General features: G+C 65.8%; 93 protein-coding genes and 1 riboswitch (2 of these 94 cut by a window edge). Of the genes, 44 read left to right on the top strand and 49 right to left on the bottom strand.

Going from position 1 to position 115343, the window contains the following annotated elements; translation table 11 throughout:
* The 3 genes in view from D3877_RS21545 to D3877_RS21535 are tightly spaced (at most 20 nt apart) and all read left to right on the top strand, a layout consistent with a single transcriptional unit that may run on beyond the window.
* Positions 1–135, top strand: the 3' portion of a protein-coding gene (locus D3877_RS21545) for a CoA transferase subunit A (protein ID WP_119832828.1). Its footprint begins 522 nt before the window's first position; only the last 135 of its 657 coding nucleotides appear in the window; its start codon lies beyond the left edge, outside the window; the stop codon is at positions 133–135.
* Between the two features lie 20 nt (positions 136–155).
* Positions 156–809: a 3-oxoacid CoA-transferase subunit B gene (locus tag D3877_RS21540; RefSeq protein ID WP_119832827.1), complete on the top strand. Its 654-nt coding sequence runs from the start codon at positions 156–158 to the stop codon at positions 807–809.
* Positions 810–814: 5 nt separating this feature from the next.
* Positions 815–1603, top strand: a complete 789-nt coding sequence (locus D3877_RS21535; RefSeq protein ID WP_119832826.1) for a 3-hydroxybutyrate dehydrogenase — start codon at positions 815–817, stop codon at positions 1601–1603.
* 76 nt (positions 1604–1679) lie between these two features.
* Here the strand turns inward: D3877_RS21535 and D3877_RS21530 are convergent, their stop codons facing one another.
* The 5 genes from D3877_RS21530 to D3877_RS21510 all read right to left on the bottom strand — a co-directional run bounded on the left by D3877_RS21530 (position 1680) and on the right by D3877_RS21510 (position 8220).
* Positions 1680–3194 carry an aminotransferase-like domain-containing protein gene (locus tag D3877_RS21530; RefSeq protein WP_119833145.1) on the bottom strand — a complete coding sequence of 505 codons (1515 nt, stop codon included), beginning with the start codon at positions 3192–3194 and terminating at the stop codon, positions 1680–1682.
* Positions 3195–3199: 5 nt separating this feature from the next.
* Positions 3200–3646 carry a DUF983 domain-containing protein gene (locus D3877_RS21525; RefSeq protein WP_199720885.1) on the bottom strand — a complete coding sequence of 149 codons (447 nt, stop codon included), beginning with the start codon at positions 3644–3646 and terminating at the stop codon, positions 3200–3202.
* A gap of 24 nt (positions 3647–3670) precedes the next feature.
* Entirely contained in the window at positions 3671–5191 is a 1521-nt protein-coding gene (gene ccoG / locus D3877_RS21520; protein WP_119832825.1) for a cytochrome c oxidase accessory protein CcoG, read from the bottom strand.
* Positions 5192–5420: 229 nt separating this feature from the next.
* The gene (locus D3877_RS21515; RefSeq protein ID WP_119832824.1) at positions 5421–6938 is read right to left on the bottom strand and encodes a sigma-54 interaction domain-containing protein; all 1518 of its coding nucleotides are present in this window, start codon (positions 6936–6938) and stop codon (positions 5421–5423) included.
* A 13-nt stretch (positions 6939–6951) separates the two neighbouring features.
* A complete protein-coding gene (locus D3877_RS21510) occupies positions 6952–8220 on the bottom strand; it encodes an AGE family epimerase/isomerase (RefSeq protein ID WP_199720884.1) in 1269 nt (422 codons plus the stop codon).
* A gap of 1198 nt (positions 8221–9418) precedes the next feature.
* Between D3877_RS21510 and D3877_RS21505 the strand changes: the two genes are divergently transcribed.
* The 5 genes from D3877_RS21505 (at position 9419) to D3877_RS21485 (ending at position 15727) form a co-directional block, all read left to right on the top strand.
* A complete protein-coding gene (locus tag D3877_RS21505; protein ID WP_119832822.1) occupies positions 9419–10984 on the top strand; it encodes a methyl-accepting chemotaxis protein in 1566 nt (521 codons plus the stop codon).
* Between the two features lie 156 nt (positions 10985–11140).
* The gene (locus D3877_RS21500) at positions 11141–11824 is read left to right on the top strand and encodes a glutathione S-transferase family protein (protein ID WP_119832821.1); all 684 of its coding nucleotides are present in this window, start codon (positions 11141–11143) and stop codon (positions 11822–11824) included.
* A gap of 145 nt (positions 11825–11969) precedes the next feature.
* Positions 11970–13862: a sensor histidine kinase gene (locus D3877_RS21495; RefSeq protein WP_119832820.1), complete on the top strand. Its 1893-nt coding sequence runs from the start codon at positions 11970–11972 to the stop codon at positions 13860–13862.
* A gap of 63 nt (positions 13863–13925) precedes the next feature.
* The gene (locus tag D3877_RS21490) at positions 13926–14447 is read left to right on the top strand and encodes a TRAP transporter small permease (RefSeq protein ID WP_119832819.1); all 522 of its coding nucleotides are present in this window, start codon (positions 13926–13928) and stop codon (positions 14445–14447) included.
* The gene (locus D3877_RS21485) at positions 14444–15727 is read left to right on the top strand and encodes a TRAP transporter large permease (RefSeq protein ID WP_119832818.1); all 1284 of its coding nucleotides are present in this window, start codon (positions 14444–14446) and stop codon (positions 15725–15727) included. Before D3877_RS21490 ends, D3877_RS21485 begins: the two co-directional genes overlap by 4 nt.
* Here D3877_RS21485 and D3877_RS21480 read toward each other — a convergent pair.
* The 3 genes from D3877_RS21480 to D3877_RS29945 form a co-directional block, all read right to left on the bottom strand.
* The gene (locus tag D3877_RS21480) at positions 15724–16017 is read right to left on the bottom strand and encodes a DUF1488 family protein (protein WP_119832817.1); all 294 of its coding nucleotides are present in this window, start codon (positions 16015–16017) and stop codon (positions 15724–15726) included. The two genes, D3877_RS21485 and D3877_RS21480, sit on opposite strands and share 4 nt — an antisense overlap.
* On the bottom strand, positions 16017–16643 hold the full coding sequence (locus D3877_RS21475; protein ID WP_119832816.1) for a LysE/ArgO family amino acid transporter: 627 nt from the start codon (positions 16641–16643) through the stop codon (positions 16017–16019). Before D3877_RS21475 ends, D3877_RS21480 begins: the two co-directional genes overlap by 1 nt.
* A 317-nt stretch (positions 16644–16960) precedes the next feature.
* Positions 16961–17113, bottom strand: a complete 153-nt coding sequence (locus tag D3877_RS29945; RefSeq protein WP_158599962.1) for a hypothetical protein — start codon at positions 17111–17113, stop codon at positions 16961–16963.
* A 196-nt stretch (positions 17114–17309) separates the two neighbouring features.
* On the opposite strand from D3877_RS29945, the gene D3877_RS21470 reads away from it, so the two are divergent.
* From D3877_RS21470 to D3877_RS21460, 3 genes are all read left to right on the top strand, one after another.
* The gene (locus tag D3877_RS21470; RefSeq protein ID WP_119833143.1) at positions 17310–18275 is read left to right on the top strand and encodes a LysR family transcriptional regulator; all 966 of its coding nucleotides are present in this window, start codon (positions 17310–17312) and stop codon (positions 18273–18275) included.
* Between the two features lie 149 nt (positions 18276–18424).
* Positions 18425–18652 (top strand): hypothetical protein, encoded by a 228-nt coding sequence (locus D3877_RS21465; RefSeq protein WP_119832815.1) that lies wholly within the window; start codon positions 18425–18427, stop codon positions 18650–18652.
* A gap of 84 nt (positions 18653–18736) precedes the next feature.
* Complete coding sequence (locus D3877_RS21460) at positions 18737–19348, top strand: hypothetical protein (protein ID WP_119832814.1); 612 nt, start codon at positions 18737–18739, stop codon at positions 19346–19348.
* A 1-nt stretch (position 19349) separates the two neighbouring features.
* Here the strand turns inward: D3877_RS21460 and D3877_RS21455 are convergent, their stop codons facing one another.
* The 5 genes from D3877_RS21455 to D3877_RS21435 form a co-directional block, all read right to left on the bottom strand.
* Complete coding sequence (locus D3877_RS21455) at positions 19350–19757, bottom strand: hypothetical protein (RefSeq protein WP_119833142.1); 408 nt, start codon at positions 19755–19757, stop codon at positions 19350–19352.
* A gap of 55 nt (positions 19758–19812) precedes the next feature.
* Positions 19813–20334 (bottom strand): hypothetical protein, encoded by a 522-nt coding sequence (locus tag D3877_RS21450; protein ID WP_199720883.1) that lies wholly within the window; start codon positions 20332–20334, stop codon positions 19813–19815.
* Positions 20335–20431: 97 nt separating this feature from the next.
* Complete coding sequence (locus D3877_RS21445) at positions 20432–21082, bottom strand: phosphatase PAP2 family protein (RefSeq protein WP_119832813.1); 651 nt, start codon at positions 21080–21082, stop codon at positions 20432–20434.
* Between the two features lie 69 nt (positions 21083–21151).
* On the bottom strand, positions 21152–22111 hold the full coding sequence (locus tag D3877_RS21440) for a D-2-hydroxyacid dehydrogenase family protein (protein ID WP_199720882.1): 960 nt from the start codon (positions 22109–22111) through the stop codon (positions 21152–21154).
* 70 nt (positions 22112–22181) lie between these two features.
* Positions 22182–23162, bottom strand: a complete 981-nt coding sequence (locus D3877_RS21435) for a phosphoribosylaminoimidazolesuccinocarboxamide synthase (RefSeq protein ID WP_119832812.1) — start codon at positions 23160–23162, stop codon at positions 22182–22184.
* 92 nt (positions 23163–23254) lie between these two features.
* Between D3877_RS21435 and D3877_RS21430 the strand changes: the two genes are divergently transcribed.
* On the top strand, positions 23255–23998 hold the full coding sequence (locus D3877_RS21430; protein ID WP_238475020.1) for a 4'-phosphopantetheinyl transferase family protein: 744 nt from the start codon (positions 23255–23257) through the stop codon (positions 23996–23998).
* Here D3877_RS21430 and D3877_RS21425 read toward each other — a convergent pair.
* Positions 23982–25808 carry an FHA domain-containing protein gene (locus D3877_RS21425; protein WP_119832810.1) on the bottom strand — a complete coding sequence of 609 codons (1827 nt, stop codon included), beginning with the start codon at positions 25806–25808 and terminating at the stop codon, positions 23982–23984. The genes D3877_RS21430 and D3877_RS21425 overlap by 17 nt on opposite strands.
* Positions 25809–25951: 143 nt before the next feature.
* On the opposite strand from D3877_RS21425, the gene D3877_RS21420 reads away from it, so the two are divergent.
* Positions 25952–27412, top strand: a complete 1461-nt coding sequence (locus D3877_RS21420; RefSeq protein WP_119832809.1) for a D-alanyl-D-alanine carboxypeptidase/D-alanyl-D-alanine-endopeptidase — start codon at positions 25952–25954, stop codon at positions 27410–27412.
* 346 nt (positions 27413–27758) lie between these two features.
* Here the strand turns inward: D3877_RS21420 and D3877_RS29550 are convergent, their stop codons facing one another.
* The 6 genes from D3877_RS29550 to D3877_RS21390 all read right to left on the bottom strand — a co-directional run bounded on the left by D3877_RS29550 (position 27759) and on the right by D3877_RS21390 (position 35316).
* Positions 27759–28622 (bottom strand): hypothetical protein, encoded by an 864-nt coding sequence (locus D3877_RS29550; RefSeq protein WP_147395251.1) that lies wholly within the window; start codon positions 28620–28622, stop codon positions 27759–27761.
* 189 nt (positions 28623–28811) lie between these two features.
* On the bottom strand, positions 28812–30635 hold the full coding sequence (locus D3877_RS21410) for a hybrid sensor histidine kinase/response regulator (RefSeq protein ID WP_119832808.1): 1824 nt from the start codon (positions 30633–30635) through the stop codon (positions 28812–28814).
* Positions 30632–31912: a nitric oxide-sensing protein NosP gene (gene nosP / locus D3877_RS21405; protein ID WP_119832807.1), complete on the bottom strand. Its 1281-nt coding sequence runs from the start codon at positions 31910–31912 to the stop codon at positions 30632–30634. The genes D3877_RS21410 and nosP overlap by 4 nt, the downstream gene beginning before the upstream one ends.
* Positions 31913–31965: 53 nt before the next feature.
* Positions 31966–32343: a DUF779 domain-containing protein gene (locus tag D3877_RS21400; RefSeq protein WP_119832806.1), complete on the bottom strand. Its 378-nt coding sequence runs from the start codon at positions 32341–32343 to the stop codon at positions 31966–31968.
* Positions 32344–32437: 94 nt separating this feature from the next.
* Entirely contained in the window at positions 32438–33958 is a 1521-nt protein-coding gene (gene adh / locus D3877_RS21395; protein WP_119832805.1) for an aldehyde dehydrogenase, read from the bottom strand.
* Positions 33959–34122: 164 nt separating this feature from the next.
* Positions 34123–35316: a pentapeptide repeat-containing protein gene (locus D3877_RS21390; RefSeq protein WP_119832804.1), complete on the bottom strand. Its 1194-nt coding sequence runs from the start codon at positions 35314–35316 to the stop codon at positions 34123–34125.
* Positions 35317–35648: 332 nt separating this feature from the next.
* Between D3877_RS21390 and msrB the strand changes: the two genes are divergently transcribed.
* From msrB to D3877_RS21345, 9 genes are all read left to right on the top strand, one after another.
* Positions 35649–36053 carry a peptide-methionine (R)-S-oxide reductase MsrB gene (msrB, locus tag D3877_RS21385; protein ID WP_119832803.1) on the top strand — a complete coding sequence of 135 codons (405 nt, stop codon included), beginning with the start codon at positions 35649–35651 and terminating at the stop codon, positions 36051–36053.
* Positions 36054–36233: 180 nt separating this feature from the next.
* On the top strand, positions 36234–36797 hold the full coding sequence (locus D3877_RS21380; protein ID WP_119832802.1) for a hypothetical protein: 564 nt from the start codon (positions 36234–36236) through the stop codon (positions 36795–36797).
* Positions 36794–37432 carry a hypothetical protein gene (locus tag D3877_RS21375; protein ID WP_119832801.1) on the top strand — a complete coding sequence of 213 codons (639 nt, stop codon included), beginning with the start codon at positions 36794–36796 and terminating at the stop codon, positions 37430–37432. Before D3877_RS21380 ends, D3877_RS21375 begins: the two co-directional genes overlap by 4 nt.
* Positions 37433–37582: 150 nt before the next feature.
* Positions 37583–38704 (top strand): hypothetical protein, encoded by a 1122-nt coding sequence (locus D3877_RS21370; RefSeq protein WP_119832800.1) that lies wholly within the window; start codon positions 37583–37585, stop codon positions 38702–38704.
* A gap of 2 nt (positions 38705–38706) precedes the next feature.
* Positions 38707–40227 carry an ATP-binding cassette domain-containing protein gene (locus D3877_RS21365; protein ID WP_119832799.1) on the top strand — a complete coding sequence of 507 codons (1521 nt, stop codon included), beginning with the start codon at positions 38707–38709 and terminating at the stop codon, positions 40225–40227.
* Positions 40228–40334: 107 nt separating this feature from the next.
* Positions 40335–41174: a COG4223 family protein gene (locus D3877_RS21360; RefSeq protein WP_119832798.1), complete on the top strand. Its 840-nt coding sequence runs from the start codon at positions 40335–40337 to the stop codon at positions 41172–41174.
* Positions 41171–42025, top strand: coding sequence for an MlaA family lipoprotein (locus D3877_RS21355; RefSeq protein WP_238475019.1), 855 nt, complete (start codon positions 41171–41173; stop codon positions 42023–42025). The genes D3877_RS21360 and D3877_RS21355 overlap by 4 nt, the downstream gene beginning before the upstream one ends.
* A gap of 17 nt (positions 42026–42042) precedes the next feature.
* Positions 42043–42588, top strand: a complete 546-nt coding sequence (locus tag D3877_RS21350; protein ID WP_119832797.1) for a GNAT family N-acetyltransferase — start codon at positions 42043–42045, stop codon at positions 42586–42588.
* A gap of 52 nt (positions 42589–42640) precedes the next feature.
* On the top strand, positions 42641–43501 hold the full coding sequence (locus tag D3877_RS21345; RefSeq protein ID WP_199720881.1) for an alpha/beta hydrolase: 861 nt from the start codon (positions 42641–42643) through the stop codon (positions 43499–43501).
* A 9-nt stretch (positions 43502–43510) separates the two neighbouring features.
* Here D3877_RS21345 and D3877_RS21340 read toward each other — a convergent pair whose 3' ends face one another.
* Positions 43511–44221 (bottom strand): response regulator, encoded by a 711-nt coding sequence (locus D3877_RS21340; protein WP_119832795.1) that lies wholly within the window; start codon positions 44219–44221, stop codon positions 43511–43513.
* A gap of 162 nt (positions 44222–44383) precedes the next feature.
* Between D3877_RS21340 and D3877_RS21335 the strand changes: the two genes are divergently transcribed.
* The gene (locus D3877_RS21335; protein ID WP_119832794.1) at positions 44384–45817 is read left to right on the top strand and encodes an aminotransferase-like domain-containing protein; all 1434 of its coding nucleotides are present in this window, start codon (positions 44384–44386) and stop codon (positions 45815–45817) included.
* A 13-nt stretch (positions 45818–45830) separates the two neighbouring features.
* On the opposite strand, the gene D3877_RS21330 is transcribed toward D3877_RS21335, so the two are convergent.
* The 6 genes from D3877_RS21330 to D3877_RS21305 all read right to left on the bottom strand — a co-directional run bounded on the left by D3877_RS21330 (position 45831) and on the right by D3877_RS21305 (position 51345).
* A complete protein-coding gene (locus tag D3877_RS21330) occupies positions 45831–46127 on the bottom strand; it encodes a CcdB family protein (protein WP_119832793.1) in 297 nt (98 codons plus the stop codon).
* Positions 46127–46381, bottom strand: coding sequence for a type II toxin-antitoxin system CcdA family antitoxin (locus tag D3877_RS21325; protein ID WP_119832792.1), 255 nt, complete (start codon positions 46379–46381; stop codon positions 46127–46129). The genes D3877_RS21330 and D3877_RS21325 overlap by 1 nt, the downstream gene beginning before the upstream one ends.
* A 79-nt stretch (positions 46382–46460) precedes the next feature.
* Positions 46461–47519 carry an AraC-like transcriptional regulator QhpR gene (gene qhpR, locus D3877_RS21320; RefSeq protein ID WP_119832791.1) on the bottom strand — a complete coding sequence of 353 codons (1059 nt, stop codon included), beginning with the start codon at positions 47517–47519 and terminating at the stop codon, positions 46461–46463.
* Between the two features lie 188 nt (positions 47520–47707).
* On the bottom strand, positions 47708–49108 hold the full coding sequence (gene eat / locus D3877_RS21315) for an ethanolamine permease (protein ID WP_119832790.1): 1401 nt from the start codon (positions 49106–49108) through the stop codon (positions 47708–47710).
* Between the two features lie 36 nt (positions 49109–49144).
* Positions 49145–49954: an ethanolamine ammonia-lyase subunit EutC gene (gene eutC, locus D3877_RS21310; RefSeq protein ID WP_119832789.1), complete on the bottom strand. Its 810-nt coding sequence runs from the start codon at positions 49952–49954 to the stop codon at positions 49145–49147.
* On the bottom strand, positions 49951–51345 hold the full coding sequence (locus D3877_RS21305) for an ethanolamine ammonia-lyase subunit EutB (RefSeq protein WP_119832788.1): 1395 nt from the start codon (positions 51343–51345) through the stop codon (positions 49951–49953). Before D3877_RS21305 ends, eutC begins: the two co-directional genes overlap by 4 nt.
* A 188-nt stretch (positions 51346–51533) precedes the next feature.
* Here D3877_RS21305 and D3877_RS21300 point away from each other — a divergent pair, with 188 nt between their 5' ends.
* Positions 51534–52187 carry a DUF1826 domain-containing protein gene (locus D3877_RS21300; protein WP_119832787.1) on the top strand — a complete coding sequence of 218 codons (654 nt, stop codon included), beginning with the start codon at positions 51534–51536 and terminating at the stop codon, positions 52185–52187.
* 128 nt (positions 52188–52315) lie between these two features.
* Here D3877_RS21300 and D3877_RS21295 read toward each other — a convergent pair whose 3' ends face one another.
* Entirely contained in the window at positions 52316–53635 is a 1320-nt protein-coding gene (locus D3877_RS21295; protein ID WP_119832786.1) for a reverse transcriptase domain-containing protein, read from the bottom strand.
* A gap of 1 nt (position 53636) precedes the next feature.
* Positions 53637–54209 (bottom strand): SLATT domain-containing protein, encoded by a 573-nt coding sequence (locus D3877_RS21290; RefSeq protein ID WP_119832785.1) that lies wholly within the window; start codon positions 54207–54209, stop codon positions 53637–53639.
* A gap of 455 nt (positions 54210–54664) precedes the next feature.
* Here D3877_RS21290 and D3877_RS21285 point away from each other — a divergent pair, with 455 nt between their 5' ends.
* Positions 54665–54913 (top strand): hypothetical protein, encoded by a 249-nt coding sequence (locus D3877_RS21285; protein WP_199720880.1) that lies wholly within the window; start codon positions 54665–54667, stop codon positions 54911–54913.
* 293 nt (positions 54914–55206) lie between these two features.
* Here D3877_RS21285 and D3877_RS21275 read toward each other — a convergent pair whose 3' ends face one another.
* Entirely contained in the window at positions 55207–58683 is a 3477-nt protein-coding gene (locus D3877_RS21275) for an ATP-binding protein (RefSeq protein ID WP_119832784.1), read from the bottom strand.
* A 173-nt stretch (positions 58684–58856) separates the two neighbouring features.
* Between D3877_RS21275 and D3877_RS21270 the strand changes: the two genes are divergently transcribed.
* The 4 genes from D3877_RS21270 (at position 58857) to D3877_RS21255 (ending at position 70524) form a co-directional block, all read left to right on the top strand.
* On the top strand, positions 58857–59912 hold the full coding sequence (locus D3877_RS21270; protein ID WP_119832783.1) for a transporter substrate-binding domain-containing protein: 1056 nt from the start codon (positions 58857–58859) through the stop codon (positions 59910–59912).
* A gap of 159 nt (positions 59913–60071) precedes the next feature.
* Positions 60072–64988, top strand: a complete 4917-nt coding sequence (locus D3877_RS21265) for an NAD-glutamate dehydrogenase (protein WP_238475018.1) — start codon at positions 60072–60074, stop codon at positions 64986–64988.
* 170 nt (positions 64989–65158) lie between these two features.
* A complete protein-coding gene (locus tag D3877_RS21260; protein WP_199720879.1) occupies positions 65159–66874 on the top strand; it encodes an MFS transporter in 1716 nt (571 codons plus the stop codon).
* Positions 66875–67044: 170 nt separating this feature from the next.
* Positions 67045–70524 (top strand): hybrid sensor histidine kinase/response regulator, encoded by a 3480-nt coding sequence (locus D3877_RS21255; protein WP_119832782.1) that lies wholly within the window; start codon positions 67045–67047, stop codon positions 70522–70524.
* 10 nt (positions 70525–70534) lie between these two features.
* Here D3877_RS21255 and D3877_RS21250 read toward each other — a convergent pair whose 3' ends face one another.
* The 10 genes from D3877_RS21250 to D3877_RS21210 form a co-directional block, all read right to left on the bottom strand.
* On the bottom strand, positions 70535–71311 hold the full coding sequence (locus D3877_RS21250; RefSeq protein WP_238475017.1) for an ABC transporter ATP-binding protein: 777 nt from the start codon (positions 71309–71311) through the stop codon (positions 70535–70537).
* Positions 71308–72318 (bottom strand): FecCD family ABC transporter permease, encoded by a 1011-nt coding sequence (locus D3877_RS21245; protein ID WP_199720878.1) that lies wholly within the window; start codon positions 72316–72318, stop codon positions 71308–71310. The genes D3877_RS21250 and D3877_RS21245 overlap by 4 nt, the downstream gene beginning before the upstream one ends.
* Positions 72318–73370, bottom strand: a complete 1053-nt coding sequence (locus D3877_RS30300) for an ABC transporter substrate-binding protein (RefSeq protein ID WP_238475016.1) — start codon at positions 73368–73370, stop codon at positions 72318–72320. The genes D3877_RS21245 and D3877_RS30300 overlap by 1 nt, the downstream gene beginning before the upstream one ends.
* A gap of 217 nt (positions 73371–73587) precedes the next feature.
* Positions 73588–73820: riboswitch (cobalamin riboswitch) on the bottom strand.
* A gap of 44 nt (positions 73821–73864) precedes the next feature.
* Positions 73865–74515 (bottom strand): response regulator, encoded by a 651-nt coding sequence (locus tag D3877_RS21240; RefSeq protein ID WP_119832780.1) that lies wholly within the window; start codon positions 74513–74515, stop codon positions 73865–73867.
* A 113-nt stretch (positions 74516–74628) separates the two neighbouring features.
* Positions 74629–75306 carry a prepilin peptidase gene (locus tag D3877_RS21235; protein WP_119832779.1) on the bottom strand — a complete coding sequence of 226 codons (678 nt, stop codon included), beginning with the start codon at positions 75304–75306 and terminating at the stop codon, positions 74629–74631.
* Positions 75296–76348: an NUDIX hydrolase gene (locus D3877_RS21230; RefSeq protein WP_119832778.1), complete on the bottom strand. Its 1053-nt coding sequence runs from the start codon at positions 76346–76348 to the stop codon at positions 75296–75298. The genes D3877_RS21235 and D3877_RS21230 overlap by 11 nt, the downstream gene beginning before the upstream one ends.
* A gap of 80 nt (positions 76349–76428) precedes the next feature.
* Complete coding sequence (gltA, locus tag D3877_RS21225; protein WP_199720877.1) at positions 76429–77760, bottom strand: citrate synthase; 1332 nt, start codon at positions 77758–77760, stop codon at positions 76429–76431.
* A 228-nt stretch (positions 77761–77988) separates the two neighbouring features.
* On the bottom strand, positions 77989–81744 hold the full coding sequence (locus D3877_RS21220; RefSeq protein ID WP_238475015.1) for a response regulator: 3756 nt from the start codon (positions 81742–81744) through the stop codon (positions 77989–77991).
* A complete protein-coding gene (locus D3877_RS21215) occupies positions 81741–83150 on the bottom strand; it encodes a sigma-54-dependent transcriptional regulator (protein ID WP_119832776.1) in 1410 nt (469 codons plus the stop codon). The genes D3877_RS21220 and D3877_RS21215 overlap by 4 nt, the downstream gene beginning before the upstream one ends.
* A gap of 83 nt (positions 83151–83233) precedes the next feature.
* Positions 83234–84004 carry an FCD domain-containing protein gene (locus D3877_RS21210; protein WP_119832775.1) on the bottom strand — a complete coding sequence of 257 codons (771 nt, stop codon included), beginning with the start codon at positions 84002–84004 and terminating at the stop codon, positions 83234–83236.
* Positions 84005–84507: 503 nt separating this feature from the next.
* Here D3877_RS21210 and lldP point away from each other — a divergent pair.
* The 7 genes from lldP (at position 84508) to D3877_RS21170 (ending at position 96083) form a co-directional block, all read left to right on the top strand.
* The gene (lldP, locus tag D3877_RS21205) at positions 84508–86157 is read left to right on the top strand and encodes an L-lactate permease (protein ID WP_119833134.1); all 1650 of its coding nucleotides are present in this window, start codon (positions 84508–84510) and stop codon (positions 86155–86157) included.
* Between the two features lie 103 nt (positions 86158–86260).
* Entirely contained in the window at positions 86261–89116 is a 2856-nt protein-coding gene (locus tag D3877_RS21200) for an FAD-binding and (Fe-S)-binding domain-containing protein (RefSeq protein WP_119832774.1), read from the top strand.
* 158 nt (positions 89117–89274) lie between these two features.
* Positions 89275–90030 carry a (Fe-S)-binding protein gene (locus D3877_RS21195; protein WP_119832773.1) on the top strand — a complete coding sequence of 252 codons (756 nt, stop codon included), beginning with the start codon at positions 89275–89277 and terminating at the stop codon, positions 90028–90030.
* Positions 90023–91450: a LutB/LldF family L-lactate oxidation iron-sulfur protein gene (locus D3877_RS21190; RefSeq protein WP_119832772.1), complete on the top strand. Its 1428-nt coding sequence runs from the start codon at positions 90023–90025 to the stop codon at positions 91448–91450. Before D3877_RS21195 ends, D3877_RS21190 begins: the two co-directional genes overlap by 8 nt.
* Positions 91443–92246 (top strand): LutC/YkgG family protein, encoded by an 804-nt coding sequence (locus D3877_RS30640; protein WP_238475014.1) that lies wholly within the window; start codon positions 91443–91445, stop codon positions 92244–92246. Before D3877_RS21190 ends, D3877_RS30640 begins: the two co-directional genes overlap by 8 nt.
* Before the next feature lie 139 nt (positions 92247–92385).
* Positions 92386–95832 carry a pyruvate carboxylase gene (locus D3877_RS21175; RefSeq protein ID WP_119832771.1) on the top strand — a complete coding sequence of 1149 codons (3447 nt, stop codon included), beginning with the start codon at positions 92386–92388 and terminating at the stop codon, positions 95830–95832.
* A gap of 14 nt (positions 95833–95846) precedes the next feature.
* Positions 95847–96083 (top strand): hypothetical protein, encoded by a 237-nt coding sequence (locus D3877_RS21170; RefSeq protein WP_147395250.1) that lies wholly within the window; start codon positions 95847–95849, stop codon positions 96081–96083.
* A 44-nt stretch (positions 96084–96127) separates the two neighbouring features.
* On the opposite strand, the gene D3877_RS21165 is transcribed toward D3877_RS21170, so the two are convergent.
* Complete coding sequence (locus D3877_RS21165) at positions 96128–97468, bottom strand: D-amino acid dehydrogenase (protein ID WP_119832769.1); 1341 nt, start codon at positions 97466–97468, stop codon at positions 96128–96130.
* Positions 97469–97846: 378 nt separating this feature from the next.
* Between D3877_RS21165 and D3877_RS21160 the strand changes: the two genes are divergently transcribed.
* The gene (locus D3877_RS21160) at positions 97847–99388 is read left to right on the top strand and encodes a sigma 54-interacting transcriptional regulator (protein WP_119832768.1); all 1542 of its coding nucleotides are present in this window, start codon (positions 97847–97849) and stop codon (positions 99386–99388) included.
* Positions 99389–99544: 156 nt separating this feature from the next.
* Here the strand turns inward: D3877_RS21160 and D3877_RS21155 are convergent, their stop codons facing one another.
* Genes D3877_RS21155 through D3877_RS21145 form a run of 3 tightly spaced genes read right to left on the bottom strand, consistent with a single transcriptional unit; the run spans position 99545 to position 102273 of the window.
* Positions 99545–100411 (bottom strand): ABC transporter ATP-binding protein, encoded by an 867-nt coding sequence (locus D3877_RS21155; RefSeq protein ID WP_199720876.1) that lies wholly within the window; start codon positions 100409–100411, stop codon positions 99545–99547.
* 17 nt (positions 100412–100428) lie between these two features.
* Positions 100429–101265 carry an ABC transporter permease gene (locus D3877_RS21150; protein WP_119832767.1) on the bottom strand — a complete coding sequence of 279 codons (837 nt, stop codon included), beginning with the start codon at positions 101263–101265 and terminating at the stop codon, positions 100429–100431.
* A 30-nt stretch (positions 101266–101295) separates the two neighbouring features.
* The gene (locus D3877_RS21145) at positions 101296–102273 is read right to left on the bottom strand and encodes an ABC transporter substrate-binding protein (RefSeq protein WP_238475013.1); all 978 of its coding nucleotides are present in this window, start codon (positions 102271–102273) and stop codon (positions 101296–101298) included.
* Between the two features lie 293 nt (positions 102274–102566).
* Between D3877_RS21145 and D3877_RS21140 the strand changes: the two genes are divergently transcribed.
* The 4 genes from D3877_RS21140 (at position 102567) to D3877_RS21125 (ending at position 107138) form a co-directional block, all read left to right on the top strand.
* Positions 102567–103445, top strand: a complete 879-nt coding sequence (locus tag D3877_RS21140; RefSeq protein WP_199720875.1) for a 3-hydroxybutyryl-CoA dehydrogenase — start codon at positions 102567–102569, stop codon at positions 103443–103445.
* 207 nt (positions 103446–103652) lie between these two features.
* Positions 103653–104045, top strand: a complete 393-nt coding sequence (locus D3877_RS21135) for a hypothetical protein (RefSeq protein WP_147395249.1) — start codon at positions 103653–103655, stop codon at positions 104043–104045.
* A 124-nt stretch (positions 104046–104169) separates the two neighbouring features.
* On the top strand, positions 104170–104739 hold the full coding sequence (locus D3877_RS21130; RefSeq protein ID WP_119832765.1) for a GNAT family N-acetyltransferase: 570 nt from the start codon (positions 104170–104172) through the stop codon (positions 104737–104739).
* Between the two features lie 62 nt (positions 104740–104801).
* Entirely contained in the window at positions 104802–107138 is a 2337-nt protein-coding gene (locus D3877_RS21125; protein WP_119832764.1) for an Orn/Lys/Arg family decarboxylase, read from the top strand.
* A gap of 87 nt (positions 107139–107225) precedes the next feature.
* Here D3877_RS21125 and D3877_RS21120 read toward each other — a convergent pair whose 3' ends face one another.
* From D3877_RS21120 to D3877_RS21110, 3 genes are all read right to left on the bottom strand, one after another.
* A complete protein-coding gene (locus D3877_RS21120) occupies positions 107226–107501 on the bottom strand; it encodes a hypothetical protein (protein WP_119832763.1) in 276 nt (91 codons plus the stop codon).
* 76 nt (positions 107502–107577) lie between these two features.
* Complete coding sequence (locus D3877_RS21115; RefSeq protein ID WP_119832762.1) at positions 107578–107805, bottom strand: hypothetical protein; 228 nt, start codon at positions 107803–107805, stop codon at positions 107578–107580.
* 276 nt (positions 107806–108081) lie between these two features.
* Positions 108082–108660 carry a hypothetical protein gene (locus tag D3877_RS21110; protein ID WP_238475012.1) on the bottom strand — a complete coding sequence of 193 codons (579 nt, stop codon included), beginning with the start codon at positions 108658–108660 and terminating at the stop codon, positions 108082–108084.
* A 199-nt stretch (positions 108661–108859) separates the two neighbouring features.
* On the opposite strand from D3877_RS21110, the gene D3877_RS21105 reads away from it, so the two are divergent.
* From D3877_RS21105 to D3877_RS21095, 3 genes are all read left to right on the top strand, one after another.
* Positions 108860–109504, top strand: a complete 645-nt coding sequence (locus D3877_RS21105; protein WP_119832761.1) for a DUF47 domain-containing protein — start codon at positions 108860–108862, stop codon at positions 109502–109504.
* A 10-nt stretch (positions 109505–109514) separates the two neighbouring features.
* Positions 109515–110528, top strand: coding sequence for an inorganic phosphate transporter (locus D3877_RS21100; protein ID WP_119832760.1), 1014 nt, complete (start codon positions 109515–109517; stop codon positions 110526–110528).
* Between the two features lie 109 nt (positions 110529–110637).
* Positions 110638–110910: a hypothetical protein gene (locus D3877_RS21095; RefSeq protein WP_119833129.1), complete on the top strand. Its 273-nt coding sequence runs from the start codon at positions 110638–110640 to the stop codon at positions 110908–110910.
* Position 110911: 1 nt separating this feature from the next.
* Here the strand turns inward: D3877_RS21095 and D3877_RS21090 are convergent, their stop codons facing one another.
* A complete protein-coding gene (locus D3877_RS21090) occupies positions 110912–113479 on the bottom strand; it encodes a response regulator (protein ID WP_238475011.1) in 2568 nt (855 codons plus the stop codon).
* Between the two features lie 126 nt (positions 113480–113605).
* Positions 113606–115343, bottom strand: partial view of a response regulator gene (locus D3877_RS21085; protein WP_158599961.1) — the end only. The gene runs 2246 nt beyond the window's last position; the window shows 1738 of its 3984 coding nt (coding positions 2247–3984); its start codon lies off the right edge, out of view — the gene reads right to left on this strand; the stop codon is at positions 113606–113608.

The following is a 115343-nucleotide window of genomic DNA, read 5'->3' as shown; positions in this document are numbered from 1 at the left end:
CCGATCATGGCGCTGGCCGGGGCCACCGTGATCGCCGAGGCCGAGGACATCGTCCCGGTCGGCTGCATCCCCCCCGACGCGGTGATGACCCCGTCGGTGCTGGTCGACCACATCGTCGCCAACACGAAACGCTGAAGACAGGGAGACATCAAGTCATGGACGAAAAGACCCTGATCGCCAAGCGCGTCGCGCTGGAGCTGATGGACGGCGATCTCTGCAACCTGGGCATCGGCCTGCCGACGCTGGTCGCCCGCTATGTGCCCGCCGGGCGCAACGTGTTCTTCCAGTCGGAAAACGGCATCGTCGGCATGTCCGGCCCGGTGGCCGGGGCCGACAACCCCGACCTGACCGACGCGGGCGGCTCGCCGATTTCCGCCCTGCCGGGCGCGGCGTCCTTCGACAGCGTTCTGTCCTTCGGGCTTATTCGCGGCGGGCATCTGGACGTCACCGTGCTGGGCGGCTTGCAGGTGGACGAGGAAGGCCATCTGGCCAACTGGATGGTGCCGGGCAAGATGGTGCCGGGCATGGGCGGGGCCATGGATCTCGTCACCGGCGCGCGCCGGGTGATCGTCGCCATGCAGCACAGCGCCAAGGGCGAATCCAAGATCGTCAAGCGCTGCACCCTGCCGCTGACCTCGGTGCGCCGGGTCGATCTGATCGTCACCGATCTGGCGGTGATCGAACCGACCGACGCCGGTTTGGTGCTGAAAGAGACGGCGCCGGGCGTCACGGTCGAACAGGTGCTTGCCAACACGGGTTGCGAACTGATCCTATCGCCGGACCTTCGTCCCATGCCCCTGGAAGGGTGAGCACCATGACCCATTTGCACGGCAAAGCCGCCCTTGTCACCGGATCGACCAGCGGAATCGGCCTGGGCGTCGCCCGCAAGCTGGCGGCGCAGGGTGTCGATCTGATGCTGAACGGCTTCGGCGACGCCAGCTACATCACCGATCTGTGCGGCTCGCTGTCCGACGAGTTCGGCGTCCGCGTCGATCACAACGGCGCCGACATGTCCAAGCCGGAGCAGATCGAGGCGATGGTCGCCGCGACCGAGGCCGAATTCGGGCGTCTCGACATCCTGGTCAACAACGCCGGGATCCAGCATGTCTCCCCGGTGGAGTCCTTCCCGGTGGAGCGGTGGGACGCGGTGATCGCCATCAACCTGTCGGCGGTGTTCCACGGCACCCGCGCCGCCCTGCCCGGCATGAAGACGCGCGGCTGGGGCCGCATCATCAACATCGCCTCCGTCCATGGCATGGTCGCCTCCGTCAACAAGGCGGCCTATGTCGCGGCCAAGCACGGCGTCATCGGCCTGACCAAGGTGGTCGCGTTGGAAACGGCGGAAAGCCCCATCACCTGCAACGCCATCTGCCCCGGCTGGGTTCTGACCCCGCTGGTGCAAAAGCAGATCGACGCGCTGGCCGCGTCCAAGGGCGTGTCGGTGGAAGAGGCCGGCCGCGAGTTGCTGAGCGAGAAGCAGCCGTCCAAATCCTTCGTCACCCCCGAACAGTTGGGCGATTTGGCGGTGTTCCTCTGCTCCGACGCGGCGGGCAACATGCGCGGCGCGGCCCTGACCATGGATGGTGGTTGGACGGCGCAGTGACGCGCCGCTCCACAAGCTTGGTTTGAGGATTTTTCCCCCCTGCCGAACGCGGCGGGGGGGCCTCACAGGATCACCTTTAGACGATCACCCCGGCCAGCGCCGGGATTTGCTCCAGCGCGTCGGCGATGACCGACAGCACCCAGCGGCATTCGGCGCGATCCGCCGCCGCGCCCAGACAAATCCGCAGGGCCTCGGGCGCCCAATCGCCACCCGTCATGTCGCCCGCCGCGAAGGTGTCGCTGACCACGGCGGCGATGCCGCGCGTGCGCAGATGGGTGGCGAACTCCCCGCGCGTCCAGCTTGGCGGCAACTCCAGCCACAAATGAAAACCCTGCGGGCAGGCGGCGAAGCGCCCCAACGGCAGCAGGGTCGCGGCGAGCGCCTGCCGCGCTTCCGCCTCTTCGCGCAGGGCGGCGAGCAGCCGGTCCGCCGTGCCGTCGGCGATCCAACGGGTGGCGATGGCGCTGGTGATCGGCGAGGCCATCAGGGTGGTGGCCCGCAGCGCCCCGGTGACGCGCAGCGCTTGCCGGGCGTCGGGCGCGACGACATAGGCGACGCGCAGGGCGGGCGACAGGCATTTCGCCAGCCCATGGACATGGAACACCCGATCCGGGGCCAGCGCCGCCAGCGGCGGCGGGCTGCCGGGGATCAACGGGCCGTAAATGTCGTCTTCGATGATGCAGACGCCGAACTCCCGCGCCAGCGCCACCAGGGCGAGGCGGCGTTCCAGCGGCATGGTCGCCGTGGTCGGGTTGTGCAGCGTCGGCATGCAATAGAGCAACGTCGGGCGGCAGCGCTCGAACAGCGCCCGCAGCGCCAGCGGGTCCAGCCCGTCGCCGTCCATCGGCGCGCCGACGACGGTCAAGCCAAGCTGGCGGGCCACCGCCTTGAAACCGGGATAGGTCAGCGCCTCGGCGCACACCACGTCGCCGGGGCGGGCCAGCAGGGTCAACAGGGCCAGCAGCGCCCCTTGGGTGCCGGGGCACAGAGTCAAGCGTTCCGCCGTCACCCCCGGCAGGCGGGGGGCCAGCCAGCGCAGGGCCGCCGCCTTGTCCGCCGCGCCGCCATCCGTGCCCGCGTTGTCCGGGTAGCGCAGCAGCGTTTGCGGCTCCAGCCCCATCACCGCGTCCGCCGCGCCGCGCCGCAACTGGTCGAGCAAGGCGGGCCGGTCGGGAATCGGCGGCTGATTCATCGTCATGTCGATGAAGGGCCGCTCCGTTCCGCGCTCCAGCAGCGGCGCGGCGACCGGAAGCGGCGGCGGGGATGCGGCCCGCACGAAGGTTCCCTGCCCGACATGGGCGTCCACCAGCCCCCGGCGCCGGGCTTCGCCATAGGCGCGGCTGACGGTGGTGAAATCCAGGCCGATCCGCGCCGCCAAGGCCCGTTGCGGCGGCAGCCTTTGACCGGGCGACAAACGGCCCTCGCGCACATCCTCGGCGATGGCGTCGGCGATGGCGAGGTAGACCGGCTTGTCCTTGCCAGCCGGCTTGTCCTTGCCAGACCGGCTCCCGCCGTTGGTCTCCGCCCGCGCCAACCGGGGCGTCCACCCCGCCGCGTCGGTCGGTTCCGTCTTGTCGTGTTCCACCTGCATGGCGGTCATTTGACCGAGGCGGCGGGCGCGGCGCAAGCCTCGACCGCGATGGCGACCGTCGGCGGGACGATCAATTCGGCTTCCGCCGCCTTGTGGATGTATTGCGCGCAGACAATCCATCCTTTCAGGGGCCGCAACAAACCCAGACACCCGATCAGCAGCAGGGGCAGCGAGGTCAGCAGATGGACCCACAAGGGCGGCTCCATCGCCACCTCCAGCCAACCGGCGAATCCGACCACCGGAAAGCTGACGATCGACATCACGAAAAAGGCCGGGCCGTCCGCCGGATCGGCGAAGGAAAAATCCAACCCACACGCCGCACAGCGCGGGGCCAGGGTGAGATAGCCGTCGAACAGACGCCCTTGCCCGCAACGAGGACAAAGCCCCCGCAGGCCGCAATTCATCGGCGTCAAACCCGGATGCGGATGATCGGCGTGTGATTGGTCGGTCATGGGAAGCGCTCCACCTGTGACGGGTTACGGGCTGAGAAAGACGCTGTCGTGCCGGGCGCCGCCGCGCGGTTCCGCGTTGTTGCCGCTGGCGCCGTCGTCCTCGACCCGCAGGTCGAACGTCACCGGCAGCGAGGCGGCGGACAGGGCGGCGGTGGGAACGCGGGCGTAAACCCGGTAGGTGGCGACGCTGCTGGGCTGGGCGGTCAGGATCAAGCTGTCGCGCTCGCCGGTGTCCCCGGCGCTGGCCAACGCCGCGCCGCTCAAGCCTTGCAGCGTCAGCCGGTAACGCCGCGTCTCCCGCGTCATGTTGGAGATCTTGACGGTGTAGGCGTTCTGCACCCGGCCATCGGTCAATTGGACGAACAGCGGCGCGCGGTCGCGCAGAATGGCGATGTCGGCGCTGGGCTTCAGCAACACGCTGATGACCATCAACCCGACCACCACGACCATGACCAGCGTGTAGACGATGGTGCGGGGCCGGACGAAACGCGCCGTGGCCGGAGCCGCGCCAACCGCCTTGGACACCTGCGCCGTTTCGGTGTCGAACAGGATGAGGTCGCCGGGCCGCCCGACGCGGGTCATCACGTCGTTGCAGGCGTCCACGCACAGGCCGCAGCCGATGCAGTCCATTTGCAGGCCGTCGCGGATGTCGATGCCGGTCGGGCAGACATGGACGCAGGCGCCGCAATCAATGCAATCACCCAGCCCTTCGGCCTTGCGCTCCGTCTCGGTCTGGCTTTTGCGCAGCGGCGCGCGCCCTTCGCCGCGCCACGCCTGATAGGTGACGACGCTGCTGTCATCGTCGACCATCGCCGCCTGGATGCGCGGCCAGGGGCAGACATACAGGCACATCTGTTCGCGCATGAACCCGGCCATGGCGTAGGTGCTGGCCGCGATGAACAGGATCGACCACACCGCCAGTTCCGGAGCCTCGAAGCGGAACAGTTCCGCCGTCAGGGTGGGCGCGTCGGCCAGATAGAAGATCCCGGAAGCCCCCGTGACCAGCGCCACCAGCATCCACGCCGTGTGCTTGACCAGCTTCCGGGCGATCTTGTCCGCCGTCCAGCCTTGGCGGTCGAGCCGGACGCGCTCGCCCCGGTCGCCCTCCGTCAGCTTTTCGATCCAGACATACAGATCGGTCCAGACCGTTTGCGGGCAGGTGAAGCCGCACCACACCCGCCCGGCCACCGTGGTGGCGAGAAACAGCCCAATCGCCGCCAGGATCATCACCCCGGTCATGTAATAGATGTGCTGGGGCCAAAGCTCCAAAGCGAAGATGTAGAAGCGTTGTTCGCCCAGATCGAACAAAACCGCCTGATCGGCCACCCCCGGCCCGCGATCCCAGCGCAGCCAAGGCAGCAGAACGAACACGGCCAGCAGAACCACGCCCAACCAGGTCTTGATGCGGCGATACCGCCCCTTGACCGCTTTCGGGTGGATGCGGCGGCGCGAGACATACATCGGCCCCGGATCGCTCGCGGTCGGCCCGGCCTGAAACGGCAAAGCGGTGGCGACGCCGCCGGAGCGGGGCGGTTGGTTCGGCATGACAGCCTCGGTCGAAAGAGGAATGGCGCGGCGAACAGGCAACCCATCACCCGCAGGGCGGACCAAAGGGCTGGCGCGACGGCGCGCGCACCGCAAAACCGTCGTCGCTGTCTGGTCTGTTTGTACGCCGATTGAATGCAGACATCAAGGCGATTGAATGCGTCATTCGGACGCAATCAATCCAATATTATCCAGTCAATGCGATATTGTATGGATGTGCGCGACCGCCTCACCCCTTCGCCCGCAGGCCGAGACGGGCCATCTTCTTGTAAAAGGCGGCGCGGGACACGCCCAGGCGGCGGGCGGCGACCTCCGCCTTGCCGCCGCTCAGCGCCAGCGCCCGCCGCAAGAGGTCGCGCTCGAACCCGTCGAACGCCGTGTCGTAATCGGGCAGCGGCGGGGCGGGTTCGGGCGGCGGGGCAGGAACCGGGGCCGCCGCCGCCGGGGCCGGAAGGGCGGCGCTGGCCGCGCGGCGCACCGTCGGCAGGGCTTCGGCCAGATCCTCCACCGTCAGCCGCCGGTTGTCGGTCAGCAGGCAGGCGCGTTCCAGCACGTTGCGCAATTCGCGGACGTTGCCGGGCCAGGGGTGGCGGCTCAGCGCCTCGACCGCTTCCGGGGTCAGGCCGCGTCCGGGCAGGCCGGTGCGGGCGGCGATCTCCTGCAACACCGACTCGGCGATGGCCTCCAGCCCGTTGCCCAGCTCCGACAAGGACGGCAGACGGATCGGCAGCACGTTCAGCCGGTAATACAGGTCGGCGCGGAATTGCCCGTCGATGATCCGCTGCTCCAGATCAACGTTGGTGGCGGCGATCACCCGGACATCGACCTTGATCGGACGATCCGACCCCAGCGGCTCAATCTCCTGCTCTTGCAGGGCGCGCAGCAGTTTGGCCTGCAAGGCCAAGGGCATGTCGCCGATTTCGTCGAGGAACAGCGTGCCGCCGTCGGCGGTTTTGAAGCGACCCTCGCGCCCGCGCCGGTCCACCCCGGTGTAAGCTCCGGCCACCGCGCCGAAGAACTCGGCCTCCAGCAGCGTGTCGGGAATCGCCGCGACGTTGACGCCGACGAAGGGCCGCCCGGTGCGCGCCGACAACCCGTGAATCGCCTGGGCGATCAGCTCCTTGCCGGTGCCGGTCTCGCCCATCAGCAGGATCGGCGCGTCGGTGCGGGCGGCCAGACGGGCCTTGCGCTTGACCTCCAGGCAGGCCGGGCTGTCGCCGACGTAGCTTTGCAGGGTGTAGCGCGGCTGCCGCCGTTCATCCAAGCGCCGCTTGGTCGCCGCCAACTCGGCCTCCAGGCGCGACAGTTCGGCCAGCAGCGGCTTCAGCCGATGCAGACTGTCGTAGAGGACGAAGCCGACCGCCCCGATCACGGCGCCGCTGTCGTCGGTCAGCGGAAAGCGCGACACCACCAGCCGCTGCGCGCCGAACAGCATCAGATCCAACAGGATCGGCTGGCCGCTGGTGATGACCTGCCGCATCTGCGAGTTGGGGATGATCTCCTCCACCTCGCGGCCAATCGCCAGGGCCGGATCGGCGATCCCCAGCATCTTGGCATATTTGGCGTTGATCCAGATGACGCGGGCGTCGCGGTCCACCGCCACCGTGCCTTCGGACTGCTTGTCCAGCGCCTCGAACAGCGACGGCATGGCGCGCCCGCGCAAGACGTCCAGACCGCCACCAAAGGGGCCGCCGCCGAACGGGCCGACGAAGCCGCCCTTGCCGTCGCTGTTGAACACGCCCGTCATCCGCGCGCGCCCGTCACCCGAGGTTGATCCGGCCCTGCGCCAGCCCGCCGGCGATGCTGCCGGTGGTCGGGACCAGCGGAATCAGGCAGGCTTGCAGCGCGTGATACAGGTCGGGCTTGCCAAAGAACGGGTTGACCGTGGGTTGCATGTCCTCGCCAAGCTGGGGGTGCCAACCGCCATGCTCGCGGTCGATCAGGCGGGTGGCGCTGAAGTTCCAAATGCGCCGATACCACTCCTCGTAAAAGGGATCGCCGTCGATGGCGTTGAGGAAGGCCGCCGCGCCGATGCCCTCGCAGCAGGGCCACCAGTAGCGTTCGCGGATGCGGGGCGAACCGTCCCACTCCAAGGTGTAGTAAAAGCCGCCGGTCGCCGCGTCCCAGCCATCGGCCACGGCTTGGCGGAACAGGCTGGCCGCCGCCCCCGGCATCCAATCAATCCGCCGCCCGCCCATCTCCCAAAGCTGCAACAGCAGCCGCGCCCATTCCAGCCAATGGCCGGGCGTCGTGCCGTAGGGGCGGAACATCGGGCTGCCCGAATAATCGCGGTCGAGCGTCCAATCCTCGGTGAAATGCTCCGGCAGCCGCCAGGCGTTTTGGGCGGCGTGGCGGCGAACGATCAAATCGGCGATCCGCTCGGCCATTCGCAGATAATTGCCGTCCCCGGTCGCCTCGAACGCCGCCATCAGGGCTTCGGTCAGATGCATGTTGGAGTTCTGGCCGCGATAGTGGTCCAGGGGCCGCCAGTCGCGGCTGAACTCCTCCGCCACCGCGCCATGCTCCTCCTCCCAAAAACGTTCGTGGAGGATGGTGGAGACGTCGGTCAACAGCCGGTCGGCGTCGGGATGCCCGGCCAGCTTGGCGCTCGACGCCGCCAGCAGGACAAAGGCGTGGCCATAGGCCTGCTTGCTGTCGTCGGTCGGCGCGTCATAGCCGACGCCCCAGAAATAACCGCCATTGACGGCGTCGCGGTGGCCGTTCCACAGAAAGGCCATGCCGTGATCGACCAGCGCGTCGGCGCCGGGCCGTCCCAGCAGATGGGCGATGGAATAGCAATGGACCATGCGGGTGGTCACATGCAGGGCGCGGCCCGGACGTCCCCCCGGCGGCGCGCCGACCGGCGTCGGCTGACCCCGCCGGTCCAGATCATGGAAGCCACCCAGCGGGTTGAGGCTCGCCCGCTCAAAAAAGGCGAACAAATCATCCGCTTGGCCCAACAACCAGGACCGATGGCTGGGCAGGCTCGCCCATTTGGGCGCGGCGGGGTTGAGGGCGAAGGACGTCACGGCGATGGCTCCATTCGGCGCCGGTTGTTGTGGTTCAGCCCCCGGCGCGCGCCGTCCGTCGGGGCCGGTGATTCGCGCGTTCGGGGGATTCCGAAGTTGATACTTCATATTATTGAACATTTTTCTTTTTACTACTCAACAGCATGGATGGAACCAAGAGAAGTCCGTAGACAACTGTAAATAAAAATGATGAAGATGAAAAAGCTATTCTCTTTCTTGCATTGCTTCCATATATTATACATTTATCAATATCTATGAGGTGAATAATAAGCATTATAAATGTTATAGTTATAGCCAAGAAAAACAATACATAAGTTTTCCACACGCTCCCGAATATCTCCGCATTATGATTATGCTTGTGTGATTCATATATGTACGAAGTAAATATAGAAAAAACTATAGCGATATTAAAAGAAAAAACATTTATCACATATACCGATCGGCAGATATACTGATCATTCTGATTGGAAATACCCCTAAGAAGACTGTAATTCGGGATTATATCAACAATCCTTATAGCATCACTATTAAATATGAAACTTATCACGTCTCTCCCTACTCCATAAGAAGAAAAAATAGAAATCAACCCAATAACAGTCAGTCCAATAAAAAAATTAGTAGAAAGAATTCCAAAAAAAAACTCGAACATGCTTTTTTCTTTATTTTCCATCAGAATCTCCAACAGTATTAATTGCAGTGACGTTGGGAGAACTTCAGTTCTCGATAAAAACTTCGATTAAACCCCATAACCGTTTTAGCCACTCTTTGGTTGAACAAAGCCGATGCCCACACGCAGCGCCTCCCGCCGCGCATAGTGCGGACTGGGCGACGTCTTGCGCAAGATCCACCGCGCGACTCTGGCGACGTCCATCAGAATTCCATTGGAACCCGAAACAGGGGCATCCCGGCCCCGATGGCTCCTTCAGGGTTTTCCCGGTGAAATTTGGGCATGCAAATCCTTGTTAAGCCTTATAGACTGCTGTTCGTGTAACGAAAGTTTAAGAGTCTCGACGCTGTACTGAAACAGAAAAAGAACACAAAATTACCGCCATCTGGGGAGTAGGGGAAATTCTCGCATTGGTTGCCTTTGGCGCTCAGGCGAGGCTTCCTTCTTGATCGCACCGTTGACGCCGTTGCCAGGATAAGGCCACCCCGGTTGCAGGGAATCGGGGCGCCGACCAGAAGGGGAGCCGGTAGGATGCTGAAATTTGTAACGCGGGCGCTGGCCATGCGGGTGGTCGTGCCAATCGCCCTGATCGTCACCGTGATGGCTCTCATCACCGTCGTCAGCGCCGCCAAAATCAATTTGGAAGACGGCCGGACCTCGCTGGAGGACCGCGCCAACGTCACCACCAACATCATCGCCGGGGGGTTGACCGAGGCGCTGTGGAACGTCGACAAGGAATCGGCGACGTCCCAGCTCGCCGCGCTCGGCAACGATCCCGACTATGTCAGCAGCAAGGTGGTCGATCCCAAGGGCGTGGTGTTCGCCAGCCACGGCAACGCGGCGGCCAGCGGCGCCTTGATCCTGGTGCGCAAGGCCGACGTGGTGCGCAAGGCCGACGGGCGCAGCACCGTCCTTGGTTCGGTCGAGGTGCGCTTGTCCGCCGCGCGGGCCGAAAAACAGGCGCTGGAGCGGGCGACGATGCTGGCCATCGCCGGTTTCCTCGCCCTGGTCGCCGTCTGCGGCGTGCTGTTCTGGATCGTGCGCGGGGCCACCAAGCCCATCGTCCAGTTGACCGCCACCATGTCGCAACTGGCCGCTGGCGACACCGCCACCATCGTTCCCTCGCAAGAGCGCAGCGACGAGATTGGCCGGATGGCCGCCGCCGTGCAGGTCTTCAAGGAACACGGCATCGAAAAGCAGCATCTCCAGGCCGAACAGGAACGGATGCGCCAGCGGGCGGAAAGCGACCGTCGCGCCGCCATCGCCGGGGTCGCCGACAATTTCGAGCGGCAGGTCAGTTCGGTGATGGCCGAGGTCTGCTCCACCGCCAATCAAATGGGCGATTCAACCCGGCTGTTGAGCGCCGCCGCCGAACGGAACGGCGAGGTCAGCCAGCGCGCCGCCGGAAACGCCGCGTCGGTCAACAGCGGCGTGGACAGCATGGCGGCGGCGGTCGAACAGCTCGCCGCGTCCATCCGTGAAATTTCCAGCCAAGCCCAACGCTCCCAACAGATCGCGGGGGAGGCGTCGGTGCGCGCCAACCGGGCGGAGGAGCGGGTCGCCGGGCTGGTCCAGGCGGCGGACAAGGTCAACGCGGTGGTGACGCTCATCAACTCCATCGCCAGCCAAACCAACCTGTTGGCGCTGAACGCGACCATCGAGGCGGCGCGCGCGGGCGAAGCGGGCAAGGGCTTCGCCGTCGTGGCGGGCGAGGTCAAGGCGCTGGCCAACCAGACCGCCAAAGCGACCGAAGAAATCGAAAGCCAGATCCGCGCCATTCAGGATTCGACCGGCGCGGCGGCGAGCGAAATCACCGAAATCGCCAAGGTCGTCAGCAGCGTCAGCGAAATCAGCGCCTCCATCGCGGCGGCGGTGGAAGAGCAGAACGCGGCCACCGGCGAAATCGGGCGCGGCGTCAACGAAGCGGCGCAGGGCGTGCGCGCCCTGTTGGGCGACGTCAACGCCACCACATCCGCCGCCGAACAGACCGGCGACGCCACCGGACGCTTGCGCGACGCCATGAACACCCTGCAAAGCCGCGTCAACGCGATGCAAGCCCAGGTCGGCGATTTCGTCGGATCGCTCCGCCGGGCCTGATCTCCCTCCGTCCCTGCATCTCCGCTCCATGGCGCCGGTCTTCCGGCGCCATTTTTCTTGGCGGTGAACCAGCCCGGCTTTCTTGACGTATAGGTCAGACAAGCGTGCGGCCCTTCCGGTCGGCGCCCAGCAACCGCCAGGAATCGGGGCCTCGCCATGATAACCGTCCATCATTTGAACAACTCGCGCTCCCAGCGCATCCTCTGGCTGCTGGAAGAACTGCAAGTCCCCTACGACATCGTCCGCTATGAGCGCGACCCTCAGACGATGGCCGCTCCGGCCAGCCTGCGCGCCGTCCACCCGTTGGGAAAATCGCCGGTCATCACCGACGATGACGGGGCCGGGACCAGCCTGACCATCGCCGAATCCGGCGCCATCCTGGAGTATCTGGTCGAGACCCACGGCGATGGCCGCCTGCGCCCGCCACCCGCCACAGCGGAACGACGCGCCTGCACCTACTGGCTGCATTACGCCGAAGGCTCGCTGATGCCGCTGTTGCTGCTGAAGCTGGTTCTGGACCGGATGAGCCGCCCGCCGATGCCGTTTCTCCTGCGTCCCATCGCCCGCAAGATCGCCGGAGCCGTGACCGCCGCCATGGTCGGCCCCCGCCTGACCCAGCATCTGGACTATTTGGAGGCCCATCTCAGCGCGTCCACTTGGTTCGCCGGTTCTGAGTTCAGCGTCGCCGACATCCAAATGAGCTTCCCTCTGGAAGCCGCCGCGTCCCGCGCCGGGTTGGACGGCAGCCGACCGGCCCTGATGGCGTGGCTGGAGCGCATCCACGCCCGCCCGGCCTACCAGCGCGCCTTGGAACGGGGCGGCCCCTACGCCTACGCCTGATTGCGACTGTTTCTAAAATGTGGCGGCGCATAGGACGGATGCGCGCGGGGCGGATCACCCATCGCGTCAAAAATGCTATCGGTGGTTTCCAGCCTTTCCCACGCCACACTTCGGAAGCGTCCGTGTCCGCCCACCCCTGTCATCCATGCTGAACGCGCCCGCCATCCTCCTGTTGGGCGCGGTTCTGGTCACGCTGTGGATGGCGTGGCGCAGCGGGCGGTTGCCGCATTTCCCCGGTCGGGTGAATTTCGTGGCGATGCAACTGTCGGCGTCCTGGTGGGCGACCGCCGCCGCTTTGGAGATCCTGGCCGTGGCGCCGGACGACAAGCTGTTCTGGGCCAAGATGGCCTGGATTGGCATCGTCGGCGCCCCCAGCTTCTGGACCCTGTTTATCTGGTCCTACATCCACGGCGAATTGCGCCCGCGCTGGCGTCTGATCCCCATCGGCATGGGGCTGCTGACCTGGGCTGTGGCGATGAGCAACGATTGGCATCGACTGATGTATGTCTCGGCCATCCCGATCAACGATCAACCGGGCGCGGCGCTGGACTACAGCCACGGCTTTTGGTTCTTCGCCACCACGGTTTATCTCTACGCCTTCATGGTGTTGAGCGTCGTCGTCACCGCCAGCGGCATCCACCGCGCCGCGCCCGCCTACCGCGCCCATTATCTGGGGTTTCTGCTGGCGATGGCGGTGCCCTGGATGGCGAACATCGGCTACGTCACCGGCAACGCCTTTCTTTTCGATTTTGATCCGACGCCGTTCAGTTTCCTGCTGATGGGATCGGTCTTTTACTGGCTCATCACCCGGCGGCGGCTGTTCGCGCTGCTGCCGGTGGCCCGCCACGCCCTGCTCGACGCGGTTCCCGACCCGGTCCTGGTGCTGGACGCCGATGGCACGGTGGTGGAGGCCAACCCGGCGGCGCTGGCGCTAAGCGCGGCGCCGGGCGGCTTGATCGGCCGCCGTCTGGCGGATCTGCCCGATCTAGGCCCGGCGCTGGCCGAGCGGAACGTCCCCACCGACGGGCTGCAAGCCCGCCTCGTCAGTTTGGGCCAGGGCGCGGGGCGCCGCGCCTTCGAGGCCACGCGAGTCGCTCTGGCCAGCGGCGTCCCGGCCAGCGGTGGGGAACGGTCGGTCGGCCATTTGCTGCTGTTGCGCGACGTCACCCACCGCCGCCGGGTCGAGGCCCAGCTTGAGGAGACGGTCCAACGGCTGGACGCCGCCCGCGCCGAAGCCGAAGCGCGGCTCGCCGCCGAGCAGGAGGCCAAGCACGCGCTGAACAGCTATCTGTCGATGGCGGCGCACGAGTTCAAAACCCCGCTCGCCATCATCGACAGCGCCGCGCAATTGCTGATGATGGAAGCGGAACGCAACGCGCCGTCAATGCTGCCCCGGCTGGACAAGATTCGCCAAGCGGTGCGCCGTCAGGTCAATCTGTTGGAAAGCTGTCTGGCCGACGACCGGCTGTCCCACCCCACCGTGACCCTGCGCATGGAGCGGATCGACCTGCCCGCCCTGCTGCGCGCAATCGCCGAGGCCGCGCCCAACGACGACGCGGGCGAGCGGCCAATCCAACTGGAGTTGACCGACTGCCCGGCGCGGTTGATTGGCGATTCGGCCCTGCTGGAGCTGTGCGTCCACAATCTGTTGGGCAACGCCCTGAAATACTCACCACCCGGCGGTTGGGTGGAGCTGCGCGCCTGGACCGAACGGGCCGAGGATGGCCGCCCGCTGGCCGTGCTGGCCGTGACCGATCAAGGGATCGGCGTTCCCCCGGACGCCCTCCCCCACATCTTCGACCGCTTTTTCCGCGCGCCCAACGCCAGCGGCGCGGCGGGCAGCGGGGTCGGGCTGAACATGGTGCGCCGCATCGCCACCCTGCATGGCGGAACCATCCAGGTGGACAGCCAACTGGGCGTCGGCAGCCGTTTCACCCTGACCCTGCCGACCGACAGCGCCAGCCACGGCGCCGACAACGGCCACGGCATGGCTGCCATCGCGCAAACGCCGCCGCCGAACCATTCGCCAGACCGATAGTTTCTTGCCAAAAAGCGGTGGCGCTGGGAATAATCCCGCCCTCACCACCAGGATATTCGCACGATGAGCGATCATGACCCCACCGTCGTAAGGCCGACGCCAAAACCGCGCGTCCCTCTGACCATCGAAGAGACGCTGGTCGCCGCGACCATGGCGCTTGTGGCGCTCATCACCTTCGCCAACGTCGTCATGCGCTATCTGACCGACGTTTCTTTCGCCTTCACCGAAGAATACTCCATCGCCCTGATGGTCGTGTTGACCTTCCTCGGCGCGTCGGCGGCTGTGGTGAAGGACCGTCACATCCGCATCACCTTCGTGACGGACAAGCTGTCGCCAACCAACCGGCGGCGGGCGGAAATCTTCGCCATGCTGTGCATGGTCGCGATGTACGGCCTGTTGGTGATCTATGGCGCCTGGAGCACCTGGGACGATTATCGATTCGAGGTGACGTCCCCCGCACTGGGCCTGCCGCAATGGATCTACACGCTCTGTCTGCCGGTTCTGTCGGTCGCCGTGCTGGCCCGCGCCGTCGGGCGGATCATCCGCATCCGCCGGGGCGTTGAAAAGCTGGAGGGCGAGGCGTGATAACCGCACTGCTCTTCGGCTCTTTCCTGGTCATGCTGCTGCTGGGCGTTCCCATCGCCGCCGCCCTGGGCTTGGCGGGAACGGCGACCATCGCCACCGCGCATCTTGGCGTCATTTCGGTGCCGACCAGCGTTTACACCGGCATCGCCAAATACCCGCTGCTGACCATCCCGATGTTCGTGCTGGCGGGAACCATCTTCGACCGATCCGGCGTGGCGCAAAAGCTGGTGCGCTTCGCCACCTCGATCATCGGCAACGGGCGGGGATCGCTGGCGGTCATCGCCGTGGTCGTCACCATGATGATGGGCGGCATTTCCGGCTCTGGTCCCGCCATCGCGGCGGCGGTCTGCGGCGTGATGGCGCCCAGCATGATCCGCGCCGGATACCCGCGCCCCTTCATCGCCAGCACCATCGCCGCCGCGTCGGCCACCGACATCCTGATTCCGCCGTCGGTGGCGCTCATCATCTACAGCGTTCTCGTGCCTGCCGCGCCGACGACCTCGATGTTCGCGGCGGGCATCATCCCCGGCACCTTGGCCGGTCTGGCCCTGATCGTTCCCACCCTGTGGTTGGCCCGCAAGCACAATCTGGGCGCGGAACTGTCGCACGAGCCGCGCCCGCCCTTCTGGAGCAGCTTGTGGGACGCCGCGCTCGGCCTGTTCGCCAAGGTTCTGATCCTGGGCGGCCTGCGTTTTGGCATCTTCACCCCGACCGAGGCGGCGGTGATCGCCGTGGCCTACGGCCTGCTGCTGGGCATGGTGATCTACCGGACGATCAAGCTGCGCGACCTTTACACCATGCTGGTCGACGCGGCGGAGATCTCCGCCATCATCCTGACGGTCATCGCCTTGGCCAGCGTCTTCGGCTGGGCGCTCAGCACCCTGTCGGTGATTGACCCGATCACCGAGGGGATCCTGAATCTGGGCATCGGCGAGAACGGCGTGATGGCTCTGCTGATCCTGATGCTGGTCATCGTCGGCACCTTCCTGGACGGCATCTCGATCTTCATCATCCTGCTGCCGCTGCTCATCCCCATCGCCACCGCTTATCATTGGGATCTGACCTGGTTCGGCGTGATCCTGACTCTGATGATCGCGGTGGGGCAATTCACCCCGCCGATGGCGGTCAATCTGATGGTCGCCTGCCGGATGACCGGCTGCACGATGGAAAGCACCGTCCGTTGGGTGATCTGGCCGCTCATCACCATGCTGATGGTGACGATCGCCGTGGTGGTCTGGCCGGAACTGGCGCTGTGGCTGCCCCGGCGGATGGGCTTCTAAGACACCTCCGCCAACGCGCGGGCCACGTCGCGGCTGGTCAAATGCAGACTGGCCGCGACGTCCAGCCCGCGCCGCTGGATCTTCGCCGCCGCCGCCCGCTCAAAGGCGGGTCGATGGGCGGCGAAGAAGTCCAGACACTCTTCCGGCGTGCCGGGACGCCCCAACGGCGTCCGGCCCAACAGCGCCCGGAACGCCAGACGGTGCACGGCGCAAAAACCCTGATGGCCCGGCGGCTGAAAGACCAACGCGTCGATGGTCGGACGCCACAGGGTTTCCGCGCCGTCGGCCATCAACCGCCCGTCACCCCGGAGACCAGCAAACTGAGCGCCAGCGCCGACATCACCACGCCAATCAGCGTGTCGAGCACCCGCCACGCCAGCGGCTTGGCGAACAGCGGCGCCAACAGCCGCGCCCCATAGCCAAGCGCGGCGAACCAGACCAGGGACGCCGTCATGGCCCCCCCGGCGAACCACACCCGCTCATCCACCGCGTAGCGCCCGGCGATGCCGCCCAGCAGGACCACGGTGTCCAGATAAACATGCGGGTTGAGGTAGGTGAAGGCGGCCGCAGTCGCCAGCGCCCGGCCCAAGGGCAGATTGGCGGCCCCCTCCGCGCTCAAGCTCTGCGCGGTGAAGGCGCTGCGGAAGGCGCGGAACCCGTAAAAACCCAGAAACGCCGCGCCGCCATAGGCCGCGCCCTGCAACAGCACCGGGCTGGACGACACCAGCGTTCCGAATCCCGCCGATCCGGCGGCGATCAACAGCGCGTCGCTCAAGGCGCAGAACAACACCAGCGGCAGAACATGGCGCTTCACCAGCCCTTGCCGCAGAACAAAAGCGTTTTGCGCGCCAATGGCGACAATCAACCCACCGCCCAGGGAAAAACCCTGGAGCGCCACCCAAAACAAGGAATTCATGGACGCAAACCTCATCGCAAGCCGACCGCACAGGTTGCGGCGACCAATCTCGGGAACAAGCGGACAGCGTAAGCGAAACCGTCAGGCTCGACGGCGGCTGCGCTTTTCCAGATGAGCGGCGACGATGAGATCCATAAGAACGCGAACTCTCCTGACACGACCCTTCGCTTGTACCCGCCGCCGGACGGGGCGTCAACGCGGGGCGCTCAGACAGCAACGCGGCGGCGGTTTTATCCGTTCATAAGAAACGGGCCGCCAACATTGTGGCGGCCCGTTCTTGCAGCATCATAGAGGCTGGGCATGGTGGTCGTTGGTCGTCAGCCTTGCGTGCCGCTCGGCGCCGGCGTTCCGACGGAACCGACCGTGTCGGACGCGGGGGGTGGGGCGGCGCTGGCGCTGTGGGTTGTCGAACAATCCGCTTGGGCGATCCCCACCGTCAGCAGAGTCGCGACGCCAAACAGCGTGGCCACGACCGAACGTGCTCCATGAGACATCGGATCACCTCCCTTCCGCAAAGTTTCGTCGCTGAACAGAATGACACAGTTGCGCGGTTGGTCAATCCATCCAAATCGCATGAGCCAGACGCGGCCCCCGCATGCGGGGATGGACGGGGCCACCCCATCGGCGCCAGAGTCTCCGCCGCGTTGCGGCAATTTTGGCGTGGTGATGGATCTCGCGTGGCTTGATGATTTTTTGGCGGTGATCGACAGCGGCAGCCTGCCCCGCGCGGCGGAAGCCCGCGACGTCACCCCCGCCGTGCTGACCCGCCGCCTGCGCGCGCTGGAGGATTGGGTCGGCGCGCCGCTGTTCGACCGCGACGGGTCGCCCGCCATGCTGACCGACGCCGGACGCCGCTTCCGTCCGGTGGCCGAGGAAGCGCTGCGCCGCCTGCTGCAAGGCCGCGAGGAAACCCGCGCCGCCGCCCAGGCCGACGCCGCCACCCTGCGCTTCGCCACCACCCCGTCTCTGGCGCTGACCTTTTTTCCGCCCTGGCTGCGGGCGCTGGAGCAAAAGGGGCGGCTTGGCCCCGTCACCCTGTCGTCGGACGGGATGGAGGCCGGGGAACAGGCGATGCTGGGCGGTCGGGCGCATTTCCTGCTGTGCCACGCCCACCCCAACGCCCCCCGCCCCCGGTTGACCAACGACGCGGTGCAATCCGTTCTGGTCGGAACCGACCGTTTGGCGCCGGTCTGCGCCCCGGACGGCGAGGGTCGCCCGCGCTTCCCCTTGCCGGGCCGCGCCGAGGCGCCCGTGCCCAGCCTGTCTTACAGCCGCGAGTCGGGGCTTGGCCGCATTCTGGAGGCGTCCCGCAACGCCTTCACAGCAGCCGTGTGGCTCGACACCGTGTTCACGGCGCCGACCACCCCGGTGTTGCGCAGTCTGGCGCGTGACGGGCGCGGCGTCGCCTGGTTGCCGGAGAGCGTGATCGCCGACGATCTGAACCGGGCCAGTCTGGTTCCGGCGGACGATTCGACGTGGAGCGTGCCGCTGCAAATCCGCCTGATCCGCCCGCGCGCCCGGCAAAGCAAGGCGGTGGAAAGCTTCTGGACGCTGGCGGTCGAAGCGGCTTTGTGGCGTGGCGGCGACCCAATTGTTAACAGTCCTGAAATATCCACGGCAAAAGACATGTAATTTCCCGCAACTTGTACGATTTGTTCATTGACAAAAGATCTCACCGGCGCTCTGAGAGTCGATTTCAGTGGCTATTCCCCTCCCCTTGAGGCAAAATTTGCCTATCTAAGGAAATCGAGGTCGCGCTCAAGCGACCGGAGGAGCCAATCATGGGCGTCAGCAGCATCGGTGGATATGGCGGCTATCAGCAGCCCTACACCACGCCGCTCAGCAGCGGGCCGACCGCCGCGCAGCGGTCCACCGCTCCGGCGGAAACCGCGCAAGAAGACCAGACCGAGCGGACTCGCCGCGATCAAGCCGCGCAGGCCAGCTCGCAAAGCACGTCGAACGGCAACACCACGCCGACTCGCGGGCAAAATCTGAACATTTCCGTCTGATCGCGTTGACCGAACACCGCGCGGGCCGGTTCGCCCGCGTGAGAGTTCAGTCCACCAGCGAGACGGCAAGGCGGGGAGGCACCGATGGAAATCCGTTCTGTTTCCAACGCAGCGGTGAATCGCCCGACGGCCTCCTCGATTGCCGAGGCTGGCGTCAACGCCACCGCGTCGCTCGACTCGTCCGCAGGCGACGCCTCCGGCGATAAGAAATCGTCGTCGGCTGTGGCCGGTGGCTACATCAGCCCCTACATCAACTACGATCAAGGCGCCCGAGTCGCCGTTCTGCTGTTCCGCGACGTCGAGACCGGGGCCACGCAGGACCAAATCCCCTCGCGCCGCGTGGTCGAAGAGTATCGCCGCACGGCCAGCCGCTTGGGCGCATCGTCCGAACAGAGCGGTGGGCAAGGATCGACGAACTCCAGCGCCACATCCGCCAAATCGGCGGCGGCTGCCGGAACGACCTCCACCACCGGCGCCACCAGCGGCGGAGCCGAGTCCTCCGCGTCGTTGGGCGTGTCTTTCGCCTCGTTCGGGGCCACATCCACCGCCACGTCCAGCGCCGCCTCGTCCTTCGCCGCGACCAGTTCCAGCCCATCCAGCGGCGGCGGAGTCGGCGCCTCCACCACCCCGGTCGCGATCAGCGGCGGCGGTGGCGGCAACTCCTATTCGGGCGGTCTGGTGTCGGTGACGGTGTGAGTCAGTCCTCGGCCTGATCCGTGTTGCCGTGCGACTCAACGGTGGTCGGCTTCGGCAAGGCCGCCATTTCCTGTTCCACCACGTCGAGAATGCGGCGCAGCGCCTCGGCGGAGATCGCCGACTCCATGGTCAGGCCATCGGTGAATTTGCGCAGCGCGCCGATGGAACGGCGCTTGCCGACATAGGCGTCGTCACCCGGCTCGAAGGGCAGGACCACCGGCCCCTTGTAATAGCTGCCGCGAAACCCCCATTGCCGCCGCCCGTCGGCCCGCCATTCCGTGCCGTCGGACAGCACCATGCAGCGCTTGTCTTGGGTGAAACGCTCCACCACCGCAATGCTTTGCGGCCCGGACTGGCTGTTGTGGATGGTGACGCGGGCGCCGACGGCGAAACTGGCGGCAGTGGTCATGATGTCTCCCAAAAACGGCTCCCAACAAAACAAACGCGGCGATTGATTCCAGCGTTCAGCCCGAACGCGGCAACGGGTCGCCCGGTCGCAAATCCGTATCACAGCCGGGGTCGTGTCTGGCGTCAAAACCAGACTCCGGCAGCGCCCGTTGCGTCTCCACCGCCGCCCGCAGCCGATCCTTGGCGGCGCTGCGGCTGCTGTCCTTCGCCCTGCCGGGACGCAGACCGTTCAAGGCCGACAGGAAGCTGGATCCCGCCGAACGCGGCGCGCTGAGAATCGGGCGTCCGGTCGCCGCGACCGGCAGCGGCGGACTCTCCACCGTCACCGCGTTGGCCCGGCTGGCCCGCGCTTCGACCGCCGCGCGCTCCACGATGCGGGCGCGGCTGTCCGAATCCATCGTCTGGAACAGCCGGGCGGCTTCGCCCAACTCCTCTTCCGCCTGGAAATCAATGGCGCGGCGCAACGCGTTCGACAACAGGCGGAATTCCGGCACGCCGGGAATCCGCTCGTGATCGACCGCACGGGCCAACACGCCGATGGCGTCCAAAGTGTCGCGGTCCAGGGATCGGTCGGCCATCAACGGGCTGCGTCGGTTGCGGAAAGGTCGCCACTATCGGCACGCGCCGCCGTTGGTTCAACCGAACTCTGCGCCACGCCGCCGCATAACCGACATGTCACCCGCAAGCCGCCCCCCGCCGCCGCAACGCTTCGACCAGCATCCAGCACAACGCCGCCCAGGCCGCGCCCACCGACCAACCCGCCAAAACATCGGTTGGCCAATGGACCCCCAGATAAACCCGACTCGCCCCGATCATCAGGCTCAGCAGCACCGCCACGGCCATGATGTAGAGTTTCAGCCGCCTGTCGCCGACGCTTTGCGCCACCAGCGCGCCCAGCGTCAGCCCAACCACCGCCGACAGCATGGCGTGGCCGCTGGGGAAGCTGGCGGTCAACACCACGTCGCCATGCGGCACCAGATCGGGCCGCGCCCGGCCAATCAGATGTTTCAAGGCCGAACTCATCGCCAGCCCGCCACCAGCCGACAGCAGCAGCAACGCCGCCGCCGCCCAACGGCGCATCAGCGCGAAGCCCCCGAACGCAGCAAGGCTGGCCAGAGACAGAACCGTCACGCTGCCCAAGGCGGTCAGGTCGCGGGCCATGCGCTCCACCCACCAGGGTCCGGCGGGTTGGTTGGGATCGGCGGCGCTGCGCAGGGCCAGCAACACGGTTCGGTCAAAGACCAGCGTGTCGCCCTCCAGCATCTCGCCGGTCAAAATCAGAAAAGCGGCCAACAGCCCGGCGACCGCCGACAGACCGATCAACATCCCCGGCGGGCCGCTGAACCGCGCGCCCGCACCTGCCCCGATCCTCAAAGCCGCCCTCCTCGATCCGCTTCAGCGCGCGGACAGAAGCCGGACCGGCGCCCCCGCCTGCCACGCCAGGATGTCGTCCAGGGCGTCGCGGTAGAACACCGCGTAATTCTGCCGCGTCACATAGCCCAGATGGGGGGTGAGGACCGTGTTGGGAAGATCCCGCCATGGGCTGTCGGCGGGCAGCGGCTCCACCGGGAAGACGTCGATGCCCGCCCCGCCGATTCGCCCCTCGCGCAGCGCCGCCATCAAGGCCGCCTCGTCCACCAACCCGGCGCGGGAGGTGTTGACGAACAGGCCGGTCGGCTTCATCGCCGCGAAGTCCGCCGCGCCGACGATTCCTTGAGTCCGCTCGCTCAGCACCAGATGGACGCTGACCACGTCGGAGGAGGCGAAAAGGTCGGCCTTGTCGAGTCGGGCCACGCCCGCCGCCGCCGCCCGCTCGTCGGTCAAATTGGGACTCCAGGCGGCGACCTCCATGCCGAACGCCTGCCCGACCCGCGCCACCTGGGTTCCAAGCTTGCCCAGCCCGACCAGCCCCAGCCGCCGCCCGCCCAGACCATCGGTCAGCCCGGTTTGCCACTGGCCCGCGCGCAGGGCGCGCTCCTCCACCGTGATCCGCTTGGTCAGGGCCAGAATCAGGCCCCAGGTCAGTTCGGCGGTCGGCGTGCCGATCATGCCGGTGCCGCTCACCGGAATCCCGCGCGCCGCGCAGGCGTTCAGGTCGATGGCGTTGTTGCGCGCGCCGGTCGTCACCAGCAGCTTCAGGGCGGGCAAGCGGTCGATCAACGCCGCCGGGAAGGGCGTGCGTTCCCGCATGATGACCAGAACGTCAAAGGGCGCCAGCGCCGCCGCCGCCGAATCCAGATCGGCAAAGGGCTGGTCGAACACCGTCAGCGCGCTGCCCGGCGGCAAACGCGACCAATCGGCCAGATCACGGGCGACGGATTGGTAATCATCGAGAATGGCGACCGACAGCGGCATGGGCCAACCCCTGTTGCGTGAAGACAAACGGCGGCGGGTCGCCCCGCCGCCGCGCCGGAACGAAAGACGCTTACTTGCCGAAATAGGGCGCCAGATTGGCCCGGATGCGGTCAAGCACCGGAACCGCCTCAGCCGGAACGACGAAAGGCTGGCCGGTGATGGTTTCGCCGGCTTCAATGTAAACCCGCGCGGCTTGCAGCACGATGTCGCCGGGGATCTCCGGGATGTCCTGGGTGTAGGGATCGCACCGTGCCGTCACCCAACTGCGCACGAAATCCTTGTCGAAGCTCTCCGGGCGTTCGCCCGCCGCGAAACGTTCCGGGTAGCTGCCCGCGAACCAGTAGCGCGAGCTGTCGGGCGTGTGGATTTCGTCGGCCAGCAGGATGTTGCCCGTCTCGTCAAAGCCGAACTCGTATTTGGTGTCGACCAGGATCAGGCCGCGTTCGGCGGCCATGGCGCGACCGCGCGCGAACAGGGCCAGCGCCTTGTCCGACACCTCGTCCCACTGGGCGCGGGTCAGCAGCTTCTGCCCGACGATCTCGGCGGCCGTCAGTTCCTCATCATGGCCCGCGTCGAAGGCCTTGGTCGTCGGCGTGATGATCGGCGTGGCCAGACGTTGGTTTTCCCGCATCCCGTCGGGGAAATGGTGGCCGTACATTTCGCGGCGGCCTTTTTTGTACATCGACCAGATCGACGTGCCGGTGGTTCCCGCCATATAGTCGCGGACGACGATTTCCACCGGCATGATGGTCAGCCGCTTGGCGACCACGACGTTGGGATCGGGGTATTCCAGGACGTGGTTGGCGCAGATGTCCTTCGTCGCTTCAAACCAGAAACGGGCGGTCTGGGTCAGCACTTGGCCCTTGAACGGCAGCGCCGTCAGGATGCGGTCGAAGGCCGACAGCCGATCCGTGGTGATTAGAATCCGTCGCCCATCGGAAAGATCGTAGTTTTCTCGCACCTTCCCACGGTAATGATTGGGAAGCTCCGGGATGAAGGCGTCCTTCAGGACGTTGGTCAGGTGCGGGGCGAGCAGGGCGGTGTCAACCATGTGTTCCGAATCCGGCAAAACAAGAGGGCGGCATGATACCCCAAACCGCGCCGGGAACCATGGCGGTAATTTCCAAGGGAGGAACGCTTCGCATGCATGACGATGGCTATGGTTTACCGGCGGGTGTCATTCGGGTCTGGTTCGCCGATCTGCGAGCCTTGAGCGGGCGGCTGCCCGAACTGCGCGCCCTGTTGACCCACGACGAGATCGAGCGCGCCCAACGCTTCACCATGGAGCGGCTGACCAACCGCTTCATCCTGCGGCGCGGGCTGTTGCGGGTTTTGCTGGGCCGCTGCACCGGGCAGGCCCCCGGCGGCTTGCGCTTTGACTATGGATCGCACGGCAAACCGTCGCTGGTCGGCGGCGGCCCCGCCTTCAATCTGGCCGACAGCGAGGATTCGGTCGCCATCGCCGTCGCCGCCGAGGGGCGAATCGGCGTGGACATCGAACGGCTGCGCGACATCGAAAGCGCCGACGGGATTTCCGACCGCTTTTTCCACCCGACTGAATGCGCCGCCTTGCACGCTCTGCCGCCGGACCAGCGCAACGAAGGATTCCTGCTGGGCTGGACCCGGAAGGAGGCCTTCATCAAGGCCGCCGGAGTCGGGCTGTCGATGCCGCTCGATCAGTTCGCCGTGACCGTGACGCCCGGCCTGCCGGTCGCCGTTCAGGCCATCGACGAGGCGCTGCGCGCCGACGCCGGAACGCCGGACGACTGGTCGCTGTTTGATCGACGGGTCTTGCCCGAGACCATCGCGGCGGTGGCGGCGCGCGGCGTCGGCTGGACCGTGGAAACCCAGATGGTGGACGAATCGCTGTTCAGCGCCCCGTCTTGACCTCCCACCCGATGCGGGCGGGGTGTTCGCCCAAATCGAGCGAGCCGATGATGATCTCGCCCCGGCCCGACAGGGGGATGATTTCCCCCTGCTTCAGCAGGCGGGTTTCGCCGTTGGGCAGCATCAGCCGCGTGCCGTTGCGGCTCAGATCCTCGACCACGCAAGCGCCATCCTGCACGCGGATCGCCACATGGCGACGCGAGGCCGACGCGTGGTCGAGAATGATCCCGCATTCCGCCGCCCGCCCGATGACGACCTCGGCCCCCTGATCGGGCAAGGCGATCGTCTTGCCCTGGTGCGTCACGGTGATCCGGCCCGCCGCGCGTGGCAGGCTGCGCGCGTCGATGGTTTCCAATTGGCGCGGCGCCGTCGGGATGGTCAGCACCCGCTGTTCGTCGGGGATCATGGCGATCTTGGCGATCAACCCGTCGGCCAGCGCGCGGGGAATCCCGGCGGCGCGCAGCCGACGGCCCAGCCCGTCCCGCACCTCTGACAACAGAACGCCGGGAGCGGCCAGTTCCGCCGCCGATTTGACCTGATTGAACTCTTCGGCGACCCGTTGAATCAGAAAACTGACTTTGCGCCGCCCGAAATCGCTGGTGGCGAGATCAAGCAAGAACCCAAGCCGCGCCGCCGCGCTGCCCAACCGGCTGCTCAGGCGCAGCACCGTGTCCTCAAACGGCAAATCGACGCCGCCCAACCCCCACGCTACTTTCCCGCGCTTGGTCAGCGCCTCGGCCATCGTCGGGCCGCCCATGAAGCCGTCGAACACGATCATGCCGTCAACGATGCTCTGGAACGCCTTGGCGTCGCTGCCCGTGCGGGTCAGCGGCGTCAGCCCATCGATTCCGCCGCACAGCCGGTTCAACAGCGCCGCCTGCACGTTGCGGAACCCGCCGCCGCCAACCGCGTTGGACAGGGCCAGCAACGCGTCGGTGTTGGGCAGACGGTCGTCGAGATCGCCGCGCAAGGTCGCCTGCAACGACAAGAGCGCCGAGGCCAAATCCGGAGAATAGCCAATCAGGGCGCGGATCGGTTCGCGGCCATCGACGATCTCGGCCAGGAATTCATCGACCAGCCGGGTGTTTTCGGCGTCGCCCTCCTGGTGCAGACGCAGCACCGCCTGGACCTTCGCCCCCCATTCGCGGTGGGGTTCCAGCATGGATCCAAAGGCGTGGCTGATGATGCGGTCGCGCTCCTCCACCGGGCGGTCGATGGACGCCGCGAGCAGGCCGCTGATTCCGCCGCGCGCCAAGGCTTGATCGTAGGGCTTCAAACTGTCGGACTGCTGCGCCAACTCCTTCAGCGCGGTGAACATCCGCATGATCTGGTCGTAACGCTCGGTGGGCTTGATCCCCAGCATTGGGGCTTGGAGCGTCGACAATCGCGTGATCGACGGGTTGAACAGCAGCGCCTCGCGTTCAAAATACCGCAAGGGGAAATAGCGGTGAAGCTGTTCCGCCGGAATGACTCCCTGATCGTCCCAATAGCCGCGCAGCAAGCGCAACAGGGTCATGCGGCTTTCAAAGGAGAAGATTTGGAGAACGTCGGTGCAGAGGTTGGCGTCGTTGATGGTCGAAATGGTGGTCAGCTTGCTGCCGCCCGCCGATGATTTTTGGAAGATCGTTTCTTCTTTGCCAACGCCGTTCACCTTGACGACGCGGACCACCGGGAATTTGGCAAGACGCAGCAGATAGCCGGCGCGTTCCGTCGCCGCCTTTTCATCGTCGAAAACGCCGTCGATGTTGGGTTTTCCCCCTTGCTCGACCACCACCTCGAAGCGCACGTTGCGCCGATTCGACATCGCCATCCCGCCCCCCGGCCGGTCTTGCTCCGGCTACGCGCACGTCTGGGATTTCCAGCGTCTTTTCCTCAAAGAAATTCTATGACAAGGCAATCGACGGAACAACACGCCTTGCCGCCCCAATCCGCCTGAACCTATGGAAAACCCCTATGGCCGCGACGTCATCCCCCCGTTCCAGCCGCCTGATTCGGTTGATCGCCGGTGTCTTGATCGCTCTGATTGGCCTGGGAAACGCCGCCGCAGCGCCGCCGGACGACGCCATCGCACGCCAAGGTTTTCAAACTGGGTCGGTCGGTTACGTATTGTTTAGACTCGACAGCGGGGCGGTTGTGGAGGAGCGGCAGGCGGATCGCCTGTTCATCCCGGCCTCGGTCGCCAAACTGCCGACGGTGGCCGCCGCGCTCAGCGTGCTGGGGGCCGACCACCGTTTCACCACCCGCCTGCACGCCAATGGCCCGATTCAAGCCGGGGTTCTGCGCGGCGACCTGATTTTGCAAGGCGGCGGCGACCCGTCCTTGTCCAGCGAGGGGCTGAGCCAACTGCTCGCCGGGCTGCGAAGCGCCGGGGTCACGCGGGTGATGGGCCGGTTCCTGTACGACGTCGGCCAATTGCCGGAATTGGCGGAGATCGATCCCGGCCAACCCTGGGCCGCGCCCTACAACACCGGGGTCGGGGCCTTGTCGGTCAATTTCAACCGCGCGCAACTGGCCTGGACGCGCGGGGCCAACGGCGTGGTGACGGCGGGGTTGTGGTCGGTCGCCGACAGCGGGCGCACGCCGCTGGACAGCGCCACGGTCAGCCTTGCCCCCAACGGCGCCATCCCGCCCCTGCCCAACGGTCCCGACCGCTGGCTGTTGCCGCAAAAGCCGGACGGCAATGGGCGGCTGTGGCTGCCAGTGGTCCGGCCCGGTCTGGCCGCCGCGTCGCTGTTCCGCCGTCTGGCCGCCGACGCGGGCGTCAGCCTGCCCGCTCCCCAGCCGGGCCGCGCGCCAACCACAGGTGAAAACCACGTCCTCGCCGCGCTGGACAGCCCGCCGCTGGCCGAGTTGGCGCGGTCGCTGCTGCGCTATTCCAACAATCTGTTGGCGGAGATGATCGGGCTGGCGACCGCCCGCCGGATCGACCCGACCATCGACCGGCTGGGTTCGTCGGCGTTGCTGCTGCAAACTCTGCTCACCCGACAAAGCGACGCCGGAGCGGGGGCGAAGACCAAACCCGCCGACTGGCAGGGGTTGCGGCTGGTCAACCATTCCGGGCTTGGCACCGGCTCGCAAGCGACGCCCCGGCAGATGGCGGCGCTGCTGCGGCTGGGCGGTCCGCCTCTGTTGGGCTTGCTGCCGGGGGAAGAGGACGGCAAGGCGCTGCCGCCCGGCGTTCACGCCAAGACCGGCACCTTGTCCTTCGTCAAGGGGCTGGTCGGCGCCGTCAGCGCGGCCAGCGGCCAGACCTTGGGCTTCGCTCTGTTTATCACCGACGCCGAACGCCGCCGGGCGCTGGACGCCGCGCTCGACCGCCGCGTGACGGAACCGCCCGCCGAGGCCCGCGCTTGGGCCATCCGCGCCCGCGCGTTGCAAAACGATCTGCTGACCGATTGGATCGGGCGTTTCTAACCTGAACGGGGCGCACCAGACGGCGAACAACGCTTGGAAAACGTCGACGCTGGAAACGGGGCAAACGGACGAGGTTGCGAAACTGCGCCGGACATCGCGTCCACCGTCATCGCGCTCGCCCAACGGCTGATGCTGTCCACGGTGGCCGAGGGGGGGGACCATCGAACAACAACGCTGATTGGTCGAAGCCGGTTGCGGCAGCGTGCAAGGCGACCTGATGCCCCGCCCGGTCTCCGCCGAAGCCATGGTGATGGGCGTCGTCGCCCGCGAGGACATGGCGCTGACGGCGTGAGGGTGGGGCCGATTTCCCTCCCGGATCGGATGCCATCAGGCAAAATTATTTTTATCAATTTGCCGAAGAAATTTTTTCAGGAGAAACCACCACTGAGCCATTGGCGAAAATACAAAGATTAACCTCCCTTGCGTTGTAAAGATAACATTCAATAATTGCATCGCCTAGGTCTCTTGAGAGATTATCTCGAAGATTTATCTGGTCTTCCTCCAAAGCATTCATGCTTTTTCCCTTCTTTCCATCAATTTGATCTTGCAATGCAGAAAAATACACCTTAGCCAAAGTGATTTGTTCGTCACCGACGTCATTGATAACTTTCGCCATGCCATTGGCAATGCCGGTGTTGTAAATAGTTCCGAACATGTGCCCGACCGTACAGTACTCATTTCCGCGCACATAAATAGCTGTGCAGCACGTTATAACACCAAAAGTAAAACATCCTTTGGCGGTGACAGGCCACGCCTTATTTTCATATGTGTCTTGGCTCAGTCCACCAGTTTGCTTAATCATAATGTTTTGCGTCATCTGGATTTGAAGAGGCTCGACCAATCGTTGTGCGTCCTCGCCGACATTGCTTTTACGGCTGCTAAAAAGGCTGGAAATCCAATCGCAACATGGCTGTATGACCGAGGCCGGGGGAGCGACAAATTTGGCTTGCGCCGCACCCGGAGCCTTAGAAGGCAGCGACGCTGGCGAACCAAAGCGCGTTGGCGGAGGCATCGGCGCCGTTGATCGCTTTGCCTGCAACGTAGGGGCAGCCCCTCCCAAACCTGTCGGCGCTGGCGACACAGACGGACCAAAGCGCGTTGGCGGGGGCAGATGCGTCGTCGCCAGCTTTGCCTGGGCCGCAGGGGACGCCGATTGCGGGGAGGCCGGAGTGGAGGACTTCGTTTCAAAACGGGTTGGTGGCGGTTTCATAACGCGCGTCTCCTCTGATCGGCCCGTTCATCGCTCCGCTCCACCACTCGCCAACGGAAAATATGTTTGGCAATCTGTTCTGTGGGGTGCGCGCCAGGGTGGCGGAGCGCTTATAGCGATCAGCCATCATGCCATCGGACACACCGATCCGTCGTTCAAAATCGCGCGTCAATCGCCTCTGGGATGTCTTTACCCCACCAACCCCGACATCACGGCGCGCAGTTGCGCCGGTTTCACCGGCTTGTTCAGCACCAGGCAATCGGCGGCCTTGGCCTCGTCGGCCAACTCGGGGGTGCGGTTGGCGGTGATGAGGATGGCGGGCAGGTTGCGGCCGCAGGCGGCGCGCAGGCGGGTCACTTCGTTGACGCCCAGCGCGCCGTCGTCCAAGTGATAGTCGGCGATCAGCAGATCGGGCAAGCGCTCCATCGCCGCCAGCCGGATCAGGGCTTGGTCGCCCGACATCGCCGACACCACATGACAGGACCAGCCGCGCAGCAGCGCCTCCATCCCCGCCACCACCGCCGGTTCGTTGTCCAGCACCAGAACGGAGGTTCCGGCCAGCCGGTCGGTCAGCGGGCGGGGGGCTGGGGCGCAGAGCGGACGGGTGGCGCGGCGTTCGGCCCCGCGCGGCACGGTGACGGCGAAAACGGACCCTTTGCCCAGCGTCGAGCGCACGGTGATCGGGTGATCCAGCATCCGGGCCACCCGCTCGACGATCGCCAGCCCCAGACCGATGCCCCGGTCGCGCCCGTGGGTGACGGGGGTGTCGAGGCGGCGGAACTCCTGGAAAATCTCGGTGATCTTGTCGGCGGGGATGCCGGGGCCGTTGTCCCACACCTCGATGCGCAAACCCTCGGCGCAGCGGCGGCAGCCGACCACCACCCGCCCGCCCTGGACGTAGCGCAGGGCGTTTGACAGGAAATTCTGCACGATCCGCCGCAACAGCCGCATGTCGCTGCGCACCACCGATCCTGAAGCGACGACGCGCAGCCGGATGCCGCGTTCCGCCGCGATGGCGGCGTATTCGGTGGCGAGCGGCAGCAGCACGCCGCGCAGCGGGAAATCCGTCACCTCCGGCGTCACCGCCCCGGCGTCGAGCTTGGAAATGTCGAGCAGCGCCGACAGCAGATCCTCGACCGAGGCCAAGGCCAGATCGACATTCTCCACCAGCTCGCCGCTGGCCCCCGGCTGCTCCAGGTCGCTGAGCGCCGAGACGAACAGGCGGGCGGCGTTCAGCGGCTGCAACAGATCGTGGCTGGCCGCCGCGATGAAGCGGGTTTTCGACAGGTTGGCTTGATCAGCCTGCGCCTTGGCCTGCTGCAACTGGTCGTTCAGCAGCATCAGCGCGGTCTTTTCCGCCTGTTCGGATTCGCGCCGCCGCGCCTCGTCCTCTTTGATGTCGGTGATGTCGGTGTAGACGCCGACGACGCCGCCGTCGCGGGTCCGCCGCTCGTTCACCTGAATCCAACGACCATCGGCCAACTGGTTGATGAAGACGCCGCGCATGTCGTGGCGGTGCTCCATCCGCTCGCGCAGCCACAGATCGGGCGGCGGATCGCACACGCCGTCCGCGCTCGCCACCATGGCGACCAGTTCGGAAAAGCGGATGCCCGCCTGGATGCGGTCGGCGACGCCCGGCCAGTAGGACAGATATTTCCGGTTGCACAGCACCAGCCGGTCGGCGGAGTCGAACAGGGCGAAGCCCTCATTCACCGACTCGATGGCCTCGAACAGGCGGGTCCGCATCGTCTCGGCCAGCTCCTTGGCGCGGGCAAGGTCGCGGTTGCTGTCCTCCAGCTTGTGCAGGGCGCGTTCGACCTCCAGCGTGCGTTCGCGGATTTTGTTTTCCAGCACGATGGCGGTCTGGAACAGGGAAAAGGCGCCGCCCTGGAAATCCATCGACCGCTCGACCCGGTCCATCAGCACCTTGTTGATGCGCTGGAGCTTGGCGTTTTCCCGCTCCAGATCGGCGATCCGGTCGGCGTCGGATTTCGGGAGGGCGAGCGTCCTCATGCGCCGCGCGCCCCAATCGCCACGCCGGTGAAGGTCTGGTTCACATGCATGCCGTTCACCTGCTCGCCATAGGCGCAGAAGCCGACCACCCGATGGTTGGCCAAGCGCTGGGACATCACCGCGCCCAACTGGCGCTGCTCCATTTCCAAACGCCGCAAAATGCAGTCGCAGCCCAAAACCAAATCGGGCGATCCGACCTCTTCGGCGATGCCGTCCATCAGCGCGTCGAAATTGGCGACGGGATCGACGCCCTCCGCCACGGTCAGGACGATGCCCTCGTCAATGGCGCAAAAGAAGGTCAGGCTTTCGTCGTCGTTCACCTTCTGGATCGAGCGGACATGATACTGCCCGCCGACCCGGACGACGACGGGATGGGAGGCAAAGATCATCGGGGTCAGCGGCTCGCCCTCCAACCCGACCAGCCGGGCGTATTCGCGCCCCGCCGGTTCAGCGTTGATCTCGGTGACGATGCGGCGCTGCGGGTCGGCCCCGGTGACGACCATCTTGCGGTCGGAGCTGACAAAATGCTGGGTGCGGAAGACGGTGAAGGGCCGCGTCGTGGTGAACAGCGCGACGACGCCCGCGTTGGCGTGGAACACCCCGTCGTGCAACACAAAGGTCTGCTCGAAATGCAGATCGTCCCCCGCCGACGCGCCGAACAGCGGAATGTCGATCAGGGCGTTGTGCAGGGCGCTGACCACGGTTTCTTCGCTCATCGACAGCCCGTCGATCAGCAGCATGGCGAAGCTGTCCGCCTCGCTCCCCATCGGCGCCGCGCGCGCGGCGAGCGCGCGATCCCGGCGCGTCAGCAGGGAGCGGGCGATCACCGTGCTGTCGGCGATCTCGAAACGATCCACATGATCGACCAGCGCGGTGACGACGGAAAAATCCTCCGACGGAAAACCAACGGCGACCAAGGAACCGGAGATGTAGCCGAACGGCCCGATTTCCCCCGCCGTGGTGCAGCCGATCACCGGCACCGCGCCAAATTCAGCCGACAGCGCGTCGGCCAAGGCGGCGCGGTCCAGGCAGGGCGCGCAGAAGACCACGACCAATTCCAGCGCCTCCCCACCCAGCCCGGCGCGGAGTTCGCGCGCGGCGGCGCGCGGATCCTCGGCCTGCGACATGGCGCGCGGGATCTCGCTTCCCCGACGGGGCGGCGCGGCGGCGGTTGGTTCCGGCATGGCCTCTCCCTCGGCGCGGGACTCCGGCTCGGCCAGGGTACTCCAGGGATGGCGGCGGGCAAGGCCGTTTCGTGGGCGGGTGAATGCTACCATGGTCGAACGACGCGCCTTTCCAAACCCGTGCCGATGGTTTTACGCCGATGGTCTTACAGGGCGTCCGCCGCCGTCGGCCTCGGCAAGTCCGAGAACTCCTCGTCCGTGAACAGCCGGGACTTGGCGGCAAAGCGGACGCCATCGGGCGCCTCCAACGAGAAACCGCCGCCACGCGCCTGTATCACATCCAGAATGACTTGGCTGTGTTCCCAATAGGAAAAGGTCGAATCCGCCATGCAAAAGGGCGTCGTTCCGGCGTAGCCCAGGCACAGATCGCCGCCGCCCATGCGGAATTCGCCGCGCGGCAGGCACAGCGGCGCGGTGCCGTCGCAACAGCCGCCCGACAGATGAAGAAGCAGCGGCCCATGCTTGGCCGCCAGCCGGTCGAGCAGTGCGAGCGCGTCGGGCGTCGCGGTGATTCGCTCCACCATCCTTGAATCTCCTGGTCGGAAAAAGGCCGCGAACAGAAAAAGGGCCGGGGTTTTGACGCCCCGGCCCAGTTTTACCCGATGGGGAGGAGTACGCTTAGAAGAAACCAAGCGCCTTCGGGCTGTAGCTGACCAGCAGGTTCTTGGTCTGCTGGTAGTGGTCGAGCATCATCTTGTGCGTCTCGCGGCCAATGCCGGACTTCTTGTAACCACCGAAGGCGGCGTGCGCCGGGTACAGGTGGTAGCAGTTGGTCCACACGCGACCAGCCTGGATGCCGCGACCCATGCGGAAGGCGCGGTTGCCGTCACGGCTCCACACGCCGGCGCCCAGACCGAATTCGCTGTCGTTGGCGATGGCCAGCGCCTCTTCCTCGGTCTCGAAGGTGGTGACGGCGACGACCGGGCCGAAGATCTCTTCCTGGAAGATGCGCATCTTGTTGTGGCCTTCCAGGATGGTCGGCTGAACGTAATAGCCGCCTTCCAGCTCGCCGCCCAGATGGGCGCGCTCGCCGCCGATCAGCACCTTGGCGCCTTCGGCCCGACCGATTTCGATGTAGGAGAGGATCTTCTGAAGCTGCTCTTCCGAGGCCTGGGCGCCGATCATGGTGCCGCCGTCCAGCGGATGGCCCTGGGAAATCTTGGCGACGCGCTCAACCGCCAGCTTGATGAAGCGGTCGTAGATCGACTTTTGGATCAGGACGCGGCTCGGGCAGGTGCAGACTTCGCCCTGGTTCAGGGCGAACATCGCGAAGCCTTCCAGCGCCTTGTCCAGGAACTCGTCGTCCTGCGCCATCACGTCTTCAAAGAAGATGTTCGGCGACTTGCCGCCCAGCTCCACCGTCGAGGGGATGATGTTTTCCGAGGCGTATTGCAGGATCAAGCGGCCGGTCGAGGTTTCGCCGGTGAAGGCGATCTTGGCGATGCGCTTGTTGGTGGCCAGCGGCTTGCCCGCTTCGATGCCAAAGCCGTTGACGACGTTCAGCACGCCGGGCGGCAGCAGGTCGCCGATGATGTCCATCAGAACCATGATGGCCATCGGGGTCTGTTCGGCGGGCTTCAGCACGATGCAGTTGCCGGCGGCGAGCGCCGGGGCGACCTTCCAGGCGGCCATCAGCAGCGGGAAGTTCCAGGGGATGATCTGGCCGACGACGCCCAGCGGCTCGTGGAAGTGATAGGCGTAGGTGGTGTCGTCGATCTCGGCGATCGAGCCTTCCTGAGCGCGGATGCAACCGGCGTAGTAGCGGAAATGGTCGATGGCGAGCGGGACGTCGGCGGCGCGGGTCTCGCGGATCGGCTTGCCGTTGTCGAGCGTCTCGGCGAGCGCGATGATTTCCAGCCGCTCTTCCATGCGGTCGGCGATCTTCAGCAGCAGGTTCGAGCGTTCGGTCGGCGAGGTGCGGCCCCAGGCGTCCTTGGCCTTGTGAGCGGCGTCCAGCGCCAGCTCGATGTCGGCGGCCTGCGAGCGGGCGATCTCGCACAGCGCCTTGCCGGTGATCGGCGTCAGATTGGTGAAGTATTGGCCGTCCACCGGGGCGACCCACTGACCGCCAATGAAGTTGTCATAGCGGGGGCGGAGGGCGATTTGCTTTTGCAGCGTGTCGAGAGCCTGGTGGAGCATTTGCCGTTTCCTCTCTGGATGGCGAGCCGGTGATGGTCCGGCCCGGCGCGTTTGTCGACGCCATTGATCCAACGAGAGGGGGTATCCGGTAAATTGTACTATGGGATGAGACGCTGGGAGGGGAGACGGCGGGGGAACAAGATGGCTTTGATGGCGAACAATCGTCAGGCCGAAACCGCCGCGCGCTGGCGCCCCGCCGCCTTGGACAGATCGGCCCCCTTCAGGGTGGCGAAGCTGGTCTTGATCCCGGTCAGGTCGGTGCCGGTCAGCAGCGCCCCGGCCAGGCTGGCGTCGCGCAGGTCGGCCCCGGCCAACCGGGCGTTGGTGAAGTTGGTCGGCCACACGCGGCTGCCGTCGCCCGACAGATCAACGCCGCGCAGCCGCGCCCGCCACAGCTTGGCCCCGGTCAGGTTCGCCCCTTCCAGATTGCAGCCGGACAAATCGGCGCTGGTGAAATCGGCGTCGCGCAAATCGCAAAAGGACAGATCGGCCATCGCCAGCTTGGCCCCGGAGAAATCCGCCCCGCGCAGGCCGCAGAAACGCATCACCGCCCCGCACAGCAGTTGATTGGCGAAGGAATAGCCGCGCAAATCAATGCGCTGCAATTCGATGCGCTCGCCCTTTTTGCCGTCCTTGTCCACCCAACGTTGATGTTCGGAAATCAAATCCGCCATCCGGGCCGCCGTGGTGGTCAGGCCGGTGCCGTCCACGTCGATGCCCTTGCGTTCCAGGGCCGTGCGCAACTCCTCGTTCAGACGCGCGCCGCACATCAGAACGCCGTCGAGCGTCACCTTGCGCATCGTGGCGTCGGTCAAGTCGGCGCCAATCAGGATGGCGCCGCTCAGATCGCTGCCGGTGAAGTCGGCCCCGGACAGATCGCTGCCGGAAAAATCGCATTGGGCCATCCGACAATCGGTCAGGATCGCCTGGGTCAGCGCGCAGCCGACAAAGGTCGTGCTGCCGTCGGCGTTGCCGCCCGCCCGGCGGTCGCCCGCCTCGATCATCATGCCGCGCCGCAGATCGGCGCCCTGGAGGTTGGCGTTCTGCAAACGCGCGCCGTCAACCCGCGCCCCGCGCAAATCGACATTTTGCAATTGCGCGCCGCTGAGATCGGCGCGCGACAGGTCGGCGCCATACAGATCCGCGCGGGACAACACGGTTCCCATCAGCCGCGCGCGCGCCAAACCGGCCCCGGTCAGTTTGGCGCCGGCAAGGTTGATGCGGCTCAAGCCCAAGCCGGTCAGATCAAAAAAGCTGAGATCGGCGCGGCGCCCCTGCCCCAAGGGATCGCGCAGCAACCATTGTTGATGCTTGACCAGAGTGTCGCGGACGGCGCGCAAATACCGCTCGTCCATCATCGGATGGATCCGCCCCGGCACTGGATGCAACGATTCCGCAGACACGTCACAGGGCGCGCGCCTTTCCGAATGGCAACAATGAGCATACTGAGTTGGTGGATATTACCGGATTGGAAGAAACCCGGAAAGGGCGGATCCATGACCGATCCGCGATGATTTCAAGATTCTTTTGTTATACCCACAATCTTCCAGCTTGCAAAACGCCGCTGACGCTTGGTCACAAGCGCGTGAAGCGGATGCGTCCGCCCTTGGGAAAAGCGTCTTCCCGGCCAATATCCGATGAACGGATCCGCAACGGACCCAACACACGACCGCAAAGGGAGATCTTCGGCATGGGCTGCGGCGACAAAACCAAGGACGACTGGAAGCGCGATCTTTCCCCCACCCAATTCCGCGTTCTGCGCGAGCATGGCACCGAACATCCCGGCTCCAGCCCGCTGAATCACGAGAAACGCACGGGTCTCTATCAGTGCGCCGACTGTGGCCAGCCGCTTTACAGCAGCGCGGCCAAATACGACAGCGGGTCGGGCTGGCCCAGCTTTTGGGAGGCGTTGCCGGGCGCCATCGCGACCTCGACCGATTTCAAGCTGGCCTATCCGCGCACCGAGGTGCATTGCGCCCGCTGCAACGGGCATCTTGGCCACCGCTTTGACGATGGGCCGCAGCCGACCGGAAAACGCTATTGCATGAACGGCGTGGCGCTGAGCTTCGCCCCCCGCGATGAGACGGGCGACTGAACGTGAACAGCGGCGGCGCGCCGTCGCGTTGCGACCGCGCCGCCCTTGTTTCCAAATTGTGTCAAATTACCGCTAAAAAATTACAAGCCGGACACAGGGACTCGGTGGTACAATCGGCTGGATGCGACGCGGTGTCGCGGCGTGTGACATGGCGCGTCGTTGCGGCGATTGGGTGGATGAATGGTGGTTTCCGCCGAGTTTTTGGGGATGCTGCTGCTGATAACCAGCGCCGCCGCGCTTGGCCTGTCCATCGTCATCGACGTTGGTCGGGTCAGCGCTGAAAAGGCGCGGGAAGCGATGGCGCAGCGGACCTATGAGAAAAAGCGCGCCGCCCTGGCCGAATGGCGGCAGAAGACCGAGCGCAAGCGTGTCGATCTGACGACGCTTCAGGCCCGCTTGACCGAATTCAACGGACGCCGCCACAAGACGCAAAGCGAATTGAAGGCGCTGGAATATTCGAAAATTGAACTGGTCCATGAGGTTGGCGACGCTGACGGCGACCCCGACGTCTATTGGGCGCAACTGGCGGTCAGCGCGGAATTTGCCGAACTGGACCGCAAGGAGATCGTGTTTTCGCGCCAGATCTGGGAATACCGCAACGTCGTCCACATCCTGGCCAACTCCACCGATCAAGCGCACGGAAGCTTGCTCATGGCCTTTGGCAAGCGCAACGGGGTGGTGACGTCGCCGGTCGTTCCTTTGGCCCTGGCCCCGGACCCCACGGCGGAGAACGGCGACTCATGACCGGGATGATGCTGTATTTCGCGCTGGGCTTGATGGTTTTGACCGTTCTGTCCAATCGTTACTGGCGCCGTCAGCTCGTGCTGACGAAAATCTCCAACTCCAAGCTGAAGGACAAGGTGGACGACGTGACGCGGGAGGTCGCCGATGTCGCCTCCGACTACGCCCAGCTTGCCCATCATTCCGCCGAGATGGAAAAGCGTGTCCAGAAGGCGGAAGTCGATCTGCAAGCCGCTCTCGTCGAGTTTGAGAAGAAAAAGGACGCTCCGCTCGACCGTTATTTCGTTTTTGACCGGCAGGAGCCACGGCCCGGTCGGTTTTGGGAGGTCGCGGTCCGCTGCTCGCCGTCCAACAGCGTCGAATCGCGCGGTCAGAGGGGCTGGAGCGGCGTGCGGCGCTATCTGTTGGTGGCCGATGGCGAGCGTGACGCTCGCGATCGCGTCACCTCCCGCTTTCAGCGGCGGGCGGGGTTTGAGGTGGTTGAGGTCGCCGGATGCCGCCTCAGCGGCTTGTCGGTCAACCGCATCGCCGAACTCAGCACCTTTCGCAAACCGGGCAAGGAAAATCCCGACGGCGACGGCGCCGCAAAGGGAAACGCCAAGCCGCCGCGCAACAAAACAACGGTGGCCCGCTCCTAGGCGCGCACCCCGGTTGTCGCAATCTGGCACGTTGACCATGACAGCCCGATGACACGCGGCGGGGCTGCTTATTTCTGTTGTTTCCCCGTGATTTAAAATGCTTCCCTGCACGGCGCGAGAGGTGTGGCCGGGCAATGGGGTTGGCAAGCTATGGATGATGTCGGTCGGTCGGGGGTTTTGCCGGCCCTTGCCAGTCTGTGTTTGCTGGCGCTGTTCGTCGCCGCCGGTATGGCGGCCCTGCCGCTGCGCGGGGCGTCGCCCAACCTGTCCTTCGTTCCGGTGTCGCCGGAAACTCTGCCGCCGCTGAACGGCGTCTTTCCAGTGCTGACGTTGCGGCCCGACCGTTCGACCATCCGGTCGGGTTACGCGAGTCGCGACCCGGATGGCCGGATCCGCGTGACCCTGTATGACCCTTACGAGCCGTTGTTGGCCGAGGCCAGCGAAGGCGTGCTCTTCTCCGCCGATCTGCGGGCCTTGTGGCTGCTGGCCACCGACGAGGAGCGGGCGCGTCTGCGCGCCGGCGTCACCGCGCTGGCCCTGTCGTTGCGCCAATCCGCCGACGCCATTTTGCATTCGCCGGAATTCACCAACGATTACCGACCGCTGTTGCAGGACGCCGCGCGCAGCGCCATCGAAACCGCGTGGAAACACCCCTCCACCCGCGCGGCCTATGACGAGATGTTGCGTGGGGCCGAACCCATCCTGCGCGACGTCGCCGCCCGCGAGGTTCGCCCGCTGCTGCTGCGTCGGCTCGACGGGTTGCTGTGGGACATCGTGCAGGCCAACGTCGGCACCGTGTTCAGCGTCTTCAACGCCCGCCCCTGGAACACGGCGCCGGTCGAGCAGGCGGTGGAAGCCGCGCTGCGCGACATGCGCGACCAGGGCGTTCTGGAGCGCGCCGTCGCCCAGGTGATCGAGGCGCGGCAGACCAAGGCCTTCCTGCAACTCTTCGCGGGCAACGCCATCGACGCGCTGGCCGCCGACCACCGCATCGAAGAAACCCTGCTGCGTTTGGCCACGGATCCGCGTATGGCCCGCTATCTGGCCCCGATGGGACCGGCGAGCAGCGATCTGTCCTTGATGGCGCCGCGCATCCTGTTCGGCACGCGCGAGGGCGGCGATTTGAACGCGGTGGCCGCTTACACCTTCAACGGGCTGGTTGGCGGCCATCCCGGCCCTGTGGTGATCCTGATGACTCCCCAGCAGCGCGACGCCATGGTGAGCGTCGATTCCAGCGTGCCCAAGATTCTGGTGCGGAGCGCCACGCCGTGACGATGCCCATTTCCCCCCTCGCCGCCCCCACCGGGGCTGACATCGTCATTGAAAACCTGACGATTTCGCGACCCGGCGGCGGACGGGTGCTGAACGAAACCAACCTTGTGATGCGCGCGCACGAGGTCGTGTTGCTGGTCGGCCCCAGCGGCGGCGGCAAATCGACCATCGTCAAGCTGCTGGGCGGCCTGCTGGAGGTTGGCGAGGGCGGTTGGACCGTCACCGGCAAATTGCGGCATGGCGACCGGACCATCGACCTGAGCCACGAGCGCAGCGACATTGGCGGCATCGTCTTTCAGGATCACGCGCTGTTCGACGATTTGTCGGCCATTGAAAACCTGCGCATCGCCGCCGATCACGCCACCAGCACGCACCCGTCATTGATGGGCGACGCCACCGCGCTGCTGGCCGACGTTGGGCCGGACAAGCGCATCGCCGCGTGCAGCGGCGGGCAGCGCCAGCGTCTGGCCATCGCCCGCACCGTGCTGGCCGACCGCCCGGTCCTGCTGTTCGACGAGCCGAACTCCGGCCTCGACGTCGTGTCGGCCCGGCGCTTGGGCGAGCTTATTCGCGGCCTGTGCCAAGTGATGGGCAAACCGGCGTTGATCGTCGCCCACCACGTCAAGGATCTGCTGCCCATCGCCGACCGGGTGCTGCTGCTCGACACGCGCGGGCGCCGGTTGATCGAGGTGCCGCCCGACGCCGATCTGGTCGAAGCCGAACTGGTCAAGACCGGCGTGGACGAGGCGCGCGGCTCCGCGCCGCTCGCCCGCAACCCGTGGCCCGCCTCCATTGGTCGGCGCTCGCGGTTGCATTGGTTTCTGCGCTATCTGGCCGAATATTTCTGGGTGCTCTGCGCCTCCCCCTTGATGTTGATCTATATGGGGATGGGGGCGCTCATCATGGGCTTTGTGTCCATGTGGTTCGGCTTCAATTACAACTCCTTCGGCGGCTTCCTGAAATCGGTGCTGCATGACGAGACGCTGGTCGGAGTCGGGTTGGTTCAGGCCACCGTCGCCGTGCCGCTCATCAGCAGCATCCTGTTCGTCGCCCGCAACAACGCCATCATCGCCGCCGACATCGGCAACCGGGTGTTGTCGTCTCAGTTCAAGGCGATGGACAATCTGCAAATTCCGGCGCGCGGCTACATCTTCACCGCCATTGTCCTGAACATGGTGGTTGGATCCGGTCTGCTGCTGGTGGTGTCGCTGGCGGTGGCGAGTTGGGGGTCGATGGAAACCTGGCACCTGCTGTTCCCCCAGCAGCACCGCGAGCTGTGGCAGGACCATTTTTTCCGCAAACTTCTGCTCAACGGGCTGACGCCGTCGCCCAAAATGGGCTGGGTTCTGCTGAAGGTCGCCTTGAGCGGTCTGCTGGCCAGCGGCATCGCCATCGTCATCGGCATGCGGCCCAAGGATTCGGTCATCGCCATCAACACGGCCATCGCGCAATCAATCATCGCGGGCGTGACCGTCACGCTGATGGTCCACGCCGTGGTGTCGGTGCTGACGCTGACCTTTTGAGCGGATGACTTTTTGGGCAAGGCGGCGTCGGTATGCGACGCCGCATACGATCTTGCCGCAACTGCTCATCGGCTGTAGTTAGAATGAACGGTTTTGGGAGGTGACACATGTCCGGTGATGACAATCCGTCTTTGACGCAGGCGGGCGCCGCCCAACGGACCGGGGCGTACCGCGCCGCCGGTGGCACCACCACGATGGCGGCGTTGGCGCTGGTCGCCGCCGTGACCTCGTCCTTCTGGTCGCCGCCGCTGTTCAAGCTGCTGCACCTGCGCACCCCCGCCGCCGCGACCACGGCGCGGCAGGATGTGGACATCGGGCGTTTGAACCAGTCGGTCGCCGATCTCGAACGCAAACTGGCCGAGGTCAACGCCAACCTCGTCAAGGCCCAGCAGGATTCCGCCGCCGCCAAAACGGCGCAGGCCGCCGCCGAGTCGCGGGTCGGTCTGGTCGCCCTGGTCCAACTGCAATCGGCGCTGCGCCGTCCCGGCCCGTTTGATGTCGAGTTGGCGCTGGTCCGCGCGTCCAACCGCGATCTGGGTCCGCTGGCCCCGGCCTTGGAGGCGCTCGACAAGCAGGCTTCAACGGGCATCCTGGTTGGCTCCCAGCTTCGCACCGAGTTCAACGAGTTGGCCGACGAGTTGACCCGCCGCGATTACAAGGTGATTCCCATCGCCTGGATGAACTCCCTGCTGGGCCGTCCGGCGCCGGGCGCGGAACCGGCGGGCGTCTTCCCGCCGGTGGAACGCGCCTCCGTTCTCGCCGACCGGGTCAAGGACCGGCTGGGAAGCAACGATCTGTCGGGCGCCGTCAACGAGTTGGCCTCGATGAGCGGCGACGCGGCGGCTCTGGTCGAACCTTGGGTGAACGAGGTGCGCGCCCGCATCGCCGCCGACACGGCGATCACCAAGCTGGGCGACCGCATCGCCGCCACGCTGGCCCGCCCATGAGCGGTCGCCGCCGCCCCGGCCTTGCCGCCGCCGCGCTGTTGTTGGCGTCGGCCCTGTCCGGGCCGGTGGCGGCGCAATCCGCCGCGCTGCCTCCCGCCGAGACGTTGAAACCGACAACGGAGGCGCCTCTTGCGGTGCTGCCGCCGGTCAAGATGTATCCGCCCAAGGATCCGGCGGCGGGCGGCGTCCTGGACGTCTACAGCCGTTACATGTTCGCGATGAACAAGGCGGTCTACGGCAAGATCGACCAACTGTCCGCCTGGTGGCAGGGACCGCAAGCGGCGGCCAAACCCGCCGCGACGGCCAGCGGCGGCGGCAGCCTGACCAACGTGGTGGCCAATCTGGTCAACGAACCCGTGACTGCCATCGCCGCGCTGGCTGTTGGCGATTTTGGCAACAGTTGGCGGTCGGTGGAGCGGTTCGGCATCAACAGCACCATCGGCGTGCTCGGCTATTACGACACCGCGACCTCTTGGGGCTTTCGCCCGGCCCACACCGACGCGGGCCTGAGCCTGTGCAGGGCCGGGGTTGGCGAGGGCGGCTATGTGGTCCTGCCCTTCGTCGGCCCGCGCACGGTGCGCGACGCGGTGGCCGACGTCGTGTTGACCAACGCCGTGCTGTGGGTGGCGGCGGGCAGCCTGTTCGGCACCGGGGCCACGCTGCAAACCATCGCCATCGCCGAAACGGTGGAGATCGTCGCCGACGTCGTCGCCACCCGCCAGATCGACCCGCAGGCCAAGGCCATCGGCTTCACCGATTACGCGACGACGCGCGACCGCTACCTCGCCCAACGCCGTGCCCGCTGCGCCGCGCTGCGCGGCGATCCGGCGCCGCCGCGCAAGATGGGATAAGGCCGGACACCGCGACGATGCGTTTGGAAAGCCCCCGTCTGTTGCTCCGGCTCTGGCGCGATGACGACCTCGACGCCTTCGCCGCGCTGTCCGCCGACCCGGCTGTGATGGAGCATTTGTTGCCGCCGCCGGATCGGCAGGCGTGCGACGCGCTGGCGGCGCGCATCCGTCAGCACTACGCCGATCATGGATTCGGCTTTTGGGCCGTCGAGCTTCCCGGCGTCAGCCCCTTCATCGGTTTCGTCGGCTTGGTCCATGTGACCTACCCGGCGCATTTCACGCCAGCGGTTGAAATCGGCTGGCGGCTCGGCTCGGCCCATTGGGGTCATGGCTACGCGACGGAGGCCGCCCGGCTGGCCCTGCGGGATGGCTTCACCCGCCTTGGCTTGGCGCAGATCGTCGCCTTGACCGTTCCCGCCAATCAACGATCCCGCCGGGTCATGGAGCGGCTGGGCATGACGCGCGACGAACAGGATGATTTTGACCATCCACGGGTTCCCGACCAGCACCCGCTGAAGCGCCATGTCCTGTACCGCCTCAAGCGCGAGGCGTGGGAAGGCTGAAGGCCGCCCTTTCCGGCTGGACAAGCGGGCGCGGCGCCCTATGTCACGCGCCATGACACGCATTCCCGCCCTGATGGCGCCGCTGATCCTGACCTTGACCGCCTGCTCCGGCCCGGCCCTGATCGACGCGGTGACGCCGCGTTCGGGCTATCGGTTGACATCAGACCTTCCCTTCGCCGCCGATCCGCGCCTGCGGCTTGATCTGTACCAGCCCGACGCGCCGACTCCTGGCGGGGCGGTGGTCGTGTTTTTCTACGGCGGCAATTGGGAATCCGGGGACAAGGGGCTGTACCGTTTCGTCGCCCAGGCGTTGGCGGCGCGCGGCCACACCGTCGCCGTGCCGAATTACCGGCTTTACCCCGCCGTGCGCTACCCGGCCTTTCTGGAGGATTCGGCGGCGGCGGTGGCGTGGCTGCGCCGCCATGGCGTCGAGCATGGCGTTGCGCCCGGCCCGGTGGCGCTGATGGGGCATTCGGCGGGGGCCTACAACGCCATGATGTTGGCGCTGGACGACCGATGGTTGGGCGCGCAGGGCTTGGACCCGGCGCGCGACCTCAGCGGCGTGGTCGGTTTGGCCGGACCTTATGATTTCCTGCCGCTGACCAGCGACATGCTGAAGGATCTGTTCGGCCCGGAAGAGCAGCGGCCCGACACCCAACCGATCAACCACGCCACCCGACAAGCCCCGCCCCTGCTGCTGGCGACGGGGACGGAGGATGACACGGTCTACCCGCGCAACACCCGCAATCTGACCGAGCGGATCCGGGGTTTGGGCGGAACGGCGCGGGCCGTCGAGTATGACGGCGTCGGGCATCTGCGCATCATCGCCGCCTTCGCCCGGCCTCTGCGCTGGCTAGCCCCGGTCCTGGACGACGTGGACGGCTTCCTGAAAGGGCTGAAGGCGCAGGGATAAGCCGTCCCCCTACTCCACCGCCGCCTGAAACAGGTAGCCCATGCCATGGACGGTGACGATCCGCGTCGGTTCCGCCGGATCGGCTTCGATCACCCGGCGCAGGCGGCGGACCAGCCGGTCGATGGAGCGGTCGTAGGGCACATTGTCGCCGCGCATCGTCAGATCCAGCAGATCGTCGCGGGTCAGCACGCGCCCCTGGTTTTCGACCAGGGCGGCCAGCAAATCGAACTCCGCCGAGGTCAGGCGGACATCCTCGCCGCCCGGATCGCGCAGGCGGCGCTTGTCGAGGTGCAGTTCCCACCCCTCAAAGCGCTTGATCCGACCGCTCAGCGGCTGGGTGGTCGGCGATTGGCCGGGGCGGGCCACCCGGCGCAGCAGGCTGCGGGTGCGGGCCAGAATCTCGCGCGGCTCGAACGGCTTGGTGATGTAGTCGTCGGCGCCCAGTTCCAATCCGATGATGCGGTCCATCCGATCCGACCGCCCGGTGATGAGGATGATTCCGATGTTGGAGGTCGCCCGCAGCTCGCGCGTCACCATCAGCCCATCCTTGCCGGGCAGCCGGATGTCCAGCAGCAGAAGGTCGATCCGCCCGCGCGCCAGCAGGGCCGACAACTGGTCGCCATCCCGTGCCAGCATCACCCGATAGCCTTCGCCTTCCAGATAGGACTTCAGGGTTTCGCGGGTGATGGGGTCGTCGTCAACAACGGCGATGGTGTGCATCGTCCCCCACGGAAAAATCGGCTGCGCAAAAGGCCTTGACGCCAAACTAGCGGCTTGCCGCCCGCCCGTCACCCTGCGGATTGTTTGCTTCGCGCGCTGTCGGATATGGTGACAATGTGGCAGCGCTTGTCAAAGGCCCGGGACAATGCCATCATTGTCTCCATGACAAATTGGACGCCCGATCTCGCCGGACGCACCGGCCCGCTGTACCGCGTCATCGCCGACGCCCTGGCCGACGACATCGCCAGCGAGGCGTTGCCGATTGGCGCGCGCCTGCCGACCCACCGCGACCTCGCCTTTCGGCTGGGCGTCACCGTCGGCACCGTGACGCGCGCCTACGCCGAAGCGGAAAAGCGGGGGCTGATCGGCGGCGAGGTTGGGCGCGGCACCTTCGTGCAAAGCCCGCGCGCCGCTCTGATTCCCGCGCCCTTCGCGTCCAGCTTCACGCCCAGCGCGCCGTTGCCGGGCGGGGTGGTGATGGGGGGCGGGGGCGGCTCCACCGTCAACATGACGACGCTTCGTCCCGAACACGCGCTGGCGGTCCAGGCCTTGGCCAACACGCTGGGCGCCATCGGCGCGTCCGGGCAAACCGCCGCCTTTCTCGGCTACGCCCCGCACGCCGGTTTGCCCGCCCACCGCGAGGCCGGGGCGGCGTGGTTGGAGCGGCAACACCGGGTGCAAACCACGGCGGACGCCGTGCTGCTCGCCACCGGGGCGCAAAACGCCATGGCGGTGGCGCTGTGCGCCGTGGCCCGGCCCGGCGACATCGTGGTGACGGAACGCCTGACCAACATCGGAGCCAAGACGCTGGCCGCCAACCAGGGCTATCACCTGGAGGGCGTCGCCATCGACGAGCATGGCCTCGTCCCCGACGCCTTTGACAGCGCTTGCCGCCGTCTGGGGCCGAAGGCGCTCTATCTCGTGCCGACCATGCACAACCCGACCGCCGTGGTGATGCCGCAGGAACGCCGGATCGAGATCGCGGCCATCGCCCGGCGCTACGGCGTCATCATCATCGAAGACGACGTGTTCGGCTTCATGGTGCCGGACGCCCTGCCGATCCAGACCATCGCCCCGGACATCACGCTCTACGTCACCAGCCTGTCGAAAAGCGTGTCGGCGGGTCTGCGCGTCGGCTACGTCGTCGCCCCGCCGGAGCTGCGCTCCCGCGTTGAGGCGGCGATCCGCGCCCTGCAATATTCCGCCCCCACCCTGACCGCCGAGGTGGCCAGCCGCTGGATTCAGGAAGGCACCGCCGACCGCATCGTCGATGCCCAGCGCGCCGAGGATCTGGCCCGCCAACGTCTGGCCCGCTCCATCCTGCCGACGGAAACCGTCTATGGCCACCCGTCGGCGCAACACATCTGGCTGGTCCTGCCCGAACCCTGGCGGCGCGAGGATTTCATCGCTGAAACCCGTCGGCGCGGCGTGGTCGTCACCGGCGCCGACGCCTTCGCCGTGGGCCGCACCAGCGCGCCCCACGCCGTCCGCGTCGGCCTGTGCATGCCAGGATCCCGCGACGAAGCCGCGCGCGGCCTGCGCGCCATCGCCGATTCCCTGGAAGCCCCGGTGTCGGCGATGCTGTCGATCGTGTGAGGTGGGCAGGGCGTCAGGCGCCGATCAGCCGGTCCAAGGCAGCGATGATGATGGTGTCCTCCGACAGGAGGTTGCCGACGCAAGGGCCGAGTTCAGAGACGTGAACCGCGCCCGCAAATTGCGTCACCATCACCTGTGGCTCTCCTTCGATCATGAAAACCGGGTTGAGCAGAGTGGCGGGCCGTGGCGCTAAGTTTGGCGGCAGAAGCGGCGCGACAAGGCGCGTGTTGAGATCCCGCAAAATATTGGCCTGTAGGTCAAGCAGATAGCCAGAGCCGTCGAGACGACGGTGAATGTCGAAACGGGCCATCAGTAGGGGCGATGCTTCGCCAAAGGAAGGCCATGCGCCTCGACATAGGCGTTCGACGAGGCAAGAGCCGCGCGGTTTTCGTCCAACCAGCGCTTTTCGCGCAGTTCGGTAATCTGCGCCGCCAAACCGCGCTCGCAGGCCCGCGAGACATTGACGCCAAGGGCTTTGGCTTGCTCCAACAGATCGCTGTTGAGGCTGACGTTGGTCGCCCGCTTCGGGGCGGAGGCGTCAAAGGACAGGCGCGTGTCCGGCATCCTGCTTCTCCATGCTCATGCGCATAGAGAATGCCCATAGTTATGGGTAAGATCAAGCGATGACCGTCGCCCTCCCGGTCTACTGCGCCCGCATCCGCAGCGGCGACACGCCGAACCAGCGGCGGAAGGCGCGGCTGAAGGCGCTGACTTCGGAATAGCCCAGCAGAAAGCCGATGTCGGCGATGGGGACATGGCGTTGCCGGATGTAGACCGCCGCCAGATCGCGCCGCACCCGCTCCACCAGATCGGAAAAGCTCAAGCCCTCCTCGGCCAGGCGGCGTTGCAGGGTCCAGCGCGCCACGCCCAGCCGATCGGCGATGTCCTCGACATAGGGACAGCCTTCGGGCAGGCGCGCGCGGATTTCCGCCGTCACCCGGTCGAGCAGCGCCGGTTCGCCGGTGTCGCGCGCGATGTCCACCAGCGTGCCGCACAGCGCGGTCAACCGCGCCATGTCGCCGCCGGGCATCCGCCGGTCGAGATCGCGGTCGCGCAGCACCAGGGCGTTGGTGCGCTGGCCGAAATGGGCCGGGGCGTCGAACAGGGATTCGTGCTGGCGCCAATGCTCCGGCTTGGGATGCTCGAAATGCACCTCCTCCGGCATCCAGGACGGGCCGAGGCAGGCGCGGACGACGTTGGCGAACATGCCCATGGTCAGTTCGGCGTCCTGCCGCCGCTCGACGATGCGGCCATCCAGGATGCGGTATTCCAGCCGCAGCAACCCGTTGTCGCGGACGAAGCGGGTTTCGGTCGCCTGCTGGTGAAAGGGAAAGAGGCGGGCAAGATGCTCCAGCGACGCCCCCAACGTCGGCGCCGACAGCGCGATTCGCCCGATCAGCCCCAGCATGTCGGGCTGGAACTGGCGACCGAACAGAAGGCCGAAATTGTCGTTGCCGGTCTCCCCCGCCGCCACCTCCATCATCGCCACATAGGCGGCGAGGTCGAGCGCCGAGGTTGGTTGGCCCAGCGCCTTTTCCTCCACCCCGACGCGGTGGAACACATGGTCGGGCTGGCCGCCCTGCTGGGTGATGAAGGCGGCGACGCCGGACGCGGCGGCGGCCAGGATGTTGCGCCGGTTCCCCTGCCCATCTGTTGGGCGGCCTGCGGCGATCTGCCTAGAATTCGATCCGTGCGCCGTCATGACAGACCCTTCCGAAGCCGGTTTGCCGCAATGCAGCAATCGCCGTGCCGAACCCGGTGGTCAGAGTGACAAAATTTGCACGCACTCTCTATTGCACGATAGTCTGACCATTCGCATAGAAACGAAAAGGCCGCCGTCGGGGGGGGACGGCGGCCTTCAGCGTGACGCTTCGGCAAAGGGAGAGAAGCTCAGTCGGTCATCGACCGCGCTTCGGCCAAGGCGACGTTCAACAGCGGGTCGCCGTCGTTCCGCAGATCGGCGGTGAAGCGGTAGAACAGATAGCCCAGCGCGAACAACCCGACGAACAGGCCGAACACCAAGGTGTTGAAGTAAATCATCGTGCCGAGCGCCAACACCGCCAAGGCCAGCGAGATGGCCGGGAACACCGGGTAGAAGGGCGCGCGGAACGGACGAGCCAGGTTCGGTTCGCTGGAACGCAGCTTGAACAGCGCCGCCATGCTCATGATGTACATGACGATGGCGCCGAACACCGACATGGTGACGATGTTGGCGGTCAGCGGCATCCCGCCGATCTGGATCCATTCGTCGGAGAAGACGGCGGCGATGCCGACCACGCCACCCGCCAGAATGGCCCAATGCGGGGTCTTGCGGGTCGGGTGGACGGTGGCGAAGATCGGCGGCAGGAAACCGGCGCGCGACAGGGCGAAGATCTGGCGCGAATAGCCCATGATGATGCCGTGGAAGGACGCGACCAGACCGAACAGGCCGATCCACACCAGCATGTGCAGCCAACCGCTCGATTCACCGACCACCGCCTTCATCGCCTGGGGCAGCGGGTCGTTGATGTTGGACAGCGCCTTCCAGTCGCCGACGCCGCCCGCGAAGATCATGGTGCCGAAGGCCAGGAACACCAGGGTCAGGATGCCGCAAATATAGGCGCGCGGCACGGTGCGGCTGGGATCCTTGGTCTCTTCCGCCGCCATCGCCGCGCCCTCGATCGCCAGGAAGAACCAGATGGCGAAGGGGATCGCGGCCAGGATGCCGCCGACGCTGCTGATGGTGAAGGTGTTTTCCCCCGACCAGCCGTTCGCCGTGAAATTCGCCCAGGTGAAGCCCGGCGTCACCACGCCCATGAACACCAGCAATTCGATGATCGCCAGCACGGTGACGAACAGCTCGAAGGTCGCGGCGATGGACACGCCCGCGATGTTCAGCGCCATGAAGATGACATAGGCGCCAAGCGCCGCCATCTTGGGATCCAGCGATGGATACTGCACGTTCAAATAGGCGCCGATGGCCAGCGCGATGGCGGGCGGGGCGAAGACGAACTCGATCAGCGTTGCAAAACCAGCGACGAACCCGCCGGTCGGCCCGAAGGCGCGGTAGCTGTAGGCGAACGGCCCCCCGGCGTGCGGGATGGCGGTGGTCAGCTCGGTGAAGCTGAAGATGAAGGTGGTGTACATCGCCGCGATCAGGATCGTGGTGACGAGGAAGCCCAGCGTCCCCGCCGCCGCCCAGCCATAGCTCCAGCCGAAATATTCGCCGGAGATCACCAGACCGACCGCGATGCCCCACAGATGAAGGCCGGTCAGGCTTTTGCTCAATTCAGGCTTCGTGTTCCCAGACATGAAAATCCCTCCTGCCCCTGTTCAAAAGGCGGTTGCTCATGCGTTTTCGATCAGGTCCGGCGTCTGTTTTTTGCTGTCGTTGCCCGGACCCGGCAAAGACGGGGCGTCCTCCTTCAAACTGACCCCCGTCAGCTTCAACCGCGCCGCCTCGTTGGCGAGCCAGCACAGCTTGTCCGCCGCCGCCCCGATGGGCAGGCCGTCGGCGTGAATGTTGGAAATGCAATTGCGCTCGGAATCGGCGCGGCCCGGCTTGGCGTCCCAGGTTAGATAGGCCCCCAGCGATTCCGCCGCCGACAGGCCGGGCCGCTCGCCGACCAGCAGAACCAGCAGCCGCGCGCCCAGCGCCGCCGCCACCCCGTCGCCCAGCGCGACCCGCGCCTGTTCGGCCAGCACCACCGGGCCGATCCGCCAGCCGAACAGCCGTTCATGGCAGGCGTGGACCAGCGGCGCGGCGTTGACCTGGACCGCCGCCGCCGACAGCCCGTCGGCGATGACGAACAAAAGGTCCCAATCGCCGCCGGCCGCCGGATGCGACGCCAGCCGCTCCACGCTGGCCACGTCCAGTTGGCGGCCCAAATCGGGGCGGCGCAGATAGGTCAAACGGTCGGGCGCGGCGCTGTGGACGCGCAGAGTTTGCAACGGCGCCAGATCCTCGGCCAGCCGGTCGAAATCCGCCGCGCTGTGGACGGCGTCGCGGGCACGGGCGTGGGCGAGTTGGAACTCCAACAAGGCCGTCGTCGGCATCCCGTCGCCCGCCCGGCCCAAGCCGATGCGGGCGCGGGTGGCGGAGCGGAAGCGCGCCCAGGGATCCTTTGGCCCGGAATCTTTTTGCTGTTCGTCGCTCATGCCGCCGCGCTCCCCAACAGGGCCTGAACCACCAGGCTGTGATCGGGCCAGGGCGGCAGGCGGCGCTGCTCGTCCAGCCAACCGGCCTTGTCCAGCCACGCCTCGAACTCCGGCGCGGGCGGGCGTTTCAGCAGGTGACGCAGGCCCAGCACGTCGTGGTAGGACAGGCTTTGGTAATTCAGCATCACGTCGTCGGCGCCCGGCACCGCGATGATGAAGTTGACGCCCGCCGTCGCCAGCATGGTCATCAGAACATCCATGTCGTCCTGATCGGCTTCGGCGTGGTTGGTGTAACAAACGTCGCAGCCCATCGGCACGCCCATCAGCTTGGCGCAGAAATGGTCTTCCAGACCGGCGCGCGTGATCTGCTTGGCGTCGAACAGATATTCCGGCCCGATGAAGCCGACCACGGTGTTGACCAGAAACGGGTCGAAGGCGCGGGCGACGGCGTAGGCGCGGGTTTCCACCGTTTGTTGATCGACGCCGAAATGGGCGTCCGCCGACAGGGCCGACCCCTGCCCCGTTTCAAAATACATGACGTTGTCGCCGATGGTCCCGCGCTTGAGCGACTTGGCCGCCTCCTGCGCCTCGGCCAACAGCGACAGGCTGACGCCGAACCCCCGGTTGGCCTTTTCGGTTCCGGCGATGGACTGGAACACCAGATCGACCGGCGCCCCGCGCTCAATCGCCTGGATGGAGGTGGTGACGTGGGCGAGAACGCAGGACTGCACCGGAATGTCAAAGCGCGTGCGCACCGCGTCCAGCATCTCCAACAGCTTGATGCAGGCCGGGACGTTGTCGGTCGCCGGGTTGATGCCGATCACCGCGTCGCCCACCCCATAGAGCAGCCCGTCGAGCGTCGAGGCGGCGATCCCGGCGGGGTCGTCGGTCGGGTGGTTGGGTTGCAACCGGCTGGACAAGCGCCCCGGCAGCCCGACCGTGGTGCGGAAGCGGGTGACGACCGAACATTTCGCGGCGACGCCGACCAGATCAATGTTGCGCATCAGCTTGGATGCCGCCGCCACCATCTCCGGCGTCAAGCCGGGGGCGAGCGCGCTCAGCGTCGCGGTGTCGGCCTGATAAGACAGCAGCCAGTCGCGGAATTGCCCGACCGTCATGTGGGCGACCGGGCGGAAGGCGACGGAATCATGGCGGTCCACGATCAGCCGCGTCACCTCGTCGGTTTCATAGGGAATCAGCGTTTCGTTGAGGAAGGCTTTCAAGGGCAGATCGGCCAGCACCATCCGCGCCGCCACCCGCCGCTCGTCGCTGTCGGCGGCGATGCCCGCCAACTCGTCCCCCGACCGGCGCGGCGAGGCGCAGGCCATCACCGTTTTCAAATCGTCGAACCGATGCCGCTGCCGCCCCAGATCCCGCCAGTAAACCGCCATCGTCGGCGCCCTCCCTGTCCCATCCTGCAATCAGCATGGCACGGGCGGCGGCGGGGCCGGTTGACATTGGAACACAAAGTTTTTGGGGGAACACAAAGTTTGGGGGAAACGCGCCGCGTCGGTCTTGCCTTTTATGATACGTTATATCATTACTTTTAACCCCACTCCCCCGCTTTGAGGTTTCCGCCATGCTTCCCCCCGCCGTCGAATCCGCCAACGGCGCGGCGCCGTCCGCCGGAAACCGAGGGCGCCCCCACCTCGCTGTTTGCGACCGCCCCGACGGGTTGGCGGCGATCCGGGATCCCGGCGTGACCATGGCCCTGTGGCGGCGCGGCCTGCCCGCCGGTCTGGCCGAGGCGCTGGACGGTTGGCCGGACGCCGATTGGACCAACCTGCGCCTGTCCACCACGCCCGACCAAGTAACGACCGACGCCGTCGCCGCCGGGCCGCTGTTGCCCGACGTCGCGGCGTTGGTGCGGCTGTACGCCGATTTGGTCGGCTGCCCGGCGGTGACGTTGCGGTTGGAGCGCGTGACCGGCGCCGGTTGCAAATTCCTGCACGTCGATTACGTCGGGGTCCGGCTGCTCTGCACCTATCGCGGGCCGGGAACCCAATGGGCGCCGGACGAGGCGGCCCGGCGCGACGGCTTGGGAACCGGCGACAACGCCGCCGTCCTGCCCGACGCCCGACGGCTGCGGCGGATGAGCGCCGGGGACGTCGGCCTGCTGAAGGGCGAATCCTGGCCCGGCAACCGGGGGCGCGGCCTGATCCACCGCTCCCCCCCGGCGCGCGCCGGCGTGGCCCGGCTGGTCCTGTGCCTGGACCACGCGGAGGAGCACTGACCACGCGCGCCAGGATCACGGTTGGCGGATGTTTCCAGGGCAATCACTCGAACCGTTGAACGTTGAACGTTGAAAAATCCTCTAAATTATTATATAAATTTCGCATCGCAATGAATTTATCATAAATTCTATGAAAAAGACTCCATTATATCCCTTTCCAGAACCGAAACTTCCTTCTTTATTATTTTTTTAAATTCAGATCTGACGAATTTTTCTCCTTTTTCTTCTAATTTTCTTTTATCTATTCCAGTAATAGTGCATATTATATTAACCATATCTTCAAACGTAATTTCATCAAAATTTGGGATGTACTTCGATTTAATTCCTTTAAATCGAAGTTCATGGAATGTTTTTATAAATGTTTTCTGTTTTCCAATTAACTTATATTTTTTATTTTTGTTTAGTTGAATCCGAACCAATCTGTCAAGACGAGATAATTGGCTAGTGTCTTCAGTTTGAAGAAAGAAAAACATCCATCCATAATTTTTCTCTTCAAACCGGCACCCGGTAATGCGGAGATTTAATAGCCAGAGTAGTTTAGTGTCGTTGTTGATAGGCTTAAATTTTGAAAATATTGATATAATACTTGATATCATCTTCCGAAGTGATGACTGCCTAACGGAAATTTTTGATTTTGATACATGAAATCCAAGGTAATCAACTCCATGTTGAACACTTGAAATGCAAGACTTGCTCTTATCTCCGAGATCATGGCAGAGCAAGTGACGTTGATGTTCCAGTCGCCACTTTACTTCTTTAAATACATCTTGAGCATGAGCAGTTGATCCGCATATCATCAAAATATCGTCAACGTACCGATAATATTTTATATATTTTTTAAGCGACAGATCAAATTCAAGTAGGTATATATTTGCAAGAATATTAGAAATACTCAGTCCCTGAGGGATGCCTTTTTCTCCAGCCTTAAACGTCTCGGTCGATATGGCCTTCTCTATTAGAGAAATAGCTTCTTGCTTTCTTATTTTCTTCTTTATATCTTTAATGAGTAGTTCTCTATCCACTGATGGATAATAATCGCGAACGTCAATCCTAAGAAAGGCCGCATTTAAATCTGCTCCAGCAAGCTCTTCCTTGATATTTTTTATATATTCATGTGGCTTTCTCGTAATAGCTTCTGGATACACCTCCGCCATAAATTCACAGAGTGCTCTCAAAGTAAGCCTATCGCGAACGGTCGGAATAGATAACATCCTTGGTTCTTTAAATGGTCCTTTTGAAATTAGCTTAGCTTTGTATCGAGTGAATTTATAATTTCCACTTTTTGTGTTTTTTGAAATTAGTGATACTTCATTTTCTATATGATCGGCAAATTGGCTTGTACGTATTCCATCTCTTCCAATTGCTTTTGTTTCTGATATTTTTTCGTCAAAAAGAGAACGCAGGCTTTCTATGCTAAATTTTTTTGCAAAAATTTGGAATGGCTTCATTTTAATATTCAACCAAAAGCGTTGATATAATTGCGACAATAAAAATTACAGGCATTGCGCGACAAAAAATGAAAAATAAAAACTTCCTGCATAAATAACTTGCACAAACCCAAAAACTTGGAACGATCTCGACATCGGTTCCAGGCCTTAAGATCGGTTCTTTTCTTTTTCTATATCGTTCAAAAACAAAGTCATAGTAATCTCTGTCAGATTGGTTTGGATAATTCTCTAATATGTCATGGTACTTCTCAAAATTATCTTCATCATCTTTATTGCTATCCAGCAAACGCTGAAGTTTGAGGTAGCACTCCCTATGCTTTGCCGCCGTTTCACCAAACTTAAATCCATAAACAAGCAAACTAGATCCAAATATAAGTAAAGAAAAAGCAACATTAATTTTTGAAAGTCCAGGGACAGATCTCCCAATCTCATCTGGATATATTGACGTGAGGAGAAGAATTCCGGAAAATGTATTCATTAACAAATGTGCTGTCGATTCGTATGATAGGTAGCGACGCTCTGAAATCATTCTAACCTTGGAAGTAATCCATATTCTATCTCGAACATCTTTCATAAAACACCTTTAAAAATAGAAAAGTGCGGGCGCAATTAACTGAATAGCTATTTCCTACATGAGGAAAGCACTTATGCTAGAGTTTCCTCTGGTCACTAAGCAAGACCCCAAAAGGGAGCCAGCAGCACCAAAGGGCGCTGCTCCGCCCGCACCTAGCTATACTATCCTTAGAGGTATGCGAGTGCAAGCTCATCATTAAAGGATAGAAATGCCCCGTGCGTTGGCGGCATGGTTGAGAGGGGATAAGGCATGGGTGGTTTTTTGGGATGAGTGATGGGCAGTTTTCGACCTGAAACCTCACGCAACGTTCGCCCCTGCTCGGCTCTCTCAGCATTGGGAAAAAGGCAGAGGGACGGGCCGACTGGGGGTTTGGGGTGTTTCTTTCAACGATCAGGGCCGACAAGCCGGGCGATGGCGTTCCGGCGGGGCTGATCGGTTGAGGATTGGAGACCGCCATGCGTTCCCTGCTGCGCGCCGTTGGGCTGACCATGCCCCTGATGATCGCCCCCCTGTTGACCGCGCCCGCGCTGACCCTGCCGGTTCTGGCGCTGCCCCTGCTGGCGCTCGCCGCCTGTTCGGAGGAAGGACCGGCGGAAAAAACCGGCAAGGCGGTGGACGATGCCGCCCAACGGCTGAAAGACGCCGTGGTGCCGCCCGGCCCGGGGGAAAAAGCCGGGCGGGCGGTGGACAAGGCGGTGCAATGACGGGGGTTTGGTCCGGCGCGGTCCTTGCCCTCTCTCCGGGGGAGGCTATGGCATTCACACGTGTTGCGGGACGGTAAGGTCCTGTTTGGAAAGAAAAGCCCTTCTCCCCCTGCGGGAGAAGGGTTGGGATGAGGGGTGCAGACGGCTGAAAGCCGTTAGAAATCTTAGCTTCCGCCCCCTCACCCCAACCCCTCTCCCGCGAGGGGAGAGGGGCTTTTCCCTTCAGTTCCAGATGCTTACCGCGATTGCTAAATGTGTGAATACTGTAGCCCTCTCCCCGGGGGAGGAGAGGGTTAAATCTCGGCGCAGCGGGCGTCCATGGCGGCCAGGGCTTGGGTGAAGCCGTCTTCGGCGGCGGCGGCCAGCGCTTGGGCTTCGGCGCGGCGGCCTTCGCGGACGCCGTCCTCGATGGCGCGCATCACGCCGACAAAGCCGGTCAGGCCGAAATGGCTCGCCGCCCCGGCCAGACGGTGGGCGATGTCCTCCAGATCGGCGTCGTCGGTGTCGGGCGCGGCCAGACGCGGCAAGCCTTCCGCCGCCGCGTCCAGCAGCAGGCCCCGGATGGTGGCGAAGCGGGCCGGGCCAAGGGATTGGACGTAGCGGTCCAGGATCTCCGCGCTGACCATGGCGTCCGCCGGCGCGCTGGGACGGGGCGGTTCCGGCGGGGCGTCGTCGATCTCCATCCGCCGCCCGACGGTGTTGGACAGCAGATGCATCAGCCGTTCCGGGAAGATCGGCTTTTCGATCACCGCGTCGATCCCGGCGGCCAGATAGCGGGCGCGGTCGGCTGCGAAGACATTCGCCGTCACCGCGACGATGGGGACCAGCGCGTGCGCCTCGTCGGGCAAGGCGCGGATGCGGCGGGCGACCTCCGGCCCGTCGATGTCGGGCAGGCGGATGTCCAGCAAAATGGCGTCGAACCGCCGCCGCGCCGCCAAATCCAGCGCCTTTTCCCCGGTTTCGGCGATTGTGATGCGGTGGCCCGCGTCCGACAGCAGGCCCATCGCCACCTCGCGGTTGATCGCGTCGTCCTCCACCAGCAGCAACGCCAGCGAGCGCACCATGTGGATCGGCAACAGCCGCCCCGGCGCCGTCGGCAGGGTCGGCGCCTCCACCCGGACCAGCGGGATGGTCACGGTGAACAGGCTGCCCAGCCCGACCACGCTGTCCACCGCGACGCGGCCCTGCATGGCGTCCAGCAGATGGCGGACGATGGCCAGCCCCAGCCCGCTGCCGCCAAAACGCCGGGCGATGGTGGCGTCGGCCTGCTCCAGCTTTTCAAAGATGGCGGCACGGCGGTCGGCGGGAATGCCGATGCCGGTGTCGCGCACGCTCATCACCAGCGCCTCGCCGCCATCCGGCTCGCGGTCCAGCCCGACCCGCAGATCGACGCCGCCGCGTTCGGTGAATTTGATGGCGTTGCCGACCAGATTGACCAGGATTTGCCGCAACCGCTGGCGGTCCAGCACCACCAGCTCCGGCACCTCCGGGGCGATGTCCAGATCCAGCGCGATGCCCTTTTCGTTGGCGAGGCTTTCGACCGTCGCCACCACCTCCTCCAGCACCGGCAGGATGGCGCAGGGGGCGGGGTCAAGGTCCAGCTTGCCGTCTTCGATCTTGCGCAGATCCAGAATGTCGTTGACCTGATCGAGCAGGCCATGGCCGCAGCGCATGATCGACACGGCGTAACGCCGTTCCCCCGGATCCAGCCGCCCGGTCAGCAGCAGGCGGCACAGGCCGAGGATGCCGTTCAGCGGCGTCCGCATCTCGTGGCTGACGGTGGCGAGAAATTCGGTTTTGGCGGCGTCGGCGCGCTCCGCCCGCTCCTTGGCCTGACGCAACTCCTCCCGCGCCCGGCGCGAGGCGGTGATGTCGTTGGCGATGCAGATGATGTGACAACGCCCGTCGCCGGACCATTCAAAGGGGTGGCGTTGCAGGGCGAACACCGCCGTGTCGCCGTCGCGCGTCAACACCAGCTCTTCGATGCCGAGGGAGCGCAAGGCCCCGGCCTCCCCGCCCGCCAACGCGCGCCCCGTCTCCTCGCCCAGCGTCTCGACCAACGGGCGGTTTTGGATGGTGGAGCGGCTGGCCCCAAACGCCTCCTCCGCCGCGCGGTTCCACAGCACGACCTGCCCGCTGTCGCCGTCCAGCACGTAAAGCACGCTCGGCACATTGTCGATCACGGCGTCGAGGAAGGCTTGCGTCCGCCGCAGCATCTCTTCGGCCTCGCGGCGGCGGGTGATGTCCACCACCGAACTCAGCAACACCTCTTCGCCCTGGAACTCAAAGGCGATGCCGGACAGCAGGCCCCAGATGGTCCAGCCCGATTCCGTCACCAGCTCGGCCTCCACGTCCAGGGCGTGGCCGGTTTGGATGACTTGACGGACGAACGCCTCGCGCACCGCCGGGGCCGACCAGACGCTGGACGCCGGGCGGCCCAACAGGGCGCTGGCCTCGCGCACGCCGAACAGATCGGCGGCGCGGCGGTTGACGAAGCGGATCTGTCCGTCCTCCCGGCCCGAGATCACCAGCGGCACCGGCGCGGCCTCCAGCACCGTGCGCAGCCATTGCTCGTTGCGGCGCAGCGCCTCGCTCTTCACGCCGGTTTCGTGGATGTAAAAGCGCAGGGCGCGGGCCAGCTCGCCGATTTCGTCGGCGCCGCTGGCCGGAATTTCGGCGCTGCCCCCCGCCGTGCGGTCGCGGATCGCCTCGCTGACCGCCCACAGCCGGGCCAGCACCTTGCGCCGGACATAGACGAAGGACAGGATCATGCCCAGCGCCACCACCCCGACCGAGGCGAAAAACAGGCGGGTGTAGGTGGTGGACACCTCGATGATCTGCTGGCGGCTGTCCTCCGCCGCGCGGGTCTGTTCGACAAAGATGCCGGTGTTGAGGCCGGTGTTGACCAGCGACACCTGATTGGCGCGGTCGATCAGGCCGGTCAGGGTTTCCGACGCCTGCAATTCGGCCTGACGCTGGCGGAAGACCGACCGTTCGCCCTCCACCACCGCGCGCATGCCCTCGATCAACCGCTCGGCCCGCTCCTGCGTCGCGGCGGGCAGGTCGGCGCGGTCGGACAGGGCCGCCAGTTGCGCCGACGCGCCGTCCTTCAGCCGGGCCAAGCCAAAGCTGTTTTCCGTCTGGTGGACCGACGCGGTGAGGAACAGCAGCCGCTCCGCCAGGACCAGCCAGCGTTGCACGGCGGCGTCCGGCTGTCCGCGCAAGGCCGGGTCGGCCAGCCCGTCGGCCAGTTGCCGCACGTCGCGGTCACGGTCGGTCAAGCCGCGCCGGGCGGCGATGCGGGCGCTCACCCCCCGATCAATGGCCTCGCGCAGCCGCAGGATCTCGTCGCGCTGCTGCTTCAGGCTGGCGATGCGCTGGGCCGGGCGGCTGTCCCCGGCGTCCAGCTCCGCCAACAGCCGATCATAGCCCGCCAACTGGTCGGACAGCCCTTGATTGATGGTTTCGCGACCGGAATTGTCGTTGGACAGGGCCAATTGTTCCAGGCTGCGCATGATCCGCTGGTGCTGACGCTCCAACCGGGCGGCGGCGACGACGGCGGGAAAGCGTTCCGACGTCACCCGCGTGATGCCCGCGTGCAGGCCGTCGAAGGCGACGTAGGCGCCAAGCCCGATCAACAACGCGACCAAGCCGTTGAAGGCCAAGGCCCCGAACAGCCGGGCGCCGACGCCGATGCGGAACAAGCCGCCGCGCGTCTGCCCATCGCTCTGCACGCCGTCCTGGTTGCTTGGCCCTGTCCTGTCGGTCATTCCGTTCCCGCTCGCCCTTCGTCCAGCACGGCTTTCCCCCGCGCCGCGCCTGAGCGTATCATAGCGGTCTTGCGGGTCGCGTCATCGCTTTGGGACATTGGGGCTTTGAAACATTGGGACTTTGGGCTTTGTGGTGTGGGGGGAACAGGCGGATCATGGATTGGCGCCGCGTAATGACCGCCTTGGCTCTGGCGGGCGGGCTGTGGACGGCGTTGGCCGGTGCTGCCGCCGCCGATCCGTCATCGCCGTTCCCGGCGGCAGGGCGCGAGGATGGCGGCGTCGTCGCCGAGATTGAACGGCGCGGGGTGCTGCGCTGCGGCGTGTCCTACAACCCCGGATTCGCCGCCAACGACAAGGCCGGGCGTCCGGTCGGCTTCATGGTCGATCTGTGCCGGGCGCTCGCCGCCGCCGTGCTGGGCAAGGCCGACGCGGTTGAGATCCGTCGCCTGTCCAAACCGCAGGAGTTCGCCGCCATCGCGGCGGGCGACGTTGACGTGTCCTTCGCCCAAACCTCGTGGACGCTGACGCGGGACGCGGGCTATCCGGTCGATTTCGGCCCGCCGGTCTTTCACGACGAACAGGGAATCGCCGCGTGGCGCCGCGCTGACGGACGCTCGCCGTTGGACGGCGGCGAGGCGACGATCTGCACCCCGTCGGCGACCACCTCGCACGCCGCGCTGGAGGCGTATCTGGCGCGGGGGGACAAGCCGCTGTGGACGCTGCGGCTGTTTCCGACTTGGCCGGACGCCTTGCAGGCCTTCATCGGGCGGGAGTGCAACGCGCTGTCCATCGACCGGGCGATCCTGACCACCGCGTTGCGCGGGCTGGAGGGGAACCGCGACGGGCTGCTCATCACCGCCGCCCCGGTTCCCTCGCGCGAGCCGGTGGCCCCGGTGGCGTCCAACCGCGACCGGCAATGGCTGACGGCGATCCGCTGGACGATGTTCGCGCTGTTCCTGGCTGAAGACGCGGGCGTCACCGGGGAAAACGCCGGTTTCCTGCGCATCACCGGCAACAGCGAGGTGCAACGCCTGCTCGACGGCCTGCCCGACGCCGCTCGGAAAATTGGCCTGCGCCCGGATTGGGCCTATCAGGCCATCGTCCAGGTTGGCAATTACGGCGAGATTTTTGAACGGAATCTCGGCTCCCGCTCCCCCTTCGGGTTGGAGCGCGGGGCGAACCGACCCTGGACTCAAGGCGGGCTGCTGTTCGCCCCGGTTTTTCAATAAACCAAAGCCCGTCCTGCGCGATCTGTTCAAAGCTGTGCACAGTTGCTGACGGGCTGTTCATATCTGGTCGCATTCCTGTTCATTGGTTCGGCGGATAGTCGCCGCGCCGGTCCAACCCCTGGACGCGGCGCGCGCAGGCAATGGGCTGGACGTCAGACGATGAAGCGAACCGCTGTGGTCATGGATGAGCCGATGTTGGAACAGGGATTGCCTGAACCGGGAAACTTGCGGCGGCGGATCGACGACGCGCTTGGTCGGGTGACGGGGCTTGTGCGCGACCGGATCGACCGCGACGGCGTCGCCACGGTCGATTGGTTCGTTCGACACTTCTACGCCAACGTCCCGCCCGACGATCTGGTGAACACCCCCGACGAGCAGTTGTACGGCGCGGCGCTGGCCATGTGGCAGGCCGCGCGCCGCCGCCAACCGGGCGCGGCGACCGTCCGCGTCTACACCCCGCGCGTCGAGCAAGCCGGGTGGCACGCCCAACGCACCATCGTTGAAATCGTCAACGACGACATGCCGTTCCTGGTCGATTCGGTGACGGCGGAGCTGCACCGCCAGGGGCTGACCGTCCATCTGGTGATCCATCCGGTTCTGCCGATCCTGCGCGACGCGGCGGGCGAGGTGACGGGGCTTTATGAGCCGGGAACCGACGCGCCGGTCGGCGCCCGCCCGGAATCGCTGATGCATGTCCAACTCAACCCGGTGGGCGATCCGGCGGCGCAGGAGCGCATTCGCGCCGGGCTGGAAGGGGTGCTGGCCGACGTCCGCGCGGCGGTGGAGGATTGGCGGACCATCGGCAGCCGCGTCGCCGAATCCGCCGCCTTGACCACCGCCGCCCACGCGGCGCTTCCCGATGGCGAAGCGGAGGAGGCCGCCGCCTTCCTCGCCTGGATGGACGCGGACAATTTCACCTATTTGGGCGCGCGCGATTACCGGGTCGCCGACGGCGACGAGCCGGGGTTGGAGCTGATCGCGGGGAGCGGCCTTGGCGTTTTGCGCGACGACGACGTCAGCGTGTTCGACGGCCTGCGCCATTCCGCCAGCCTGTCGCCGGAGGTGCGCGCCTTCCTGCGCCAGCCGCGCCCGCTGCTGGTGACGAAGGCGAACCGCGACTCCACCGTGCACCGCTCGGTGGCGCTCGACGTCGTGCTCATCAAGCGGTTCGACGCGGCGGGCCGCATCATCGGCGAACGGCTGCTGGTCGGCCTGTTCACCGCCTCGGCCTACAACGCCAGCCCGCGCGACATCCCGATCCTGCGCCGCAAGGTCGCCGACGTGGCGACGCGCGCCGGATTCGACCCGCAGGGTCATGACGGCAAGGCGCTGCTGAACATCCTGGAAACCTACCCGCGCGACGAGCTGTTCCAGATCCAGCCCGGCGAGTTGTTCGACACCGCGCTCGGCATTCTGCATTTGCAGGAGCGCCAACGGTTGGCGCTGTTCGTCCGCAAGGATTCCTTTGAACGTTTCGTGTCCGCATTGGTCTTTGTGCCGCGTGATCGTTTCGACACCGATTTGCGCCGCAAGATCCAGACGATCCTGGAAGAGAGCTACAACGGGCGCGGCGTGGCCTTTTACACCCAGTTGGGCGACAGTTCGCTGGCGCGGCTGCATCTGATCGTCCAGGCCGGGGTTGGCGGGATTCCAGCGGTGGATCTGGGCGCGCTGGAACAGCGTCTGGTCCAGACATCGCGCGGGTGGAGCGACCATCTGCGCGCCGCCCTGATCGACGCCAATGGCGAGGAGCGCGGGTTGGCGCTCGCCGCGCGCTACGCCGACGCCTTCCCGGTCGGCTACCGCGATTCGCACAGCGCCGCGCAGGCGGTGTTCGACATTGGGCGGATCGAACAGGCGTTGGCCGGATCGGGCTTCTCGATCAACCTTGGTCGCCCGTTGGAGGCGGAGGAGGATGAACTCCACGTCACCATCCACCATGTTGGCCGCCCCATCGCGCTGTCCGACACGCTGCCGATGCTTGAACATATGGATCTGCGGGTCATCACCGAGGAGCCGTTCGCCGTCACGCCGCTGGGGGCCAAACAGCCGGTGTGGGTGCAGGATTTCGCGGTGCGCAGCGCCACCCGCTGGCCGACCGACGCTGCCGACGCCAAGCGCCATTTCCAAGAGGCCTTCGCCGCCGTGTGGGATGGCCGGATGGAGGATGACGGGTTCAACCGCCTGATCCTGCGGGCCGGGTTGACGGCGCGGGAGGTGGTGGTGGTGCGCGCCTACGCCAAGTTCCTGAAACAGGCCCGCTTCGCCTACGCGCAAGACACGGTGGAGGCGACGCTCGCCGCCCATCCCGACACCGCGCGCCTGATCGCCCAGCTCTTCGCCGCCCGCTTCGACCCGAAGAACCGCGCCGACGAGGCGCCGATCCTGGAGGCCATCGACGGCGCGCTCGACGCCGTGACCAATCTGGACGACGACCGCATTCTGCGCCGCTTCGTCACGCTGGTCCGCGCCACGCTGCGCACCAACGCCTATCAAACCCTGCCGAATGGCCAGCCCAAGCCCTATCTGTCGCTGAAGTTCAACAGCGGCCAGATTGACGAGCTGCCCCTGCCCCGCCCCTGGGTCGAGGTCTTCGTCTATTCGCCGCGCATGGAGGGCGTCCATCTGCGCGGCGGCAAGGTGGCGCGCGGCGGCATCCGCTGGTCCGACCGGCGCGAGGATTTCCGCACCGAGATTCTGGGGCTGATGAAGGCCCAGATGGTCAAGAACACGGTGATCGTCCCGGTCGGCTCGAAGGGCGGCTTCGTCCTCAAACGCCCGCCGCCCGCGTCGGCTGGGCGCGAGGCGTTCCAGGCCGAAGGCGTCGAATGCTACAAGCTGCTGATGCGCGGTCTGCTCGATCTGACCGACAATCTGACCGCCGACGGCTCGGTCATGCCGCCCGCCGACGTGGTGCGTCATGACGGCGACGATCCCTATCTGGTGGTCGCCGCCGACAAGGGCACGGCGACCTTCTCCGACATCGCCAACGGCGTGTCCATCGACCATGGCTTTTGGCTGGGCGACGCGTTCGCGTCCGGCGGGTCGGTCGGTTACGACCACAAGGTGATGGGCATCACCGCGCGCGGGGCGTGGGAATCGGTCAAGCGGCATTTCCGCGAAACCGGGCTGGACATCCAAACCACCGACTTCAGCGTGGTCGGCGTCGGCGACATGTCGGGCGACGTGTTCGGCAACGGCATGCTGCTGTCCAAACACATCCGCCTGCTGGCGGCCTTCGACCACCGCCACATCTTCCTCGACCCCGATCCCAACCCGGCGGCGAGCTGGGCGGAGCGCGCGCGGCTGTTCGCCCTGCCCCGCTCCTCTTGGGCCGAGTATGACCGGGCGCTGCTGTCCAAGGGCGGCATGATCGTCGAACGTTCGCTGAAAAGCGTCGAATTGACGCCGGAGGTCCGCGCCTGCTTCGGCGTCGAGGCGACGCACATCGCCCCCGCCGAGCTGATGCGCCGCCTGCTGACGGCGAAGGTCGATCTGCTGTGGTTCGGCGGCATTGGCACCTACATCAAGGAATCGGGCGAAACCAACGCCGAAGCGGGCGACAAGGCGACCGACGCCCTGCGCGTCGATGGCCGCGACATCCGCGCCACGGTGATCGGCGAAGGGGCCAATCTGGGCGCGACCCAGCGGGGCCGCATCGAGGCCGCCCGCTTTGGCGCCAATGGCCAGGGCGTGCGGCTGAACACCGACGCCATCGACAATTCGGCGGGCGTCGACACCTCGGACCATGAGGTGAACATCAAGGTGCTTCTGGGCGACGTGGTGGCGCGCGGCGACATGACGACCAAACAGCGCGACGTGCTGATGGCGGCGATGACCGACGAGGTGGCGGGGTTGGTTCTGGCCGACAATTACCGGCAATCCCAAGCGCTGACCATCGCGCAAGCCCAAGGCCCGGCGCTGCTGGAGGCGCAGGCCCGCTTCATCCGCACGCTGGAAAAGGCCGGTCGCCTGAACCGCGCCATCGAGTATCTGCCGAGCGACGAGGACCTCGCCGAACGGATGGCCGAACGGCGCGGCCTGACCCGGCCGGAGCTGGCGGTGCTGCTGGCCTACGCCAAGATCACGCTGTACGACGATCTGCTGGCCTCGGACCTGCCCGACGATCCGGCGATGGCGGGCGATCTGCTGGCTTATTTCCCCAAACCCTTGCAGGAGAGCCAGGGCGAGGCCATCGCCCGCCACCGTCTCCGCCGTGAAATCGTCGCCACGCAAGTGACCAACAGCCTGGTCAACCGCGTCGGCCCGACCTTCGTCCGCGAGATGATGGAGAAGACCGGCCTGGGTCCGGCGGACGTCGCCCGCGCCTACGCCATCACCCGCGAGGTCTTCGGCCTGCGCGACCTGTGGACCGCCATTGACGCGCTCGACAACCGAGTCCCGGCGGCGGCGCAGGACGCCTTGACCCTCGACATTCTGGCGCTGGTCGAACGGTCGGTCGGCTGGTTCCTGGTGAATGGCGATCACCCGCTCTCGATCACGGCGGGCGTCGCGTCCTTCCGCCCGTCGGTGGACGCGCTGGTCGCCGATCTCGACCGCGTGCTCGACGCCGAGGAGCAAGCCCGCCTGTCGGCCCGCGCCACCCGCCACAGCGCGCAGGGCGTGCCCGACGCGTTGGCCCAGCGGATCGCCGCCTTGCCGGTTCTGGCGGCGGCCCCCGATCTGGCCCGCGTCGCCACGCGCACCGGCCAGCCGGTGACGGCGGTCGCCGCCGTCTATGTCGGGCTGGGCCGTCGTTTCGCGCTCGATTGGCTGCGCGACAAGGCGCAGGCCACCCGCGCGGAAAATCATTGGCAGAAGCAAGCCGTCGCCGCCATCGTGGACGATTTGTTCGCCCACCAGATGGAGCTGACCGTCCGGGTTCTGGAATCCGCCGCCACGACCGACGGCCAGGACGGGGCGGAGGGCTGGATCGCCCGCTGGACCGCCGGACGCCGCGCGGCGGTGGAGCGGATCGAACCGTTGATCGCCGAGTTGCGCGGCCAGTCGGCGGTTGATTTGCCGATGTTGACGGTGGCCAGCCGCCAGTTGCGCGGCCTGACCAGCGGCGCCTGACCGAAAGCCGTCCGTCGAAAGCCGCAATTCGAGTCACCCTCGACCAAGGTCGGGGGTGACTCGAATTATTCGTAGGCCATACATTTTATTCCATAACCTAGTGGTTCGCTCGGTCATAACCACAAAAAAGATCGGGCGACTTCCAAGCAACATTGGGAGGGTTTGGAGACATGGCCTACGCGGCTTCGACCGACGACAGCGTCCGCCCGATGACCGGCGAAGAAAAGAAAGTCATCTTCGCCTCATCGCTCGGCACCGTCTTTGAATGGTATGATTTCTACCTGTATGGCTCGCTCAGCGCGGTGATCGCCAAACAGTTCTTCTCCGGCGTCAACCCGACCGCCGCCTTCATCTTCGCGCTGATGGCCTTTGCCGCCGGGTTCGCGGTGCGTCCCTTCGGCGCGCTGATGTTCGGGCGTCTGGGCGACATGATCGGGCGGAAATACACCTTCCTCGTCACCATCCTCATCATGGGCCTGTCGACCTTCATCGTCGGCATCCTGCCCAACTACGCCACCATCGGCATCGCCGCCCCGATCATCCTGATCGGGTTGCGCCTGCTGCAAGGTCTGGCGCTGGGCGGCGAGTATGGCGGGGCGGCGACCTATGTGGCCGAACACGCCCCGCACGGGCGGCGCGGCAATTACACCTCGTGGATTCAAACCACGGCGACGCTGGGCCTGTTCCTGTCGCTTCTGGTCATTCTGGGCTGCCGCGTGTCGATGGCGCCGGAGGATTTCGACGCTTGGGGCTGGCGCATTCCCTTCCTGATTTCCATCGTGCTGCTGGGCGTGTCGGTGTGGATCCGCCTGATGCTGAACGAATCCCCCGCCTTCAAGCGGATGAAGGATGAGGGCAAGCATTCCAAGGCGCCGTTGACCGAATCCTTCGCCCGCTGGCCCAACCTGAAAATCGTGCTGCTCGCCCTGTTCGGGCTGGTCGCCGGGCAAGCGGTGGTCTGGTACACGGGCCAATTCTACGCCCTGTTCTTTCTGACCCAGACCTTGAAGGTGGACGCGCAGGCGGCCAACCTGATGATCGCCGGGTCGCTGCTGATCGGCACGCCCTTCTTCGTCATCTTTGGCACGCTGTCCGACCGCATCGGGCGCAAGCCGATCATCATGGCTGGTCTGGCCCTGGCCTGCCTGACCTATTTCCCGATCTTCAAGGCGATCACCCACTACGCCAACCCGGCGTTGGAGGAGGCCATCGCCACGTCGCCGGTGGTCGTCACCGCCGACCCGAACGAATGCTCCTTCCAGTTCAACCCGGTCGGCACCAGCCAATTCACCAGCTCCTGCGACATCGCGAAGAGCGCGCTGGTCCGTCGCGGCATCCCCTATTCCAACGAGGCCGCCGCGCCGGGCACGGTGGCGACGATCCGGGTCGGGTCCACCGCCATCCCGTCCTATTCGGCTGTGCCCGCCGCCGGAACCGCCGTGTCGTTGAGCCACGGCCCGGCCACCGCCGTTCCCGCCGCCGACGCCAAGGCCGCTGGCGCAGCGTTCGACAAGGGGTTGGGCGACGCGTTGAAGGCCGCCAACTACCCGGCGAAAGCCGATCCGGCCCGCGTCGACACGGTGATGGTGGTGGCGCTGCTGAGCATCCTGGTCCTCTATGTGACCATGGTCTATGGCCCCATCGCCGCCATGCTGGTGGAGCTGTTCCCGACCAAGATCCGCTACACCTCGATGTCGTTGCCCTACCACATCGGCAATGGCTGGTTCGGCGGCTTCCTGCCGACGACCTCCTTCGCCATCGTGGCGGCGACCGGCGACATCTATTCCGGCCTCTGGTACCCGATCGCCATTGCGGCGGGAACCTTTGTGATCGGCATGCTGTTCGTCCGCGAAACCAAGGACGTGGACATCTACGAGCACGACTGACGCCCACGCTTGTGACACAACGCGCCGGGCGGGGGAGCGATCCCCCGCCCGGTTTTTCTTGTCCACGTTCCTCTCATGCCGCCCGCAGGTTTCGATCCTTCCACCGCCGCCTTGTGCTACCCTTGCCCTCATAGGGAGAAGACACCCAAAAAGGGACGCAAGAACGCCCGATGGAAAGCTGGTTCATACTGGTGGCCTCGCTGGCCTACCTGCTGTCTTTGTTCGCCATCGCCTGGTACGGCGACCGCACCGCCAGCGGATCGGGGGAACGGCGCACGCCGCTGCTCTACGCGCTGAGTTTCGGCGTCTATTGCACGTCCTGGACCTTTTACGGCGCGGTCGGGCGGGCGGCGACCGGCGGGTTTTACTTCCTGCCGATCTACATCGGGCCGATCCTGATGATCGGGCTGGGCTGGCCGATTTTGGCCCGCATCGTCCGCGTGGCGAAATCGGAAAACGTCGTCTCAATCTCCGACTTTCTGTCCGCCCGGTACGGCAAAAGCCGGGGGCTGGCGGCGCTCGTCACCATCACGGCGGTGATCGGGCTGTTGCCCTACATCGCCCTGCAACTGAAGGCCATCAGCGTCAGTTTCGAGATTCTGGCCGGGGACACGCTGGGGTCGGAGGTCAGCCAACTGCCCGGCGGCACCAGCCTGTTGGCGGCGCTGCTGATGGCCGCCTTCGCCATCCTGTTCGGCGTGCGCAGCATTTCCGCCAACGAGCATCATCGCGGCCTGATGATGGCCATCGCGGCGGAATCGGTGGTGAAGCTGGCCGCCGCCATCGGCGTGGGCGCCGCCATCGCCTTCGCCGCGTTCGGCAACCCGGCGGCGTTTTTCGAGGCCGCCGCCAACCATCCCGGCTTTCTGGAGTTGATGAGCCTCGGCAACATCGGCGGCGATTGGTGGGTCGCCTGCCTGCTGTCGGCGCTGGCCATCCTCTGCCTGCCGCGCCAATTCCACGTCGCCGTGGTGGAGAACACCCACACCGGCGACGTTCAATCCTCCGCCCGGCTGTTTCCCGCTTATTTGATCGCCATCAACCTGTTCGTGCTGCCGGTGGCGTTGGCCGGGTTGATGCTGTTTCCCGACGGCAAGATCAACGCCGACACCTTCATGGTGTCGATCCCGCTGCATCAGGGTTGGCCGTGGCTGGCGTTGATCGCCTTCATCGGCGGTTTGTCGGCGGCCACCAGCATGATTCTGGTGGAGATGGTGGCGCTGTCCACCATGATTTGCAACGACATCGCCGTGCCGCTGTTGATGGCGCTGCGCCCCAACGACCGCCGTCTGCGCGACGAACCCGCCGCCGTGCTGCTGGGGGTGCGGCGGTCGGCGGTGCTGGTTCTGGTGCTGCTGTCCTATGGCTGTTACCGGCTGATCGGCTCGGCCTTTCCGCTGGCCACCATCGGCATGATGAGCTTCACGGCGGTGGCGCAATTCGCCCCGGCGCTGTTGGGCGGGCTGGTCTGGGACCGCGCCAGCCGATCCGGGGCCTTCGCCGGGATCTGCGCCGGCTTCATCGGCTGGGCCTACACCATGCTGCTGCCGTCCTTCGCCGACGCCGGATGGCTGGCGGCGAGCGCGCTGCGCGAAGGGCCGTTCGGCCTGACCGGGCTTAGCCCCATCGCGCTGGCCGGGATCGGCGACATCGACCCGCTGACCAACGCGGCGCTGTGGAGCCTTGGCCCCAACCTGTTCCTGTTCGTGGTGATTTCGCTGCTGACCCGCCCCACCACCCTGGAGCGTCAGCAGGCCGCCCGTTTCATGAGCCTGCGCCGCGCGGCGGACGGCGAGGCGCACGGGCCGCGCGGGGCGACGCTGGCCGATTTGCATGATCTGGCGGTGCGCTACGTCGGCACGGCGCGGGCGGACGCCGCGTTCCGCCGCTTCACCGGCGTGCGCGACGGCGATCTGCAAACCGCTTTGCTGTCGCGCAGCGACGGCGAGGCCATCCAGATGACCGAACGGCTGTTGGCCGGGGCTGTCGGTTCGGCGTCGGCCCGCGTCGTCGTCGCCGGGTTGCTGTCCGACCGGCGGCTGTCGCGCACCGACGCGCGGTCCATCATCGACGAAGCGTCACGCGCCATTTTGAAACAGCATGAGCTGTTGCGGGCGACGGTGGAAAACGTCCCGCAGGGCATCGCCGTGTTTGACGAGGATTGGCGCGTCGCCACCTGGAACAACCAGTTCGTCGTGCTGCTGGAGCTTCCCGACGGCTTCGTCCAGGTCGGCACCTCGTTGGAGGAGATCGTCCGCTTCATCGACCGGCGCGGCGAGTATGGCCACAATGGCGAGATTGAAACGCTGCTGACCCGACGCTCCGACCCGCGCCGCCGCAACCGGCCCGACATGTATGAACGGGTGCGGCCCGACGGTTCGGTGCTGGAAATCGCCACCAACCCGATGCCGGGCGGCGGCTTCGTCGCCGTTTACACCGACGTCACCGAACGGCACCGCGCGGCGGAGGCGCTGCGCGAGGCCAACGAAACGTTGGAGCGCCGCATCGCCGAACGCACCCGCGACCTGTCCGAAGCCAAGGGGGAGGCCGAACGCGCCAACCGCAGCAAGACGCGCTTCCTCGCCGCCGCCAGCCACGATCTGTTGCAGCCGCTGCACGCCGCCCGCCTGTTCCTGTCGGCGCTGGGCGAGCGGCACCAGGACAACGCGATCCGCCAGATCGACGCCTCCTTGCGCTCGGTCGAGCAGATTCTGGGCGATTTGCTCGACGTGTCGAAGATCGACAGCGGCGTCGTCCGCCCCAACCCGACGCCGATGCGCATCGACGAGTTGCTGAAGCCGCTGGGCGAGGAGTTCACCGTGCTGGCCAGCCGCCACGGGCTGGGGCTGCGGGTGGTCGATTGCGCGTTGACGGTGCGCAGCGACCCGACGCTGCTGCGGCGCATCCTGCAAAATTACCTCGCCAACGCGGTGCGCTACACCCGGACGGGCCGCATTTTGCTGGGCTGCCGTCGGCGCGGCGATTTCCTGTCCATCGAGGTGTGGGACACCGGCCCCGGCATTCCCGAACACAAGGTGCCGGAAATCTTCATGGAGTTCCGCCAGCTCGACAACGCGGTGGACGAGCGCGGCAAGGGGCTTGGCCTGGGTCTCGCCATCGTCGAGCGGTTGGCGGGAATCCTCGACCATCCGGTGCAGGTGCGCACCAAACTCGGGCGGGGCAGCGCCTTTTCCGTGCTGGTGCCATTGACGGACGAGCGGGTGGCGGTGCGCCCCGCGACCGTCCGCCCCCGCGTGCGCGATTTGCGCGGCGTGCTGGTGCTCTGCCTGGAAAATGAACCGGCCATCGCGCGGGCGACCGAGGATTTGCTGACAAGCTGGTCCTGCCGCGTCGCCACCGCCGCCACGCCCGAACAGGCGCTGGTGGCGCTGAACGGCCAAATTCCCGACGTCATCCTGACCGATTATCACCTCGACCGCAGCCTGACCGGGGTGGACGCCCTGCGCACGCTGCGCGCCCGTTTGGGGGCCATCCCGGCGGCGGTCGTCACCGCCGACCGCGACATGGCGGTGCGCGACGACATCGAAGCGGCGGGCTGCCACCTGCTCTACAAACCCGTCCGCCCCGGCGCGCTGCGCGCCCTGCTGGGGCAATTGCTGAGTCAGCGGGAGCAGCGGATGGCGGGGTGAGAACAGGCCCTCACCCCATCAAATAGTGAACCTGAAGCCGCCCGTGGCGGGGGGAACGCTCGACGCTGGCCTGGACGCCGAAGACGGTTTCGATCAGCTCCTCCGTCAGCACCTCGTCCGGCGTGCCAACCCGCGCCAGCTTGCCCTGGTGAAGAACGGCGAGCCGGTCGCAGAACAGGGCGGCGAGGTTCAGGTCGTGCAGGGCGACGACGCTCGTCACCGGCAGGCGGCGGATCAGGGCCAGAATCTCGAGCTGGTGGCGGATGTCCAGATGGTTGGTCGGCTCGTCCAACAACAGCTCGCTGGGGCATTGCGCCAGGGCGCGGGCGATGTGGGCGCGCTGGCGCTCGCCGCCCGACAGGCTGTGCCACAGACGCTCGCGCCGGTCGGCCAGCCCGACCTGCTCCAGCGCGGTGTCCACCGCCGCCGCGTCGGCCCCGGTCCAGGCCGACAGCGGCCCGCGATGGGGCGTGCGGCCCAGCCGCACGACGTCCTGAACGGTGAGCGCCGCCTCCGTCGTCGCCTGCTGTTCGACCAGCGCCACCCGGCGGGCGAAGGCGCGGCGCGGCAGAGCGTCGATGTTCGCGTCGCCCAGCGTGACGACGCCGCTCGACACCTTGCGCAGCCGGGCCATCAGCCGCAGCAGGCTGGATTTTCCCGAGCCGTTGGGGCCGATCAAGCCCAGAATCCGCCCCGGCTCCGCCGCCAGGGTGACGCCGTCCACCATCAGGACGCCGCCGACTCCCCACCGAACCTCATGCGTCGCCAGAGTCACATCGGCAGTCACAGCGGCCTCCTTGCCCGATAGAGAATGACGGCGAAGGCCGGGGCGCCGAACAGCGCCGTCACCACGCCGACCGGCAACACCTGTTGCGCCACCAGGATGCGGGACAGGATGTCGGCGAGAACAAGAAACACCGCGCCGATCATCAAGGCGGCGGGCAACAGGCGGGCGTGCCCCTGCCCGACCAGAAAGCGCGCGGCGTGCGGGATGACCAGCCCGACGAAGCCGATGGAGCCGACGATGCCGACCATGGCGGCGGTCATCGCCGCCGTCAACGCGAACAGAACCAGCCGCACGCGGCGCACCGGCACGCCCAGGGACGCCGCCGCGTCGGCGCCAAAGGCGAAGGCGTCGAGCGCGCGGGCGTGCAGCATCGCCACGACGAAGCCGCCCAACGCCACCGGCGCGGCCAGCCCCACATCGGGCCAACGCACGCCGCCCAGATTGCCAAGCAGCCAGAACAACACCCCGCGCGCCTGTTCGGCGTTGGCCGAGGTGGTGACGATGTAGGAGGTCATGGCGTTGAACAGTTGCGACCCCGCCACCCCAGCCAGCAGCACGCGGTCCGACCCGCCGCCGCTTCCCATCGCCAGCAGACCCACCAGCGCGATGGCGGCGACCGCGCCCAGAAAGGCGCCGCCCGACAGCGACAGGGCGCCGCCGCCGATCCCGGCGATCATCACCAGAACCGCGCCGGTGGACGCTCCGGCGGAAATCCCCAGCACATAGGGTTCCGCCAGCGGGTTGCGCAGCAGCGCTTGCAGGATGACGCCCGACACCGCCAACGCCCCGCCGCAGCAGGCGGCGACCAGCGCGCGGCTGAGCCGGTAGTCCCAGACCACCCCCTCCTGAATGCGGTTGAGCGGAAAGGTTGTTCCGAACAGCCGGTTGCCCACCGTTTTGACGATGATCTCCAGCGGGATGGTCATCTCGCCAATCGACGCGGCGAGCGCGATGGCGAAACCAAGCGCCGCCAAGGCCAGAAGGGCGACGGCGACCGGCTTTGCCATCACCGCGCCATCCCGAAGGACGCGATGCCGGCGGCCAACGCCTCGATGCCGTCGATGGTGCGGATGGTGGGATTCATCGACTGCGCGTCCATCAGGACGATGCGGTTTTGCCGCACGGCCTCCAGCTTGCTGGCGACCGGGTCGCTGGTCAGAAAGGCGCGCTTGACCGCCGGATCGTCGGCGGCGTAACGGCGGCGGTCCATCGTGGCGATGACGATCACCGCCGGATTCGCGGCGGCGATGCCCTCCCAGCCGATCAACGGCCATTCCTCGTTGGTGGCGATGACGTTGCGGGCGCCCAGCGTGGACAGGATGTAGGCTGGGGCGCCATTCCGTCCGGCGACGAAGGCGTCGCCCTTCACGTCCTTGCTGGAAAACCAGAAGAGCACGGGAACGTCCTTGGCCTTGCCCGCCACGGTGGCGACGGCGGCGGCCTCGCGTTGGCGCAGTTGCGCGACCAGCGCCTCGCCCCGGTCGTTGACGTCGAAGATTTGGGCCAGCTCGCGGATCTCCTGATAAACCAGATCCATGGTGAACATCCGCGCGCGCACCCCGTCGCCGCTGCCGGAATTGTCCTTTTCCACGCAATCGGACGGCGACAGATAGGTTGGGACGCCCAAGCCCGCGAACTGCTCGCGCTTGCCGACCGACCCGTTCGCGCCGACATGCCATTCAAATTGCGCCGTCACCAGATCCGGCGCCTGCCCGACCACCGCCTCAAAGCTGGGGTCGTTGTCGGCCAAACGCTTGATTTTGGCGTTCGCGGCTTCAAAGGGCTTCAGCACCGGGCCAACCCAGACGGCGGTGCCGACGATCCGGTCGGCCAGCCCCAACGACAGCAGAATTTCCGTGCTGCTCTGGCCGATGGACACGGCGCGCTTGGGGGCCTGGTCAAAGCGGATCGGCACGCCGCAATTCTGAAGAGTCAGCGGGTAACGGGTGGCCTCGGCGGCGTCAACCGGGCCGGACAGACCGAACAGAGCGGCGAGCGCGCCGACGGCGCAAAGCGACGCCGCGCGGCGCCAGCGGGAAAAGGACATGGCGATGGTCATGATGATCCTGGAACGCAAAAGCGGAGCGATCCCGCGCGGCGACGCGCAGGATGATGAATCAAACGGAGGAAAAGCGCGCAAGGGCGCAGCGCCTCACCAGCTCCGGCGGATGGGCCGGTCGTTGGACGGGCGGCGACAAAGACGGAAAGAATGGCGCGCAAAGGGCGCGCGCGGCGTCATCATGAGGACTCCTGACCCGGGCAACCCCGCCCGGCATGGGATTTCAACGACGACGGCAGGTCTCCTGGCTCACGGATCATGGCGTTTGGTCTGCCTTCCCACAGGCCGGGGGAACCGGCGCGCAGTGGCATGACGGCCTTGAGGGACAAGGCGTCACAAGGACCTTTGGCGATCCGCTGACAGTTGCGGGGGCAGCCACGGATTCCGCGCGAGCGCGTCACCGTGTTCCCTTTTGATCCCCAGAGGGGAACCGTCGAGCACGGACGTTATAATATAACAGAATGGTGGTCAATCATTATCAATAGCGCGCCGCCTTATTCCACCGGCGGCGGCGGCGCGGGGGCCAGGGCCAGTTGGCTGGCCAGAACGGCGGCCTGGGTGCGGGTCAGCACGTTCAGCTTGCGCAGGATCGTGGTGACGTGGGCCTTCACCGTGGTTTCGGCGACGTTCATCTCATAGGCGATCTGCTTGTTCAGCTTGCCCTCGGCGATGCCCGCCAGCACGCGAAGCTGTTGCGGAGTCAGGGTCGCCGCGCGCTGGGCCGGGTCGGGGGCGTCGGCGTCGTGCGCGCCGTGGAGTTCCGGCAACCACAATTCGCCATCCAGCACGGCGTTGATCGCCTCGACGATCTGGGTGTTGGGGGCGGATTTTGGCACGAAGCCCGAGGCGCCGTAATCAATCGAACGCTGGATCGTCACCGGATCTTCCGACGCCGAGACCACGATCACCGGAATCGCCGGATGTTCGGAGCGCAGCATCATCAAGCCGATCAACCCGCTCATCCCCGGCATGTGCAGGTCGAGCAGGATGATGTCCACCCCCTCGCCGGTTTCCAGCACCGGCTTGATCTGGTCGAACCGCGAGACTTCCAGAATTTCGGCCCCGGCCATCGCCTGCCCAATGGTCTGGGCCAAGGCGGTGCGCATCAGCGGGTGGTCGTCGGCGATCAGAATGCGGTGAGACATGGACAATCCGATGTGAAAACCATAACGACCAGTATCGGCCCCCCGGCGCGCGTTGACAACAGCGCCCAACGCCGCGCGACAACCTTTCCCACCAAAAAGAAAAGTTGCACCAATCAGAACGGGCCGTCCGCCAACCATAGCAGCCACAGCGCCGCCGCCAGATAGGGACCAAACGCGATTGACGCGCCGCCGGAAAGGCGGTCCCGCCGCGCCGCCGCCAGGACGACCGTCACCCCCAGCGCGCTGAGCGCCGCCAGAAGCACGACGTTCGGCAGTCCCTCCATCCCCAGCCAGGCTCCGGCCACGGCCAACAGTTTCGCGTCGCCCAGCCCCAACCCGTCGCGCCCGCGCAAACGGCGATAGCCCGCCGCCAGACCGGCGAACAGGGCGTAGCCCAAGGCCGCCGCCGCCGCGTGGTCGCTCAGCGCGTCGGCCCAACCACCCGCCGGGCTTTCCCACGCCGTCACCGCCAGACCAAGGGGAATCAAGGGCAGCAGCACGACGTCGGGCAGCAAGCGGCGCCGCGCGTCCACCAGGGACGCCAACAGCAAGGCCCACCCGAACAGGCAGCCAACCGGCAGCAGCGGCCAGGGCAACGCCACCGCCGCCATCGCCGCCACCGCCGCCGCGCCCGCCGTCGCCCATGGGCGCGGGCGCCCGCGCCAGCCTTCACCCTCCGGCCACGCCTGATCGGGCAACGCCTCGGCCAACGCGCCGATGACCCGACCGATTGGCAGCGCGGCGAGAACGCAAACCGACGCCACCGCCAAAAACGGAAGGTCAGCGACCATTGGACGCGGGCGGCGCGGAGGGGGGCGGGGCGGAAGGGTCGGCGGAGGGGATCGCCCCGGCGCTGGTCCGCTCGTGGATGGCTTGGCGGCGGAAACGGTGCAGTTCGGCGGGGCGTCCGCCGGTCTGGCTTTCAAAGCTGCCGGTCGGCTCGACCAAACCGCCGGAAATCATCAGGCGGCGGAAATTTTGCTTGTGCACCCGCTCGCCCGACAGGGCTTCGACCACCTGTTGAAGCTGGTGCAGGGTGAAGGTGGGCGGCAGCAATTCAAACACGATGGGCCGGTATTTCAGCTTGCCGCGCAGCCGTTCCAGCGCGGAGGCGAGGACGCGCCGCCCGTCGCGCGCCATCGGTCGGCCCAGCGCGCGCGGCATGATGCCGCCCGGCGGCGGGGCCTCGGCCATCCGCGCGGCCAAATCGCGGTCGCGGAAGGATTCGACGACCAAACCGGCCTCGTACAGAATCTCATACCGTTCGAGAACCCGCTCCATGTCCCAATCGGCCCCGTCCAGGCCGAAAGCGAGCTGCGCGCGTTCGCCGCGCCGGGCGCGCGCCTCGTCATCGCCCGCCGCCGCGATCCAGCCGCGCAACGCCGGGATGATGACGCTGTCCAGCAGGGCCGGGCGCTGGTCGCGCCAATCCTCCCACGGGAAATGATCGTACAGCGCCCGCCATTCCGCCGCCGCGCCCGCCAATGGGGCGTCGCGCACCAGGGCGAGATAGCCGACCACGACCGAACGCGGCCCGCCGAACAGCTCGTGCGGGTCGCGGAAACGGTCGCCGAAGGTGTAAAGCTGCTCGACATAGCGCAGCGACAGGCCGGACAGCCCCTCCGCCACCGCGCGCACGCCGTCTTGCAGGGTGCGGAAGCGTTCCGGCTCGAACGGCGCGCCGGGCAGGGCGTCGCGGTGCGGCAACGGCTCGTCGCCCCGGCGATGCTCCGCCGGAACGGCGAACTCGCTGCGCACCGTTACCACGCGCGGCGTCCCACCGGCCACCGCCACCACGGCGACCGACAGTCCCAACTGAACGTCTGACGTCACAAAATCACACTCCGCGCCTGTCCCGCGCGCCCGCCCGGCCCCGTAGAAAGAGACCGGGGGGCGCGCGGATCCGACAGACCTCAGCGTTTGTCGAGCGGCACGAAGTCGCGGGCGGGGTGGCCGGTGAAGAGCTGACGCGGACGGCCGATCTTCTGGGCCGGGTCCTCGATCATTTCCTTCCACTGGCTGATCCAGCCGACGGTGCGGGCCACCGCGAACAGCACGGTGAACATGCTGGTCGGGAAGCCCATCGCCTTCAGGATGATGCCCGAATAGAAATCGACGTTCGGGTAAAGTTTCTTCTCGACGAAATACGGATCGGACAGCGCGATCTTTTCCAATTCCATCGCGATGGCCAGATGCGGCTCGTCCTTGATGCCCAGGGTGCCGAGAACCTCGTAACAGGTCTCGCGCATGATCTTGGCGCGCGGGTCGTAATTCTTGTAGACCCGGTGGCCGAAGCCCATCAGGCGGAAGCTGTCGTTCTTGTCCTTGGCGCGCGCGATGAATTCGGGGATCCGCTCGACCGAGCCGATCTCCTCCAGCATCTTCAACACGGCCTCGTTCGCGCCGCCATGGGCCGGCCCCCACAGCGCGGCGATGCCCGACGCGATGCAGGCGAACGGGTTGGCGTGCGAGGAGCCAGCCAAACGAACGGTGGAGGTGGAGGCGTTCTGCTCGTGGTCGGCGTGCAGGATGAAGATCTTCTCCATCGCCTTCGACAGAATCGGGTTGACCTTGTACGGCTCGCACGGCGTGCCGAAGGTCATGTAGAGGAAGTTTTCCGCATACGACAAATCATTGCGCGGGTACATGAAGGGCTGACCGGCGGTGTATTTGTAGGCCATCGCCGCCATGGTCGGCATCTTGGCGATCAGCCGGTGCGCGGCGATCTTGCGCTGCACCGGATCGAAGATGTCGGTGGAATCGTGGTAGAAGGACGACAGGGCGCCGACGACGCCGCACATGATCGCCATCGGGTGGGCGTCGCGGCGGAAACCGCTGTAAAAGCGCGCGAGTTGCTCATGCACCATGGTGTGGTAGGTGATGGTGCGCGCGAAATCGACCTTCTCCTCCGCGTTCGGCAGTTCGCCGTTCAGCAGCAGGTGGCAGACTTCCAGAAAATCGCAATTGTCGGCCAAATCGGCGATGGCGTAGCCACGATGCAGCAGAACGCCTTCGTCGCCATCGATGTAGGTGATGGCCGAATCGCAGGCGGCGGTCGAGGTGAAGCCCGGATCATAGGTGAAATAGCCGGTCGCGGCGTACAGCTTGCGGATGTCGACAACGCGCGGTCCGGTGGACCCTTCCAGCAACGGCAGCGTCAGCGTTTTGCCCGTGACGTTGTCGGTCAGCGTGATGGTGCCGACCTCGGTCACATCACCGTGCGGCGTGTGCTTGCTCGATTCCATGCTTGTCACTCTCCTAGGGGCTGCTTGGTTTTTGCAGTCCGGTCCGCCACGCTTTGTTGGAGCGTGCCGGGCCGTGGCGTTGCGCCGCCTTGGTTCTTGCGCGCCGGTGTTCAGCCCGCGCGGTTGGCCGGTCGGAAGAATAGCACGACGCGGCCCAGACCAACATGTCCGATGCGCCGCAGCGGATGCGGCGCCGCCCTCTGCCTTGCGTCCGGCTCCATCTTCGCGTCAGGCGCGTTCCGACACCCGCAGGCGCAGGCTTTGCTCCAATCGTCCGGCTTCGCGGACCAGGGCCGGAAGCAGCGCTTGCGCCTTTTCCTGTTCACCATGACGGCACGAGACTTCCAAACGCCACGCCAAATGCATGACGGCCATGCCGCCGAAACTTCCGGCCATGCTGGACAGATCGTGCGCCTCCCCGGCCAACACCGCCAGATCGAGATGACCATCCTCTTTGCCATCGTTCATCACCGACAGGCGGGCGAGCCGCTCGGCGACATCCTCCAAAAAGCTGTCAACGATCAAGGCCAGACTGTCGGCCCCGACGCTGGCTTCCAGGCTGAGCAGAACGGATTCATCGAGCGCCTCGCCATGCCCGGCGTCGCCGTCCAGGGGCTGCGCCTTTTCGGGGGGAGGCGGCGGCTCGGAGAGGCGCTCCGCCGAAGCGGGCGCAAGCCAGCGGTCCAGGGCCACCACCAAACCCGCCCGGTTGATTGGCTTGGTGATGTAATCGTCCATACCGGCGCTCAGGCATTCCTCACGGGTGCCGGGCATGGCGTCGGCGGTCAAGGCGATGATCGGAACGCGCGCGCGCGGCCCGTCCAATTGACGAATCGCCTGCGCGGCGTCCAGCCCATCCATGACCGGCATTTGCACGTCCATCAGGATCAAATCAAGGCCGCCCGCCGCTGCGATGGCCAGCGCCTGTTCCCCATTTTCGGCCACCTCAACCGTGTAGCCCAGCCGTTCCAACAGGGTGGAGGCGAACAACTGATTGGTGCGGTTGTCTTCGGCGAGCAGGACATGGCCGGTGCGTGGACCTGCGGCGTCGCTTCCAGAATTTTCCGCCTCTGGAAGCGCCGGGGTGATCGCCGACGATGGATCAAACAGCCCGATCAAGCAGGACAAAAGCGCCGACTGGCGCAAGGGTTTGGTCAGCACCGCGTCGGCCAACCCCCGCTCAACGCGCCCGCCCAACCCCAGGGACGTGACCAACACCCGTTTCGTGCGCGCCAGCAACGGTTGCCCCGCCATGGCCGCCAGCAACGCGCAACCGTCCATCACCGGCATGGTCTGGTCGATCAGGGCGACGTCGAAAGGTTGCCCGATCATCGTGACGCGGTCGAGCGCGTCCAGGGCCGCCAGCGCGCTGTCCACCACCGTCACCGTCGCGCCCAGCCCGTCCAGCATCGAGGCGAGAACCCGCTGGTTGATCGCCAGATCGTCGACGATCAGCGCCCGACGCCCCGCCAACGGACGGGCGGCCGGAATGATCTCCTCCCCGCTCAGCGCCAGCGGAAGATCGACCTGGAACCGGCTGCCATGCCCGAACGCGCTTTCAACGGAGATGCCGCCCCCCATCACCTCCGCCAATTGCCGACAGATCGCCAGCCCCAAGCCGGTGCCGCCGTATTTCCGGGTGATGGAGCCGTCAACCTGCTGGAATTTGTTGAACAAGGTGGGCAGCGCGTCTTCGGGGATGCCGATGCCGCTGTCCGTCACCGACATCCGCATGACCAGATGGTCAGTCGCGAGATCCCGCGCCTCCAACTCGACGGCGATGGTGCCATGGTCGGTGAATTTGATGGCGTTGCCGACCAGATTGATCAGAATTTGCCGGATGCGGGTGGGGTCGCCGATCAAGGTTCGGCGCAAATTCGGATCGACGAAGAAGCCGATCTCAATGTCTCGGTCCCGCGCGCGCGGCGCCAAAAGTTCGACCACGCCCTCCACCACGTCGGCGGGATCGAAGGGCAACGCCTCGATGGCGACCTTGCCGGCCTCCAGCTTGGAAAAATCCAGAATGTCGTTGATGATGGTCAGCAGGGCGTTGGCGGACCCACGCACGGCCTGCGCGAACTGCCGCTGCTCCTCGTTCAGCGGCGTGTCGAACAGCAGTTCGGTCATGCCCATGATGCCGTTCATCGGCGTGCGGATTTCGTGGCTCATCGTCGCCAGGAAATCGGATTTGGCGCGGGTCGCCTCCTCCGCGCGCAACCGCTGCTCGTCGGCTTCCTCGCGGGCGGAATCCAGCCCTTCGGCCAGCGCGCACATGTCGGCGGCCTGCCGCTGCAACTCGGTCTCGAAGCGTTTGCGGTCGGTGATGTCGGTGCGGGTGCCGACCAGCGCGCCGCTGGCGGTTTTGTTTTCCGCCACCAGGATCCAGCGGCCATCGGACAATTGACGCTCAAACGGCAGGCTGGGGGCGCGGTGACGTTCCAGTTCGCCTCGGATCCAGTCTTCAAGCGCGATGTCGGTGGACGGCGCGCCGCCGAACTCACCGTTGGCGATGGCCGTCCGCAAAATAGTCTCGAACGGCGTGCCGGGGCGGATGACCGGGGCGGTGCGGGGGTGGGCGTCGAGATACTGGCTGTTGCACAGAATCAGCCGATCATCGGCGTCGTAATAGACGAACCCTTCGGGAATCGCCTCGATGGCGTCGCTCAAGGTTTGTTTGGCCAGCCCCAGCGCCTCTTCGGTCTGCTTCTCGCGCGTGATGTCGGTGTGGGCGCCGACCATGCGGACGGCCTTGCCGTGCTCGTCCAGCACATGGATGGCGCGGCTGAGGATGTGGACGACATGACCGCTCTTGTGGCGGAAACGCTGGACCATTTCAAACACGGGAACGCGTCCGGTGTTGTAATCCTCCACCAGCGCCATGGCCGCCAGCCGATCTTCCGGCACAATCAGGTCCGCCCAGGCGTCGAACGAGTTTTCAATCTCGTCGTCGTGATAGCCAAGCTGTTCCTTCCAGATCGGCGAAAACCAAATGGAGTCAGCGCGCAGATCCCAATCCCAAATCCCGTCGCGCGTCGCCTGAAAGGTCAACGCCAGCAACTCACGGCTGGACCGCAGCTCTTCCTCTTCACGCTTGCGGTCGGTGACGTCCTGCATGACGCCGAACAGGCCAATGGGTTTGCCGCCCGCGTCCAGATCAACCGTGCAGCGAACCGTCGCGTCACGGGCGGAGCCGTCGGGGCGCAGCAAGCGGATCGCGATGTCGAAGCCTTCGCCCGTCTCCTGCGCCCGTTTCAGCGCCGCGCCCATGCGCGCCTGGTCATCTGGATGCGTCACGCTCATGGCCAATTCGCCGGAAGGCGTCACGCTGCCCGGCTCCAAGCCGATGATGCGGAAAACCTCATCCGACCAACGCCGCTCGCCGGTGCTGAAATTGGTGTACCAGTGGCCGAACTCGCCGACCTCCTCGGCCATGTTCAGCAAGCGGGTGCGCTCGCGCAGATCGGCTTCGGCCTGTTCCCGACGCAGGATCTCGCGGCGCAGATCCAGCTCATCCACCACCAGCCGGGCAAGCTGGGTCAGGGTTTCCGCGTCGCGTGGGCTGAAGCCCATGTGCGGAATGTCGTCGATGACGCACAGAGTGCCAAGGCGATGCCCGTCGGCCAACAACGGCGCCCCGGCGTAAAAGCGGATGTGCGGCGCGTCCGTCACCAGCGGGTTGCCGGAAAAGCGCGGATCCCGCGTGGCGTCGCGCACCACCAGAACCTCGTCGCTGAGTATAGCGTGGGCGCAAAAGGCGAGATCGCGCGGGGTTTCCGTCGCGCCCAAACCGACCCGGCTTTTGAACCATTGGCGGTCATGGTCGATCAACGACACCAAGGCGATGGACGTGCCAAAGAAATGCGAGGCCAGCCGGGTGATGTTGTCGAACCGACCCTCCGGCTCCGTCTCCACCACGCAATAGGAATCAAGCGCGCGTTGGCGTTCCGCCTCATCGGCGGGAAAGGGCGCGGGGACCGCGCTCACGCCGCGCTCTCCCCAGAGCCGCGCCATTGCTGGAGCTTGCGGTAGACGGTGGACGGGCTGATTTCCAGCATCAGGGCGGCGCTTGGCACATCGTCGCCACACAGCCGCAACGCGCGCTGGATCATGTCCTTTTCCACCCGCCACAGCGGCAGGATGGCGCCGTCGGCCACGCTTGGCCCCGCCTGTTGCGAGGGAGGCGACGGAGCGACGCCCGCCTGCCGGGTGGGGCCTGTCACCTGGGACGGCAGCATGTCCAGCGTCACTTGCGGCCCGTCCTGAAGCACCACGATGTTGCGCACGACATTTTGCAATTGCCGGACGTTGCCGGGCCAATCATAGGCGCGCAACCGCGCCTCAACCTCTGGCGCGAAGCCGACCAGAGATTTTCCCTCTTCCTGGGCGTAGTCGGCCAGGAAGATCCGGGCGATTTCGACCACGTCCTCGCCCCGGTCGCGCAGCGGCGGCAGGGCCAGCGGGATGACGTGAAGGCGGTAATAGAGATCCTCGCGGAATCGTCCGGCCTGGACCTCCGCCAAAGGATCGCGGTTGCTGGCGGCGACGAATCGGACGTCCACCCGCGTCTCTTGGCCGCTGCCCACAGGAACCACGGCGCCGGTCTGGACAAAGCGCAGCAGCTTGCTTTGCAACTCGAACGGCATTTCACAGATTTCATCGAGAAACAGCGTGCCGCCATTGGCCAACATCGCGGCGCCCGGCCGGTCGCCGCTGGCTCCGGTGAAGGAGCCAGCCACATGGCCGAAAATTTCGCTTTCCAGCAAATCCTTTGGAATCGCCGCGCAATTCAGGGCGATGAAGGCTTGCGAGCGGCGCGGACTGGCGCGATGGATCGCCTGGGCCGCCACCTCTTTCCCGGCGCCGCTTTCCCCGGTGATGAAGACGTTCGCCCGGCTGGCCGCCACGCTTTCAATGGTGCGGTAAACCGCCTGCATTTCCGGCGAGCTGCCGATGAAGCCGTAAAAGCGGTCGCGGTCGAGATCCTTGCGATACCCCTCGACCATGCGGGTCAGGGTTCGGCGTTCCAGCGCGTTGCGCAGGGTCAGATTGAGGCGGTCGGCGTTGAAGGGTTTGACGATGAAGTCAAAGGCGCCAAGCCGCATCGCCTCCACCGCGATGTCGATGGAGCCGTGCGCCGTGATGATGACGATGGAAACGCCGGGATCCCGTTCGCGCAGGAGGCGCAGAACGTCCAGCCCGTCCATGTCCGGGAGTTTCAGATCGAGAATCACCGCGTCGGGCGCTCGTTCCTCGGCTTGCGCCAAGGCCTCCTGGCCACGGGTGACGTGAACGACGTCGAACGGCTCGCCGCGCAGAAACTCAACATACAGTTTCGCAAGCGGAACCGTGTCCTCAATCAGAAGCACTCTGGGCTTGGACAGTGCGGACATGGCCGGTTCGTTTGTCGTCTGCGATGTCGAAATTGTAACCTGTGTGGGAGATTTCCACCAGATCGACCTGCACCTTGTGGGGGTTAACCCGAGCTGTCAATCAGGTCTGTCCTCCCAATGCGCCGCAACGACACCTCCAACCGCGCGTCATTCTCGCGAATTTCGCGCAGGGTCTTCAGGGTGAAGGCGACATGCGCCTCCGCCGCCTTGTGGGCGCGGTCGGCGTCCCCGGCCAGAACGGCGTCGGCGATGGCCAGATGCTGGTCCAGCAGCAGGTCGCGCACGCCGGGCCGGGAATAGAGGTCGGCGCGGTTGTAAAACACGTCGTTGCGCAGCATGTCGGACAGAGTCCGCATGATGTGCAGCATAACGACGTTGTGCGCGGCCTCATAGATCGCCAAATGCAGTTCGGCGTCGGAATCCGCCTCTTCGGAACTGTCGTCCTTGCCGTGCGCCGCCTTCATGCGGGCGACGATGCCCCGGATTCCCTCGCGATCCAGATCGGTCGCCCGCCGGGCCGCCAGCGCGGCGGCCTGCGCCTCGATCGAGCAACGAAATTCCAGGTAATCGAAGCTCGTTTGCGGGTTGTTTTGCAGCAAGGACACCAGCGGGTCGCCGATGTGCGACAGGAATTGCGCGATGTGAGTGCCGTTGCGGCCCGACACCAGCAGGCCGCGCTCCTCCAGCTTGGCGATGGCGTCGCGCAAGGAGGGGCGGGAGACGTCCAGCTTCAACGCCAACTCGCGTTCGGCCAGCAGCTTTTCCCCCGGACGCAGCGCGCCTTCCAGGATCAGCTTTTCCAGATGCTCGGCAATGGCGTCGGCCAGCTTGGCCGGTTTGATCGTCCCTGGCATTGGGTCGGCGGTCCTCCTCGCGCGTGTCGGGTTTTCAATACCCCATGGGTTCCAACGGCGTCCACTGCGCTGTCCCGACGGGGGCGGTCGGACGCCCCCCCTACGAAAGTGCATCGCTGCGCGAATGGTTTTACCGTTGCACCGTTTGGTAAAATCTTTTATCCAATCGTCATGTTTTGGATAAGAGATGTCCAATCAGGCGTCACATGGTGAAGGAAGTTATCCTGATCCGACGGTTGGTCAAGGGCATCCGGGTTATCTGGGGATAAGGACGGACCCGCCGAAGGGCGCTCCGCGTCGCAACCATTCGCGTTGCGGCGAACGCTTGTCTGTTGCCGATCAGCGCCTTTGCGGGCTGATCGGCGCTGACGCCGGGCCACCGGCCTCCTCCCCACCGTCGCTAGGTCAGGAACTCCCCCGTTTGCCGCGACGGGCGGCCCCCGGCGCGTCGCGCGCGTCAGGCTTGGGCCGTCCGTCGCGGCCAAAGATGAATGGAAGAAACGATGCAACCTTGGATGCAAGTCTATGATCCGGCGGGGAACCTCTGGATATCGTCGCTGATCGCGGCGTTGCCGATCATCTTCTTCTTTGTGGCGCTGGCCGTGCTGCGGATGAAGGGGCATGTCGCCGCCACCATCACCGTCGCCATCGCGTTGGCCGTCGCCATCCTGTTCTACAAGATGCCGCTGGGCATGGGCTTCGCGTCCGCCGTTTATGGTTTCCTCTATGGTCTGTGGCCCATCGCCTGGATCATCGTCGGGGCGGTGTTCCTCTACAAGATCACGGTCAAGACCGGGCAGTTCGACATCATCCGCTCGTCGGTGCTGTCGATCACCGAGGACCAGCGCTTGCAAATGCTGCTGGTCGGCTTCTCCTTCGGCGCGTTTCTGGAGGGCGCCGCCGGGTTCGGCGCGCCGGTCGCCATCACCGCCGCGCTGCTGGTCGGGTTGGGGTTCAACCCGCTCTACGCCGCCGGTCTTTGCCTGATCGCCAACACCGCGCCGGTCGCCTTTGGCGCGATGGGCATCCCGATGATCGTCGCCGGACAGGTGACGGGGCTGGATCCGTTCAAGATCGGCCAGATGGCCGGTCGTCAATTGCCGCTGCTGGCGCTGTTCGTACCCTTCTGGATCGTCTTCATCATGGACGGCGTGCGCGGCGTGCGCGAGACGTGGCCGGCGATTTTCGTGGCGGGCAGCACCTTCGCCCTCGGCGTCTTCTTCACCTCGAACTTCATCGGGCCGGAGCTGCCGGACATCACCTCGGCGCTGTTCAGCCTCGTCAGCCTGACGCTGTTCCTGAAGGTGTGGAAGCCCAAGCGGATCTTCCGGTTCGACAACGAGGCGTCCGCCCCGACGACCAAAACCGCCCCCGTCTACAGCTCGGCCCAGATCGTCAAGGCGTGGTCGCCCTTCCTGGTCCTGACCGCCATCGTCACGGTGTGGAGCCTCGCCCCCTTCAAGGCGCTGTTCGCCAAGACCGGCGCGCTGGCCTCCACCGTGCTGTATTTCCCCATCGACGGCCTGCACCAGCTCGTCATGAAGGTCGCCCCCATCGTGCCGTCGCCCAAGGGCTATGACGCGGTTTACAAGCTGGATCTGCTGTCGGCCACCGGCACCGCCATTTTGCTGACGGCGCTGGTCACGGTGGTCTTCCTGCGCATGAAGCCCGCCGCCGCCGCCGCCACCTTCGGCGAAACGCTGTCCGAGCTGCGCCGCCCGATCTACTCCATCGGCATGGTGCTGTCCTTCGCCTTCATCGCCAATTATTCGGGCCTGTCCTCCACCCTGGCGCTGCTGTTGGCGGGCACGGGTCAAGCCTTCCCGTTCTTCTCGCCGGTTCTGGGCTGGTTGGGCGTGTTTCTGACCGGGTCGGACACCTCGTCCAACGCCCTGTTCTGCGCCTTGCAGGCGACCACCGCGCAGCAGCTTGGCCTGTCGGACATTCTGATGGTGACGGCCAACACCACCGGCGGCGTCACCGGCAAGATGATCTCGCCGCAATCCATCGCGGTCGCCTGCGCCGCCGTCGGGCTGGTTGGGCGCGAGGCCGATCTGTTCCGCTTCACGGTCAAGCACAGCCTGTTCTTTGTCGCGATCATCGGCGTCATCACCACGATCCAGGCCTATCTTGTTCCCTGGATGATACCCTGAGCCTGATGTGAACGCCGGTCGGACGAGCGCTGTTCCGCCCCGTCCGACCGGGCCTTTCGCTGAACAAACCGTCGTCACTCCTTGATCCGAAGGAACTGGACCGATGCTGCCCGCCCCCTATGATCGCGTGTTGACCGAGCTTCGCAGCCTGTTGCCGGACGCCCGTCTTATCACCGATCCCTTGCGGACGCTGGCCTATGGCACGGACGCCAGTTTCTACCGCCTGATTCCCAAGATCGTCGCCATCGTGGAAAGCGAGGAGGAGGTCGTCGGCCTGCTGCGCGTCACCCGCGCCCACGCCACGCCCGTCACCTTCCGCGCCGCCGGAACCAGCCTGTCGGGGCAGGCGGTCAGCGACAGCGTGCTCGTCCTGCTGGGCGACGGCTGGCGCGGCTGCCGGATTTCATCCGACGCCGAAACGGTGACGCTGCAACCCGGCGTCATCGGCGCCGACGCCAACCGCAAGCTGGCCCCGCTGGGCCGCAAGATCGGCCCCGATCCGGCCTCCATCAACACCGCCAAGATCGGCGGCATCGCCGCCAACAACGCCAGCGGCATGTGCTGCGGCACCGCGCAGAACAGCTATCGGACGCTGGAATCGATGCGGCTGGTGCTGGCCGACGGCGCGGCGCTGGACACCGGCGACGCGGAAAGCCGCGCCGCCTTCCAGCGCAGCCACGCCCCCTTCCTCGACGCGCTGGCGACGCTGGGAACCCGCACCCGGGCCAACGCCGCGCTGTCGGAGCGCATCCGCAACAAGTTCCGCATCAAAAACACCACCGGCTACAGCCTGAACGCGCTGGTCGATTACAGCGATCCCATCGACATTCTCCAGCATCTGCTGATCGGATCGGAAGGGACGCTGGGCTTCATCTCCACCATCACCCTGCGCACGGTGCCGGAGCACGCCCACAAGGCGAGCGCCCTGCTGTTCTTCCCCGACATCGCCGAAGCCTGCCGCGCCGTCACCCTGCTGAAGCCGACCCCGGTGTCGGCGGTGGAGCTGATGGACCGCGCCGGTTTGCGCTCCATCGAAAACAAGCCGGGCATGCCGCCGCAGATCAAGGGCTTTGGGCCGGAAGCCGCCGCCCTGCTGGTCGAGACCCGCGCGGAGAGCGCCGAGGCGTTGGCCGCCCAGGTCGATCAAATCGGCGCGGTTCTGGCGCAAACCACCACCATCGGCGACGGCGCCTTCACCACCGATCCCAAGGCCTGCGAAGGCTTCTGGAAGATCCGCAAGGGGCTGTTCCCGGCGGTCGGCGCGGTGCGCGAAACCGGCACCACCGTCATCATCGAAGACGTCGCCTTCCCGCTCGACCGTCTGGCCGAAGCGACGGTGGAGTTGCAAGGTCTGTGCGCCAAGCATGGCTATGACGAGGCGATCATCTTCGGCCACGCGCTGGAAGGAAACCTGCATTTCGTCTTCACCCAGGCCTTCGACACCGACGCGGAGATCGACCGTTACCGCCGTTTCATGGACGAGGTCTGCGCCATGGTGGTGCAGCGCTACGACGGCTCGCTGAAGGCCGAACATGGCACGGGCCGCAACATGGCCCCTTTCGTCGAACTGGAGTGGGGACCGCAGGCGTACGGGCTGATGAAAGAGATCAAGGATCTCTTTGATCCGCAAGGGCTGCTCAACCCCGGCGTCATTCTGAACGGCGATCCCGACGCCCATCTGAAGAATTTGAAGGCGATGCCCGCCGCCCATGGGTTGGTGGACACCTGCATCGAATGCGGCTTCTGCGAGCCGACGTGCCCGTCGCACAAGCTCACCCTGTCGCCACGTCAACGCATCGTCGGCTGGCGGGAGATTTCCCGCCTGACCCGCGACGGCGCCGACCCGGCGCGGTTGGACGCGCTGAGCGCCGCCTATGATTACCAGGGCATCGACACCTGCGCCGCCTGCGGCCTGTGCTCTACCGCTTGCCCGGTCGGCATCGAGACGGGCTTGCTGGTCAAGGCGCTGCGCGGCCAGCGGCGCGGCGCGGTCGCCCAGCGGGTTGGCGATTTCGTCGCCGACCACACGGCGGGCGCGCTCGACGTCGCCCGCGTCGGTTTGCGTCTGGCCGATCTCGCCCGCCGCACGGTCGGCCCGGCGGTCGTGGAGCGGACGGCCCGCGCGCTGACCGGCGGCCACATCCCCAGCCTGCCGCGCGCCCTGCCGACGGCGACCAACTTCACGCCGTTGCCCGACCTTTCCCACACTGGCCACAGCTCGACCGCCGCGACGCCCTCGGTGGTCTACATCCCAAGCTGCGTCAGCCGTTCGATGGGACCGGCGGCCAGCGACCCCGAACAGACGCCGCTGCCGCAAAAGGTCGAAGGGCTGATGCGCAAGGCGGGTTTCCGCGTGCTGTACCCGGAGGATCTGGCCGGGCAATGCTGCGGCATGCCGCTGGAAAGCAAGGGCTTGGCGACCCAGGCCGACGCCAAGGCCGACGCGATGCTGGCCGCGTTGCGCAAGGTCAGCCAGAACGGCCTGATTCCCATCGTCATGGACACCAGCCCCTGCGCCCTGCGCCTGAAAAAGCGGCTGACCGACGACGGCATGAAGATCCTCGACGTCGCCGAGTTCCTGCACGCTTACGCCCTGCCCCGGTTGACGATCACCCAAACCGACGAGCCGGTGGTCCTGCATCTGACCTGCTCCACCCGCCGCATGGGGTTGGACGGCGCCTTGACCGCCGTGGCGCGGGCCTGCTCCAGCAACGTCGTGATCCCGGAGGATGTCGGCTGCTGCGGCTTTGCGGGTGACAAGGGATTCTCAACGCCGGAGCTGAACGCCCACGCCCTGCGCCATTTGGCCAAGGATGTTCCGGCGGGCGCCAAATCCGGCTATTCGACCAGCCGAACCTGCGAAATCGGGCTGTCGCATCACGCGGGCGTGCCGTACCGTTCCATCGTGTATCTGGTGGATTCCTGCTCGCGCGCGAAGGCGCCGGAGTCCGCATTTTAAGGGGGCGCTGGCCCCCTCCCTAACCCTCCCCCGCCGCTGGCGGGAGAGGGGACTGCCGCCGCCCTTCCGCAAGGCCCCCTCTCCCGCGTCAGCGGGGGAGGGTTGGGGAGGGGGAAAAGCGATCATCACCAACCACCCGCCGCCACAGGACCACCGCCATGGACCGCCCCACCCCGCCGACCAAACCAACCAAGGTCTATTTCTTCGGCACCTGTCTGGTTGACCTGTTCTATCCCGAGGCCGGGATGGCCGGGATGGAGCTGTTGCAGGCCCAGGGGCTGACGGTGGTTTTCCCGCAGGGGCAAAGCTGCTGCGGCCAGCCCGCCTACAATTCCGGCTATCGCGCCGACGCCCTGAAGGTGGCGCGCGCGCAACTGGATTTGTTTCCCGGCGATTTGCCCATCGTGGTTCCATCGGGATCCTGCGCGGGCATGATGAAAAAGCACTGGCCCCATTTGTTCCACGGCGAACCGGACGAGGCCAAGGCGTTGCAGGTCTCTGCCCGCGTTTGGGAGCTGACCCAGTTCCTGGTGCAGGTTCTCGACGTGAAGCTGACCGACAAGGGCGAGCCGCTGCGCGTCACCTGGCACGCCTCCTGCCACGCGCAGCGGGAGATGGGCGTGGTGGACGAACCCAAGGCGCTGCTGCGCCAACTGGCCAACGTCGAGTTGGTGGAGCTGACGCGGGAAAAGGAATGCTGCGGCTTTGGCGGCACCTTCGCCGTGCGTCACGCCGAGATTTCCGCCGCGATGGTCGGCGACAAGGTGGCCGACATCGAAAGCACCGGGGCCAAGCGCGTGGTGTCGGGCGATTGCGGTTGTCTGATGAACATCAACGGCGCGCTGGAGGCCGGGGGCAAGCCGGTCCAGGGCCAGCACATCGCCCAGTTCCTGAAGGAGCGCACCCATGGCTGAGCACGCCGTCAACTTCGCCGCCGCGTCCAAGGCCGCCTTGCAGGACAGCCAGTTGCGCGGCAACTTCCGCCGCGCCATGGACGGGCTGATGAGCAAGCGCGCCGTCCAGTTCGCCGACGCCAAGGAATGGCACACGATGCGGGCGCTGGCCGCCTCGGTGCGGCTGCGGGCGCTGGCCAAGCTGCCCGAATTGCTGGAACAGCTCGAAACCAACCTGACCCGCAACGGAATCCAGGTGCATTGGGCGTCCACCACGGCGGAGGCGAACGCCATCACGCTCGCCATCATGCGCAAGGCCAACGCCACGCTGGCGGTCAAGGGCAAGTCGATGGTGACGGAGGAAATGCACCTCAACGCCTTCCTGGAAGATCACGACATTGAGGTTCTGGAAAGCGATCTGGGCGAATACATCGTGCAGTTGGACGGCACCATGCCGTCGCACATCATCATGCCCGCCATCCACCTGAACACCAAACAGATCGCCCATCTGTTCAAGCAGAAGATCAAGGACGCGGCGTCCACCGGCGAGGACGCCGCCGCCCTGACCGATCTGGCCCGCCGCATTCTGCGCCAGAAATTCATGAACGCCGGGGTCGGCATGTCCGGCGTCAACGCGGCGGTGGCCGAAACCGGCACGCTCTGCCTGATCGAGAATGAGGGCAACGGACGGATGTGCACCACCGTGCCGCCGGTCCACATCGCCTTCATGGGGCTGGAAAAGGTGGTGGAAAAGCTGGAGGACGTACCGCCGATCATCAGCCTGCTGCCGCGTTCGGCCACCGGCCAGCCGATCACCACCTACGTCAACATGATCTCCTCCCCGCGCAAGGAGGGGGAAAAGGACGGGCCGCGCGAAATCCACGTCGTCATTCTCGACAACGGGCGCTCCTCGGTCTACGCCGACCCGGAATTGCGCGACACGCTGCGCTGCATCCGCTGCGGCGCCTGCATGAATCACTGCCCGGTCTACACCAAGGTCGGCGGCCACGCCTATGAAGCGCCCTACCCCGGCCCCATCGGCCAGATCCTGGTGCCGCAGATGGAGGGGCTGGCCAAGCGTGGCGAGATGCCCCACGCCTGCACCATGTGCAACGCCTGCGTCGAGATCTGTCCGGTGCAGATCCCCATCGTCGAGATCATGGGCCGTTTGCGCGTCGAGGCCGTCCACCCCAGCGCCAGCGTGAAGGATTCGGGCGCCCGCGCCAGCAAGACCGAAGCGCTGGTGTGGAAAGGCTGGGCGGCGATGAACACCTCGCCGCTGGCCTACAAGATCGCCACCACGGCGATGAGCGCGGTCGGCAACGCCGCGCCCGGCAGCCTGCCCTTGCTGAAGGAATGGACCAGCGTGCGCAGCAAGCCGCGCTTCGCCCCCCGCACCCTGCATGATCTGGCCCGCAAAAAGGGGATCCCCAATGTCTGACGCCCGCGCCGCCATTTTGGGAACGCTCCGCCGCACCCGCGACGCTCACCCGGTGACGCCGCCGCCGTCGGACTTCACCCCGCTGGCCGACAAGCAATGGCCGCCGGAGGAACGCTTGCCGCGCATCCGCCGGATGATGGAGGCGGTCCACACCGAATTCCTGGACGCGACCGAGGCCGATTGGCCCGCCGTGGTGACGGATTTCCTGACCCGCGCGGGCGCCGCCAACCTGCTCTACGCCCCCGGAACCGCCGACGGCGCAACGCTGTCGGCTTACCCTCTCCCGCCTCGGGAGAGGGAGGGGACCCATGCGCAGCATGGGGAGGGTGAGGGGTTCGCGGGTTCGGACGGCCCATCCCCCTCGGACACCCCCTCACCCTTCCCGCTGCGCGGGCCCCTTCCCTCTCCCGAAACGGGAGAGGAAAACACAGCGTCCCTCACCCTCATCCCCTATGACCGGCCCATCGAAGACTTCAAGCAACAGATGTTCGAGGGCATCGACGCCGGTCTGACCGGCACGCTGGGCGCCATCGCCGACACCGGCAGCCTGATCCTGTGGCCCAGCGCCGACGAACCCCGCCTGCTGTCGCTGGTTCCGCACATCCATGTGGCGCTTTTGCGGGCGGATGCTCTTTACGACAGCTTTTGGCAGGCGATGCGCGATCAGCGTTGGGCCGACGCCATGCCGACCAACGCCCTGTTGATCTCCGGTCCCAGCAAGACGGCGGACATCGAACAAACGCTGGCCTATGGCGTGCATGGACCGAAACGGCTGGTCGTCGTGATTGTTCGCTGACCCCCCTACGAAGGGTCAAGTTTCCAAGGCCGGCCCGTTGGCGCCATGACAGCGCCGACGACCGCGCCGATTTGCCTTCCGCGTAGCCTGCTTCTCGCCCCATCCCCGCCTCTCGCCCCATCTTTGAGGAACCCGCGCCATGACGACGCCCGTCTTCCGCAAACTTCTGGTCGCCAATCGCGGCGAGATCGCCATCCGTGTGCTGCGCGCCGCGACCGAGTTGGGGATTCCCACCGTCGCCGTCTATTCGACGGAGGATCGTTTCGCCCTGCACCGCTTCAAGGCGGATGAGAGCTACCGCATTGGCGAGGGCAAGGGACCGATCGAGGCCTATCTCGACATCGACGCCATCATCGACGTGGCCAAGCAGACCGGGGCCGACGCCATCCACCCCGGCTACGGCTTCCTGTCGGAAAACCCAGCCTTCGCCGACGCCTGCGCCGCCAACGGCATCACCTTCGTCGGGCCGTCGTCCGACACCATGCGGTTGCTGGGCAACAAGGTCGCGGCGCGCAATTTGGCGGTGTCGGCGGGGGTGCCGGTCATGCCCGCCACCGGCGCGCTGCCCGACGATCCCGATGAAACCGCGCGGCTGGCCGAAGAGGTCGGCTACCCGCTGATGCTCAAGGCCAGTTGGGGCGGCGGCGGGCGCGGCATGCGCGTCATCGAAACCGCCAAGGAGTTGCCCGATCTGGTCGCCGCCGCAAAGCGCGAGGCGCTGGCCGCCTTCGGCAACGGCGAAGTCTATCTGGAAAAGCTGGTTCGCCGCGCCCGGCATGTCGAGGTGCAGATCCTGGGCGACGCCCATGGCGCCCTCGTCCATCTGTTCGAGCGCGATTGCACCGTGCAGCGCCGCAACCAGAAGGTCGTCGAACGCGCCCCCGCCGTCTATCTGACGACCGATGAACGGCTGGGCCTGTGCGACGCCGCCCTAACGCTGGCGCGCGCCGCCGGATACCGCAACGCCGGAACCGTCGAATTCCTGATGGACGCCGACACCGGCGCTTTCTATTTCATCGAGGTCAACCCGCGCGTTCAGGTCGAACACACGATCACCGAGGTCGTCACCGGCATCGACATCGTCAAGGCGCAAATCCGCATCGCCGCCGGGGCCGCCATCGGCGATGAGGCCAGCGGCGTGCCGAACCAGCCCAACATCCGCTTGACCGGCCACGCCATCCAATGCCGCATCACGACGGAGGATCCCGACAACAGCTTCATCCCCGATTACGGGCGGATCACCGCCTATCGCGGGGCGAACGGCTTCGGCATCCGGCTGGACGGCGGCACCGCCTTTTCCGGCGCGCTCATCACCCGCCATTACGACAGTCTGCTGGAAAAGGTCGTTTCCTGGGCGCCGACCGCCGAGGAGGCCATCGCCCGCATGGACCGCGCCTTGCGCGAGTTCCGCATTCGCGGCGTCGCCACCAACCTCGCCTTTCTTGAGGCGTTGATCGACCACCCGCAATTCCGCAACGGCAGCTACACCACCCGCTTCATCGACACCACGCCGGAGCTGTTCCAGCGCGAGCCGCGCCGCGACCGCGCCACCCGCCTGCTGACCTTCCTGGCCGACGTGATGGTCAACGGCAACCCGGAACTGAAGGCGGGCAACCACCCGCGCCCGGCGGAACCGAAGATCCCGACCGTCCATCACGACGCCCCGCCGCCCGGCCTGAAGCAAATGTTGCAGGCCGAGGGGGCCGAGGCCGTCGCCCGCTGGATGCGGGACCAGACCAAGACGCTCATCACCGACACCAGCTTTCGCGACGCGCACCAGTCGCTGCTGGCGACCCGCGTCCGCTCGCACGATCTGCTGGCCGTCGCCCCGGCTTACGCCCGGCTGCTGCCCGATCTGTTCTCGGTCGAATGCTGGGGCGGGGCGACCTTCGACGTCGCCATGCGCTTCCTGAAGGAAGACCCGTGGGAACGGCTGGACGGGCTGCGGTCCGCCATGCCGAATCTGCTGCTGCAAATGCTGCTGCGCGCGTCCAACGCCGTCGGCTACGCCAATTACCCCGACAATGTGGTGCGCCAGTTCGTCCAACAGGCGGCGGGCAACGGCGTGGACGTGTTCCGCGTGTTCGACAGCTTGAATTGGGTGGACAACATGCGCGTCGCCATCGACGCGGTGCGCGAAACCGGGGCGATCTGCGAGGCGGCGATCTGCTACACCGGCGACCTGCTCGACCCGTCGCGCCCGAAATATGATCTGGCCTATTACGTCGCGCTGGCCAAGGAGTTGGAGGCGGCGGGCGCGCATGTTCTGGGCATCAAGGACATGGCCGGGCTGTGCAAGCCCGCCGCCGCGTCGCTGCTGATCCGCACCTTGAAGCAGGAAGTCGGCCTGCCGATCCATTTCCACACCCACGACACCTCCGGGGCCAGCGCCGCCAGCGTGTTGGCCGCCGTGGACGCTGGAGTGGACGCGGTGGACGCGGCGATGGACAGCCTGTCCGGCCTGACCTCTCAGCCGCCGCTGGGATCCATCGCGGCGGCCTTGCGCCACACCCCGCGCGACAGCGGCCTCGACCCCGAAGCCATCCGCCGCGTCGCCCATTATTGGGAAGAGGTGCGCGCCGCCTACGCGCCCTTTGAAAGCACCATCCGGTCGGGATCGTCGGAGGTCTACCGCCACGAAATGCCGGGCGGGCAATACACCAACCTGCGCGAACAGGCCCGCTCGCTGGGCATCGAGGAGCATCATTGGGACGACGTGGTGCAGGCCTACGCCACCGTCAACCGCATGTTCGGCGACATCGTGAAGGTGACGCCAACCTCGAAGGTCGTCGGCGACATGGCGCTGATGATGGTGACGGGCGGCTTAACCGAGGCCGACGTGCTGAACCCGGCCAAGGAAATTGCCTTCCCGGACTCGGTGGTGTCGCTGTTCCGGGGCGAACTGGGCCAGCCGCCGGGCGGTTTCCCCGAAGCCTTGCAACGCAAGGTTCTGAAGGGCGGCGCGCCGCTGACCGCGCGGCCCGGCGCCACCATGCCGCCCGCCGATCTGGAGGCCGAACGCGCCGCCGCCGCCGCCAAGACCGGCCAGCCCATCGACGACCGGCAACTCGCCTCGTACCTGATGTACCCGAAGGTCTTCACCGACTACGCCCAGCACCGCAAGACCTACGGCGAGGTCAGCGTCCTCTCGACCCCGGTCTTCTTCCACGGCCTGTTGCAGGGCGAGGAAACCGGCGTCGAGTTGGAACCCGGCAAGGCGCTGTTGATCCGCTATCTGGCGACCGGCGAAGCCGACGAGGAGGGCCGCCGCGCGGTGTTCTTCGAGCTGAACGGCCAGCCGCGCACCATCAAGGTGGCCGACCGCAAGGTCGCCCCCGCCCGCGCCGCGCACCCAAAGGCCGAGGACGGCAACGCCGCCCATGTCGGGGCGCCGATGCCCGGCCTCGTCACCGGCATTCTCGTCCAGCTTGGTCAGACGGTGGAGGCGGGCGACGCGCTGGTGTCGCTGGAGGCGATGAAGATGGAAACCACCGTCCGGGCCGAACGCGCTGGCGTGGTCGAGCGCATCGTCGCCATCCAGGGCCGCAGCGTCGAAACCAAAGACCTGCTGCTGGTTCTGGCGTGAGCAAGGGGGCGGCCATGACGACGCGCGGCGCGACCGGGGAGCCGCCGCAGCGGCTCTATGAGGCGATCTTGCATCTGCGCAAGCTGGGCCACGACGTCCGCCGCGCCGACCATGGCCGCCGTCGCCATGTGTTGGACGGGGCGGAGGTCAGCGACGCCGCCCTGCTGGAAATCGCCATGACGCGATTCCGCCGGGCGGCGCGGGGGACAAAAGAAAACCCCCTCGCCCCCCCGGGGAGAGGGCCGGGGTGAGGGGATTGCGTTTCCCGAGCGGTCTTCGGCTGCGCCGAACCCCCTCATCCTAACCTTCTCCCCAGGGGGGAGAAGGAATCACGCCGCGCGCATCGCCACCGGGCGCTGGGTGTGGGGGCGGGCAGCGCTTCGCCGGTGTAGCGGTGGACCGTCAGGCCATCCAGGTCGATGTCGGTCGGCAGGCCGCTGATCGTGTCGGCGAGCAGGCGGCCCGAACCGGCGGCCATCGTCCAGCCCAGCGTGCCGTGGCCGGTGTTCAGGAACAGGTTCTTGACCGGGGTCGGGCCAACGATGGGGGTGCCGTCCGGCGTGTTGGGGCGCAGGCCGGTCCAGAACTCCGCCTTCGACAGATCGCCGCCGCGCGGGAACAGATCGCTGACGACATGGTCGAGCGGGCCGCGACGGCTCTGGCGCAGCGTCAGGTCGAAGCCGGTCAACTCCGCCGTGCCGCCGACGCGGATGCGGTCGCCCAGACGGGTCACAGCGATCTTGTGGGTTTCGTCCATCACGGTCGATTCCGGCGCGCCCGACGGATCGGTGATCGGCAGGGTCAACGAGTAACCCTTAACCGGGTAGACCGGCAGCTTCAGGCCGAAACCCTTGACCAGCTTGGGCGAATAGCTGCCCATGGCGACGACGTAGGCGTCAGCGGTCAGCGTGCCTTGATCGGTGACGACGCCCGTCACCTTGGTCCCGTCGCCCTCCAGCCCGCGAATGGTCACGCCGTAGCGGAACGTGACCCCGCGCTTGGCGGCGAAATCGGCCAGACGGTTGGTGAACATGAAGCAATCGCCGGTCTCGTCGCCCGGCAGCAGCAGCCCGCCGACCAGCTTGTCCTTGACCATGCCCAGCGCCGGTTCGACCGACGACAGGCCGTTGCGATCGTGCAGGCTGAAGGGAACGCCGAAGCGCTCCAACACCGCCATGTCGTAACCGGCGGAATCCATCTGCTTTTGCGTGCGGAAAACCTGCAACGTGCCCTTGGTCCGCTCGTCATAGGTGATGCCGGTTTCGGCGCGCAGGGCCTTCAGGCAATCGCGGCTGTATTCGGCGATGCGGACCATGCGGGTCTTGTTGAGCTGATAGCTGGTCTCGTTGGCGTTCATCAGCAGCTTGAGGCACCAGGACCACAGGGCCGGGTCCAGCTTCGGACGGATGACCAGCGGCGAATGCTTCATCGTCAGCCACTTGACGGCCTTCAGCATCAGGCCCGGCGCCGCCCACGGGGCGGAATAGCCCGGCGACACCTCGCCCGCGTTGGCGTAGCTGGTTTCCAGCGCCGGGCCGTCCTGGCGGTCGATCACCGTCACCTCGTGACCGGCGCGGGCCAGATAATAGGCCGTGCTGACACCGATGACGCCGCTGCCAAGAACGATCACGCGCATAAGACTGGCCTCCGAAGCTGGAAAATTCATCTTGGACACAAGAGTTAGCAAACGGGATGCCAAGTGCCGAACATGGCGGGATGGTTGGAGTCTGTCCGGTTTCGTGGCGGGCGCGCTGTATCGAAATGTTTACGGAGCGAGGGTGAGTTGAGGGATGTTTTGTTGAAAATCAGGTGGTTGAGCGCTCTGTAAAGATTTTGATACGGTGTATGTGATTTGTTACAGTGGTCGCGTGTCTTGCCCCCTCCCTAACCCTCCCCCGCCTCTAGCGGGAGAGGGTACTGCCGCCGCTGGTCCGCAAGGCCCCCTCTCCCGCGAAGCGGGGGAGGGTTGGGGAGGGGGCAAGCCGGTCTGCGCCCCTCAACGCCGGAGCCGTCCATGCGCATCGAAGTCCTCTTCACCGACCGCGTCGGCATCGCGCACGAGATCCTGGCGGTGCTGGCGGCGCGGCGCTTGAACGTCGTCGGGGTGGAGGTTGATCCGCCGCACATCCACATCGACGCGCCCGGCCTGGACCCCGCCACCCTGCCCGCGCTCGACTCCGCCTTGCGCGTGGTCGCCGGGGTGCGGCGGGTGGCCGCCATCGACATGATGCCGGGAACCCGGCGGCGTTTGCATCTGGACGCGCTGCTCGCCGCCCTGCCCGATCCGGTGCTGGCGGTGGATCGCGGCGGGCGGGTGGTGGTGGCGAACGCCGCCGCCGCGCGCGTGGCCAGCGTTTCGGAAAACGCGCTGTCCGGCGTCGATCTCGGCGCGCTGTTCGGCGATCCCGGCCTGACCGCCGATCTGCTCGCCGGAGGGTTCCGCATCGCCAACCGCGAGGCGACGCTGAACGGCCAGCCCTTCCTGATCGACGTCACGCCGATCATCGACGTCAAGGCGGCAAGCGAGCCGGAGGGGGCGGTCATCACCCTGTTCGCCCCGGCCCGGCTGGGCGAACGGCTGGACGCCTTGCAGAATTTTGACGAGGGCGGTTTCGACAAAATTCTCGGAGATTCCCCGCCGATGCGCGGCTTGAAGGCGCGCGCCGCCCGCGTCGCGGCGGTGGAGGCGCCCTTGCTGATTTTGGGCGAGACCGGCACCGGCAAGGAGTTGATCGCCCACGCCTGCCACCGCGCCAGCCCGCGCGCCGACAAACCCTTTCTGGCGTTGAACTGCGCCGCCGTGCCGGAGAATCTGGCGGAAAGCGAGCTGTTCGGCTACGCCCCCGGCTCCTTCACCGGGGCGCAGCGCGGCGGCAAGCCGGGGCTGCTGGAACTGGCCCATGGCGGCACCGTGTTTCTGGACGAAATCGGCGAGATGTCGGCCTATCTCCAGGCCAAGCTGCTGCGCTTCCTCAACGACGGCAGTTTCCGCCGGGTTGGCGGCGAGCGGGAGCAGAAGGTGGACGTCCGCGTCATCAGCGCCACCCACCGGGCGCTCGAAACGATGGTCGCCGACCACAGCTTTCGCGAGGATCTGTTTTACCGGCTGAACGTGCTGACCCTGCACGCGCCACCCTTGCGCGAGCGGGGCGACGACATCCTGTCGCTCGCCCGCCACTTCATCGGGCGCGCTTGCGCCCAGGCCCGCCGCCCGCCCTGCCGTTTGACGGCGGCGGCGGGGGCGGCACTGCTGGCCAACCGCTGGCCGGGCAACGTCCGGCAATTGGAAAACGTCATCTTCCGCGCGGTGACGATGAGCGACGGCGCCTTTCTCGACGCCGCCGATCTGGAACTGGCGGGCGCCCATATGGCCGCCGCCGTGGACGTGGCGGAAGACGCCGAGGCTTGGGAAACAGCGGTGGAAAGCTTCGAGCGGGGCTTGCTGCGTCGGCTCTACCCACGCTTTCCCTCAAGCCGCAAACTGGCGGCCCGCCTGCAAACCTCCCACACCATGATCGCCAACAAGCTGCGCAAATACGGGATCCCGGAGCGGTGAGACAGGCCGCGCTCGCGCTAGCCCCCTCCCCGGCCCTCCCCCGCGTTGCGGGAGAGGGAGTCTTGATCCTCCGTCGGCGTTCAGCGGAGTTCCCTCTCCCGCCAAAGGCGGGGGAGGGCTAGGGAGGGGGCAACGCAACGCGCGCCTAATCCCCCCTCAATCCGCCGTCACCGAACGGATTTCGTCGGCGCTGAAGCGCTGCTGCTCCTCCATCACCATTTGCGACAGGTCGCGCTTCAGGCGGTTGAACTCCGCCGACGCGCCGTCGCGCGGGCGGGGCATGTCCACGCGGACGTCCTGCTTGATGGTGCCGGGCCGGTAGGTCATGACGATGATGCGGTCGGCCAGATAGATGCTTTCCTCGATGGAATGGGTGACGAACAGGATGGTCTTGCCGACCTCCTCCCAAATCCGCAGCAGTTCGTCCTGCAAGGTCCGGCGGGTCAGGGCGTCGAGCGCGCCGAACGGCTCGTCCATCAGCAGGATCGGGCTGTCGAGCGCCAGAACGCGGGCGATGGCGACGCGCTGGCGCATGCCGCCCGACAGATCCTTGGGGTAACGGTTGCGAAAATCCTGAAGATGCAGCTTCTCCAACAGCGCCTCGACCCGCGCGGCGATGTCGGCCTTGCCCATCTTCTTGATCTGCAAGCCGAAGGCGACGTTTTCGGCGACGGTCATCCAGGGGAACAGCGCGTATTCCTGAAAGACCATGCCGCGATCCGGCCCCGGCCCCGTCACCGCCTTGCCGTCCGCCGTCACCGTGCCGCGCGTCGGCGGCTGAAACCCGGCGACCGCGTTCAACAGGGTGGATTTGCCGCAGCCCGACGGGCCGAGAAGGCAGACGAACTCCCCCTTGCGGATGTCCAGATCGATGCCCTGAAGGGCGACTATCTTTTGCGCGCCGACGGTGAAGATCTTCTCCACGCCGCGCACCTGAATCTGCGACGGCGCGGCAGGGCTGACGGCAGTGGTGGCGGCGGTCATGGCGGCGTAATCCTGGGTCATTTTCAACAAAGTGGCCATTGCGACGTCTCCCCGCTTCATTGGCTGTCCAGGCCGCGATGCCAACGCAGCAGGTGGTTGTTCAGGCGGTTCATGGCGATGTCGATGGCCAACCCCAGCAGGCCGATGGTGAACATCCCGGCGATGATCTTGTCCGACCACATGAACTCGCGCGCTTCCAGGATGCGGAAGCCCAACCCGGCGTTGACCGCGATCATCTCCGACACGATGACGACGATGAAGGCGGTGCCAATGCCGATCCGCGCGCCCGCCAGAATGTAGGGCGTGGCGGCGGGCAGGATGACGCGCAGGAACATGGTGGCTCGCCCGGCCCCCAGATTGCGCGCGGCGCGCAGATAGATGCCGTCCACATGGCGCACCCCGGCGATGGTGTTCATCAGAACCGGAAAGAAGGCGCCGATGGCGATCAGGAAGATGGCGGGCGCGTTGCCCAAGCCGAACCACAGGATGGCGAGCGGGATGTAGGCGATGGGCGGGATCGGGCGCAGCACCTGCAACAGCGGGTCCATCAGCCCGTAAACCCGGTCGCTGGTCCCCATCGTCAACCCCAGCGGCAGGGCCAGCCCGGCGCCGACGGCGAAGCCCAGCACCACGCGGTAGAGGCTGGACCACGCGTCGGTCAGCATCTCGCCCGACAGCGCCCAGAGGAACCAACTGGATTGCGCCGGGTCGAACGGCTCGGAGGGCAGCAGATAAGCCCACCAGCGGACGACCACGGCGACCGGCGAGGGCAGCACCACCGGGTTTATCAAGCCGGACGAGGACAGCGCTTGCCAGAAGGCGATCACAATCAGCGGAACGATGGCGCCGCGCAGAAAAGACGCGGCGGAGAGTTTGGATTGGGCGTTGGACATCGGGAATTCCTTCCGGCAAGCGGGACGGGATCAGTTGGTCTTGACCGACGCCTTCGCCTTGGCCAGCAGGTCCAGCTTGACCCAATCGGCGGCCTTGGGCGGGTTTTCCATCCGCCCAACCCCGTATTTCTGCATCAGATCCGTGGTGGTCTGGACATGCTCGATCGACAGATCATAGGAGAAGGGCGAATTGCCGATGGCGTCCTTGTAATCCTCGCTGCTGATCTGGCCCTTGAAGATCTTCTCGCGGACGTAGGATTCCGCCAAAGCCGGTTGGGCGATGAAGGTCGCCGTCGCTTCGACAAAGCAGCGGATCAACCGTTCGGCCACCTCCGGCTTGGTCTTGTAAAAGCTTTCGGTGACGACCAGGGAGCGCACCGGCTCGCCCAGTTCGGTGTCGTAGGGCTTGATGACCTCGACGCCGAAGCCCTTGTTGATGGCTTGGCTGGATTGCGGTTCGGATTGCGACATGGCGTCGATGTTGCCGGACAGCAGCGCCTGATTCATGTCGGCGTAGGCCATATAGGTGATCTGCACGTCCTTGCCGGGGCGATCCGACCAGGTCAAACCATGCTTGGCCAGTTCGGCCAGCAAAACCAGCTCCTGCGCGCCGCCGCGCGGGGTGGCGACCTTCTTGCCCTTCAGATCGGCGACGCTCTTGATGCCCGCGCCCGGCTTGGCGACGATGCGCGCGCCGCCCTTGGCGAAACCGGCCACCGCGTAGATCGGCACGCCCGACGCCCGTCCAGCGATGGCCGCGTCCACCGCGCTGGCGGCGACGTCGATTTCCCCGGCGACGATGGCGGGCAGAATGTCGATGCCCTTGGGGAAGACCCGCTCGTCGATCTTCAGATCGTACTTTCCGGCGATCTCCTTCATGTAGGAGACCGCGCCGTAATGGGCGAATTTCAGATTGCCGAGTCGGACCAGATCGGCGGCGCTGGCGGTCGGCGAGGCAAGCGCGGCGGCCAACGCGGCGGCGGCGAGCAGGCTGGTCTTGAGCATCATTCTCTCCCAAAGGCGTTCATCCGCAACACCCCGCTGCGGTTGGCTCCCTTAAGAGCAAACTCCGTGCCGCGCGCTGTTGGCGCTCCAAACAATTGAAAACACTGTGGGGAATTCCTCACCGCCACAGCGCGGTCGGCGGAAATCCGCTGATAGGCGGATCGGCATAAGCGGATTTCCGCCGATGGCCGCGTCATGCTTCCCCTGCGCGGCCCCATGCGACGACGAGTCATCGCAGCGCAACGGAAAAGGGTGTAAAGATGCTGCACCTGCGAACCAACAAGGAATAAGGGACAATGACCGAGAGCAATGCGGCTGCCGTGGTTCAGACCGTTGGCGTCATTGGGGCTGGCACGATGGGCAATGGCATCGCCCAGGTCAGCGCCGTCGCCGGCCTGACCGTCGTGATGATCGACATTTCCGACGAGGCGGTGGCCCGTGGTCTGAAGACCATCGGCGGCAGCCTCGACCGTCTGGTGAAGAAAGAAAAGATGACGGTCGAAGCGCGCGACGCCGCGCTGGCCCGCATCACCGCCACCACCGACAAGGCCGCGCTGGCGGCTTGCGATCTGGTGATCGAGGCGGCGACCGAGAACGAAGCGCTGAAGCTGAAGATCCTGAAGGATCTGATTCCGGTCCTGAAGCCCGAGGCGATGATCGCGACGAACACCTCGTCGATCTCCATCACCAAGCTGGCGGCGGCGACCGACCGTCCCGACCGCTTCATCGGCATGCATTTCTTCAACCCGGTGCCGCTGATGGCCCTGTTGGAGCTGATTCGCGGCCTCCAGACCTCCGACGCCACCCACGCGGCGGCGATGGAGTTCGCCAAGCGGGTCGGCAAGGCGCCGATCACCGCCAAGAACAGCCCCGGCTTCGCCGTCAACCGCATCCTCTGCCCGATGATTAATGAGGCGATCTTCGCCCTTCAGGAAGGGCTGGCGACCGCCGAGGACATCGACGCGGGCATGAAGCTTGGCTGCAACCACCCGATTGGCCCGTTGGCGCTGGCCGACATGATCGGTCTGGACACCATGCTGTTCATCATGGACGTGTTCTATCAGGGCTTCAACGATCCGAAATACCGCGCCGCGCCGCTGTTGAAGGAAATGGTCGACGCTGGGCAGTTGGGTCGCAAGTCGGGCAAGGGCTTCTTCGACTACACCGCCAAGTAACCGACAATTTTGCGATTGCACGCCGCCGCCGCGTCCCACGACGCGACGGCGGCGCTGTTTTGTGGTTTTGTTGTTCGTCGCAGAGGTCGCGCGACATTTTCCCACTTGCGTTGGAGCGGTGGCCTGCACAAGCTTGTCCCCGAACCGTTTCCTCCCATCCGTCGCCCGCGCCCATTGTCCGTGGGACGCCACATTCAGGAGAACAGCATGTCGATCCGGCAGTTGGCCCCCGCCCTTGCGGTTCTGACCCTTTTGGCCTCCCCGGTCAGCGCCGCCGAAGGGGGGGCGCCCTCCTCCTCCTCGTGGATGGGGACCATCGCCACGGTGGTGGTCGGCGGCGCCATCGGCGCGGTCGCCCTGCCCTATGTCCTGCCGGCGGCGGCCCCGGCGGTTGGCGGCGCCTTCACCTCGGCGGGCGCGGCGATCCAGGGGGCGGCCCCGGCTGTCGGCACGCTGGTGCTCGATTCCGCCGTCGCGGCTGGAGCCTTCGTGTCGAACGTGTCGTCGTCGGCCACCAGCTATGTCCTGGCCCAGCCGGTGGCCAACCAGGCCGCCATCGGCGGCGCCATCGGCGCCGTGTTCGCCTTGGGCATGCGCTGAGTTTGAAACGGACGGGGTCGCGTCGGTCAAATCACTGACGCGCCCCTGTCATACGTCTGTCACGTCCTTCGGATACCCTGCCGCCGCGACGCGATCCCGCGTCGCCAAGGGAAGGGTAGGATCCGTGCCTGATTCGTCCGCTGTCATCGTCATCCGTTCCTCCACCGAGGCGGATGTTCCGGCGATGTTGGAGATTTACGGCTACCACATCCAAAACGGCCTCGGCCCCTTCGACATCGAGCCACTGCACCCCGACGAGTTGAAGCGCCGCCGCAAGGCGATGCTGAAACGCCGTCTGCCGCATCTGGTCGCCGAGATTGATGGAACGGTGGTCGGTTACGCCTACGCCGCGCCCTTCCGCAAGCGCCCGGCCTACCGCTACACGGTCGAACACTCGATCTACGTCCACAAGGATTTTCGCGGCATGGGCATCGGGCGGCGTCTGCTGCCCGCCCTGATCGAGGCCCTGGAAAAGACCAACAGCCGCCAGATGATCGCGGTGGTGGACAGCGCCAACGCCCCGTCCCGCCGTCTGCACGAGGCTTGCGGCTTTGTCGAGGCGGGGGTCCTGCGCTCGGTCGGCTTCAAATTCGGACGTTGGACCGACAGCGTGTTTTTGCAACGCGCGCTCGGCGCCGCCGATTGGCAGTTGCCCGACGATCATTTGGGCGGCACCGTCCAAGCGGGCGAATAAGCCCGCCTTTTCTGTTTTCCGTCGCATCTTCGCACCCGCCACCCAGTCCCCGGAGTCCCGGCATGGAATTCTTTCGTCGCTTCAATGTCCTGATCTGCGCGCCGAACTTTGAGGTGGATGAGCTGGAAGGCGTCCGGCTCCAGCAGATTCTGTCGGAGGTGGAGCGGCTGGGCTTCCAGGTCGTGCGGACCCGCCGGGTCGAGGACGCCGAACTGGCCATCCGCACCGACGCCGCCATCGGCTGCATGATCGTCGATTGGGGCAAGCGCGGGATGGACGGCAAGAACGCCTCGCTGATCGCGCTGGCCCGCGCGCGCGGGCTGGAAATGCCGATCATCCTGCTGGTGCGCCGCCAGCGGTTGGAAAACATCCCGGTGGACGTGCTCAACCAGGTGGACGGTTATGTCTTCCTGGCCGAAGAAACCCCGGAATTCATCGCCAAAAATCTGGTCAGCCGCCTGAAGCAATACGCCGAAACGCTGAAAACCCCCTTCTTCGGCGCGCTGGTCGATTACGCCGAAGAGGGCAACCAATTGTGGACCTGCCCCGGCCACAATGGCGGCATCTTCTACAACCGCAGCCCCATCGGGCGGATTTTCGTCGAGCATCTGGGCGAGGCGGTGTTCCGCGACGACATCGACAATTCGGTGTTGGAGATGGGCGACCTGTTGATCCACGAAGGCCCGGCGCTGAAGGCGCAGAAGGAGGCCGCCGTCATTTTCGGGGCGGAGCGCACCTATTTCGTGCTGAACGGCACCTCGGCCTCCAACAAGATCGTGCTGTCGGCCCTGGTGGCCGAAGATGATCTGGTGCTGTTCGACCGCAACAACCACAAGGCGGCCCATCATGGCGGCCTGTTCCTGGGCGGCGGCATCCCGATCTTCCTGGAAACCGACCGCAACGCCTATGGCTTGATCGGCCCCATCGACCATGAGGCGCTGGACGAGGAACGCATCCGCGAGAAGATCCGCAAGAACCCGCTGGTCAAAGACCCGGACGCATGGAAGCGCGAACGTCCCTTCCGCGCGGCGGTGATCCAGCAATGCAGCTACGACGGCACCATCTACAGCGCCGAAGCCATTTTGGCGAAGATCGGCCATCTCTGCGACTACATCCTGTTTGACGAGGCGTGGGCCGGCTTCCTGAAATTCCACCCGCTGTTCAAGGGCCGCTTCGCCATGGGGCTGGACCAGTTGGGCGAGGGGCATCCCGGCATCATCGCCACCCAATCGACGCACAAGCAGTTGGCCAGCTTCTCGCAAGCCTCGCAAATCCATGTGAAGGACAGCCATCTCGGCAAACAGCGCCGCCGGGTGGAGCATCGCCGTTTCAACGAAACCTTCCTGCTGCACGCCTCGACCTCGCCCTTCTACCCGCTCTTCGCCTCGCTGGACGTCGGCGCGCAGATGATGAAGGGCCGCTCCGGCGAAGTGCTGTGGGACGACACCATCCGCTTGGGCATTGAGCTGCGCAAAAAGATCCGCGCGATTCATCACGAGTTCGAGGGGCGCGAGAGCGACCCGGCCCGCCGCTGGTTCTTCGACCCCTTCGTCCCGGATCGGACGGTGGTGAACGGCGTCGAGATGGCGTGGGAGGATGCGCCGACCGACGAGCTGGTCGCGAACGTTCACCATTGGGAGTTCGCCCCCGGCGCGGATTGGCACGGCTTCAAGCATGTCGCGCCCGGCTACGCGATGACCGATCCGAACAAGCTGACCCTGCTGACCCCCGGTTTCAACCGCAAGACCGGGGCCTATGAGGATCACGGCATCCCCGCCCCGGTTCTGGCGCAGTATCTGCGTGAAAACCGCATCGTCCCGGAAAAGAACGATCTGAACTCCATCCTGTTCCTGCTGACGCCGGGCGTGGAATCGAGCAAGGCGGGGACGCTGCTCAGCGGGCTGGTCGCCTTCAAGCGGTTGCACGACGACAACGCCCTGTTGGAAGACGTGATCCCCGAATTCGTCGCCAAGCGGGCCAAGCGCTACACCGGAATCCGGCTGCGCGATTTGTGCGGCGCCATGCACGCCTATTACCGCGAGGCGGGCACCAGCCAGTTGCAGCGGAACATGTTCCGCCCGAACCATCTGCCCGACATGGTGATGCCGCCGCGCGAGGCGACGCGCCATCTGGTGCGCAACAACGTCGATTACGTGCCGATTGAAGAGGCGGTGGGGCGCGTCGCCACCACGCTGTTCGTCGTCTACCCGCCGGGCATCGCCACCGTGGTTCCCGGCGAACGGCTGGACGAGCGCGCCCGCCCGATGATCGAGTATTTGAAGATGTTCCAGGAAGGCGCCAACCGCTTCCCCGGCTTCGACAACGAGATCCAGGGCCTGTACCGCGAAACCGGCGAGGATGGCCGGATCCGCTTCTACACCTATGTCGTGCGCGAATAAGTACTGACGCGCAAAAGGCCCGCCGCGCTTCCCATTCAAACGGGAAACGCGGCGGGCCTTCGTCGTTTCAGGCCCTTGCCTTGCGGCTCAATGCCGGACGGCCATTCGCCCAGTGTCGATCCGGGCGATGGCGGGCAGGCCACGCAGGAAGTCGGCCCCGGTGTTGGTCGCTTCGATCAGGACATGACCGCAACGGTCTTGGCCACGCACGCGCGCCTCGCGCGCCATGCCGGCGGTGCGGACCGCTTCCGACAATTCGGACACGGCTTTCCACACGCGGGCGCGGTGTTCGGCGGCGCTGGCGCAACCCGACGGGTCCGCGACAGCCAGAGTGACGGTAAAGGAATGCAATTCGATCGCCATGGCGGCACCACAAAAGACGGATGTGGAGGAGGGAGTGAGAACCCCGGATGTCTTCCGGCCCCTGGGATCGAGAAACTCAGTCGTATTTCGGAAGCTTCGTCAGAACAATCTGGCTGATAAGGCCACCCAACAGGCCGATCACGCGCTGTTCGCCGCGCGTGCGCAGATCCCGTTCCGGGCCGTCCGCGCGTCTGGTTGCTGGTTGGGAGAGAAACACACACTCAGCGCCCACCCGTCTGGGCGGCGTTGCTTCACAGGCCAGGGCGGTTCGCACCGTGCCGCAGGCCAGATTTTTCAGAACCATGGATGGCACCTTCCCACGCGCGAGTTACGATTGTTGGTTACGCTAACAAACTAGTCCTTTGGGCCGAGTTCGGCAACGGGGCCTAGGCCCATGGGCTGTGACAATTCCTCGGCCATGGCCAATTCGTCACACCCAATTCGCCACACCGGACCGCCGCCGCCCGACACGCCCCTCTCCTACGCCCCTGCGAGGCTTTGTGGAAGAGAACATGCGGGCGACGGCTTTATTCCGCCCGTGATTTTTTTGTGAAGCCGCCCCGGCGAAAATGAGGGGGCTTCAGGTCTTGATCGTGCCGTCCGGCGCAGCGGAGGGGGCGACCGGCGCGGCGGGCGGGGTGGATGGGGCGGGCGTCGGCGCAGGGGTCGGCAAAGGCGGCAAACGCCAGCCCTCGACCGCGCGTTTCAAGGCGTCCAGCTTGGCTCCGGCGTTGTCGCGCGCCTCGTTGACCGTGCTGGTGATGGCGGCGCACAGCTCCGCCCGGCGCTTGGGATCGTTGCGGCTGGCCTCGATGGCGCGGGCAACATCGTCGGTGTTGCCCTCCGGCGTCGCGTTGGACGCGGGCGGGACCGCTTTCGGATCGATGCCCAGCAGCGGCAGCAGATAGTCGCGCCCCTTCTCACGCGCCAGGGCCAGAGCCTTGTCGCCGAACAGTTCGGCGGCGGCCATCCCGGAATCCCACGCCCCCAGCGCCGCCGAGACGGTCGGGCTGCATTGGGCCGTGGGATCCTTCGCCGCGCCTTGCGCCTGCGCGGCCAACGGGGACAGGGCGAGCAGGCTGGCGACGGTCACGGCGATGGCTGTGGTCCGGGTTGCGATGAGGCGGGCGGCGATGGAGCGGGCGGCAAGGCGTGTCATGGTCGGCGTCCCTCGTTCGGGTGTCTCCGACATGTAGGCAAGCGCGCGCCCCCTGTCCATAAGCCGCCGCGCGACCGGCGACGGAACGACGCAACCGGCGCAAATTATGACGAATTCATGACAGCCCCCGCTGCACACGCGCCCGAACCATGCTATGAGCAGCCCAACCCTTCACGCCCAAGACACGAGACCTTGTCCCATGCTGCTCCGCGCATTCCGTTCGCTGATGCCGAAGGAGGAACGCTTCATCGACCAGTTCGTCGGGCAGGCTCGCCACATCGTGGCCGCCGCCGTCGCGCTGGAAGCGGTGATGGACGCCACCCCCGAGGAACGCCCCCAGCGCATCGCGGCCCTGAAGCGCGTCGAAAAAGACGCCGACCACATCGCCAAGGAGGCCGTGCGGGATCTGCACCGGGCCTTCATCACGCCGTTCGACCGCTCCGACATTCTGGCGCTCATCAACGCGCTGGACGACGCCATCGACCTGATGGACGAGGTGCCGCGCCACGCCACCCTCTATGGGGTCGAACGCGTTGACGAGCCGATGCGCCAGTTCGTCGCCCTGATCCACCAGCAGGCCAATGTTCTGGTCGAATTGATGCCGTTGCTGGGCGCCATCGCCCGCAACGCCGACCGCATCGGCCCGTTGTGCGGTCGCCTGTCGGATCTGGAGGATCAGGCCGACGACATTCTGCGCGGCGCCCTGCAATCGCTCATCAACGAACGTCCCGACATGATCGCCTTCCTGGGGCGGCGCGAGCTGTATGAAAAGCTTGAGGCCGTCACCGACCGTTGCGACGATGTCGGCGACCTTGTCGCGGGCATCATGCTCGATCACGTGTGAGGCGGCGGCGATGGACGCCCTTCATCTTGGCATGCCCGCGCTGATTGTCATCATCGTGGTGGCGTTGGCCTTCGACTTCATCAACGGGTTGCACGACGCGGCGAACTCCATCGCCACCGTCGTGTCCACCCGCGTTCTGTCCCCGAAGCTGGCGGTCGCCTGGGCGGCCTTCTTCAACTTCATCGCCTTCCTGTTTTTTGGCCTGCACGTCGCCACCACCATCGGCACCGGGCTGGTTGAACCCTCGGTCATCGACCCGGCGGTGATTTTGGGGGCGCTGTGCGGGGCCATCGGCTGGAACCTGTTCACCTGGTGGCTGGGTTTGCCCTCCTCCAGTTCGCACGCGCTGGTTGGCGGGCTGGCGGGCGCCGGCATAGCCAAGGCCGGTTTGGGGGCCATCGTCTCCAGCGGCTTCACCAAGACCACCATCGCCATCGTGCTGTCCCCGACCATCGGGCTTCTGCTGGCGCTGCTGCTGATGCTGATCCTGTCCTGGGCGCTGCGCAAGGCCCCGCCCTTCGCGGTGGATCGGCAGTTCCGCCATTGGCAGTTGGTGTCAGCCGCGCTCTACAGCCTGGGCCATGGCGGCAACGACGCGCAAAAGACCATGGGCATCATCGCCGTCCTGCTGTTCAGCCAAGGGATGCTGGGCGAGACCTTCCATGTTCCCTTCTGGGTCATCCTGTCCTGCCAGTTGGCGATGGGGCTGGGAACCTTGATGGGCGGCTGGCGGATCGTCCGCACCATGGGATCGCGCATCACCGATCTGAAGCCGTATCAGGGCTTCTGCGCCGAAACCGCCGGGGCCGTCACCCTGTTCGGCGCGACATGGCTGGGCATTCCGGTGTCCACCACCCACACCATCACCGGGGCCATCGTCGGAGTCGGCTCCGCCCGCCGGACGTCGGCGGTGCGCTGGGGGTTGGCGGGCCGAATCGTCTGGGCTTGGGTGCTGACAATCCCCGCATCCGGGGCGGTTGCTTACGTGTCTTATCTTCTGGCGGCGGCGGCGTTGACGCCATAAACGAAAAAAGCGCGTGTGGCGAACGGGTTGAGCCGTTCGCCACACCGTCGGCCTTGACCGGAACGAAAGGGGACGGCAGAATCACGGCGGTCGAGACAGGACAATGTTTATGCCGCAGATCGAGCACACCGACCAAGGCGAGCAGTATGTTCTTCCGGGCACCGAGCGCCGGACAGTCCCCGGTTTGCCTTACGCGGCGGAGCCGGACGGCCAATTGACCTTGCCCTTTTACGCGCCGCCCGGCGAGGATGAACGTCGGGTCCGCCCCAGCGGCGCCCCCCCGATGGTGGACCGCGTGTCCAGCAAAGACGACGCCAAGCGAGCCAGCGGTCTGTTCGGGCGTCGTCTGGCCCATTTCCCGCACGCCTTCGACCCGGCCTGAGTCACACCGTTTCAGCGGACGCCTTCGCGATCACCCGCGCCACCTCTTGCAGCAACAGGCTGCGGTCGTAAGGCTTGCCGATGGCGCCGTTCATCCCGGCTTCCTCGCACAGCGCAATTTCACTCGGCAGATTTCCAGCGGTCAGGGCCAGAATCGGCACTTGGCCGCGCGGCGGCGGCATGGCGCGAATCAGGCGCGTCGCTTCCAACCCATCCATCCCTGGCATCGACACGTCCATCAGGACCAAATCATAGTCGGCGTCCGTCATCGCCTGCACCGCCGCAGCGCCATCGGCGACCAAATCCAAATGATAGCCGCTGTCGCGGAAGATGGCGGACAGCAATTCCCGATTGATTTCCAGATCTTCGGCCACCAGCAGACGCGGCGCGCGACTCACCGTCGGTGAGGTCGTCGACCCGGCAGGACGCCATCCGCACAAGTGAATGATCTGGTTTTTCAACTCCCCAATGTCATAAGGCTTGGCGATGATGGCGGCGCCGGAAATCCGCGCCTCATCCGCCGCCACGGCGTGGGGTGGCGATCCAGAGGCCAACAGGATGGGCAGGTCCGGGCGCAAACGTCGGGCATGGTGGGCCAGTTCCACCCCCGTCATGCCCGGCGGCATGACGATGTCGCTGAACAGAAGATCCAGCGCGTCCGGCCCCTGCAAAATCACCAGGGCCTCGTTGGCGTTGGCCGCTTCAATCACCCGATGCCCCCATTCGCGCAGCAAGGCCGACACCCCGCGACGAACGGTCGGATCATCCTCGATCAAGGCGATGGTCAAGCCACGCTGTCGTCCTTCGTTCAGCGTGGGAGCGGATTGACCGGGCAGCAGAACGCGAAGGCCGGGCAACTGGACCAAGGCCGTGGTTCCCTTCCCCACCCCACTGGTCAATGACAGGCTTCCGCCATGCAGTTCAACCAACCGTTTGGTCAGCGGCAACCCCAAGCCGGTTCCCTCGATCCGTTGGTTGACGCTGGTTTCCACCCGCGCGAACGGTTCCATCACCCGGCCCAAATCCTCTGTGGCGATGCCCATCCCGGTGTCGGTGACGCGGATCGCCAAAGCCCCGTCCTCAAGGGCGGCGGACACCGTGACCGACCCGCCGGACGGCGTGTATTTCACCGCGTTGCTGACCAGATTGAGGATGATTTGCCGCAGACGCCGTTCGTCGGCGCGCAGGAAACGCACCTCCGGAGCCACCTGCACAGCCAGGACCACCCCGGCCCGCTCCGCGCGGGGGGTCAACAGGCGGGTGGCGAAGCTGGCCGACGCCTCAAGATCGACGATGCTTTCCTCAAGCCGCAGGGCGCCAACCTCAGATTTCGCGTGATCGAGGATTTCGTTGATGAGTTCCAGAAGATGTTGACCGGAATCCCGGACATTGATGGCGAAACGGCGGTACTGCGGCGAACCGACCGGGCCTTCGGACTCCCGCGCGATCAAATCGGAAAAGCCGATGATGGCGTTCAACGGCGTGCGCAATTCGTGGCTGAGTCCCGCGAGGAACTGCCCCTTGCTGCGGTTGGCGGCCTCGGCGGTCTGTCGCGCGGTGTCGGCGGCTTCTTTGGCCTCGCGCAACGCCTTGGCCAGACGGGAGATTTCATCGCGTTCGGCGCTGGCCCGCGCAGCCGACGCGCGGGCTTCGGTCAATTGCAAGTGTGTCCGCCGCTCGCGGTCAAGATAGCGAAGCCCCCACGCCATGGTCAGCAGAACCGCCAGCATCCCGATCCCGGTTTCCAACAGCGTGTGCAGGCTGCGCTGCCGCCAATCCGCCAGCCCCCGGTCCCGATCAATCCCCGTCAAAACGATCAAGCCGTAATCGCGCACCGTGCGGTAGGCGGCGATCCGCGTCATGCGGTCCAAAGGCGATGCGGACAGGAACAGCCCCTCCGGAGCGTCCTTCAGCTTTTCTTGAAACAATGGCCCGGTGGCGATGCTCTTGCCCACCGCGTCCTGCATGTTGGGACGTCGGGACACAACGTCGCCCGTGTTGCGGTAGACGCCGATCAACGGGTTGTAGTCAAAGCCCAGAAGATCGTAAAAGTCGGTGAGATGCGCCACGTTCATCACCGCCAGAACAACGCCGAGAGCCTTGCCCGCGTCGTCGCGCAACGGACGGGCTAGGGTGAAGACAAAATGGCCGCCTTCTCCCCGGTCTGCCGTCGCCGGACCAACGAACAGGGTGACGCCATTTTGCAGGGCCTGCGTGTAATCGCGAATTGGCGCCTGACGGCCAGGGTAGCTCGCCGATTCCAGAATGGTTTTGCCATCCGCCGAGACCACCCATAACGACTCGCCGCCTTCAAGATGGGCCGCGTATTCGCGCAGGCGCTTCCAATTGTCGATGCTGCGCACAGCGTCAAGGCTGCCCGATTCGCCGACCATCGCCGCCACATGATCGAGCGACACCGACGCGGTGCGAATCACACGGTGGACATGCTCGTCCACCACCTTGGCCATATCACGGACCAGAGCGTACCGGCGTTGCAAGGTGTCTTCATAATCACGGTAAACGACGTGAGCCGCGTTCCCCGCCATCGCGGACAGAACGATCGCCACCATGACAACGCTTCGTCCAACGCGGCCCACCGCGCCCCCCAGCCACAGCCTACACGCTCGTGTTCAAAAAGAACTTCGGTATCAAAGTAACACGATCTGACCAATCACCGCTGTTTTTTCAGCGCGCCTTCATTCCCTGGAAGGAAAGCCGGATGATTGGGCGACATGCTGATTCAAGACAGCGAAGGCGCGCTCCAGGCGCTTCAACAGCGACGGAAGTTCGGCATGGCGTCCGGCACGAATGGCGCTTTCCGCCGCTTGCGCCAAAGCCGCGATGTCGACCGCCGACAGATTGCCCGCCGCCCCTTTGAGAGCGTGCAAGGCGTTGGTTGCCCTCTCGCTGTCGCCATCACGAAGCCGTTCGCGGACTTCCGCCGCCGATTGGGAAAACTCGTCAACGAAGCGTGGCAGCAATTGCGCCAGCAACACGCCATCGTCGCCAAGACGCCGTGCCGCTTGAACCATGTCGATGCCGGGAATCGCCGTCGGCCCCTCGTCTCTCCCAGCCACGCGGGACGCCGACGCCGCTGACGCATGGCGGCGGATGCATCGCACCGCCTCATCGACATCAAAGGGCTTGGTGATGAAATCATTCATGCCGACCTGTTCAGCGTGCTTGCGCTCCTCGGCCAAGGCGCCCGCCGTCAGGGCGATGATCGGCAACGCCGTCAGGCCCAAATCCTGGCGGATTCGCTTGGTGGCCTCATAACCATCCATCACCGGCATGTGAACATCCATCAGCACGGCGTCGAACGCCTCAGGCTCGGCGCGCAAACGATCCACAGCTTGCAGTCCATCGCTGACAATCGTGACAACCGCGCCCTCCAGTTCCAGCACGCGCTGGGCGACCGCCTGATTGATGCCGTTGTCCTCGACCACCAACAGGCGCACAGCGACCAAGCGGTCCCTTTGAACCGTCACGACCGGATTGGCCTTGCGGGGAAGCGCCGACGCTCCCAAGCGAACGCGCGCCTCCCTGACCGCGTTGCGCAACGCCGACATGGTCACGGGTTTGACCAGAACCGCATCGACAAACTCCGCCTCGGGCGCATGAAGCAGAATGTCGCGGCTGTAACCTGTGACCATGACGACAACAATCGGTCGCGCGCCCTTCCCGGAAAACTCCCGGATTTGACGGCTGACCGCAAGCGCGTCCAGGTCCGGCATTTTCCAATCCAGAATCAGCGCGTCAAACGGCTTGCCGCGCCGCAGGCGATCCTGCGCCCGCTCCACCGCCTCCTGCCCGGTTTCGGCGATGTCGGGGTTCCATCCCAACGATTGGGCGGTGCGGGCGATGACGTGGCGCGCCGTTTCGTGATCGTCGGCGATCAACACCTCCAGCGGTCGCCGATCACCCGACGACGCCTTTGTCTCCAGGGAAAGCGCCAGAGGCGCGGTGAACCAAAAGCAACTGCCATGACCGGGCTGACTGTCCACCCCGATCTCTCCCCCCATCAGCCCGACCAGTTGCTTGCAAATCGCCAACCCCAATCCCGACCCGCCAAAACGCCGGGTGGTCGATGAATCGGCTTGGCTGAACGCGGCGAACAGCATCGGAACGGCCTCGGCGGCGATGCCGATGCCGCTGTCCTGAACGGAAAACCGCAACAACGCCTCGTTTCCCTCGCCGTCAACCCGCTCAACCCGCAGGATGACCGTCCCCGATCCGGTGAATTTTATGGCGTTGCTGGTCAGGTTGATGAGCACCTGTTGCAACCGCAAGCCATCGCCGATCAGGTCAATCGGCGTGCCGGGCGCCATGTCGATCAGCAACTCCAGATCCTTGTTGCTGGCGTTGATCGACATGATGGTGGACACGGCGTCCAGCACCACCGACAGATCAAACGCCGCAATGTCCAGCTCCAGC

The organism is Azospirillum cavernae (assembly GCF_003590795.1).
In the GTDB taxonomy this organism is placed as follows: domain Bacteria; phylum Pseudomonadota; class Alphaproteobacteria; order Azospirillales; family Azospirillaceae; genus Azospirillum; species Azospirillum cavernae.
Note: the sequence above shows the minus strand (reverse complement) of the source record. Positions and strands in the feature narration are given on the sequence as shown.

Excerpts from the sequence above, each read along its gene's own strand:
- D3877_RS21400 (WP_119832806.1), bottom strand. The coding sequence starts at position 32,343 with ATGGTGGAGCGAATCACCGCGACGCCCGACGCGCTCGCACTGCTCGAC.
- D3877_RS21365 (WP_119832799.1), top strand. The coding sequence starts at position 38,707 with ATGCCCATTTCCCCCCTCGCCGCCCCCACCGGGGCTGACATCGTCATT.
- D3877_RS21375 (WP_119832801.1), top strand. The coding sequence starts at position 36,794 with ATGACCGGGATGATGCTGTATTTCGCGCTGGGCTTGATGGTTTTGACC.
- D3877_RS21465 (WP_119832815.1), top strand. The coding sequence starts at position 18,425 with ATGGGCGTCAGCAGCATCGGTGGATATGGCGGCTATCAGCAGCCCTAC.
- D3877_RS21305 (WP_119832788.1), bottom strand. The coding sequence starts at position 51,345 with ATGGCGGTTTACTGGCGGGATCTGGGGCGGCAGCGGCATCGGTTCGAC.
- D3877_RS21505 (WP_119832822.1), top strand. The coding sequence starts at position 9,419 with ATGCTGAAATTTGTAACGCGGGCGCTGGCCATGCGGGTGGTCGTGCCA.
- D3877_RS21410 (WP_119832808.1), bottom strand. The coding sequence starts at position 30,635 with ATGAGGACGCTCGCCCTCCCGAAATCCGACGCCGACCGGATCGCCGAT.
- D3877_RS21470 (WP_119833143.1), top strand. The coding sequence starts at position 17,310 with ATGGATCTCGCGTGGCTTGATGATTTTTTGGCGGTGATCGACAGCGGC.
- D3877_RS30300 (WP_238475016.1), bottom strand. The coding sequence starts at position 73,370 with ATGACCATCGCCATGTCCTTTTCCCGCTGGCGCCGCGCGGCGTCGCTT.
- D3877_RS21240 (WP_119832780.1), bottom strand. The coding sequence starts at position 74,515 with ATGTCTCACCGCATTCTGATCGCCGACGACCACCCGCTGATGCGCACC.
- nosP (WP_119832807.1), bottom strand. The coding sequence starts at position 31,912 with ATGGTAGCATTCACCCGCCCACGAAACGGCCTTGCCCGCCGCCATCCC.
- D3877_RS21525 (WP_199720885.1), bottom strand. The coding sequence starts at position 3,646 with ATGACCGACCAATCACACGCCGATCATCCGCATCCGGGTTTGACGCCG.
- D3877_RS21120 (WP_119832763.1), bottom strand. The coding sequence starts at position 107,501 with ATGGCGATCGAATTGCATTCCTTTACCGTCACTCTGGCTGTCGCGGAC.
- D3877_RS21380 (WP_119832802.1), top strand. The coding sequence starts at position 36,234 with ATGGTGGTTTCCGCCGAGTTTTTGGGGATGCTGCTGCTGATAACCAGC.
- D3877_RS21215 (WP_119832776.1), bottom strand. The coding sequence starts at position 83,150 with ATGTCCGCACTGTCCAAGCCCAGAGTGCTTCTGATTGAGGACACGGTT.
- D3877_RS21515 (WP_119832824.1), bottom strand. The coding sequence starts at position 6,938 with ATGACGGGCGTGTTCAACAGCGACGGCAAGGGCGGCTTCGTCGGCCCG.
- D3877_RS21105 (WP_119832761.1), top strand. The coding sequence starts at position 108,860 with ATGCTGCTCCGCGCATTCCGTTCGCTGATGCCGAAGGAGGAACGCTTC.
- D3877_RS29550 (WP_147395251.1), bottom strand. The coding sequence starts at position 28,622 with ATGAAACCGCCACCAACCCGTTTTGAAACGAAGTCCTCCACTCCGGCC.
- D3877_RS21475 (WP_119832816.1), bottom strand. The coding sequence starts at position 16,643 with ATGAATTCCTTGTTTTGGGTGGCGCTCCAGGGTTTTTCCCTGGGCGGT.
- D3877_RS21360 (WP_119832798.1), top strand. The coding sequence starts at position 40,335 with ATGTCCGGTGATGACAATCCGTCTTTGACGCAGGCGGGCGCCGCCCAA.
- D3877_RS21255 (WP_119832782.1), top strand. The coding sequence starts at position 67,045 with ATGGAAAGCTGGTTCATACTGGTGGCCTCGCTGGCCTACCTGCTGTCT.
- D3877_RS21330 (WP_119832793.1), bottom strand. The coding sequence starts at position 46,127 with ATGGCCCGTTTCGACATTCACCGTCGTCTCGACGGCTCTGGCTATCTG.
- D3877_RS21265 (WP_238475018.1), top strand. The coding sequence starts at position 60,072 with ATGAAGCGAACCGCTGTGGTCATGGATGAGCCGATGTTGGAACAGGGA.
- D3877_RS21260 (WP_199720879.1), top strand. The coding sequence starts at position 65,159 with ATGGCCTACGCGGCTTCGACCGACGACAGCGTCCGCCCGATGACCGGC.
- D3877_RS21430 (WP_238475020.1), top strand. The coding sequence starts at position 23,255 with ATGCATGACGATGGCTATGGTTTACCGGCGGGTGTCATTCGGGTCTGG.
- D3877_RS21340 (WP_119832795.1), bottom strand. The coding sequence starts at position 44,221 with ATGCACACCATCGCCGTTGTTGACGACGACCCCATCACCCGCGAAACC.
- D3877_RS21490 (WP_119832819.1), top strand. The coding sequence starts at position 13,926 with ATGAGCGATCATGACCCCACCGTCGTAAGGCCGACGCCAAAACCGCGC.
- D3877_RS21540 (WP_119832827.1), top strand. The coding sequence starts at position 156 with ATGGACGAAAAGACCCTGATCGCCAAGCGCGTCGCGCTGGAGCTGATG.
- D3877_RS21355 (WP_238475019.1), top strand. The coding sequence starts at position 41,171 with ATGAGCGGTCGCCGCCGCCCCGGCCTTGCCGCCGCCGCGCTGTTGTTG.
- D3877_RS21165 (WP_119832769.1), bottom strand. The coding sequence starts at position 97,468 with ATGCGCGTGATCGTTCTTGGCAGCGGCGTCATCGGTGTCAGCACGGCC.
- ccoG (WP_119832825.1), bottom strand. The coding sequence starts at position 5,191 with ATGCCGAACCAACCGCCCCGCTCCGGCGGCGTCGCCACCGCTTTGCCG.
- D3877_RS21210 (WP_119832775.1), bottom strand. The coding sequence starts at position 84,004 with ATGCCAGGGACGATCAAACCGGCCAAGCTGGCCGACGCCATTGCCGAG.
- D3877_RS21335 (WP_119832794.1), top strand. The coding sequence starts at position 44,384 with ATGACAAATTGGACGCCCGATCTCGCCGGACGCACCGGCCCGCTGTAC.
- D3877_RS21440 (WP_199720882.1), bottom strand. The coding sequence starts at position 22,111 with ATGCCGCTGTCGGTCGCCATTCTCGATGATTACCAATCCGTCGCCCGT.
- D3877_RS21370 (WP_119832800.1), top strand. The coding sequence starts at position 37,583 with ATGGATGATGTCGGTCGGTCGGGGGTTTTGCCGGCCCTTGCCAGTCTG.
- D3877_RS21420 (WP_119832809.1), top strand. The coding sequence starts at position 25,952 with ATGGCCGCGACGTCATCCCCCCGTTCCAGCCGCCTGATTCGGTTGATC.
- D3877_RS21170 (WP_147395250.1), top strand. The coding sequence starts at position 95,847 with ATGACGACGCGCGGCGCGACCGGGGAGCCGCCGCAGCGGCTCTATGAG.
- D3877_RS21160 (WP_119832768.1), top strand. The coding sequence starts at position 97,847 with ATGCGCATCGAAGTCCTCTTCACCGACCGCGTCGGCATCGCGCACGAG.
- D3877_RS21285 (WP_199720880.1), top strand. The coding sequence starts at position 54,665 with ATGCGTTCCCTGCTGCGCGCCGTTGGGCTGACCATGCCCCTGATGATC.
- eat (WP_119832790.1), bottom strand. The coding sequence starts at position 49,108 with ATGTCTGGGAACACGAAGCCTGAATTGAGCAAAAGCCTGACCGGCCTT.
- D3877_RS21245 (WP_199720878.1), bottom strand. The coding sequence starts at position 72,318 with ATGGCAAAGCCGGTCGCCGTCGCCCTTCTGGCCTTGGCGGCGCTTGGT.
- D3877_RS21350 (WP_119832797.1), top strand. The coding sequence starts at position 42,043 with ATGCGTTTGGAAAGCCCCCGTCTGTTGCTCCGGCTCTGGCGCGATGAC.
- D3877_RS21135 (WP_147395249.1), top strand. The coding sequence starts at position 103,653 with ATGTCGATCCGGCAGTTGGCCCCCGCCCTTGCGGTTCTGACCCTTTTG.
- D3877_RS21275 (WP_119832784.1), bottom strand. The coding sequence starts at position 58,683 with ATGACCGACAGGACAGGGCCAAGCAACCAGGACGGCGTGCAGAGCGAT.
- D3877_RS21270 (WP_119832783.1), top strand. The coding sequence starts at position 58,857 with ATGACCGCCTTGGCTCTGGCGGGCGGGCTGTGGACGGCGTTGGCCGGT.
- D3877_RS21100 (WP_119832760.1), top strand. The coding sequence starts at position 109,515 with ATGGACGCCCTTCATCTTGGCATGCCCGCGCTGATTGTCATCATCGTG.
- D3877_RS21150 (WP_119832767.1), bottom strand. The coding sequence starts at position 101,265 with ATGTCCAACGCCCAATCCAAACTCTCCGCCGCGTCTTTTCTGCGCGGC.
- D3877_RS21095 (WP_119833129.1), top strand. The coding sequence starts at position 110,638 with ATGCCGCAGATCGAGCACACCGACCAAGGCGAGCAGTATGTTCTTCCG.
- D3877_RS21535 (WP_119832826.1), top strand. The coding sequence starts at position 815 with ATGACCCATTTGCACGGCAAAGCCGCCCTTGTCACCGGATCGACCAGC.
- D3877_RS21295 (WP_119832786.1), bottom strand. The coding sequence starts at position 53,635 with ATGAAGCCATTCCAAATTTTTGCAAAAAAATTTAGCATAGAAAGCCTG.
- D3877_RS21140 (WP_199720875.1), top strand. The coding sequence starts at position 102,567 with ATGACCGAGAGCAATGCGGCTGCCGTGGTTCAGACCGTTGGCGTCATT.
- D3877_RS21530 (WP_119833145.1), bottom strand. The coding sequence starts at position 3,194 with ATGCAGGTGGAACACGACAAGACGGAACCGACCGACGCGGCGGGGTGG.
- D3877_RS21390 (WP_119832804.1), bottom strand. The coding sequence starts at position 35,316 with ATGATGGACGAGCGGTATTTGCGCGCCGTCCGCGACACTCTGGTCAAG.
- D3877_RS21345 (WP_199720881.1), top strand. The coding sequence starts at position 42,641 with ATGACACGCATTCCCGCCCTGATGGCGCCGCTGATCCTGACCTTGACC.
- D3877_RS21155 (WP_199720876.1), bottom strand. The coding sequence starts at position 100,411 with ATGGCCACTTTGTTGAAAATGACCCAGGATTACGCCGCCATGACCGCC.
- D3877_RS21195 (WP_119832773.1), top strand. The coding sequence starts at position 89,275 with ATGGACCGCCCCACCCCGCCGACCAAACCAACCAAGGTCTATTTCTTC.
- D3877_RS21110 (WP_238475012.1), bottom strand. The coding sequence starts at position 108,660 with ATGACACGCCTTGCCGCCCGCTCCATCGCCGCCCGCCTCATCGCAACC.
- D3877_RS21200 (WP_119832774.1), top strand. The coding sequence starts at position 86,261 with ATGCTGCCCGCCCCCTATGATCGCGTGTTGACCGAGCTTCGCAGCCTG.
- eutC (WP_119832789.1), bottom strand. The coding sequence starts at position 49,954 with ATGAGCGACGAACAGCAAAAAGATTCCGGGCCAAAGGATCCCTGGGCG.
- gltA (WP_199720877.1), bottom strand. The coding sequence starts at position 77,760 with ATGGAATCGAGCAAGCACACGCCGCACGGTGATGTGACCGAGGTCGGC.
- lldP (WP_119833134.1), top strand. The coding sequence starts at position 84,508 with ATGCAACCTTGGATGCAAGTCTATGATCCGGCGGGGAACCTCTGGATA.
- D3877_RS21460 (WP_119832814.1), top strand. The coding sequence starts at position 18,737 with ATGGAAATCCGTTCTGTTTCCAACGCAGCGGTGAATCGCCCGACGGCC.
- D3877_RS21445 (WP_119832813.1), bottom strand. The coding sequence starts at position 21,082 with ATGTTGATCGGTCTGTCGGCGGTCGCCGGGCTGTTGGCCGCTTTTCTG.
- D3877_RS21495 (WP_119832820.1), top strand. The coding sequence starts at position 11,970 with ATGCTGAACGCGCCCGCCATCCTCCTGTTGGGCGCGGTTCTGGTCACG.
- D3877_RS21435 (WP_119832812.1), bottom strand. The coding sequence starts at position 23,162 with ATGGTTGACACCGCCCTGCTCGCCCCGCACCTGACCAACGTCCTGAAG.
- D3877_RS21500 (WP_119832821.1), top strand. The coding sequence starts at position 11,141 with ATGATAACCGTCCATCATTTGAACAACTCGCGCTCCCAGCGCATCCTC.
- D3877_RS21175 (WP_119832771.1), top strand. The coding sequence starts at position 92,386 with ATGACGACGCCCGTCTTCCGCAAACTTCTGGTCGCCAATCGCGGCGAG.
- D3877_RS21480 (WP_119832817.1), bottom strand. The coding sequence starts at position 16,017 with ATGGCCGACGGCGCGGAAACCCTGTGGCGTCCGACCATCGACGCGTTG.
- D3877_RS21115 (WP_119832762.1), bottom strand. The coding sequence starts at position 107,805 with ATGGTTCTGAAAAATCTGGCCTGCGGCACGGTGCGAACCGCCCTGGCC.
- D3877_RS21300 (WP_119832787.1), top strand. The coding sequence starts at position 51,534 with ATGCTTCCCCCCGCCGTCGAATCCGCCAACGGCGCGGCGCCGTCCGCC.
- D3877_RS21450 (WP_199720883.1), bottom strand. The coding sequence starts at position 20,334 with ATGGCCGACCGATCCCTGGACCGCGACACTTTGGACGCCATCGGCGTG.
- D3877_RS21235 (WP_119832779.1), bottom strand. The coding sequence starts at position 75,306 with ATGGTCGCTGACCTTCCGTTTTTGGCGGTGGCGTCGGTTTGCGTTCTC.
- D3877_RS21290 (WP_119832785.1), bottom strand. The coding sequence starts at position 54,209 with ATGAAAGATGTTCGAGATAGAATATGGATTACTTCCAAGGTTAGAATG.
- D3877_RS21125 (WP_119832764.1), top strand. The coding sequence starts at position 104,802 with ATGGAATTCTTTCGTCGCTTCAATGTCCTGATCTGCGCGCCGAACTTT.
- D3877_RS21425 (WP_119832810.1), bottom strand. The coding sequence starts at position 25,808 with ATGGCGATGTCGAATCGGCGCAACGTGCGCTTCGAGGTGGTGGTCGAG.
- D3877_RS30640 (WP_238475014.1), top strand. The coding sequence starts at position 91,443 with ATGTCTGACGCCCGCGCCGCCATTTTGGGAACGCTCCGCCGCACCCGC.
- D3877_RS21190 (WP_119832772.1), top strand. The coding sequence starts at position 90,023 with ATGGCTGAGCACGCCGTCAACTTCGCCGCCGCGTCCAAGGCCGCCTTG.
- D3877_RS21145 (WP_238475013.1), bottom strand. The coding sequence starts at position 102,273 with ATGATGCTCAAGACCAGCCTGCTCGCCGCCGCCGCGTTGGCCGCCGCG.
- qhpR (WP_119832791.1), bottom strand. The coding sequence starts at position 47,519 with ATGACGGCGCACGGATCGAATTCTAGGCAGATCGCCGCAGGCCGCCCA.
- adh (WP_119832805.1), bottom strand. The coding sequence starts at position 33,958 with ATGCTCCACCAGGCTCTCGACACGCTGCAAAAGCAAATCGCCCTCCGC.
- D3877_RS21455 (WP_119833142.1), bottom strand. The coding sequence starts at position 19,757 with ATGACCACTGCCGCCAGTTTCGCCGTCGGCGCCCGCGTCACCATCCAC.
- msrB (WP_119832803.1), top strand. The coding sequence starts at position 35,649 with ATGGGCTGCGGCGACAAAACCAAGGACGACTGGAAGCGCGATCTTTCC.
- D3877_RS21090 (WP_238475011.1), bottom strand. The coding sequence starts at position 113,479 with ATGGTGGCGATCGTTCTGTCCGCGATGGCGGGGAACGCGGCTCACGTC.
- D3877_RS21325 (WP_119832792.1), bottom strand. The coding sequence starts at position 46,381 with ATGCCGGACACGCGCCTGTCCTTTGACGCCTCCGCCCCGAAGCGGGCG.